Genomic DNA, 114,623 nt, shown 5'->3' on the forward strand with positions numbered 1-114,623 from the left:
CGCAAGCGCAGCCGGCGATCTGGAAATACGCCGAGATCCGCCCGCTGGTGATGCAGGCGGGCGAGGTCATCAGCGCGGAAGAAGCCGTGCGCCGCGTGCTGGTGCTGGAGAATCCTGGCCTGCCCGGCAAGTCCAGCATCACCTCCACGCTGTACGCCGGCTTGCAGCTGATCCTGCCCGGCGAGATTGCCCCCAGCCATCGCCATACCCAGTCCGCGCTGCGCTTTATCGTGGAAGGCCGCGGCGCCTGGACCGCCGTCAACGGCGAGCGCACCACCATGCATCCGGGCGATTTCATCATCACGCCGTCGTGGACCTGGCATGACCACGGCAACCCGTCCGTGGAGCAGGGCGGCGAGCCGGTGGTCTGGCTCGACGGGCTGGATATCCCGCTGCTGCAGCACCTGGACGCCGGTTTTGCGGAAAACTACCCCGAAGCCTCGCAGCCGGTGCTGCGTCCCGAAGGCGACAGTTTTGCCCGCTTCGGCCACAACATGCTGCCGGTGCGCCACCGCGTCACCGATCCCACCTCGCCAATCTTCAGCTATCCCTATGCCCGCAGCCGCGAGGCGCTGGACCAGCTCTACCGCAACGGCGAGCTCGATGCCTGGGATGGCGTGAAGCTGCGCTATGTGAACCCGGCCACCGGCGGCTGGCCGATGCCGACCATGGCTACCTTCATGCAATACCTCCCTGCCGGTTTCCAGGGCAAAACGTATCGCAGTACCGACGCCACCATCTATTCCGTGGTGGAAGGGCGCGGCACCGTGCGCATCGGCGAGGCGCAGTTCCAGTTCGAGCCGCGCGACACCTTCGTGGCGCCGTCCTGGCAGCCGGTGCAACTGGCTTCGGTCGAGGACACGGTGCTGTTCAGCTATTCCGACCGCCCGGTGCTGTCCGCGCTCAACCTGCTGCGCGAGGAGCGCACCTGATCCGGCGCAGTCCCATTTCTTTGCCTTTTTCCCATTTCCTTGCCTGAGGTCTTCCATGTCTTTCGTCATTTCCCCTCCCGCTGCCGTGGCCGTGCCGGTCGTTGGCACCAGCGACCAGTTTCCCGTGCGCCGCGTCTACTGCGTGGGCCGTAACTACGCCGCGCATGCCCGCGAGATGGGCTTCGATCCGGACCGCGAGCCGCCGTTCTTCTTCTGCAAGCCGGCCGATGCCGTGATCCCGGTCGCCTATGGCGAGACCCTGACGCTGGCGTACCCGGCCCAGACCAGCAACTACCACTATGAATCCGAGCTGGTTGTCGCCATCGGCAAGGGCGGCTCCGATATTTTGCTGGAACAGGCGCTGGAGCACGTCTGGGGCTATGCCGTGGGCCTGGACATGACCCGCCGCGACCTGCAGATGAAGATGCGCGAGATGGGCCGCCCGTGGGAAATCGGCAAGGCCTTCGACGCCTCGGCGCCGATCGGCCCGATCCATCCGGCTAGCGAAGTGGGGCATTTCGAGCAGGCCGCGATCTGGCTGACCGTCAACGGCGCCGACAAGCAGCGCAGCGACGTCACGCACCTGATCTGGTCGGTGGCCGAGACCGTGGCGGACCTCTCCAAGTACTTCCGCCTGGAACCGGGCGACCTGATCTACACCGGTACGCCGGAAGGCGTCGGGGCCGTCAAGCCGGGTGACCTGATGGTTGCCGGCGTGGAGCGCCTCGGCGAGCTGTCGGTGCGGGTGGCCTGACGGCGTCGAGGTTCCGGGATTTCGAGAAAGAGGGCTTCACCGTGCAGATCTATAGTTTCTTCAACAGCTCCACGTCGTACCGCGTGCGCATCGCGCTGGCGCTCAAGGGCCTGCCGTACGACTACCAGCCGGTCAACATCCGCGTGGGCGAGCATCGCGTCGCGGACTATGTGGCGGCCATCAACCCCTCGGCGGTGGTGCCGGCGCTGGTGGACGGCGACTTCCACCTGGGCCAGTCGATGGCGATCATCGACTACCTCGACGCCCGCCATCCCGAGCCGCGGCTGATCCCGCAAGCGGCGGAGCTGCGCGCGCGGGTGCTGGAGCTGGCCAATGTGATTGCCTGCGATATCCATCCGGTCAACAACCTGCGCATCCTGCGCTACCTGCAGGACACGCTGGGCGTGACACCGGAGCAAAAGGACGCCTGGTACCAGCATTGGGTGGACGAAGGGCTGGGCGCGGTGGAGCGGCTGCTGGCGCAGCACGGGCGCGGCCCGTGGTGTTTCGGCGACCAGCCCACGCTGGCCGACTGCTGCCTGGTGCCGCAGATCGCCAATGCGCAGCGCATGGGCTGCCGTACCGAACATTTCGAGCACGCCATGGCGGTCTACCGCCATGCCTGCGAGCACCCGGCCTTCCAGCAGGCAGAACCTCAGCGGCAGCCGGACTACACGGCGCGCTAACCAACGCGACAGGGCACCCCGAGGCCGGATGGCCACCGGGTGCGCACCCAAGGAGACGAACATGAACAACACGCGCAACACGGACCGCAAGGTGATCGTGGTCGGCGGCGGCATCGGCGGCCTGGCCGCCGCACTGGCGCTCGCCCGGCAGGGCATCCGCGTTGAATTGCTGGAACAGGCGGCCCAGATCGGTGAAATCGGCGCCGGCATCCAGCTTGGTGCCAACGCCTTTGCCGCGCTGGATGCGCTGGGCGTGGGCGAAGCCGCGCGCAAGCGCTCCGTTTTCACCGACTACCTGGTGATGATGGATGCGATTGACGCCACGGAAATCGCCAAGGTGGATGTCGGCGAGCGCTATCGCCAGCGCTTCGGCAACCCCTATGCGGTGATCCATCGCGCCGACATCCACCTGTCCATCCTGGAAGCCGTGCGGGATCACCCGCTGATTCAGTTCCGCACCGCCACCACGGTGTGCGCGCTGGAGCAGGACGAACGCGGCGTGACCGTGATCGACCAGCACGGCGAACGCCACCAGGGCGAGGCCGTGATCGGCTGCGACGGCGTGAAATCCGCCGTGCGCCAGGCCTTGCTCGGCGACGAACCGCGCGTGACCGGCCACGTGGTGTACCGCGCCGTGGTGGATGTGGCCGACATGCCGGCCGACCTGCAGATCAACGCGCCGGTAGTGTGGGCCGGCCCCAACTGCCATCTGGTGCACTACCCGCTGCGCGGCGGCGAGCAGTACAACCTGGTGGTGACCTTCCATAGCCGCGAGAAAGAAGTCTGGGGCGTGCGCGATGGCAGCAAGGAAGAAGTGCTGTCGTACTTCGAGGGCATCCACGCCCGGCCGCACCAGATGCTGGACCGGCCCACCTCCTGGCGGCGCTGGGCCACCGCGGACCGCGACCCGGTGGAGCAATGGAGCTTTGGCCGCGCCACCATCCTGGGCGATGCCGCCCACCCCATGACGCAGTACCTCGCGCAGGGCGCCTGCCAGGCGCTGGAAGATGCCGTGACACTCGGCGCGGCCGTGGCCGAGACCGACGGCGATTTCGTGGCGGCCTTTGCGCTGTACGAGAAGGCGCGCATCCCGCGCACCGCGCGCGTGCTGTACTCCGCCCGCGAGATGGGCCGGCTGTATCACGCCAAGGGCGTGGAGCGGCTGGTGCGCAATTCGTTGTGGGTCGGACGCACGCAGGACCAGTTCTACGACGCGCTGCAATGGCTGCACGGCTGGCGCGCGCAAGACTGCCTGGGCGGGGCGCGGTAGGAGGAGCGCCGGCCCGAAGTGACCCAAAGTGGCCCAAAGTGTCCCAAAGTGTCCAAAAGAAGCAAAGAGCAACCAAAGAGCGGCCAAAGAGCCGCCAAAAAATGGCGAGCCGATCGCAAATCGGCCGCTTCGAAACACAATGCAGGAGACCGCTGTGCCCACGCAACCATCCATCGGCATTACCGAATTCATCGATCGCCAGCCGCTATCGGCCTTCCAGGTCACGATCGTCGCGCTTTGCTTCTTGATCGTCGCCATCGACGGGTTTGATACCGCCGCGATCGGCTTTATCGCACCCGCGATCCGCGCCGAATGGCAGCTCACGCCGGCGCACCTGGCGCCGTTGTTTGGCGCCGGGCTCACCGGCCTGATGGCCGGCGCGTTCCTGTTCGGCCCGCTGGCCGACCGCTTTGGCCGCAAGAGCGTGCTGCTCTTCTGCGTGCTGTTCTTTGGCATCGCGAGCCTGGCCTCCGCGTTCTCCGGCTCGCTGTGGGGGCTGGTGGCGCTGCGTTTCCTGACCGGTCTGGGGCTGGGCGGCGCCATGCCCAATACCATCACGCTGACCTCCGAGTATTGCCCGGCCAAGCGCCGCTCTTTCCTGGTCACGACCATGTTCTGCGGCTTCACGATCGGCTCGGCCCTTGGCGGCCTGGCCTCGGCGAACCTGATCGAGGAGCACGGCTGGCGCGCCGTGCTGCTGCTGGGTGGCGTGCTGCCGTTGCTGCTGCTGCCGCTCCTGGTCTGGAAGCTGCCTGAGTCGGTTCGCTACCTGGTGCTGAGCGGCAAGCACCCGGAGAAGGTAGCGGCCATCCTGGAGCGGATCGCGCCGCGCGAGCGTGTCGCACCTGGCAGTATCGTGGTGGCGGACAAGCGCGCGCCCGGCTCGCCGGCTGCGCACCTGTTCAAGCCCGAACTGGTGCGCGGGACCTTGCTGCTGTGGCTGACCTTCTTCATGAGCTTGCTGGTGATCTACCTGCTGTCCAGCTGGCTGCCCACGTTGCTGCGGGCAACCGGGATCTCGCTCAAGACGGCGGCCCTGGTCACCATGATGTTCCAGGTGGGCGGCACACTCGGCGCCATCGTGCTGGGCTGGCTGATGGACCGGGCCAACCCGCACTATGTGCTGGCCGCAAGCTACGCGCTGGCAGGTGTGTTCATCACCGCCATCGGCAGCCTGACCACGGCGCCATGGTTGGCCGGGGTGGCGGTATTCGCCGCTGGCTTCTGCATCTCCGGCTCGCAAGTGGGCGCCAATGCCTTGTCGGCGGCTTACTATCCCACCGATTGCCGCGCCACCGGCGTGAGCTGGGCCAATGGCGTCGGGCGGATGGGCTCGGTGGTTGGCTCGGTCGGGGGCGGCACGATGTTGTCGATGGGCCTGACCATGCCGGCGCTGTTCCTGATGGTGGGGATACCGGCGGTGATCGCTGGCGCCACCATGCTCCGGTTCGGACGCCATCGCGCGGGCCAGGCACGGCGCATGGCGGCGGCTTGAGGGCTGCCAGCGGCGGGTGCGCGTTTCATCCTTGAGTATTCAAATGATAATCGTTATCATTTGAATACTCGGGTTAGTGACACGATCTGAGTCAGCAAATGGGTTACCGGACACGTCTCGTGTCCGGTTTTTTTGTGCCTCCGCCTTACCGTTACTGCGTCTTAGCGTGCCCTTGCGCACGCACGCCGTGCCTGCGGTGCGTCGCTTGCGGTAGCATCTGCCCAGCGTCGGCAGCGTTGTCCTCGCCGCGCGGGCTTTTTCCTTTTTCCTTCGATCCAGCGCCACCGATGCGGCTTGCCCGCATGGGGGAAGCCAATGACGGCAGTCGGCAGGCCACCGCAAGACGCTACCTCGCCGGCACACGCCGGGAGGCTCGGTGCTGCTGCCGCCAGTGGCCGGCGCTGGGCATGGCTGCCAGAGCAGGGCGGCTGGAAATACTATGCGCTGCTCGGCGCCATCGGGGTCCTTGTCCTCGGCCCGCTGGGCGGGATTGCCGCGGCGTACATGAACTTCTCGCTCGGCTTCTTCGTAGGCGGGCAGGTGCTGGCCGGCATTCTCGGCTCCACGGTGACCTACGGCTATGGCGCGGACGGCCGCCATGGCGCGAACTATATCCAGACCATTGCCGCATCGGTCGCCGGCATGAGCGGCATGGCCGTGGTGATCCAGGCGATGACCTGGATGGGCCTGCCCGAGCCGCCGATCTGGCAGTTGATGCTGTACATGCTTTGCGTGGGCATGTTCGGTGTGGGCGTGGGCATGTTGTACACGCCAATCCTGGTCGACCGGCTGCAACTCACCTTTCCCTCCGGGCTGGCGGTGGCCAATATCCTGCGCGCCCTGACGGATCCGGTGCTGCTCAGGCAGTCGGTGTCGCGGCTGGCCGGCGGCACGGTGCTGGGCATCGTCAGCGGCATCGGTGCGGCCCGCGTGGAGCGGCTTGCCGCCATCGATTTGTCCGCGTCCACCTATGGCGCGGGCATGATCGTCGGGGCCCGCATCGGCGTGGCGGCGCTGGTTGCCGGGCTGGCGGGCCAGGCGCTGATCCCCTTCTTTGTCGCGATCGGCTGGCTGGCACCGGGCGACCCCTTTCGCAAGATCACCTTCCTGATTGCGCTCGGCATGATCATGGGCGCCGCGCTGCTCGATATCTCGCTGATCCTGCTCAAGGTGTATCGGCATGGCCAGCAGTTGCCCGCCCGGATACGGCGCGAACCCTCTGCGGCGGCAGGTGGCGGCAGCTTGTGGCGGATGGTGGCGTGGGTGCTGTTCTGGGGGCTCGCGGTGGTGGCGGTGGGCGTGGGCCTGCTGCATCAGCCCGCGGGCTACATGGTGCTGGCGGTGCTGCTGGTGTTCGTGTTCGCCATGGTCAACGGCATCTCGGTGGGCATGGTCGACCAGAACCCGATTTCTTCAGCTTTCGTGCTGTCCGTGATCCTGATGGCCGCGCTGGGTTTGCGTGACCCGAATGTGGGGCTGATCGCGGCAACGGTGCTGCTGGTCTCGACCAGCGAGGCGTGCGACATGCAGCAAGACCGCTCCACCGGCTGGCGGCTCGGCACTAGCCGCACCGTGCAGTTTCGCTTCCAGGTGGCGGGCATTGTTGCCGGCGCGGTGCTGGCGGTGTTGTTCGCCAGGCTGTTCATGCGGGCTTATCCGGTGCTAGCGCTCGACCAGACTGTGCTCTCGGCCGCCGAGCAGCCCCAGCACTGGGCTTCGGCCATGACTTACAAGATCGTCGGCGCGTTGCGCGGCCTGACCAACAACTTGCCGCACCAGCGCACGGCGGTTGTGCTGGGCATCGTTCTTGGGCTGGCCACGGCGGTGCTGCGCCTTCTGGTCAAGTCGTGGCCGCGCTACCAGCGCTTTGCCCGGGCGGGAAGCGGTGGCAGCGTTGCCGATTTCCTGCTGGATGCGGTGGTGCTGCCGTCGCCCTATGCCTCGTCCTTTGGCGGATTCGTCAACCTGCCCACCTCGGCGTGGTTTGCGCTGGGCGGCGTCGTGGCCAGCGTGCTCAACCGTTTGCGCAAGCCCGGGGACGCGCCGGATGCCTTGCCCGAGGACATGAGCACGACATCGCTGGCGGGGGGCGGGCTGATCGCAGGGGATGCGCTGGCGGCGGTCGGGCTGGGCATCGCGGGGCTGCTGTTTACGGCTTTGGGCTAGCGCATGTGAGAAATCGATGACCAGCCTTCCATTTCTGCCATTTGGCTCGAAGCCCAGCCTCGTGTTCAATTCTTTTGAGATGGATCTGAATTCTTTATCCGGGAAGGCGGGGCCGCGCCGGAGGCGAGTGGCTGTGGCGCAAAATAGGCCGCGGCAGCTGGGGGGAAACCTGGCAGCGTGGGCACGCCCGGCCCCGTCGCCACCGCCCTTGTCGCGAGATCGGATGTGCCGGTGTTTGTCGTCAACCTGCCTGAGGCGCAGACGCCATCACACTTACCCCAAGCATGTCCATGAACGCCACGGAGCTTCCCAGGACGCCGACACATTGAACGCCATCGAAAACCCCTTTAACCTCATTGATGCCCCCGTCGCCGGCAGCACGCGGCGCGTTTGCGGAGCCCGCCGATGGTGATGGCCTGGTTGATCGCGCTTCCCTTGCTGGCAGCGTTGCTGTTGTTGCTGGTGCGGCGCCGCGTACGCTTTCTGGCCACGCCCATCGTGGTGGGCACGCCGTTGCTTGGCCTTGGCTTGCTGCTCAGCGTGCGCAGCGCCGTGTTCGAGGGCCGCACCATTGCCTGGCGCCAGCCCTGGCTCGAGGACATCGGGCTAAGCCTCAGCCTGCGGCCGGACGGCCTGGCCTACGTGTTTGCGCTGCTGGTGCTGGGCATCGGGTTGCTGGTCATCCTTTATGCGCGCTACTACCTGCCGCGCAGCGAGTCCACCGTACGTTTCTTCTCCCTGCTGCTGCTGTTCATGGCGGCGATGCTGGGTGTGGTGCTGTCCAGCAACCTGCTGCTGCTGGCGGTGTTCTGGGAGATGACCAGCATCGTGTCGTTCCTGCTGATCGGCTTCTGGTCCTATCGCTCCGATGCGCGCAAGGGCGCGCGCATGGCGCTGACGGTGACCGGCGGGGGCGGGCTGGCGTTGCTGGCCGGCGTGCTGTTGCTCGGGCATATCTGCGGCAGCATGGAGCTCTCCGTGGTGCTGGCCCAGGCCGGCAGCGTGCAGCGCCACCCGCTGTATCCGGTGATGCTGAGCTTGATCTTGCTGGCGGCGTTTACCAAGTCCGCGCAATTTCCCTTCAGTTTCTGGCTGCCGCATGCGATGGCAGCGCCCACGCCGGTGTCCGCCTACCTGCATTCCGCCACGATGGTCAAGGCCGGCGTCTTCCTGCTGGCGCGGCTGTATCCGGTGCTGGACGGCACCAACTGGTGGTTCTACATGGTCAGCCTCACCGGCCTTGCCACGCTGGTGTTTGGCGCGGGCATGGCCTTGCTGCAGCGGGACCTCAAAGGCCTGCTGGCGTATTCCACCATCAGCCATCTTGGCCTGATCACGCTGCTGTTCGGCCTGGACACGCAGCTGAGCACGGTGGCCGCGCTGTTCCACATCATCAACCATGCGGTGTTCAAGGCATCGCTGTTCATGGCGGCGGGCATCATCGACCATGAGACCGGCACGCGCGACCTGCAACGGCTGCGGGGCCTGCGCCGCTATATGCCGCACACAGCGTTGCTGGCCATCGTGGCGTCGCTCTCGATGGCGGGCGTGCCACTGTTCAACGGCTTCCTGAGCAAGGAGATGTTCTTCGGTGAGACGCTCGCACAGGGTCTGCTGGGGGATTTCAACTGGATCATCCCGGCGGCGGCGACCCTTGCCGGGGCGTTGACGGTGGCGTACTCGCTGCGCTTTATCTACGGTGTGTTCTTTGGCGGCGAGCCGGACGACTTGCCGAACTATCCGCCACATGAGCCGCCGCGCTCCATGAAGATCCCGGTGGAGGTGCTGGTTGCCATCTGCCTTGTGGTCGGGCTGTTCCCGGCGTATACGGTAGGGCCCTTGCTGGCGACGGCCGCCCTGGCGACGCTGGGCGGCCCGCTGCCGGAATACAGCCTCAGCCTGTGGCATGGCGTCAATCTGCCCCTGGTGATGAGCTTGGTCTCGATGGGCGGCGGCGGCGTGCTGTTCTTCTTGCGGCGTAACGCTTTTCATCGGACGCACGCGCGTTTTGCCCATCTGAACGCGCGCGATGCGTTCGAGGCCGGCATCGACACCCTGGCGCAGATGGCCGGGCGCGTCACCGGCGCATTCGAGACTGGCTCGCTGCAAGGCTACCTGGCGTGGATGCTGGCCGCCATGTTGCTGATTCCCGCCGTCTTCCTGTCCGACCTGGACACGCTGGCTGGCCCGGTGCCATCGATGCCGCTCGACCTCATGACGGTGGCGGGGATGGGTTTGCTGGGGCTGTCGGCGATCGGCGTGGTGATTGCCCACCGGCAACGGCTGAACGCGCTTGTGCTGCTGAGCGCGTGCGGCTTGCTGGTGGCGCTGCTGTTCACGCGCTTCTCGGCGCCGGACCTGGCGCTGACGCAGGTCTCGGTCGAGGTCGTCACGATCCTGCTGCTGGTGCTGGCCTTGTACTTCCTGCCTGTTGACCGGCCGGATTCGTCCTCGGTGGGCCGGCACGTGCGCGACGGCTGCCTGGCGCTGGGCGGCGGCACGCTGCTGGCCATCCTGGCCTACGCGGTGATGACCCGGCCTTACGACGCGATCTCCTCGTTCTTCCTGGCCAACAGCGTGGAAGGCGGCGGTGGCCATAATGCGGTCAACGTGATCCTGGTGGACTTCCGCGGCTTCGATACGATGGGCGAGATCTGCGTGCTGCTGGTCGCCGGACTGGCGGTGCAGGCGCTGCTCAAGGGCATGCGCCTGACAGCGCCGCCAGCGGGGCCCAACGGGCTGCCATGGTCAAGCCAGAGCCATCCCTTGCTGCTCGCCATCCTGGCCCGGCTGATGTTGCCGCTGACCATGCTGGTCGCGGTCTTCGTGCTGCTGCGCGGGCACAACCTGCCGGGCGGCGGCTTTATCGCCGCGCTGATCACGGCGGTAGCCTTGCTGCTGCAGTACGTGGCCAGCGGCGTGCTGTGGACGCAGGCGCGCATCGCGCTGAACTATCGCGCGCTGGCCGGTGGCGGCATCCTGGTGGCGGGGCTGACCGGCCTGGGCAGCTGGGCGTTTGGTTTTCCGTTCCTGACCACGGCCTTCGGCCATTTCCACATACCGGTGCTGGGAGAAATCGAACTGGCGACCGCCATGGTGTTTGACCTTGGCGTTTATTTCACGGTGGTGGGCACGACCTTGCTGATCGTGTCCCACCTCGGTGTGCGCGACAAGCGCGTCAGTGTCAACGGCAATGGCAATGGCAATGGCAATGTCAATGTCAATGCGAAGGAGGGGGACTGATGGAAGCCGTCTACGCCGGCACGGTCGGCATCCTGATGGCCTGCGGCATCTACCTGCTGCTGCGTGCCCGCACGTTTTCCGTGGTGGTGGGGCTGGCGCTGATCTCGTACGCCGTGAGCCTGTTCCTGCTGGGGATGGGGCGGCTCTCCACCGGCCGCCCGCCGATCATTGCCACGGGCGCGCAGTATGCCGATCCGCTGCCGCAGGGCCTCGTGCTGACGGCCATCGTCATCGGTTTTGCCATGACGGCATTCGCGGTGGTACTGGCCTTGCGCTCCCTCGGCATCACGGGCAGCGATCATGTGGACGGCAGGGAAGCGGGCCCGGCGCAGGGCGAGCCGCCGGCGGCCGGTACCCCCGGCCCCTCCGGCACCCCCGGCACAGACACGGCGAGCGGCCAATGACCCACAGCCTCCAACTGTCGATTCTCCTGCCCATCCTGCTGCCGATGTTTGCCGGCGGCCTGCTGGTGGCCGCGCCGGCGCGCTGGGCACGGGCCCAGCGCGTGCTGAGCACCGCGGTCACGCTGCTGTTGCTGCCGGTCGCGGCGTGCATGGTCAGTGTGGCGGCCACGGGCGCCATCATGGTCGATCACATCGGGAACTGGCCAGCGCCGTTTGGCATCGTGCTCCAGCTCGACCGGCTGGGCGCCCTGATGCTGTTGCTGACCGCGGTGCTGGGCGCGGCCGCCGTGGTGGCGGCGGGCCGGGGCGATGCGCGCCTCGGGCGGCATTTCCATGCGCTGTTCCAGTTCCAGCTGATGGGGCTGAACGGCGCCTTCCTGGCCGGCGACCTGTTCAATCTCTTCGTCTTCTTCGAGATCCTGCTGATCGCCTCCTATGCCTTGCTGCTGCACGGCGGCGGGCGGGCACGCATCGGTGCCGGGCTGCACTACGTCGTGCTGAACCTGGCCGGATCCGCTTTCTTCCTGATCGCGATCGGCGTGCTGTACGGGCTGAGCGGCACGCTCAACATGGCGCATATGGGCGTGCGGCTGGCCGGACTGGCGCCGGCCGATGTGCCGCTGGCCACGGCGGCGGGCGTCATGCTGATGCTGGTCTTCGCGCTCAAGGCCGCGCTGTTTCCCATGGTTTTCTGGCTGCCCAAGGCCTACGCCAGCGCCACGGGCTCGGCCGCGGCGCTGTTCGCCATCATGACCAAGGTGGGCATCTACGCCATCCTGCGCTGCGCCGCGCTGGTTTTCGATGCGCCGGATGGCATGCTGGGCGTGTTCCTGCATGACTGGGTGTGGTGGCTGGCCCTTGCCACCATGGCGTTCGGCGCCCTCGGCGCGCTGGCCGCCCCGAACCTCAAATCGCTGACCTGCTACCTTGTGCTGGCATCGGTAGGGTTGCTGGCGGCCAGCGTGTCGATGCAGACAGCGCAAAGCTGGGCAGGGGCGCTGTATTACCTGCTCAGCACCACGCTGTGCACGGCGGCGCTGTTCCTGCTGGCGGACGCGCTGGAGCCCGCGCCGCCTGCCGCCCCGGCGCGCGAGCCGGTGGCGGTGGTCCGTGGCTCGCGGCTGGCAGGCTTGCTGTTCCTGGTCGCGGCGGTGGCGGCGATCGGCCTGCCGCCGCTATCCGGCTTCATCGGCAAGGTCATGGTCATGCGCAGTGCCTCGCTGCCGGCGGCGGCCGTGTTGTGGCCTTGCATCCTGCTGTCCAGCCTGGCGCTGCTGATTGCGGTCAGCCGCACGGGCACGCGCCTGTTGTGGCGCCTGCCCCAGGATCACGATCCAGAGCGCCATGGCGCTTGCCAGCGCATTGCGCCCGATGGCTGGAAGCTGGGCTGCTGCGCGTTCCTGCTGGCCTGCAGCTTGGCGCTGGTCGTGTGTGCCCGTCCGCTGAGCCAGTATCTTGCCGACACGTCCGCCCAGTTGTTCGACCGTGGCGCGTACCTGCGCGCGGTGTTGCCGTCCGGGGGAGGCTGACACCATGTGGAAACGCTTGTTCCCGCATCCTTGGCTCAGCCTGGCGCTGCTGGCGATCTGGCTGCTGCTGGCCAATAGCGCATCGCCAGGCAACTTGGCGCTGGGTGCCTTCCTCGGCTGGGCATTCTCGCTGCGAATCGGGTCACGGCTCTGGCTGCGGCCGGTGCGGCTGTCTCGTCCCGACCTGATGCTGCGCTTGTTCGTGCATGTGCTCATCGACATCGTGGTGGCCAATGTGGAAGTGGCCATCCTGGTGCTGGGGCCGGTATCCCGGCTGCGCCCGGCCTTTATCCAGCTGCCGATCGATGTCGAGCACGAGCTGGCGCTGGCCGCGCTGATCAGCATCGTGTCGCTCAGCCCTGGCACCTTGTGCGCCGAACTCAGCGACGACCGCCGCCGACTGCTGGTGCATGTGCTGGATCTTGACGATGAGGCCAGGCTGATCGCGCTGATCAAGACGCGCTACGAGACACCGTTAAGGGAGATATTCGAATGCTTGCCGTCGTAATACCGATTTCGCTGGCGATCCTCGGGGTTGCCTGCCTGCTGGCCTTTATCCGCCTGGTGCGCGGCCCGGGCCTGCCCGACCGCATCGTGGCGCTCGATACGCTCAATATCAATGCCATCGCGCTGATCGTGGTGTTCGGCATCTGGCTGCGCTCGGCGCTGTTTTTCGAGATTGCGCTGCTGATCGCGGTGATGGGCTTCATTGGCACCGTCGCGCTGACCAAGTACCTGCAGCGCGGCGACATCATCGAACTCAAGTAACCGGCACCGGGAGACCCAATGGACTCGATGAGCCCCGTCGCGGAAATCGCCACCTGCGCGCTGCTGCTGATCGGCAGCGTCTTCACCCTGGTCGGCGCGATCGGCCTCGTCCGGCTGCCGGATTTCTTCATGCGCCTGCACGGCCCAACCAAGTCGACTACGCTTGGCGTTGGCGGCGTAGTGTTGGCGTCGGTGGTGTTCTTCAGCAACCAAGGCGACGGCCTGAGCCTGCATGCGTTGCTGGTGACTGCCTTCCTGTTTCTTACCGCGCCGATCAGCGCCCATATGCTGGCCAAGGCGGCCATGCAGCAGCGCCTGCCGGTGGACCCGCGCACGCGCGGGCGATTGTGGGATGCGCAGGACCGGGAGCGCAGCGAAGCGCAGGCGCAGGGCGCGGGGCCGGCTTCGCCCCGGGACGCTCAGGGCAACTGAGCGTGCAACCTTCGGCTTTTATCCCTGTTCCCACGAACTGCACCATCCGGCGGCAGCTACCTGCTTGTCGCCAAACAGCACGCAGCCGCCCGTTGCCGGGTTGGCGCCTTCCTGGAACAGCTGGCAGTTGGCGCAGGTCTGGCTGGCGGCATGCCTGGGATATTTGGCCTGGTCTACCTTGCGGGTATCCGCCTTGTAGCCCAGCTTGACCGCCTGCGGATCGGCCTCGTCGAGCGTGGGCGCGGCGGCGTAAGCGCCACGCCAGGCCGGGACGGCGGCAAGGCTTGCGACAACGGCCACCGGCATTGTTTTCATGAATTGACGGCGGGAGGACATGGGGTTTCCTTTTTTTTCTGTGGGCCGGCGGCTATTTTGCGGGGTGTTTCGGTATCCGGCCGGGCGATTGTGGCACAGGCGCTGCTGGCTGGTTGCGGGTTGATGCGGCGCCAACCCATCCGAGCGCTTCGCCGCGCCATATCTGTGGCAAACTCGGCGCTAACTTTTTTGTGCCTGCGCCGCTGGCGCGCATTCAATCCCAAGCCCTCATCAAGTCTAATCAAGCCCATGACCGCGTCCACCAATACCGACACTCTCCGCCAAGCCCTGCAGGAGCCGCTGCCTTTGCAGCTCGCGCCCTTGATGGGCACCGCCTTTGCCGAGGCGGGCGAGGCAGAGCGGTTTGCCATCTATACGGAACCGCCGGAAGCGCCCGGGCGCGATGAGGTGCTCGCTGCGCTGCGCAGCCATCTCGAGGTGCATGCCGGCGACGAGCCGGCCGTTGGCGAAGTCCTCGACAGCGAGGACTGGGAGCCGGGCCAGGCATTCGAGATGGACATGGATACCGATGAGGTTTGCGGCCAGGTGCTGTTCTACCGCCTGATCCTCGCGCGAGACCTGGATCCGGTCGGGTACTGCGCGTTCGAGATCAATGCCGACGAAACCGGCGTGATCTTCGTCACGCTGGTCGAGTCTTGGATTCGCCCGCAGTACCAGCCGCTTGGCCTGCAGCGCGGCTTTGTGCAGCTGCTGGCCAATGCCGTCTACGCCTTGCTGGGCGACCTGGATGCGCGGCTGCAGGTGGCGGGCGAGCGTAGCGCGTCGTTCGAGGTGTTGCTGGGGCAGGACCAAGCGTCCACTACGGGCGCGGCGCTGTTGCAGTCGGTCGCCGAGACGCTGAAGGCGTGGACGGTCGCAGCGGATGCTGCCGGGCGCGAGCCGCTGGGCATTACCAGCGTCCGTGTTTCGGTGCTTCCCGCCAACTCGGCGGGGTGAGGCGAGGGCGGGGAACGCGTTCATGGCCACCGGCATGGCCTGTTCCTGGAAGATTGGCACGCCGGGCGCGCACGATAGCGCATTCTCCATGGCGATGCTGGAATAAGCGGCCGGCCGAGTCCCTGCCGGTGGCGCAGTAAGGATGCACCATGCCGCTTTGCACCGGGCCCGGCCGGACGATGGCCACCTCGACCACCAGGCCGTAGAACGCGCGGGGCCGCGCGGCGGCTTGTCGCATTTGGGCTTGCCGCTTGTCGCATCCGGGTTTGGCCTGCCCAGGGCGCCTGAATAGACTCGTTGCTTCCATCCAGGGAGAACGCCATGTCATCTGCGCCACGACTGCCATACCGACCTTTCCATCGATCTTTGCTGTCTTACGGAGCCTACGGGGCTTCGGCCGCCATCCTTGCCGCCCTGAGCTTCGGGGCGGCCTTTGCACAAGGCTGGCCTACCCGGCCCATCACGCTGGTCGTCCCGTTCCCGGCAGCCGGGGGCACCGACCTTGTCATCCGGTCGATCCAGCCGCTGCTGCAAAAGGAACTCGGGCAGCCGGTCGTCATCGACAACCGTAGCGGGGCCGGCGGCACCATCGGCTCGACCTTTGTCGCACGGGCCGCGCCGGATGGCTACACCGCCGGGGTCGTCACCACCAGCACGCATGCGGTCAGCGTCAGCGTGTACCCGAAGCTGGCGTATGACCCGGCCAGCGACTTCGCCTACGCGGGTTTCATCGGCACGTCGCCCTATGTGCTGGCAGTCAACCGGTCCTTGCAGGCCAAGGACGTCAAGGCGCTGGTGGAGAAGCTGAAGGCGGCAGGCGGGCAGCCCACGATCGGCTCGGTTGGCGTGGGCACGGTCTCCCACCTGATGGGGGAGCAGTTCAGCAAGCTGGCGAACGTGCCCATGATCCACGTGCCGTATCGCGGCGCGGCGCCGGCCTATACCGACCTGATGGGCGGGCAGGTCCAGTTGATGTTCGATAACCCGGTCGGCCTGGCGCCTTATGTGAAAGCGCAGAAGATCACGGCCATCGCCACGACCGCGCCTACGCCGCTGCTGGCGGACGTGCCGACCTTCGCCAGGCAGGGCATTGTCAATTTCGAGCAGCAGCTCTGGTATGGCGTGGCCTTTCCCAAGGGCACGCCGCTGGCCATCGTCAGCCGCTTCAATGCGGCGCTGAACACGGTGCTCGCGCAGCGCGCTGTGGCCCGCGACCTGGCCACCAAGGGCGTTACCGCTCACCCGGGCACGCCGGCCGAGATGCAGGCAACGGTGAACAAGGACATTCCGTACTGGGGCGCTATTGCTAGATCCGTGGGGGCCACCGTTGAATAAGCCCGCCTCGATCAGCATGCCCACTACGCCCGGCGCGGTCACGGTCATGCGCGTGTTTGTGCGCGGTGCGAACGCGGCCCGTGGCGGCAACCCGGTTCCCCTTGTCGCCGATGCGCGCGGCATGTCCGATGCTGCCATGCAGCAGGTGGCACTCAGCCATGGACATGAATCCGCCTTTGTCCTGCCGCCGAGCGATAGCCGATTCGACTGGCGCCTGCGCTTCTTTGTCCCGCAGCACGAGATGGAAATGTGCGGGCACGCCACCGTCGGCACGCTCTGGGCGCTGCGCCAATGGAAACGCTGGACCAGCCCCACGGCACGGGTGGAGACCTTGAGCGGCCCGGTCGTTGCCCGGTGGGATGAAGCGCACCAGCGCGCCTGGATCTCGCAGCCGCCCGTCAATCGCCGTGCGCTGTTGGAGCCGGAGCGCCAGCGCGTGGCCGACGTGCTTCGTTTGCCGGCCGGCGCCGCGCACTACGCCATGACAAACGCATCCACCAGCCGGGTCAAGACCCTGGTGGCACTGCCGGATATGGCGGCGCTCAACCGGTTGCAGCCGGATTTCGACGCGATGGCAGCGCTGTGCGAGTCGATCGGTTCCACGGGGCTCTATCCGTTTGCGATGGATGCGACGGCGCCGCACGTTGTGCATGCCCGGCAGTTCCCCAAATCCTCTGGCTACCCCGAGGACGCGGCGACGGGCATCGCCGCGGCCGCGCTCTGGGGGCATCTGATTGCGTCGGGCGCGTTTGCCAACGACGGTGCTGGCTCGCAAGCGGTCACCGTCGTGCAAGGCGAAGCCATGGGCTGCCCGTCCGAGATCCAGGTGAGCCCTCGGTATTCGCCGGAAGGGGGGGGAGATGGTTGCTGGCTAAGCGGCAACGTGGAATGGGAGGCGCCGTGAGCCATGCATCTCCGGAGGCCCGGCTGGCAGCCGCCGGCTTTGCATTGCCGAGCGCTCCCGTGCCGCGCGGCATGTATGCCCCTTCCTGCATGGTGTCCGGACAGGAAGGGCGATGGATTGCCATCAGCGGCCAGACCTGCCGGCAAGATGGGATAGCCATCGCGGGCATTTGCCACGGCGAGTACGACGTGGCCGACGCGCGCCTTGCCGCCGAAGTGGCCATGCTGAATGCGCTGGCGGCGCTACGGGACGCTTGCGGCGGCCAGCTGGACCGGGTGGCACAAGTGATGCGCTTGCGCGGCTTCATTCGTGCATCGGCGGATTTCGCGCACCATCCCGCGGTGCTGGACGCGGCCTCGGCCGTGCTGTGCGTGGCGTTTCCCGGCCAGTTGCTGCCTGCCCGCAGCGCGGTTGGCGTGGCGAGCCTGCCGAGCCAAGCCTGGATCGAAATCGAGATCGATGCGTGGGCGCTGGCTTGCTAAACGCGATGTCGGACGGCTGGCTAACGGGTTTGCTCGCCGGCCGTCCGCAGTAGCCTGGCGAGGTGCCCGCTGGTAGCGAATCCAAGCCGCTCGCTGACCCGGGCCAGTGAATGCCCCTCGCTCAGCAATGCCCTGGCGTGCGCTGCCAGCAGCCTGCGCCGGATGCTGACGGGACTGGCGCCGAATTCCTCTTGCGCGGCGCGTTGAAGCTGGCGCGTTGAGACGCCGAGCTCGCAAGCCACCGCTTCCACGGCGGGGAGCGCGGCCTCGTATTCCAATGCCAGCATGAAGCACTGCACCATCCTGCTCCCGATGGAGATGGGCGCTGGCGGCAAGGCCAGCGGCTGGCTCGATAGCACTTGCGCAATGATCGCGCGCACCAATAGCGCGGTGCTGGCCGTGGCGAGGGTTGGCGCCAGCAGGGCATCCAGCATGGCGATGGTGGCGCCGTCCAGACGGAGGGCCCCGAAATGCCGGCACTCGTGCAGGCTGTCGGGCGGCAGGTACAGCTCCCCGTGTTGTTGGCGGCCCGAATCCGAGACGGTGAGGTGCGCGGCATAAACGGGAAGCAAGACGGCCGAACCCCGGACCAGCTTTGCGGCGCGGGAGTCTGCGAGGCCTGGGGCGCGATCGGAATCATGGCCTGGCGCCATCCACGCACTTTTGAGCCTGCCCAGGCGCGGCCACAGTAGCATGGCGCAATCGTGCGTATGCCATTCGAAGCGATAGTCCGGCTGGCGGCTCTCGCGGAACGCGAATCCTTGGGCCGAGATCAGGGCAAGCTTGGAGGAGAGTGGCGCAGTGATGGGCATCGGAACGCGTTGCTGGTGTCGTGGCTTTCGAGCCTTTGCTCAGGTACGGGTGATCGATGCACCACCATCCACCAGGGATGCGGTACCGGTCACGAAGGCTGAATCGTCGGATGCCAGGTACAGCACCGAACGGGCCAGTTCGTCCGCACTGGCCACGCGCTTGAGGGCGTGGAGGTTGGTGATAAAGGACTGGGACTCCGCCGTGCTGTTCATGCTGCGGTACATGTCGGTGTCCACGGCCCCCGGCAGTATCGCATTGACACGCACTCCTTGTGGCCCGAACTCGGCGGCCAGCGCCTGGGTCAGGCCGATCAGCCCCGATTTGCTCGCCGCGTAGGCTGCCACACCGGGGAACGCAAAGCTGTAGCCGACAAACGTCGAGGTGAAGATGACCGAGCCGCCGCCATTCTTGAGCATTTGCGCGATCTGATGCTTGGCGCCGAGGAAGGAGCCCGTCAGGTTGATCGCGATGGCGTCATTCCAGCCCGCTTCGGAAACACTGGTGCTGGGGCCGGATTCGCCCAGCGTGCCGGCGTTGTTGAACGCGACATCCAGCCTGCCGTAACGCTCGACTGCCAGCGCGACCAGCGCCTTGGCATAGTCCTCCGCGCGCACATCGCCAGCCAACGCGGTGGCGTCGCCGCCGGCCGCGCGGATCTGCGTGGCCAGTTTGTCCAGTTCGTCCTGGCGCCGTGCCCCGATGACGACCTTGGCGCCCTGGGCGGCAAACAGCTTCGCCGTGGCGAATCCGATGCCGCCGCTGGCACCGGTGATGATGGCGACCTTTCCGGCCAAGCGTTCCATAGCGTTTCTCCTGTTCGGCGCATGCGGAGGGTTCCGCCTGATGGCGCCTGGTTAAGCGAGTATGGTTGTCAAAAGCGATTTCCAACAGGGCTGTATCGCAAAATTCACGCAAGCGCATGACGCCATGCCGGCGCTGAAGGCAAGGAAAAAAGCGCCCGCTGCCGGGTAAGAAAAGCCTGGCCCGTTTGAAAAGAGTTCCTATATTAGTAAGGCTCAAAGCATGGGGCGCGCTTCACGCCGCCGCATGTGCACGCACGCGGGCGCCGCGCCCACGAGGCGAATTCAAGGCGAGGGCGTCACGCGTCCTCGATCGATCCGTACGTCCGTATCGGAGAAACACCATGACTAACCCGAAGCTCGAGGTATTGACGCCGCAGAACAGTCAGTTGATTTTCATCGATCACCAGCCACAAATGGCCTTCGGCGTGCAATCCATGGACCGGCAGGCCCTCAAGAACAATACTGTCGGATTGGCCAAGGCGGCGAAGATCTTCAATATTCCCACCACGATCACTACCGTGGAGTCCGAGAGTTTCTCGGGCTTCACCTATCCGGAATTGCTCGATGTGTTTCCCGGCAAGACGCTGCTTGAACGCACGTCGATGAACTCCTGGGATGACCAGAAGGTACGTGATGCGCTCGCGGCGAACGGGCGCAAGAAGGTCGTCGTCTCCGGCTTGTGGACCGAGGTGTGCAACAACAGCTTTGCGCTGTGCGCGATGGCCGAGGGCAACTACGAAATCTACATGGTGGCCGACGCCTCGGGCGGCACTTCCAAGGAAGCGCACGACTATGCCATGCAGCGCATGATCCAGGCTGGCGTCGTCCCCGTGACCTGGCAGCAGGTGCTGCTCGAATGGCAGCGCGACTGGGCGCACCGCGACACCTATGACGCCGTGATGAAACTGGTCAAGGAGCATTCCGGCGCTTACGGCATGGGCGTGGACTATGCCTACACGATGGTGCACAAGGCCGAGCAACGGACCAGCGACAAGCACGAGGCCCTGCCGGCCGTGCCCGCCCGCTAGCGCTCAGACTGCGCTTTGCCGAACCGGCGGGTGCCGCTTTGCCGCGGCCCCCGCTGCATGTCGTTGCCATCGACCGGAGCCTCGCCATGGATGCCACCGCCAAGCCCGAACTGATCCTGATGAACGGGCGCTTTGCCACGCTTGACCGCGCCAACCCGCAGGCCGATGCCGTTGCCATCCGGGATGGCAAGTTCGTTGCCGTGGGCGCGCGGCAGGATGTGATGGCCCTGGCGGACAGCGGCACCCAGGTGATCGACCTGCATGGCCGTTGCGTCGTGCCGGGGCTGATCGACAGCCATATGCACATCATCCGCGGCGGACTGAACTACAACATGGAGTTGCGCTGGGATGGCGTGCGCTCGCTGGCCGATGCCATGCGCATGCTCAAGGACCAGGTGGCGCGCACGCCCGCCCCGCAGTGGGTGCGCGTGGTCGGCGGCTTCACCGAGCATCAGTTCGCCGAAAAACGCCTGCCCACCATCGAGGAGCTGAATGCGGCGGCGCCGGATACGCCTGTGTTCATCCTGCACCTGTACGACCGAGCCATCCTCAACGGCGCCGCCCTGCGCGCCGTGGGCTATACCAAGGACACGCCGAACCCGCCGGGCGGCGAGATCGTGCACGACAAGGCCGGCAATCCCACGGGCCTGCTGCTCGCCAAGCCAAACGCCACCATCCTCTACGCCACGCTGGCCAAGGGCCCGAAGCTGCCGCCCGAATACCAGAAGAACTCCACGCGCCATTTCATGCGCGAGGTGAACCGTCTTGGCGTGACCGGCGTCATCGACGCTGGTGGCGGCTACCAGAACTACCCCGAGGACTACCACATCATCGAGGAGCTGCACAAGGACGGGCAGCTCACGGTGCGCCTGGCCTACAACCTGTTCACGCAAAAGCCCAAGGACGAGCTCAGCGATTTCAGCGGCTGGTCCAAGCAGATCAAGCCCGGCCAGGGCGACGACCTGTACCGCCACAACGGCGCCGGCGAGATGCTGGTCTACAGTGCCGCCGACTTCGAGGACTTTCGCGTCGAGCGGCCCGACATGCCGCCATCGATGGAAGGCGACCTGGAGCCGGTGATCCGCCTGCTGGCGGAAAACCGCTGGCCATGGCGCCTGCACGCTACCTATGACGAGACCATCTCCCGCGCGCTGGACGTCTACGAAAAGGTGGCGCGGGACGTGCCGTTCGACGGCCTGCACTGGTTCTTCGATCATGCCGAGACCATTACCGACCGCAACATCGACCGCATCGCGGCGCTGGGCGGCGGCATCGCCGTGCAACACCGCATGGCCTACCAGGGCGAGTATTTCGTCGAGCGCTATGGCGCCAAGGCCGCCGAGAGCACGCCGCCCATCAAGCGCATGCTGGAGCGCGGAGTCAATGTGGGCGGCGGCACCGATGCCACGCGCGTGGCGTCGTACAACCCCTGGGTGTCGCTGTCCTGGATGGTCACTGGCAAGACCCTGGGCGGACTCTCGCTGTATCCGCAGGCCAACCTGCTCGACCGCGAAGCCGCGTTGCGCCTGTGGACCGAGGCCAATACCTGGTTCTCCTCCGAGCAAGGCAAGAAGGGCCAGATCCAGGCTGGGCAGCTGGCCGACCTGGCGGTGCTGTCGAGCGACTATTTCTCCGTGCCGGGCGACGAGATCCAGGACATCACCTCCGTGCTGACCATGCTGGGCGGCAAAGTCGTGTATGGCGATGGCGACTTCGGCAAGCTGGCGCCGCCGCTGCCGCCCGCCATGCCGGACTGGGCGCCGGTGCGCGCTTTCGGCGGCTACCAGCCACGGCGGGCGCCAGGCGCGCAGGCGCTGGCCGTGACGGCTGGCTGCGGCTGCGCGAGCGCCTGCGGCGTGCACGGCCATGCACATGCGGGTGCGTGGCAGTCCAGCGCGCCGGTGTCGGATCACCGCGGGTTCTGGGGCGCGTTGGGTTGCTCCTGCTGGGCGTTCTGATGGCAGTGAAGACGGCAGTGAAGACGCTTTGGTCCGCACCACCATCCTGACCGGCGGCTACTTCCAGGGAGAAGCACCATGAAGCTGTTTCTTGTTTCGTTCGGCGCGGGGATTCTGGTTGGCATCATCTATGCGCTGTTGCAGGTCCGCTCGCCGGCCCCGCCCGCCATTGCCTTGATCGGGCTGCTTGGGATGCTGATTGGCGAGCAGGTGGTGCCTACCGCAAAGCGCTTGATGGCCGGCGAGCCGATCACTGTTGCGTGGTTCCGCTCCGAGTGCGTGCCCAAGATCAGTGGTGCACCCCCCGCGCCGCCTGTGTCGGCGCAGGGGGCGGCGGCAACGGTGGCCAGCACAGGAGACAAGAGCGGCACCTAGGTGCCGGCCCACGCGGGGGACATGGCGTCAGGACCTGGACTTATGCCCCGGCTTGCCCATATCCAGCGCTATATCGAGCGAGGCTCATGCCCAAAGCTGCTGCGGGTACGGATCTGTCCGTCCAGTCCATGAATCAACAACTCGACCTGCTCGCGCTGGGCGTCGCGCGTGCCGGCCTCCACGGCGTCTTCCTGCGACGCGTGATGCGAGTTGGCATACCGCGCGCCCTCCTGGATCACGTCCCATCCGGAACCATGCGGCAAAACGTGGATGTTATGGGCTGTCATGACGATCTCCTGTGGCTTCTAGCTGATAGCGGCTGACTCCATTCTGGCCCAGTGCCAGCACATGGCTATCGGAGACCGTCTGACTTTAATCGTTGTGGGCGGGCGGGTCGCCGACCGGGTCCGGATGGATCTGCATGATGGCGTCGCGCTTTTCCAGCAAGTGGCGCTTGAGGATGGCGCCCAGCAGCTTGCCGTCACGCGCCTCCAGTGCCTTGATCATGTCTTCGTGATCATGCACGGCGCGATCCCACTTGTCCGTCTGGTGGTTGGAGCGAAAGCGCAGCGCCTTCAGGCGGCGGTTGATGCCCTGGTAGGTCTGGCGCAGCGCGGTGTTGCGCGCCGCCTCGTTGATGCGGTCGTGGATTTCCTGGTTGCGGCTGTAGTAGCCCGGCAGGTCGTTCTGCACACGGCAGGCCAGCATCGAATAATGCAGCGCCTTGATCTCGGCCAGCTCGGCCGGCGTGATGCGCTCGCAAGCCAGCTCGCCCGAGAAGGCTTCCAGGCCGCTCATCAGCTCGAACGTCTCCCAGACTTCCGCCTCCGTCATGCGCGAGACGCTGGCGCCCCGGTTGGGCGAGATCTCGATCAGGCCCTCCGCCGCCAGCACCTTGAACGCCTCGCGCAGCGGCGTGCGGGAGATGCCCAGCGTTTCACATAGCTCACGTTCGTTGAGCTTCATGCCCGGGGACAGCACGCCTTCCACGATGAACTTGCGCAGGTGGTCGACTACCGTGTCGTGCAGCCGCTGGCGCTCGACCTTGGGGAGGACCGCGGCAGGGCGCGTGAGGTCGCTGCCAGATGGATTCTGCATTCAAAGTCCTTATCTTTGCGTTTTTCGCATTCTACTGCATCTCCTGGCAGGCACCCAAATTCGGGGTAAACACCCAATGTTCAGGCCAAAACAGCGCTTGGAGGTGGTGCGTTTCGTCTGCTAAAGTATTTTGAATGCAAAATGCATAATTCACAAAGGAGGGACAACCCATGATCAAACTCGACTTCCACCCCGCTGGCCGCCACTTCCTGCAGATCCCTGGTCCGAGCCCAGTGCCCGACCGGATCCTGCGTGCCATGAGCTATCCGACCATTGACCACCGTGGCCCGGAGTTCGGCGCGCTGGGCCGCAAGGTGCTGGCGGACATCAAGAAGATCTTCAAGACCGAGCAGCCGGTCATCATCTATCCGGCCTCTGGCACCGGCGCCTGGGAGGCCGCGCTGACCAACACGCTGAGCCCCGGCGACACGGTGTTGATGTTCGAGACGGGTCACTTCGCCACGCTGTGGAAAAAGATGGCGCAAGCGCTCGGGTTGAAGCCGGAGTTTCTCGGGCTGCCCGGCATCGAGGGCTGGCGCCGTGGCGTGCAGGCCGACATGATCGAAGCTCGCCTGCGCGCCGACAGCGCGCACGCCATCAAGGCGGTGTGCGTGGTGCACAACGAGACCTCGACCGGCGTGACCTCCGACATCGCCGCGGTGCGCCGCGCCATCGACGCGGCCGGCCACCCGGCGCTGCTGCTGGTGGACACCATCTCCGGCCTGGCCTCGGCGGACTATCGCCACGACGAGTGGGGCGTGGACGTAACGGTATCGGGCTCGCAGAAAGGGCTGATGCTGCCACCGGGGATCAGCTTCAATGCGCTGTCGCCCAAGGCCATCGCGGCCAGCAAGGCGGCAAAGCTGCCGCGCGCGTTCTGGGCCTGGGGCGAGATCATCGAAGCCAACAAGAACGGCTACTGGCCGTACACGCCGAACACCAATCTGCTCTATGGCTTGTCCGAGGCGCTGGACATGATCCTGGAGGAGGGCCTGGACAACGTCTTCGCGCGGCACCAGCGGCTGGCCGAAGCCACGCGCCGTGCGGTGCGGGCCTGGGGCCTGGAGATCCAGTGCGCGGATGCCTCCGTGTACAGCCCCGTGCTGACGGGCGTGATGATGCCCGACGGCGTGGATGCCGACGACGTGCGCAAGCGCATCTATGAACGCTTCGACATGTCGCTGGGACAGGCGCTGGGCAAGATACGCGGCAAGATGTTCCGCATCGGTCATCTCGGCGACTGCAACGACCTCACGCTGATGGCCACGCTGTCCGGCTGCGAAATGGGGCTGAAGCTCGCCGGCGTGCCGGTGGCGGCCAGCGGCGTCGTGGCGGCGATGGAGTACCTGGCATCGCATGCGGATAGCCCGGTGCTGAAGGCCGCGGCATAAGCCAGCAAGGGAGGGCCGGGCGGCCTTCCTGAACCGCGCAACGCAATAACAAGCGAGCGAGTGCAAGCAGGCATGGCTTCACCCCTGGGGGGAGGCCAGGGACAGGTGTTGCCCATTTTTGCCGTTCGGCAGCCATGCCAACGCCTGTGCGCAGTAGCGGGAACCGGCCATAGAGCCGGCCGCGATGAATTTGCCCTGGCCCCGGCGTCCCGCCGGGCGGGCAGGAACAACACAACGGAGACAAACCATGAAGCGCCTGCGTGCAACCAGCGTCGTGCTGGGGATGCTATGCATCATGTATTTCATCACCTACCTGGACCGCGTCAATGTGAGCACGGCCGCGGCCGGCTTTGGCCAGGAGTTCAACCTCAGCAAGACCGAGATCGGCCTGGTGTTCTCGGCCTTTGCCTATCCCTACCTGGTGTTCCAGATCATCGGCGGCTGGGTGAGCGACCGGTTCGGCGCCAAGCGTACCCTGATGGTCTGCGGCGTGCTGTGGGCCGTCGCCACGTTGCTCACGGGCTTTGCCGGCGGTCTGGTTTCCCTGCTCGCCGCGCGCTTGCTGCTGGGCCTGGGCGAGGGCGCTACCTTTCCGGCTGCCACCGCCGCCATGGCACGCTGGGTGCCCAAGGAAAAGCGCGGCTTCGCGCAGGGCATCACCCATGCCTGCGCCCGGGTCGGCAACGCCGTGGCCCCGGCCGCGGTCGTCGCCATCATGGCGGTCTACGGCTGGCGCGAGTCGTTTTACATCTGCGGCGCGATCAGCCTGGTCTGGGTGGCGCTGTGGGCGGTGACCTTCACCGAGCATCCGAAGGACCATCCCCGCATGACCCCGGCAGAACTCGAGACGCTGCCCGCCCCCAGGAAAAAGGCTGCCAACGTGCCCTGGCGCCGCCTGTTCAAGCGCATGGCCCCCGTGACCATCGTCTACTTCTGCTACGGCTGGACCCTGTGGTTGTTCCTGAGCTGGATTCCGCAGTACTTCCTGCATAGCTACGACCTGGACCTGAAGAAGTCCGCCATCTTTGCCTCCGCCGTATTCTTTGCCGGTGTGATCGGCGACACCCTGGGCGGCATCGTTACTGACAAGCTCTACGACCGCACCGGCAGCCTGAAGCGCGCGCGCAGCGGGATGGTGGCGGTCTGCATGCTGCTGACCATGTTGTCGCTGCTCCCCCTGCTGTTTACGCACAACCTCTATGTCTCGATGGCTTGCCTGGCCGGCGGCTTTTTCTTTGCCGAGATGACGATCGGGCCGATGTGGGCGATTCCCATGGACATCGCGCCGGAGCATTCCGGCACCGCGAGCGGGATGATGAATTCCGGCTCGGCGCTGGCCGCGATCATCTCGCCAGTGCTCTCGGGCTACCTGATCGATCGCTTCGGCAGCTGGGAGCTGCCCTTTATCGGCAGCATGGTGCTGATGGGTATTGGCGTGATCCTGGCCTTGCGCATGCAGCCAGAGAGCAAGTTCGAAGCCGAGCCCGCGGATGCCTCGAAGCCGTTGCGCGCCTGAGCCACGCAGACATGCCAACCGACCCGCAAACCATGCGCCAGCCCTATGCCCATCTCTATCCCTCGCCGGGTCGTACACGGGCATGCATTTTCCCGCCCGGGCAGGCGTGGCGCTGGGCCGGATCGCGGGCCTGCCGCCAGTTGAACTGATCCTCGCATGACACGGCGCGCCGGCACGGCACCCCTCCACACAAGCCCTGGTAGAAAGCCATGAACCCATCCTCCTCCCCGATGCTCGTCAAGCCGATCCATCTTGTGCCGTCGCCGGGCCGCGCCGGCCCGGCGCTGTCGCCGCTCTCGGCCCGTTTGCGCAAGGAACTGCGCGGCGACGTGTTCTTCGACCGCGCCAACCGGGGCCGCTACGCCACCGATGCCTCGATCTACCAGATCACGCCCATCGGCGTGGTGGTGCCGCGGGACCAAGCGGACCTGTTGCTGGCGCTGGAGATCGCCCGCGACGAAAAAGCCCCGGTACTGGCGCGCGGCGCCGGCACCAGCCAGTGCGGACAGACGGTTGGCGAGGCGCTGGTGATCGACAACAGCAAGTGGCTGAACAACGTGGTGGATTTCGATCCCGTGGCCGCCACCATCACGGTTGAGCCCGGCATTGTGCTGGACCACCTCAACGCCTGGCTGAAACCGCACGGCCTGTGGTTCCCGGTGGATGTATCGACGGGGGCGCAATGCACCATCGGCGGCATGGCCGGCAACAACTCTTGCGGCTCGCGCTCCATCGAGTACGGCAACATGGTGCACAACGTGCTGGGCATCGATGCCGTGCTGGCAGATGGCAGCCAATGCCATTTCGGCTCGCTGAAGGCTCCCGTTTCCGATCCGCGCGCAGCGGGCATCCTGAAGGGCTTGCAACGCATCGCCACGCGCGAGCGCGACGAGATTGCCGAGCGCATGCCCAAGGTGCTGCGCCGTGTGGCCGGCTACAACATCGACCTGTTCGCATGCCAGAATCCGCGTGCCTATACCGACGACGGCCACGCCAATCTCTCGCATATCCTCGTGGGTTCGGAGGGCACGCTGGCTTATAGCCGGCAGGTCACGCTGAAGCTGTCTGCGCTGCCGCGGCACAAGGTGCTGGGCGTGGTGAATTTCCCCACGTTCTACCAGGCCATGGACATGACGCAGCATATCGTCAGGCTCAAGCCGGTTGCGGTGGAACTGGTGGATCGCACCATGATCGACCTGTCGATGGAGAACCCGGCGTTCCGCCCCGTCATCGAGAGCGCCTTGTCCGGCGAGCCGCAGGCCATCTTGCTGGTCGAGTTCGCCGGGGAGGAACACAGCGCGCTGCTGGCGCAGCTCGACGACCTGGCAGCGCTGATGAGCGACCTGGGGCTGCCCGGCTCGGTGGTCAAGATGGCCGACGCCAGGTCGCAGAAGGCGTTGTGGGATGTGCGCAAGGCCGGGCTCAATATCATGATGAGCATGAAGGGCGATGGCAAGCCGGTTTCCTTTATCGAGGATTGCGCCGTGCCGCTGGAGCACCTGGCCGAGTACACCCGCCGGCTTACCGCCGTGTTCCACAAGCACGAGACCGAAGGCACCTGGTATGCCCATGCCAGCGTGGGCACGCTGCATGTGCGCCCGATCCTGGACATGCGGCGCGACGGCGCAGTGCGCATGCGCGAGATCGCCGAGGAAGCGGCAGAGCTGGTGCGCGAGTACAAGGGCGCGTACTCCGGAGAACACGGCGATGGCCTGTGCCGGGGCGAATGGGTGGCCTGGCAGTATGGCCCGCGCATCAACGCCGCCTTCGGCGAGATCAAGGCGCTGTTCGATCCGGACAACCGCTTCAACCCGGACAAGATCGTACGCCCGCCCAGGATGGACGCGCGCGAGAACTTCCGCTTTGCGCCGGGCTATGCCGCCTTGCCACTCACGCCGGCGCTCGACTGGTCCGCATGGAACGTCAGCCGCAACCCGTTGACCGGCGAGGAAACGGCGCCCGGCACGGGCACCGACCGCGCCGGCGGCCTGGCTGCGGCGGTGGAGATGTGCAACAACAACGGCCACTGCCGCAAGTTCGATGCGGGCACCATGTGCCCGAGCTATCGCGTGACCAAGGACGAGCAGCACGTCACGCGCGGCCGTGCCAATACGCTGCGGCTGGCAGTGTCGGGCCAGCTGGGCGATGACGGCCTTGCCAGCCGTGAAGTCAAGGAAGCGCTCGACCTGTGCGTCTCCTGCAAAGGCTGCAAGCGCGATTGCTCGACCGGCGTGGACATGGCCAGGTTCAAGATCGAAGCGCGCCATGCCTGGGCCCAGCGGCACGGCATCACCGTGCGCGAGCGCATGGTGGCGTTCATGCCGCGCTATGCGCCCGTGGCGAGCCGCCTTGCCGCGCTGCTAGCGCTGGCCGATGGCATTCCCGGCATCTCCGGCGTGGTGAAGCGGGCCATGGGATTCGCGCCGCAACGCTCGCTGCCGCGCTTCAAGGCCGCGTTCCTGTCAAAAGCCAAGGCAACGCGCCAAGGCGGGGCGGGCCGCGAAGTCATGCTCTTCGTCGACACCTTCAGCAACTACATGGAGCCGGAGAACGCGCTGGCGGCGCAGCAGGTGCTGGAGGCGGCGGGCTACACGGTGCATTTCAACCGCCGCGAAGGCGAGCGCCCCTTGTGCTGCGGCCGCACCTTCCTTGCGGCGGGGCTGGTGGGCCAGGCCAGGGAGGAGGCGCGGCGCCTGCTGGATGCGGTCAAGCCCTATGTCGATCGCGACATCCCCATCGTCGGCCTGGAGCCTTCGTGCCTGCTGTCCTTGCGCGATGAGTTCCTTAGCTACGGCTACGGCGACGAGGCCAGGAAGCTGGCCGCACAGGCCTTCCTGTTCGAGGAGTTCCTGGTGCGCGAGAAGGCAGCCGGCCGCCTCTCGCTCGATCTTGATGCGCTGCACACGAGCGAGGCCGTGGTGCACGGCCACTGCCACCAGAAGGCATTCGACGCCTTCACCCCGGTGCAGACCGTGCTGGGCTGGATCCCCGGCCTGAAGGTCTCCCCGGTGGAATCGTCCTGCTGCGGCATGGCGGGCAGCTTTGGCTACGAGGCCGAGCACTACGAGGCGTCCAAGGCCATGGCCGAGCTGTCGCTGCTGCCAGCGGTGCGCAAGCGCGCCGCCAATGCCATCGTGGTGGCCGACGGTACCAGCTGCCGCCACCAGATCCTGGACGGCGCCGACACCGAGGCCATGCACGTGGCGCGTGTGCTGGCGATGGCGCTGAAGCGGCAGGGCGGGCCGCAGGCCTGAGGCCCGCGCAGTTCACCGTGGTGCTGCTCTGGCCGCGCAGCGATCGCTGCGTGGATCGCTGTTTTGCCACGGGGCAAATCCACCGGCCCGGAGGGAGCACTACCGCCGCGGTGCGGCAATTCCATGGCCTGGCGGCATAGCCTGGCAGGTCCTTCGGGGCTATTGCCAAACTCACTGCCTTACTGCGACTCAACCGCGTGAGTCTCGTCCCCCGCTCAGCGCCACGCACGCCCTCAGGGCGACGCTTCACTTGGCTGCCCGCTCGAACAGTTATTCCCGTATCCGGAACAATAGATGTTCCGATTGGATAACTATTTACTTATTGCTGTCACATAAGTGCCTTACGATGCGTCACTCGCATGGAGTTGGCCTTGGCTGTCTCGCTTTCTTGCCAAGGCAGGCTTCCCCGGTAGCGTGACCCTACCGGATCAATCAGAAACCGAAAATGATCATGAAAAAACCTCTCTTCGTTTTGGCAGCAGTCGCTGCGTGCGCCGTGTCCACCGCTGCTTCAGCGCAATCGTCTGGCGTGACGCTTTACGGCATTGCCGATGCTGGCGTTAGCTTCCAGAGTCACGTGCAAGGCCCTAACGGTGGCGGCTCGGTCACAGGCTTGACGTCCGGTGGCCTCTCCGGTTCGCGCTGGGGCATTCGCGGTGTGGAGGACCTGGGCAATAACCTGAAGGGCATCTTCGTGCTGGAAAGCGGTTTTGACCTCGACACGGGAAAGTCCGCCCAAGGCAACCGCTTGTTCGGCCGTCAAGCCTATGTTGGCCTGCAGAGCAACTTCGGCGCAGTCACGCTGGGCCGCCAGCAAAACGCCCTGTATGACCTGTTCGGCGCCTACGACCCGATGGCGGTCGGCAGCAGCTACTCGCTCAACTCGGTCGATACCCAGGGCTTCAACGGCCGCGCCGACAACGCCGTCAAGTACACCGGCAAGTTCGGCGGCCTGACCGCCACCGGTTTCTACAGCTTCGGCCGCGATAGCAACATCACCAACGGTGGGGAAGTGCCGGGTAGCTTCCGGGTTGGCAAGAACTTCGGTGGCGGCTTGGCGTACGCGAACGGCCCGGTCTCGGTGGGTGTCGCCTATGACCAGTACCAGGGCAGCACCATTGCCACGTCCGGCGCTGCGGCCAAGCGCGCCGCAATCGGTGGCGCGTATGCGTTCGGCGATGCCAAGGTGTTCGCCGGCTATCGCTGGATGCGCGATGAGGTCACCAGTGCGACCGTAGTCCGCCAGGACAACCTGTACTGGCTGGGCGCGCTGTATAAGTTCACCCCTGCCTTCAGCCTGACCGGCGCGGCTTACTACACCGACGCCCGCAAGGACAGCAACAGTTCGTGGATGTACGTCTTGAATGCCGACTATGCCCTGTCCAAGCGCACCGATGCCTACGTGCTGCTCGGCTACGTGAAGAACAAGGGGCAGGCAACCTACGGCGTGACCAACGCAATGAACACCCTGCCCGGCCAGAACCAGACCGGCGCCATGGTTGGTGTGCGTCACCGCTTCTAATACCGCTCGCGATATCAGCCAGCGTGCTGTCGGGGTGCGCTGGAGACAAGTCATATCGACCTTGCCTTTGTTCACTGGGTGCAAGGACGCTTGGCCGGCAGATTTGCCGGCCTTTTTTCGCGCAGTCACGTTGCCCAGGGATGACGATACTGTCGTCATTTCTTGACGTATCGGAGCGTGCCAAGGAAATTCAGTACTCAAGTCGTGCATGCGCGATCGGCAATTTGCTCGCGAATCGTCGGAAGCACGGCCTCCTTGTCAAACCATCCCTTGCGCACGTTCCCGCAGATCTACGCAAGACAGACTCCTCGTTTGTCAGTGCCCAGCGAACACGCGGTGATCGGAGGGGGGAGGGCGAGGATCGTGTCCGTCCACATCACCTGTCGCGAGCGCGATCCAGTCACACGCCCATCACGCGAATGGTCTGTCAAGTGCGGCGCTTGCGTCTGCACGGTTGGCGTCGGACGCTCTCGCTGACTACGCGGCGTCCGTCTTATGAAAAACTGGAAGGCTCCAGGAATAGCGCAGGGCAAGTAGGCGGATTGCGAAGCAGATCGACGCCGCAAACCAAGGCGTAACTGCCACCCTCCACTCCATGAATTGTCCAAGAACTTGTATGGCTGCGCCGACCAGTGCGGCGAGTGCATAGATTTCTTTCTGCAGGATGATCGGCACGCGATTGAGCATCACATCTCTCGCTATGCCGCCGCCGACAGCGGTCACCATGCCGAGCACGATGGCCACCTCGATGTTGTGGCCAAGCAGCAGCGCCTTGTGTGCGCCAACGACCGCAAAGAAACCCAGTCCAAGCGAGTCAAAAAAAACGACAGGATGCTTGAGGTAGTCAACGATTGGACGCGCCCAGATTGCCATTGCCGAGGCAAACACCGAGGTCGCGAGATACCGCCAATCTGAAATGCCCACCGGCGGTAACGAGCCCAGGCAGAGATCCCGAACGATTCCTCCGCCACAGGCTGTCATGTAGCTGATCGCGACGACACCGAACAGATCGAGGCGCTTCTGTTCAGCGGCAAGAGCACCGCTGACTGCAAAGGCGAAGGTACCAAACAGGTCGACCACGACAAAGAGACTGTGTTCCATCATGGCGCTTGATGACCGCAAAGCCAGGCAGACGCCGCTGTCAACATGGCCTGCAGCCCCGTTTCCAGTGTTGGGTGGATGATCGGTGCAAACTTGGGCGAATGATTGCTAGGTATCTTATTGATTTGCTTTTCCTTCTTGGCCTGTGCATACACGCTGGGGTCGGTGCCGCCGACGAACCAGAAAACGTATGGCACATTCCACGTACGCCCGAAGATGCTGAAGTCCTCGCTTGCCGACGCCGGAGAAGTCTCGAAGGCCTTGTCGCCAAACTGTGCTTTGAAGGCTGCCGCGATCTTCTGGGTCGATGCATCGTCGTTTTCGGTTAGCGGGTAACTGCTGAGCGTGGTGAACTCGGGCGGCCGCTCGGCATTGGAGGCATCGCACTCGGCGCAGCAAATTCGCTTGACGGATGACAGCATGTACTCGCGCACATCTTCGTCGAAGGTGCGCATATTGAGCTTGATCGTGGCATCGTCGGGAATGATGTTCTCCTTGGTGCCGGCCTGCAGCGAGCCAATGGTCAACACTGCATTGTCCAGTGGCGAGATTTCACGCGAAACGATGGTTTGCAGGCGCAATGTGGTGGCGGCAGCCATGATCACCGGATCGATGGCGGTCTGCGGTTGTGAGCCATGTGACCCGCGACCGAATAGTTTGATCTTCAAGCTGTCACCGGCTGACAGGATGACACCTGGGCGGTAGCAGACCGTTCCACTCAGTCCTACCATCACGTGCTGCCCCAAGATAATGTCAGGCTTGGGGAAGCGCCCCTCCCCCCAATCCTGAACCATGCTCGCTGCACCCCGGCCCACTTCCTCGCCGGGCTGGAACACGAGCATGACAGTGCCTCTCCAGGCGTCGCGATGTTCTGCAAAAATGCGCGACACCCCCATCAGCCAGGTCACGTGCAGGTCGTGCCCGCAGGAGTGGGCCACGCCTACCTCCACACCATCTTCATCTTTTGCCTTGACGGTACTGGCATAGGGCAAGCCGGTATTCTCCGCCATGGGTAGTGCATCCATGTCGGCACGCAGCATCACGGTAGGGCCTTCGCCATTGCGCAACACGCCAACGACGCCTGTGACGCCCACCGCGCGCGTCACCTCGTAGCCCAGCGTTTCGATGTAATCGGCCGCGAGCTTGGCGGTGCGAACCTCTTGCATCGACAGTTCTGGGTGCTGGTGGATATCCTTGTAGATCGTTTCGAGTTCCGCCAGCAGCTCTGCGCCGCAGGTAGTCAGGGCTTGGATGAGCGGATTCATGGCAACCTCCAGATCGTGAATATGTGGGATGCCTCATGCCATCGCGCTAGCGGCTAGCAGGGGCATGTGATCACTTCATCGCAGCGCATGCTGGACAACGGCTATTGCGGCAATGACAACGCAGGTGAATGCCAGCAGCGCAAACAGATTGCTGGTGGAAACTAGCGTCGCCTGCTGGTCGATCAGTTGCGACAACCGTGCAAGCTCGGTCTGGTCGATCCCCTGTGGGAAGTCAAACGGCGTCACCTTGGCAATCAGTTGCGTGCGGGCCAGGACCTCGCCAAATTGCAGCCAGAGGCTTGCAAGTCCTGTTCCTCCTGCTGAGGCGATCTGTCGCACGATGTTCTTGAACTGGTAGCCATGGGCGAAATCGTCCACGTTAAAGTCCGCCCACGTCAGGCCTGCTACCAGCATCAGGATGAACGGGACCGTTAGGCTCTGCATGGCGAGCGCGGGCAGAAGCACCGCAATGGATGCGCCAGGCATCATGCGCTGAGAGAGCAGCCAGGCGGAACCCGCGAACAACAGATAGCCAATCGCAATATAGCGCCTTGTCCCGACCAGTAGCGTGCTGCCGAAAGTGAAGGCCATGGCTGCGGCAAAGCCGATCAGGCCAGTTGTTGTCAGTACCGTGCCGGTGGTCTGGAATGTGAAACCTAGCCAGCCCTGTAGCATTGTGGACACCACATAGGTCCACAGCCCGTTCAGGAAGTAATAAATCGCGTAAAAGGTCAGCCCGACCAGAAAGCGGCGACCTAGCAGCAGCTTGGGGTCAAGCCAGGGGTCGGGATGCCCGTGCAAGTGAGCGAAGGCAGCTGCGAAGAAGATCAGGCCGACAATCGGGGTCAGGGCAACCGAGGGCGAGCTGGTCAGTTCATAGAAGCGCAGGTCGCCCAGTCCGTGCAGCAGAACTAGCGCACCGGCGCCGAGCAGGACGACCGTCACCCAGTCCATGTCCTGGACATCGACCTCCCATGGCGCACGTGTGGCGGTAAGCCGCTTCGGATAGGTCGCCAGCACAAAGATCAGCGTCAGCAACGCGATCCCCCCCTGCAGAACAAAGACCATCTGCCAGTCCGCACTTTCTACGAGTTTTGCCGTAATCCATGGAGCCAGGGCGACCAGGCCCATGGAGCCAATACTGAAGCCGATAAAGAGCGGGCGCCGCTCCTCGCGCGCCGCAGCGATCTGAATGATGATGCGCGAAGCGGCAAACAGGCCCCCCGCCCCGAACCCCTGGACGGCACGCGCTAGGCTCAATTCCAGCGAATTTCGAGAGAGTGCGCACAACACCGCGCCGAAGCCGGCTATTGCCAGGCCCGCAAGTGTGAAACCACGATAACTAATGTCGCGGGCCAGGCGGCGCAGCATCAGGTTGGCGACTACCGCAGCCGCGGCATAGGAAGTCATGCTCCAGAGGAAATCTTCTGGCGAGGCATGTACCCCACCGCGAATGTGGGTGCCCGCGACCCCCATCATCGCCGATGCCCAAAAGTCGACGCCGGTCGCGCAGCCGAGCGCCAGCCCGATCAGATAGACACGCACAGAGGAGAGCTCCGGATGCATGCTCAGCAGCGGCTTGCTACGCGTCATGGCGGTAGGAGAATCAGCGTGAGTGATTTTTGAATCAATTCACAGAAGAAGCGCATGTTGGTGCCGAACTGGTACGCCATGACCAGGGTGCGGCTCACTGCCGTGTGCAACAGTCACTTCACCCAGAGGGCTTTGATTGATCTCCATTTGGTGTTGGCCGGCCTGCCTGTTCCGACAGAATGTGTTGGGCTGTCCGCAAGGCCACGGCGAGGCCGTTCTCCGTCGAGTTACAGGTACCTGCGGTCGGTAACACCCCGGTGCTCGCGAGGAACAGGTTTTCATGGTCGTACGTGCGCCCCCATTGGTCGCAAACGAACTTTGCGGGGTCGTTACCCATGCTCAGCGTGCCGCAGATGTGCTGGTTATTGGCGAAATCACCGTCCTTGCTTTGGCGCAGATTTGTGCCCCCCATCAGTTCTGCAACCCGCTTGAAATCATCTTTTGAACGTTCGGCTCCCCGGCGTGTGTAGTCGTCGATGGAATAGTGAGCCTGGGGTTTCGGGATACCCATGGCATCTTTCTGGTCGCTCAGGGTAATCCGATTTTCCGGGTGCGGAAGCACTTCCAGGACGTTCTTCAGGCTCATCTCCCGTGCCGCGCTGTAGCGCAAACGCTGTTCGAATTCCACGCCATAGACTCCCGCGCTGATCAATGCTCTCGTGGTGCCATCGATGCGGGAGATATTCGTGAAGTCCAGCCGGTATGGGGCGTGCTCGGAACGGAAGGCGCCATCGCGCAGGGTGTTGATGGAGGTGGGGCTCTGTGGTCCCCGTCCCAGCCACAGGTCTTCATCGGCGTCGAATGTGAGCGAGGTGCTCGGGTGATCCATCAGGTTCCTGCCGACCATGTCGCTGCTGTTCGCCAGGCCCTTGGGGAACTTGTCGCTCGCCGAGAGCAAGAGCAGCCTTGGGCTTTCGATCCCGTTGGCCGCGACGACAAAGATCTTGCCGGTGACACGATGAGATCGCTTGTCCGGATCATAGTACAGGGCTGCGGTGATTCGCCCTTTGTCGTCGTGCTCCAGCTTGTAGACGTTTGCACTTGTCAGGATGGTGACGCCAGCAGCCTCCGCCGAGGCTGCGGCGACGCCGCCATTGTATTGCGCGTCGATCGGGCAGATCGGCTGGCAACTGTTATTGCCGCAACACGGCGGTCTGCCGTCGTAGGTTCGGCTGTTGCGCGCTGTGGTGTTGCTGACCACTTCATAGGCGGGGGCGAGCCGCTCCCGAATCCGGCGCATGGCCCATGCTTCCGCTACTGGCTCCATCGGAAACGGTTTGGTGCGTGGCGAGCCGGTATTGGGCGCTCCCGACACGCCCATGATTTCTTCCGCTTCCTGGTAGAACGGCTCGAGCTCTCCATAGGTGATAGGCCAGTCGACTCCGACGCCATACAAACTCTGTATCCGGAAGTCGTTCGGTACGTTGCGCCAGGCTTGTGCCGCCCAGTGCCAGGTGCTGCCACCGTAGATCCGCATGTATTCAGCGGGATATGGGTAGGGTCCGGCTTGAATCAGATGCCCATTGTCCTTAGGCTGGTAGATCGGGTGTGGTGCCCATGGGGCGGGCGGATAGGGCGACAGCCAGTCGCTCCTGCGCGTGGAGTTCCGGAATCGTGCAACGATTTCGGCGCGAGTGATACGCGGCCCCGCCTCCAGGATCAGTACGGAGGCGCCACTCGTGACCAGTTTTCGCGCGGTCAGCGAACCGATGATTCCCGATCCAATGACGACAAAATCAGCAGATGACTGGTCAGCCATTCTTCGCTCCTGCGTTCGGCTTCGCTGCCCAGCTGCCATAGACGCCAAAACAGTAGGTCGGGGGTTTCAAGACATCCGAGACGATGACGGCATTGAGTGCGTTTTCATAGGCGATAGTCCGCACGTTGTCGCCACTGCCAACCATGCCCATGAACCACGCCGTCGCAATCTTGCGCGGTAAGGTGGCCAGCGGCGACTGCTCACTGTCGAGCACCTGCTGTAATTGAAGTGGGTCGATCTTGCGCTCGTCGATGAGGGCCAGCAACTGGCGGGCCTCCGCGGGGAATTTGGCATCGTCGTCGGTCAGCGCCTGATACAGGCGCTTTGCCAGTGCGCCGTCAAGTGTCTGTCGCCCCGCTATGATGGCGGAGAGCGCGAGAAACGCACCCTGATCGCCATTGGCTACGGGCTGGGCCAGCGCCCAGGGAATCAGCGAGGCTGTATAGGTGGAGAGCAAGCCGGCCAGCAACGCCCGGCGGGCGCGATTTGGCTCAGCGTCCTTCGTCGTTATTTGTTCGCGAGATTCCATAGCGATACCCGTCCAGGAAAGAAATGCCGTCGCCTCCTGCGGAAGCGGTTGACGCCCGGTTTGCTCAAAAATTATGCACGATGCCAAACATGCCAACAAACTGATTGCTGCCAGAAGCCGGCGTACTATTTTGCGAATCGCCCACGGTCGCCGTTGCATTGACGATTTGCGCACCGCCGGCAGCACCGAGCGTCTGCCCGCTTGCGTGCTGGTAGGCCTGCAGCGCGTATAGCGCAGTGCGCTTCGAGAAGTGATAGGACTCCTTGAGCGACACTTGGTGATAGCGGGCGCTATCGGAAATGCCGTTTGAGGTACTGGCGCGCGTGTAGCTATAGCCGACGGCGGCGTCGAACTGCGGGGCGATATCGAAGTGGGCGATGGCGCCGTAAGTGTTGAATACAGCGGTGTCGGTAAATAGCGAACTATTGCCTGGCTTGAACCGCACGTTGGTGTAATTAAGTCCAAGGAGCGCCAGCCCCAGCTTGTACGTAGCCGCCGCGCCAACGTGCTGGACATCATGCGCGGACACAAAGCCGGTAGTGACCGATGAGGAACCATAGCTGCCACTCGCATTGGGATCGAGCGCCCGCACGTTTCCGGTGTTGTACAAACGCAGATAGGCTGCACCGATGGTAAACGGCCCATTTGCGTATTTGATGCCCGAGCTAAAGGAACTGCCGCGCTGCAAGGTTCCAGGTATCTCCCCAAAGGCGTATTGCACGGCCGCGCTAAAGCCGGAAAGTAGCGGGGTGACGTACTGGACAGAATTGTTGAGGCGGACCGTGGTATCCAGGGCGTCGAGATCGCCAGGGTGTGCGCCCGTCGCGCCGGTCAGATACCCAACGGGCCCGATCCCGCCGAGTATTTGGTAATAGGCTGAGTACTGGCGACCTAATGTCAGCGTCCCGGCACGTGTGTCCTGCAGGCCGACAAAGGCCTGCCGGTTAAATATCAGGCCGGAACTGGATTCCTTGCCCGAGTCGATATCAAAACCCTCCTGCAGATCGAAGATGGCTGAGGTTGTCCCGCCGAGGGGTTCGCTACCGCGCAGGCCGAAACGCGAAGCCGAGACATTGCCGCTTCGGGTATAGAAATTGGAGTGGCCTTGCTGATTGTTCGCATAGACAAGCGCATCGTCCACGATGCCGTACAGCGTGACGCTGCTTTGCGCGCTGGCCGACGCGCCAGCAAGCCAGAGCAACGGGATAGCTGTAGCCTTGAGAAAATGGGATGGCTTCATCATCTCTCCAGGTGGCTCCGCAAATATGCCAGTTTCAGGTTGACGGTTCGCCCCACAGCCGTCATGCCGGCCCTGCATCCGCTTAGGTTGACCTTCTGCGCTTGCGTCGGACGACGAAAAATACCAGGCCAATGACCACAAGCAGACCTACCGCCATGCCGGCACGGGCGAGGGCGACAAGATTCGACGGCGCTCCGCCCTGCCGCAGCGATTTGACTTCATCGGCCGTGACGATCACCTTGGGATTACCGTAGCGTTGCGTCAGGTAGGACGCCAGCGTCGCGATCTGCTGGTCGGTGAGTGAATGGGCGAATCCGGGCATCCGCAGTTCAGGCGGATCGACCTGGCGCTGAACGCCGTCCAGTATCACCATGACCAGGTTGTTGGCCTTGGACCTGCCAAGCGCCGCATTGTGAAACAATGAGGGCAACCCTCCGTCAAAACTTCCCTCCGCGTGTGCCTGGTGGCAAGTCGCGCAATGGGCATCATAGAGTTGGGGGCCGCTCATCCGGTTCAGGTCAGTGGGCAAGGCAACCCCGCGAATACTGATCAGATCGTCCGCCTTGGCACCCCATGCAGAGGCTGCACGGGTATCCGCGACATCGTGAATCGGGGGCACGCTCTTCAGATAGATCGCAATAGCATGCAGGTCGGCGTCGTTCAGATGTCTCAGGCTGTGATCAATGGCTTCGGCCATTGGCCCGGCGGCCTGTGATTTATTCACGGCATCACCGTTGCGCAGATAGGCGGCAATCTCCTGCTCGTTCCAACTCCCGATGCCGCTGATCGCATCCGAAGTGATATTCGGTGCATACCATGTCCCCACATCCCCGCCACCGAACTCACGAGCGCTATCTTCGGCCATCATGACATTACGTGGGGTATGGCAGGCGCTGCAGTGCGCCAGCCCGCGGCTCAGGTAGGCGCCGCGGTTCCACTCAGCGCTCTTGCCCGGGTCGGTGCGGAATGGCTTGTCGTCGAGGAATAGCAGATTCCAGGCCGCCATCGACATACGGATATTGAAGGGGAAGGGCAGGGCAGTGGCGTTGGGCGCGGCATCTACAGGCGCTACGCCATGCATGAAATAGGCATAGAGCGCTGCCGCATCTTCATCGGTCACCAGCGCATAGGACGTGTATGGCATGGCCGGATACAGACGTTGCCCGTCTGCACGCACGCCTTTGCGCAACGCGTCGGTAAACTGTGCAAGCGTATAGTTGCCGATGCCGTGGGTTTTCGATGGAGTGATATTCGTCGAAACTATGGCACCCAGGGGCGTTGGAAGCGACAGCCCACCTGCATAGGGCTTCCCGGTAGGGGCACTGTGGCAGGCCACACAGTCGCCTGCCGTTGCCAGGTATTGGCCTCGTTTGACCTGATCGGCATCCACGGTGTCCTGTGCCTCGCTTTGCGATGCATAGAAACCTGAGAGCGAAGCCATCACGTAACTCAGGGCAAGGATAAAGCGAGGCATCCATCGGGTTGAGTGCACGCTGATCGATCTCGCTTCCAAGCGAAGAGTGTAAGCTCCTCAATTCGATTGAGCCTAGTGTAAAGAACGAAACTGTGCAATGTACATTCCTCATTGCGGCGCCCGGTGTGCGAACAGTAGTAAGCACCAAGTGATGCGGACGCACGGCGGACAGGCAGCGGACGCGCGGTTGAGCACTCCCGCACGGACCGGCCTTCGGTTGCCTGGGAACTGAAGTGGCGAGCCCGGAGGCGATCGACGGTAAACGTCTCGAGTCGGTACATGCAGTGATCGACGCGCGAGGCCCGGTGGTAGCCGCTTTGAGTACGCGTTCGTCGACCCACATCGTCACGACGCTGCGCAGTCGGCTTGCGCGAGCTTGAGCGGGAGCCTTTCAGGCGGCGCCTCGAGCTGCGCGCCAGCGGGCTATGGCGTCTCAGCCTATGTTGCCAAACAACAGGCCGATGCCTGATGACACAGCCATGGCCAAGGCACTCCAGGAGACCACGCGGATAACACCCGGGCCGACTTTGGCACCGCCGGTTTTTGCGGCCAGGCCGCCCAGGGCAGCCAGCGATATCAACGCCGAGATGACTATGCACGGGATCACTGCTGATTCAGGGGCAAGCGCTGCGACGGTAGCCGGCAGGGCAGCGCCGACCGAGAAACTGCAGGCGGAAGCCAGCGCGGCTTGCAAAGGCCGGGCAGAGGTCGCAATCGAAAGCCCCAGTTCATCGCGTGCATGCGTGCCAAGCGCGTCGTGCGCCATCAGCTTTTCGGCAACCTGCTTGGCAAGCGAAAGATCCAGGCCACGATGCATATAGATTGCGGTCAGTTCTTGCTGCTCGCGTGGAAAATCGGCGTCGAGTTCAGCCTGCTCCTCGGATAAGGCCGCCGCTTCGGTATCCGCCTGAGATGAAACTGATACGTATTCCCCTGTTGCCATCGACATGGCCCCTGCGACCAGACCTGCTACGGCCGTGAGCACGATATTCTCGTGAGCGGTGTGTGCCGATGCCACGCCGATAACGAGACTTGCGGTCGATACGATGCCGTCATTGGCGCCGAGCACCGCGGCACGCAGCCACCCAATGGCCTCAACACGATGCTGTTCCTTATGTCGCCTGGGCATATTTCCTCATCAAGGGGGTTGGCAGAATCGCCTGGACGGCGGCAAAGGGGAACGCCGAAGTAGCGGCTGGCCGCCCGCATCCGCTCAACTTGACGCAGCGCAAGCTTTTGCGTCGAAGTTCCTGTTCAAAGGTTACTTGATTTTCTAGGCTGGGAAAAAGTGCCAGCCTAAGAGCGGAATCCGAGGGGAAGGCGGGGGGACATGATGAGAGCTCACACAAGGTACGCGGTAGAGGCGCTATTGACGCTTGCCTGCGTGGTCGCTCTGCTGCCGAGGCAGGCGGAGGCGGTTCCCGCCTTTGCCCGCCAGACGGGCATGGCCTGCATGGCCTGCCATGTGAATTTTCCCGAACTGACCCCGTTCGGCCGCTTCTTCAAGTTGACTGGCTACACCTTGACGAACAACACCACCATTCCGGTCTCGGCAATGGTGCAGGTATCAAAAACACATACCAGGACCCTTGACCGGGCCAATTACGACTTCCTGCGCGATGGCGACACTACGCTGCAGCAGGCGAGCCTCTTTTATGCCGGCCGCATCGTTGACCATGTGGGCGCCTTTGCGCAATGGACCTACGATGGCATCGCCCATCATGCCGCGCTCGACAACACAGACATCCGCGCCGCGTGGCACTTGACAGATAACGATGTCGACTTCATCTACGGCATGACCGTCAACAATAACCCGACGGTCTCCGACGTGTGGAACAGCACGCCAGCCTTCGGTTATCCCTACGCGTCGAGCAGTGTTTCGCTAACGCCAATGGCGAGCACGCTCATCGATGGCGGGTTGGCGCAACAAGTGGCGGGCGCGTCCGCGTACCTCTTCTGGCAGCGCAGCCTCTATATCGAGTTTGGCCTCTATCGGACAGCTGACCAGGCATTCTCGGTGTTCCGGACCGGACAAGATAGCAACACACCCGGGGGCGTGGCACGCTTGAGTGGCGCGAACCCATATTGGCGCGTGGCGTACAACCGGGAGTGGGGCCCGCACTCCATCATGGCGGGCACCTTTGGCCTGATAGCCAGCCGGTATCCGGACAACACCTTGCCCGGCACGCCCACGGACCGCTTCAGCGACTATGCGTTGGACGCGCAGTACCAGTACCTCACGCTACCCCATGCCTTTACTGCCCAGGCAGCCTGGATCTACGAGAAACAGGACTGGCGCGCGAGCTTTCCCAACGGCGGCATAGGCGCTGGCCCCACACCGGCGAACCCGACCGACCACCTTACGACCTTCAAGGCCAAGGCGTCCTATATCTACCAGCGCAAGTATGGTGGCACGCTGGCCTATTTCTCGACCACCGGAAACGCGGATACGGGCTTGTACACTCCGGCGCCGGTCATAGGCAGCGCCAATGGATATCCCGACTCGCGCGGGCTGATCTTCGAGCTCAACTATCTGCCTCACCCGCAAGTCAAGTTTGCGGTGCAGTACACGTGGTTCCTTAAATTCAATGGCGCACGCTCCAACTACGACGGTAACGGCAGGAATGCCGGCGATAACAACACGCTATATCTGCTCGGCTGGTTTCTGTTCTGAACGAGCCACCGGCAACATCTGCCGCTGGAGATTTTCCGGGCCTGGTACGACTATGAAAATGACGCTGACCATCCGTGTACCGTTGTTCGCGCTGCTTACCTTTGCAGGCATGAGCATGGCGATCATGCGGGCTTATGGCGAGGATGGCGCCAAGCTCGCCGCCCAGCTATGCGCAACTTGCCATGGCATTCACGGGCGAAGCGAATCGCCAATGTTCCCCCGGCTTGACGCTCAGACACCTGAATACCTGGAGACGCAGCTCAAAGGTTTCCGGGAGCATGCGCGTGGCGAATCGGAGGCGCGTTCATTCATGTGGGGTATCGCGTCACAACTTGACGACGCAACCATCCGATCGCTGGCCGAATACTATGCAGGTCAAACGGCGGCACCCGGTGCGGCCGGAGACACGGCACTGATGTCCAAGGGGCAGACCATTTTCGAGCATGGCGCTCCCGATGACGGGGTGCCAGCCTGCGCGTCCTGTCATGGCGCGCAGGGGCAGGGGGCTGCGCAATTCCCGCGACTTGCCGGGCAGCATAAATCCTATCTGCTACGTCAGATCGAGGCTTTCAGGGACAAGTCGCGCGGCAATGCACCGGTCATGAGTGCGGTGGCACACAATCTGAACAACGATCAAGCCAACGCCGTTGCAACCTATCTGCAATCCAAGTGATTCAGATTCGGATTCAGGTTCAGTCGTATCTTGTTTGTGATTGTTGGGTGGGCAAAGGAATCGGACCCGACGGTCATAGGTCGATGACCGATTTGCGCGTGAAGGCGCCAGACTCAAGAACCTCCTGGCGCCTATCCTGGCGCGGTTCTCTCCCAGGCTGGCGGCTCAGGAGAACGGTATTTCGAAGATCCATTTCAGTGTCCAGCGGTCAGCTGCCTGGGATAGCCCGCGGCCTATGCCGAAATTGAAGACCAGGGGGCCGCGACTCACATCGAAAGCAAGATAGATGATCTGCGCCTGCCAAGGCCCCGTGGCTGGATGATTGACGCGGCCCAGATCCGTGTAGTATTCGGCGCCCGCGCGCAACCCTGGCAATACTGTTCGGGCCACCTTGAAGCTAGGGGTTGCGCTGGGGACAGCGCTTTTGTCCGGGCCAGCAAGATCCCATCCCAACACGGGGTTAAAGGCAAAGAGCCAATTACTGTCCTGATAACCAATGATTGGACGCAGCTCCAGGGTCTTGGTTGCGCTCTCGAATTTCTGTCCGACGCGCGCGAGTTCAACGTTGGCGCCAGCGAAGTATCCAGCGCCATCGACAGTGCGGATTGGCATCCACTTCACGCGAAGCTTTGGACCGGTCACGTAATAGCTGTTGTCTCGCGACAGCATGGTGGGGATGTAAAGCCCAAGTTCCCAGGCAGGCGCGAGGCCATAGGAGAACTCGGCGGTCGCGCGCCAGCCGTGCGGCGTGGTGACTTCCCCGGGATAAGATGGCCGCGAATGGCCGCTTGGCGTGGTGTTCAGATGCAGTTCGAGTCCGAACTCTCCCGGCGCGTTGATATCGCCGGTGTACACCTGGATTTCATCCGGTAGCACCGCCGAGGCCGGTGCGCTGAGCAAACCGAGCAACGCGGAACACAAGCAAAGGGCGGCGCACGAGTGGGACTTGGCGCGCGTTCCGGGCAGCCCAGTTAGTGGCTCGCGGTCACCCTGCCGGGATTTCAGGCGCGCGCGGCGCGTCTTTTTCATGAGTTGGTGCATATTCCGCATCGCTGCAGATCGAGTCAGGAGCGAAGCCGGCCGATGCGGCTGCGCGATTCCGAGATTTGCCAGGCAAGCAGCCCGGGCAGGTAAATCATCAAGTCCCGGATGCGACGGGCACCGGCCAGCGCAATGCAGGTCGTGGGCTCAAGACCCAGCGCGGTCCCGATCAGGACAAAGCCACCCTCCTGGACTCCCAGTGCCGCAGGCACGAAAAAAGCCGCGCTGCTGAGTGCCTGAACCAGGGCTTCGAGCACCAGGGCATCCATCATGTTCACCGGTTCCCCAAGGAAATACAGTGCTAGCCATAGCTCCAGCGCAGTCGCCATGTACTGCAGCGGCTGCCAGAAGAACAGGTAGCGAATGATGACGGCCCGGCGGCGCCAGACAAGCTTGATCGATTGATCGATCCTGGCCGACTGGCCAGTCAGCGCGGCAAATTTGCCGCTGGTCAACCGGCTGAGAGCACGACTGGCCCGTTCGAATGGGCTAGCGTGCTGCACCAATGCGAACAACGCCAGCAGCGGCAAGAGCGCGACTACACCCCAGACGAGACTGCCGGCGAGCTGGAGTGCCTTCGAGTCCGAGTGTGCCGAGAGCAGGAAGCCGATTCCCACCATCGTAAAAATCAGCTGGCTGATCAAGGTCAGTTGCATATCGACGATCAGGCTGGCCGATGCCGTCGACGCGCGCAGTCCCCAGTGCCGCATCAGCCGGAACGAGACGATCTCGCCCCCTACGCGGGCGACAGGCAGCAAGCCGTTCACCGACTCCCGGATCCAGACCAGGCGCAGCATCGAGCCAATCCCGGGCCGTTTCGTTTCTGGAATCAGTGTCTGCCAGTCGCACGCGTTGAACAGCATGGGAAGCCAATGCGCAAGCCCGGCGATAACAAGTCCGCCCCCCGCGGCGCGCATCAAGGAGAACACCTGGCCGGGGTCTTCGTGCCAGACGAGCCAGAGCGCAGCCACCAGGCCGACAAAGGCCGCTATGGAACCGAGATACTTCATGATGCGATTGCCGCTCCTAGGATGAATAGCGTCAATGACGACAGGAGGATCGAAATCGGATGCCGCCGCCTGGCGGGACACAGCTGTTCGTTCCGGACAGGGCACCGGCATCGCGAATCAGTCCTTCTTGATCGGGTGTAGCAGGCCATTGCCACTGACCTCGAAACTGAGTCCACGCCACACCACGCGTCTGGAGAAAAAGCTGGCAGCAAAGATGCCGAATGATAAAAGGTCCCAGATCGGTAGCAGCCAGGCGTCGCGGTATGGCTGGCACATGGCATGGTCGATTTGCCACTTGAGCAGCAGCCTTGCCAATACCGCTGTCAGTACCAGCGCCAATGACCAGGCCGCGCCGCCGGATGCGAGAGTGGCGAGCGCGGAAAAGATCAGAGGATAGGTCAGCACGGAGCCCAGATGTCCAACCGGGTCGATGGTCCGAATCGTTCGGCTCCAGCGCAGCTCGTGTGCCAGCAGTTCGGTTGCGTCGGCTTCGACACAAGCATGCGTGACGAAAAATGGCGGGATCGCGACTTTCTCACCTGCCTCCCGCACGGCCTTGCCGATGGCGTGATCTTCGGCCAGGTGATGCGCGAATTGCAAGAAGCCACCGATCCTCTCCACGGTCGCCCGGCGCGTTGCGATGGTTTGGCCAAAGCAGGGGCGCGCGAGCCCGAGCGCGAGGCCGGTCACCACACCGGGAACAAACTGATAGTTGGTGGCCATCGCCGATAGCCGAGGCCAGATGCCAGGGGCAGGCCGCCCCCGGTAGAGACAGGTCACGAGCCCAACGTCCGGTTTTTGCAGTTCGCCGACGACATGGCGAAGGTAGCCAGGGTCGACGCCAACATCGCTATCTGCGAACACCAGCACGTCGTGCTGCACCTGCGGCAGCATATTGAGGATATTGCTCATCTTGCGGTTGGGGCCGGACAAGCGGGAATCGCTTACCACCGTGATGTGGGCTTCTGGGTGCAGAAGCCGAAGCTGCTTCAGAATTTCCAGCGCGGGATCGCCTGGGTCCTGCACGCCGAACAGGAACTGCACGGGGCCCGCGTAGTCCTGCCTGCAGAAGCTCGCCAGGTTATCGAGCAGCATCCGCTCTTGGCCACGCAGCGGCTTGATGATGGTAACCGGCGGGAAGCTATCGGGCTCTGCGGGTGCGCGAGCGAGGAACCGCCGGATGAGGACACCCGCCGACGCCATATAGACAATGCCAAAGACCGCGGCGGCAGCGCAGAACAGCGAGAGTCCCGCATGGCTGGCGTGGGCGGTGTGCGCCATGTCTGCGGACGATGCCAGCACAACGGGCAGCAACAAGGCGAACGGCGTGGCAAGCAGTGCAGCACGTTTCATGTTTGACCTTTGTGGCGACGTATGTACCGAAGCCCGTGACGGCCCTGTTGCCCTAAGCGCCGCCGTCAAAGCCATCGAAGGAAGGCATCTGGAGGAAGAGGGTTTTCATGGCGTTTATCTAGGAAATCATGCCGTTAGCAGGCAGTGGCGACGAGCCGTCGTGATCGGAAATCTGTGTCCCCTCGGTCTGCATGGATCGGGGGAGCCCGGCGAAGCCAGCTGCAATGCCAGGCTGGGCATGCGTGCTGGTGACCGGCGGCGGCTCCGCGCCGGGCGGTGCCACCGGCGATGCAGTCGGACGGGCATCGGCCGACGAGGCGTGGTCGTGTACCGACAGCACCTGGTCGCGCCAGCGCACGTGCTGGCCAAACATGGCGGTAGCCCATCCGGCCAGCAGCAGCGTATCGCGCAGCGGTGCCCGCATGGCCGCGCCGGCACCACCGGCCAGCATGCAGCGCGCCATTATGCCGGCCAGCGACACGCCAAGCACGATGGGCGTGGGTGCCAGCCAGCAGGCGAGTGCCAGCATGGGCCACGTAAAGGTGATGAAGGTGAAGGCAAAGCCTGCCGGATTGAGCGAGCGGATGGTGCGCAGCCAGCGAACCTCGTGCGCCCACAGCGCAGCCAGCCGCGTTTCAGTGACATCCGTAAGGACGATGACGTCCGACAGTACCGTGCGCAAGCCTTGGTGGCGGGTCAGTTCGCCCAGCCAGAAGTCGTCTGCAAGCCGGTTGGAGAGTGCGGAGAAACCGCCGATGGCATCGAGCACGTCGCGCCGCAGCGCGATGGTGGCGCCAAATGAGAAGCGGCTCGAGCCAAAGCCATGGGCTACACGTACCGATGGCGCAAACCAGTCGTCGATGAATTGTGCGCCGAGCAAGGACCACAATCCGCTCGCCGGTCGGCCCCGGTACAAGCAAGTCACCACGCCAACCGTGGCATCGGACAGCGGCGCTGTGACGCGGGCCAGGTAATCCGGTTGCACCGCGATGTCACTGTCGGCCGCGACCAGCCATGTATAGCGTGCCTGCGGCAGCAGGTTGATCAGGTTGCTGACCTTGAGATTGCTACCGTGCACGCGAGGATCGATCACCAGGACGATATCGCAATCCGGGAATTCCGCTTGCAGGCGTTCCACCACGGCGATGGCCGCGTCGTCTGCCGCGCGCACACCGAACACCAACTGGAACGCCGGATGCTGTTGCCGGCACAGGCCGGCGAGGTTGTCATAGAGCCGGGGGTCGGCGCCGCACAACGGCTTCAGTACGCTCACCGGGCGCAGGCCGGTGCTTTCCGGATCGTGGCTGGCAGCCGGTGGCCGCCATGCTGCCCAGGCCGCAGTAGCGGCATACCCGGTCACCAGGCACGCCAGCACGGTGTAGGCAAGCACGCCCCAATTCATCTGGAGAAGCCCTTGGCAGCGACGCTGGCCTGGCCCTGCGTTTCGGGTGCATTGCCAGTGGCCCGCTTACGAAGACACGGGCGGGCGACGTCGCGCAGGCAGATGACGGGAGCTGCAGGCTCCTCGTACCGGAAGCCACTGAACTGGGAAGACATCATTTGCATGGGCTACTCCCGATTCATTCACCGTGGTCCGCGCACGTCGATTCCGATGAGGCTCAATCATACGGTACTGGAAAGAAAGGCACTCTGCCTGATCAGGAAAATTATGGAGGGCATTGAAATGAAAACGTAAGGTTCTCGCCCCAATTATCTGCAGTTATTGACAAATTGCTGCGAGAAATATTGCATGTATTGATAATGATTGTTGTTTGAATTTTAAGGGTGGATGGAAGAAAGGGGCCGTGAGGGTGCACGGAATCAGATCGGTATGCGTCCGGAAAAAGAGCGATGGGGGCTGTCAAGGAGTGGTGTCCCATGCTTTGGTGGGGTAAGGCGATCTATTAAATTGACAGCTTAAATGTGCTATTGAACGTGCCGTCATATTTGATTGGAATCGTTGATTAAGTAATTCGAAAACAGGGTATATGTCAGGTCGATTTCTTGCCTGGAATCGATGCGGGAAGTCACTGGTGTAGCCGGTCCCGGCAGTACCGGCCGGGATAAATCGTAGCGCCGGGCGGGGGATGCACCGGCAAGGAACAGGAGGCACCTTACGTGAGACGGCGCGTGGAACAAGGGGAGGGGTGGGTGCGGATAGCAAATGACAATCGTTACCGTTTTTCGTCGGCCACCCATGAAGAGCTAGATGCTGCGGCGTGCTGGATTTGCCCCGGCCGCGCTTAGCGGCCAGGCGAAGGCGGCACCGGAAAATTGGCTACCACGATGCGCCGCTGGTCTTGCGCAACCAGGTGCATGGGCACCTGGCGCGTGGTCAGCTCGCGGTAGGTATCGGCGGACATGATCGCCAGCGCCGGTGGCCCCTCGCGCCAGCGGGCGATAAAGCTGTCGAGCGTGGGCAGCCATTTCTGCGGCTCCTGCTGGGTGCCGAACTCCAGTTCGTCGGGGTGTTCCACCATCACGGTGGTGTGGCGCAGGTAGTACGGCAGGGTGTGGTCCAGCGTGCGCACGCCGTAGATCGGCATGTCGTCCTTGAGCACCGCCCGGATGGCCGGCACCAGGCTGGCGCCCGAGGCCGGGCCGCCGATCGATTCGTGCCCGAGCAGCGCGCCGGTAAAACCCGTGAACAGCGCTAGCGTGTAGACCACGATGCTCGGCATCAGGCCGTGGGTGCGCAGCAGCCGGCGCGCCAGCCACGTGCCCGCCAGCATCACCACAAACGCGGCGGTCACCCAGACCGCGTAGCGGCGGTAGTCGGCGGTCGCGGTGTGGTTGGAATGCAGCGTGGCCACCACCGGGCTGGCCAGCAACCCGATCGCCATGATCACCAGCATGGCGTTGAGCTGCTGGCGCCAGCCGCGCTCGCCGATGCGCTCCAGCGCCATGGCTGCCAGCATGCCAAGCGCCGGGAAGATCGGCACGATGTAGCCGGGCAGCTTGGAGCCGGACAGGCTGAAGAAGATAAAGATGGCGATGGCCCACACAGCCAGCAACAGCGCCGGCCGGAGGCGCCGCACCGTCGCCACGCGCGCCGCGGCGCCATCGTCGCGGACCACCTCCCACATGCGCGGCGCCAGGCCCAGCCAGGGCACGAAGCCCGCCACCAGCAACGGCACGAAGTACCAGACCGGCCCGCCGCGCGAGTGCACCGTCGAGGTGTAGCGCTGCCAGTGCTCGTGGATAAAGAAGAAATTCGGGAATTCGGGGTTGCGCGCCGACACCAGCCAGAACCAGGGCACCGTGACGATCAGCATCAGCCCGATGCCGGAGATCAGGTGCAGGCGCCGCCACAGGCCGAAGTCGCGCGAGATCAGGGTGTAAATCACCAGCACCAGCCCGGGCAGGGCGATGCCTACCAGTCCCTTGCTCAGGATCGCCACGCCCATGGCCACCCAGCAGGCCCACATCCAGTAGCGGCGGGCCGCAGGCGTTGCGTCGGGATGCTGTGCCACCAGCATGAAGGCCAGCACGCAGGCCATGGCGCCGGACAGCGTCATGTCCAGCGAGTTGAAGTGCGAGGCCACGCTCCACATCGGCGCGGCCACCAGCACCAGGCCGGTCAGCAGGCCAGCGCGAATGCCGTACCAGCGCGTTGCCGCAAACATCGACGCGATGAGGCCAACCATGCCGGACAGCGCCACGCACAGCCGGGCCTGCCAGTCGCCCACGCCGAACAAGGTATACGACAGCGCCGTCACCCACATATGGAAAGGCTGCTTCTCGAAGTACTTGAGCGCGTTATAGCGGATCGTTACCCAGTCCCCGCTGGCGAACATCTCGCGCGAGATCTCGGCGTAGCGGCCTTCATCGGAGCTGAGCAGGTGGCGCAAATCAAGCGTGCCGAACCACAGCAGCAGGATCAGCAGGCCGGCGAGCAGCCACAGGGCTGTCGGCAGGCCGGCCACCCGCCGGGCGAAGAACGCAGGGGAGCGAGAGTCGGATTGGGGATGCATCGGAGCTCCGGATAAGAATGAAGTCTAGCCATGCACGACCGGCGTTGCCTTTCACGCACCGCTTTGCGCCGGGAATACCACGGCCACCGTGAGCCCGCGGCCCGCCGGGCCGTCCTCCAGCAACACCGTGGCGCCATGGCGCGCGGCAATGCTCTGCACGATCGCCAGGCCCAGTCCGCTGCCATGCGCGTCGCTGGCGTCGCCGCGATGAAAGCGGCGGAACACATTGTCGCGCTCGGCCGGCGCGATGCCCGGGCCGCTGTCGCTCACGCCCAGCATGGGCGCGCCGTTGCGCCATTCGATGCGCAGGTCGACCCGGCCGCCCGGGCTGGTGTAGCGGATCGCGTTGTCGGCGAGGTTGCGCAGCAGGATGAAGAGATCGCCGCCCACGCCGCGCACCCGGCATTCGGGCGCGCTCGCGTCCAGGCCGAGGTCCACATCCTTGGCTTCGGCCATAGGCAGCAGCTCGCGCACCACCTGCACCGCCACATCGCGCAAGCGCACGTCGGCGAGCGGGGCCTGGGTGGCAGGGGCGCCGTCTTCGCTGCGTGCCAGCGTCAGCAACTGCGCCACCAGGTGGGTGGTGCGGTCCAGGCGCTCGCCCAGCTTGGCGAGCGCCAGTTTCTGCTTGTCTTCGCTGTCGGCGCGCAGGGCCAGCTGCAGTTGCAGCTTGAGCGCGGTGAGCGGCGTGCGCAGTTCGTGCGCGGCGTCGGCGACAAAGGCGCGCTGGGTGTCCATGGATTGCTGCAGGCGGGCCAGCAGGGCATTGAGGGCTTCCACCACCGGCACCAGTTCCGGCGGCCAGCCGTGCGCGTCCAGCGGCGCCAGGGTGTTTGCCGAGCGGCTGCCGACCGCGCGCGCGATCTCCTCGACCGGGCGCAGCGAGCGCCTGACCACCAGGTGGATCAGCAAGCCAAGCACTGGCACCAGCGCCAGGATGGGCAGCAGCGCGCCAAGCGACAGCGAGGCCGCCAGCTTGCGGCGAAACACCACCGATTGTGCGGCCTGCACATAGCGGTCCCCGGCGAGCACGCCGTAGATGCGCCATTCGCTGCCGTGCGCCTGCAGGTCATGAAATCCCGGCAGGTCCGCGCGCGGCAGCGTGACCGGGTGCGAGGCGTAGATCTGGCGGCCCTGCACATCCCAGGCCTGCACCACGATCTCCTCGTCAAGTTCGCTGCCGTTCAGCGGCGGCGTGGCGTCGCGCTCCAGATGTGTCGGCAACATGCGTGCCGCTTGCTGCAGTTGCGCATCGAAGACCTCGTTGGCTTCGCGGCGCACCTTGAAATAGGCGGCCGCGCCTGCCACCAGGGCGCATGCGAGCATGGCCCCGAGCAGGCCAGCCAGCAACTGGGCGCGGATCGTTCTCATGCCGGGCCGCCCAGCTTGTAGCCGACACCGCGCACATTGCGGATAAAGTCGGCGCCAAGCTTCTTGCGCAGCGCATGGATATGGACTTCCACTGTATTGCTGCTGATTTCCTCATTCATGTTGTAGACCGCCTCGCGCAGGCGCTCGTGGGTCACAACGTGGCCCGGCTGCTCCATCAAGGCCTGCAGCACCATGAACTCGCGCATCGACAGCGCCACGATCTCGCCGTCGCAGCGCACCTCGCGCGTGGCGGGGTCCAGGCGCACCGGGCCATGCGCCAGCTCGGTGCTGACGCGCCCGGCACTACGGCGCAGCAAGGCCCGGATGCGCGCGAACAGCTCGTCGAGGTCGAACGGCTTGACCATGTAATCGTCGGCGCCGGCATCCAGGCCGCGCACGCGGTCGGCGGTGGCGTCGCGCGCGGTCAGGATCAGCACCGGCAGCGCCAGCCCGCGGGCGCGCAGTTGCCGCAGCACCGCCTCGCCGGAGCGGCCGGGCAGGCCAAGGTCGAGCAGCACGGCGTCGTAGGTGCCGGGCGCATTGGCGGCCAGCGCGGCATCGGCGAGGCGGCCATCCCTGACCCAGTCGACCGCGTAGCCTTCGGCCCGCAGGCCTTCCTCTACGCTTTCGCCGATCATCGGGTCGTCTTCCACCAGCAGCAGGCGCATGGCATGGATTCCTTGGTTGGTGATGAGTGGGTGCCTTGGGGTCAACGGCGTTGCAGCCGGTCCAGGCGCAAGCGGTGGCGGTGGTCGGTCAGGCGCCGGACCGCCAGCGTGGCGGCCAGGATCACGCCCAGCATGCTGCCACCGGCAAGCAGGAACATCAGCAGGATCTGGTACCGGGCCGCGGCGATCGGGTCCATCCCGGCCAGGATCTGGCCGGTCATGATGCCTGGCATGGTGATGATGCCGGCCGCCGCCATGGTGTTCATGGTGGGCAGCATGCCGCTGCGCACCGCCTGGCGCACGATCACGCGCAGCGCCGCCTGGCGGTCGTCGCCAAGCGCCAGGCGTGCATCGATGGCGGCGCGCTGGTGCCAGACCGCGGTAAAGGCGCCATTGAGCGCCAGGCTCGCGGCGTTCATCACATTGCCCAGGATGATGCCGGCCAGCGGGATCGCGTGGCGGGCGTCGTACCAGGGCGTCGGGCGCAAGGCCGTGGTCAGCGCCAGCACGGTCACCAGCAGCGTCGGCAGGCTCACGGCGGCGGCGCCGATCAGCGCGTGCCAGGGCCCCGCCAGGCGGCGCTCCTGCCGGCTGCCCACCTCGCGGGCGGCTGCCGCGATCATGGCCGCTACCGTCAACGCGGTCACCAGCGGCGACGACAAGCCAAACACCGTGCGCAGCACCAGCCCGACCAGCAGCAGTTGCACCACCATGCGGCCGGCGGCCCAGAGCAGGTTGCGGTGCACGTCCAGCGACATCACCAGCGAGGCGCCCGCGCCGGCTAGCACCAGCAGGCTGGCCAGCGCCAGGTCATAGGCTGTGAGCGGGATCGGGCTCATGCCGGCACCGCTTCCAGCCCGGCGGCGCCGAGGCGATAGTGCCGGTCCTGCAGGCGTGCCGCCTGCGCGGGATTGTGCGAGACGATCAGCAGCCCCAGCCCCTGTGCCTTGCAGTCGTGCAGCAGCGCTTCGACGGCCAGCGTGGTCTCGGCGTCCAGCGCGGAGGTTGGCTCATCCAGTAGCAGGAAGCGCGGACGGCGCACCAGCGCGCGGATCAGCGCGAGGCGCTGGCGCTCGCCGGTGGACAGGCGGCTCACGGGCGCCTGCAGGATGTCCGCGGGCAAGCGCAGCCGCGCCAGCAGCGCCTGGGCAGCCGGCACGTCCGTCATATGTTCAAGCACGTCGTCGCCCCACCAGCCGGACTCGGCCGCCACGTACATGACCTGGCGCCGCCAGGCCGGACCGCTCATGCTCTCGCGCGGGGTATGGCCTAGCCGGACCTGCCCGCGATTGGGATCGAGATCGGCAATCATGCGCAATAGCAGGCTCTTGCCCGCGCCGGACGCGCCGGACAGGATCACGCAACTGCCGGGCGCGACGGTGAGGCTGAACGGCCCGCGGCCGGCGCCTTCGAGGCCGCTGATGTCCAGGCTGGCGTCGGCACCGCGCGTTGACGGCAGGGCGCCAACGGTGGCAAGGGGCGGCATCGTGTCAGCCGTTGTCATGGGTTGAGCCATCCGCGTGCGATGGGGTAGGCCAGCAGGTGCCGGTAAAGCTGCTCCGCGCGCACCGTGACAGCAGCAAGCAGCGGGCGCGTGAAGGCAGACGTAGCCACGGCCGCGCAGCATGCCGCTATCGCAAATGCGCCGACGATGTCCAGTGGAAAGTGTACGCCGAGGAAGACGCGGGCCCAGCCCGTTAGTGCCGCGGCTACCAGCAAGCCGGTACCGCTCAGGCGCTGGGCCCTGCCGGGCGCGCGCAGCAGGACGAAGGCCAGCGTGGCCAGCAGCGTGACGTGGTCGCTCGGGAAGGAGGGGTCGGCGGCATGCGCCAGGTAGGTATGCCCGACGCCCGCCATGAAGGGCCGCGGCATCGGCAGCAGCAGGCCGAACAGGGTCGAGCAGAGCCCGCCCAGCGCCACGGCCGCCAGGGCGCTCATCACCATCTGGCGCTCGCCCGGCCGCGCGCGCAGCCAGCCCGCGGCCAGCACCAGCGGCGCGGCTGCGATCAGTCCCTCGGCAAGGAAAGCGGCCACCCAGAGGCCGGCGCCAGACAGCCCAGCGGGGGCGTTCAGGCGCTGGAACAGCGTGAGGTTCAGGGCAAGGAGCGTCGGCATCGGGAACGTTGGATTCTGGCGATGCGACAAGGATAGGGCACAACGGCTTAAGAAACGCTTAAGGCTGCCTGGCTGGCCGTGCCCGGCCCCGCTCCATGCCGACGTCGTGGACCCGGGTAAATCATGCGGGTCGCGCAAGGCAGCGTGGGTGTGAACCCGATGTGCTCGCCACGTCAGGCGCGCTGTCAGGCGCGCATTCTAAGCAAATGCGAAACGATCAGTTGGCCGCGCATGGCGGTGCTTTCTATACTCAGCACTCACCGGCATCGAGTGCTGATTGCCAGCCCGCAGTGCCACCGTCGGCACTGGCATCCGCCGCCAACGAACTTCTCTCCTTCTTTCCTTCTGGAGCCAGCATGAGCCTTCGCCCACTGCACGACCGCGTTCTCGTCAAACGGTCCGACAACGAAACCCGCACGCAATCCGGCATCGTCATTCCCGACAGCGCCGCCGAAAAGCCGGACCAGGGCGAGGTGATCGCCGTCGGCCCGGGCCGGCGCAACGAAGCCGGCGAACGCATTGCACTGGACCTGCGCGCGGGCGACCGGGTGCTGTTCGGCAAGTATGCAGGCCAGGCGGTGAAGGTCGACGGCGACGAACTCCTGGTGCTGCGCGAGGAAGACATCCTGGCGGTGGTCGAGCGCTGAATCGCCGCGTGTCCGCCAGCATCGATCCAGTGTTTCCCGAACGAACCCGACAATCAAGACAGGACAGACAGCAATGGCAGCAAAAGATGTAGTGTTCAGCGACGTGGCCCGCGCCAAGGTGGTCGAAGGCGTCAATATTCTCGCCAATGCGGTCAAGGTGACGCTGGGCCCCAAGGGCCGCAACGTGGTGCTGGAGCGCAGCTTCGGCAGCCCTACCGTGACCAAGGACGGCGTCTCCGTGGCCAAGGAGATCGAGCTCAAGGACAAGCTGCAGAACATCGGCGCGCAGCTGGTCAAGGAGGTCGCTTCCCGCACCAGCGATAACGCCGGCGACGGCACCACCACCGCTACCGTACTGGCGCAGGCCATCGTGCGGGAGGGCGTCAAGTACGTCGCGGCCGGGCTCAATCCGCAGGACCTGAAGCGCGGCATCGACAAGGCGGTGACGGCGGCCATTGAAGAGCTGCGCCGCATCAGCAAGCCCACCACCACCAGCCGCGAGATCGCGCAGGTCGGCACCATCTCCGCCAACGGCGAAAGCGCCATCGGCGAGCGTATCGCCCAGGCCATCGACCGGGTCGGCAAGGAAGGCGTGATCACGGTGGAAGACGGCAAGTCGCTGGAAGACGAGCTCGAAGTGGTGGAGGGCATGCAGTTCGACCGTGGCTACCTGTCGCCGTATTTCATCAACAACCCCGACAAGCAGGTGGCGGTGCTCGAGCAACCCTACCTGCTGCTGGTGGACAAGAAGATCTCCAGCATCCGCGACCTGCTGCCCGTGCTGGAGCAGGTGGCCAAGGCCGGACGTCCGCTGCTGATCGTGGCCGAGGACGTGGAGGGCGAGGCACTCGCCACGCTGGTGGTCAACAATATCCGCGGCATCCTGAAGGCCGCCGCGGTCAAGGCCCCCGGCTTTGGCGACCGCCGCAAGGCACTGCTGGAAGACATCGCGATCCTGACCAGCGGCCAGGTGGTGTCGGAAGAGGTCGGGCTGTCTCTGGAAAAGATCGCGCTGGAGCAACTGGGCCAGGCGGGGCGCGTGGAAATCGGCAAGGAGAACACCATCATCATCGATGGCGCCGGCGACGCCGCGCAGATCCAGGCGCGGGTCAAGCGTATCCGCACCCAGATCGACGAGGCCAGCTCCGACTATGACCGCGAGAAGCTGCAGGAGCGCGTGGCCAAACTGGCCGGCGGGGTGGCAGTGCTCAAGGTCGGCGGCGCCACGGAAGTCGAGGTCAAGGAGAAGAAAGCCCGCGTGGAAGACGCGCTGCACGCCACGCGTGCCGCGGTGGAAGAGGGCATCGTGGCCGGCGGCGGCGTAGCGCTGATTCGTGCGCGCCAGGCCATCAAGGATCTGACGGGCATCAACCCGGACCAGCAGGCAGGCATCAAGATCGTGCTGCGGGCACTGGAGGAGCCGTTGCGCCAGATTGTTGCCAACGCCGGCGAAGAGGCCAGCGTGGTGGTAGCGCGCGTGGCCGAAGGGACGGGCAATTTTGGCTACAACGCGGCGACGGGAGAATATGGTGACCTGGTGGAAGGTGGTGTGGTTGACCCGACCAAGGTCACACGCACCGCTTTGCAGAATGCCGCTTCGGTGGCAGGCCTGATCCTTACCACGGATGCTGCGATCGTCGAACTGCCGAAGGATGAGGGACAGCTCGGCGCGCAGGGCGCGGCTGGCGGAGGCGGTGGACTGGATTTCTGAGGCCGTTGGATGAAGACGCGTCCGGCAAGGCATGAACGAAGGGGGTCCCGCAAGCGGGGCCCCCTTCGCTTCATGCATCGCCGCTGCGCATTCGGGCTGGAGCAGCACCAATCTTCGGCACCCTCTGCAGGGTCCTGGCGGGGATGCAAAGCTCGCATGCCTATATGCGTTTCGCGTGTCTATATATAGACGAAATTCATCCTTCGACGGCCAATTCCGTTGCGCTATCGTGAGGGGCTTGTAAGCGCTTGCCTAAGACGGCTGCGGTGGCAACGCCCCCCATCTCCACGCGGTTGCATCAGCAACAGCAGATCAGCAGTGTGCTCTGGGAGAACGGCGCGGATCCGTGCCAGGAATGGCGCACAGGCAAAGAACATGGCAATTCACGCGGGCTTGCTTCTTGCCTGATGCATTGCCGGCAACGAAATGCGCCCCGCGCGTGAATCCACAAACCATCGATATCGACAGGAGGTTCTTCCCATGGCTACACCGCTGAAAGTGGTCGCCGTCAACGGCAGCGCGCAGCAGCCCTCGCGCACGCTCGCGCTCGTGCAGGCACTGCTCACGGAACTGGATAGCCGGCTGCTTTTGCAAAGCCATATCGTCAACCTCGGCGATATCGCGCGTCCGCTGGGCGCGGCGCTGTCGCGCGCAGAGCTGCCGGCCGAGATTGAAAACGAACTGGTCGCCATCGAGTCCGCGGACCTGCTGGTGGTGGCCGCGCCGGTGTATCGCGGTTCTTATCCCGGCCACTTCAAGCACCTTTTCGACCTGGTGGGGCAGGAAGCGCTGGTGGACAAGCCGGTGTTGCTGGGGGCGACGGGCGGCAGCGACCGCCACGCGCTGGTGCTGGAGCATCAGTTGCGGCCGCTGTTCGGCTTCCTGCAGGCGCTCACGTTGCCCATCGGCGTGTACGGCAGCCCGGGGGATTTCCACAATGACCAGGTCAGCAGCACCGCGCTGGCCGAACGCATCCGCCTGGCCGCGGATCGTTGCGCGCCGTTGTTCGAAGCCAGCCGCAAATCGCCGCTGCAGCGCGCGGCTTGAAGGGGAGAACCGCGGCAATGAATGTCTTCTGGTTTCTTCCCACGCACGGCGACGGCCACTATCTCGGCACCACGGAGGGCGCGCGCCCCGTTTCGCTGGGTTATCTGAAGCAGATCGCGCAGGCGGCTGACAACCTGGGCTACTACGGCGTGTTGATTCCCACCGGCCGCTCCTGCGAGGATTCATGGGTGATTGCCTCCGCAGTGGCGCCCTGGACGGAGCGCCTGCGCTACCTGGTGGCAATCCGCCCGGGCATCATCTCGCCGACCGTGTCGGCGCGCATGGCCGCCACGCTTGACCGTATTACCAATGGCCGGCTGCTGATCAACGTGGTGACCGGCGGCGATCCGGACGAAAATCGTGGCGATGGGCTGTACCTCGACCACAGCCAGCGCTACGCGGCATCGGCCGAGTTCCTGCGCGTCTGGCGCCGCGTGCTGGAGGGCGAGGCGGTTCACTTCGATGGCGAGCATATCAAGGTGGATAATGCCAAGGCGCTGTATCCGCCGGTGCAGCGTCCTTACCCGCCCCTTTACTTTGGTGGCTCGTCCGAGCAAGCGCACGACCTGGCAGCCGAGCAGGTCGACGTGTACCTGACCTGGGGCGAACCGCCCGAGGCCGTAGCGCAAAAAATCGCCGATGTTCGCGAGCGCGCCGCGCGCCTTGGCCGCAAAGTGCGTTTTGGCGTGCGCCTGCATGTGATCGTGCGCCGTACCAGCGAGCGAGCCTGGCGGGCCGCCGATGAACTGATCGCGCAGATCTCGGACGAAACGATCGCCGCCGCGCAGAAGTCCTTCTCGCGCTTCGATTCCGTCGGCCAGCGCCGCATGGCCGCGTTGCACGGCGGCCGCCGCGACCAGCTGGAGATCTATCCCAACCTCTGGGCCGGCGTGGGCCTGGTGCGCGGCGGTGCCGGCACCGCGCTGGTGGGCAATCCACAGGAAGTGGCCGCACGGATCCAGGAATACGCGGATCTTGGCATCGAGAGCTTTATCTTCTCGGGCTACCCGCACCTGGAGGAAGCGTACCGCTTCGCCGAACTGGTGTTCCCGTTGCTGCCGGAGCCGTACGCCAGCCTGGGCCGCGGCGGCGCCACCAACCTGACGGGGCCGTTCGGCGAGATGATCGCCAACGACGTGCTGCCGGGCAGGAAGGCTGCGGCCTGAGCCGCAACCTCACGCGCTCGCGCCTGATCCAGATCGGCGAGCTGCGGGAGAGCCGGCCCAAGCCCGGCGAGCCGGAAGAGCCAGATGCCGCCGCTGGCGAGCCTCCCGTGTTTGCCATCGCTATCTAAACCCAGACAACAAACGCATGCCAGAATTCAATCCTTCCCAGGCGGATCTCTTTGCGCGCTTCCGCCCGATCTTTGCGCAGATCGCCGAACGCGCGGCCCAGCGCGAACAGGAGCGCGAGCTTGCTTTCGATGCGGTCGCCCTGCTTCGCGATGCCGGCTTCGGCGCTTTGCGCGTCCCGGTGGCGCTCGGCGGGCTGGGCGCGTCGGTCGAGCAATTGTTCGAACTGCTGATCGAGCTGGGCGAAGCGGATTCCAACTTGCCGCAGATCCTGCGCGCGCATTTTGGTTTTGTCGAGCGGCTCTATGCGGAGATAGCGCCAGAACTGCGGGAGCGCTGGCTGCAGCTCGTCGCGCAGGGCGCGATCTTCGGCAACGCCACTACCGAGCTTGGCGACGGCGCGCCAGGCAAGCACAAGACCACCTTGTCGCCGGATGGCGAAGGCTGGCGGCTCGACGGCGAGAAGTTCTACAGCACAGGCACGCTCTATGCCGACTGGATTGCCGTCAGCGCCAGCCGCGAGGGCAGTGCCGATCCGGTTTATGTGCTGGTGCCGGCCAATGCGCCGGGCATCGACCGCATCGACGACTGGCGGGGCTTTGGCCAGCGCCTCACCGGCTCCGGCACGACACGCTTTCGCGATGTGGCGGTGTCCGGCGAACAGGTGCTGAGCTTCCCGCGCAATGTGCCCACATCCATCACGGCTTACTTCCAGCTGGTGCATCTGGCGACGCTGGCCGGCATCGCCCGGGCCATCGAGCGCGACGCGGCCGCCTTTGTGCGCGCGCGCAAGCGGGTGTACAGCCACGGCAGCGCACGCACGCCAGCCGAGGATCCGCTGGTGCAGCAGGTGGTGGGCCAGCTTGCCGGCACGGCGTTCGTTGCGGCTGCCGCCGTCGCAGCCGTGGCGCAAGGCCTTGGCGAGATCGATCGCCTGCGCCAGCGGGGCGAAGCCGTTCCGGTCGGCTTGCTGGACGACGTGGAGTTGCGTACCGCCAAGGCGCAGGTCGGCATCGCGGACCAGGTGCTGGCGGCGGCCACGCGGCTGTTCGACATCGGCGGCGCTTCCGCGCTGGATGAAGACCGCCGGCTGGACCGCCACTGGCGCAATGCGCGGACACTGGCTTCGCATAATCCGACCCTCTACAAGGGCAGAGTTGTCGGCGATCACGTCATCAACGGCACGGCGCCGACTTACTACTGGTCGGTTGGGGCGAAGGCGGCCTGATTGTCCACATTGCCGGGTTGCGCCTGCACTTGAGATGCACGAAGCGCCTGTGATAACGTGTCGCGCCGGTTCGATGCGACATGGTTGCGTTGAGGCTCGAAGCGAGCAGTGTGTGCCGGGCGACGGGCGAGCTGGTCACCAATCCGTCAAGCTGGCGAACGGCAGGCGAACAATGCGTAGGCCTCGCGACCGTGCAATGGGGAGAGAAGCTTACGCACCGCGATGGACATCATGAGAGATATCAAGGAAATCCGGCGCATTGACTGCGCGTCCGATGCGCTGTTCGACGGGCGGCAACCGCGCGCGTTGCCGGTTGCGGACTACGACACGTGGGAAGGTCCGGGGGCCGGCACATGCGGCTGAAGGCACTGATGATGCGCGTGAAAGCGGCCCTTGCTGGCCATCGAGATGCCGCTGCTGACGATTCGGCCGGAGAAGGAATGCGTGCGCCGAGCGAAATCGAAGACCTGATCGCGTCCTTGAGGGCGCAGCCCCCTGACGAGCGGCGCGGCGCGAACGTCAGCCTCACCGATCCGGGGGTGGCCGATGCGTTCGTTGCGCCGTTGCTGGCCGCAGCGCGGGACCAGGACCCGTACATCCGCGCCAGCGCGATCCATGCGCTCGGGCACTACGACATGGAGACGCATGCGCAAGCGGCGCAGGCCGTGCATCGGGCGCTGGCGGGCGACCCTGACGCGTCGATCCGGGCGGCCGCGGCGGAAGCCCTGGCGAGCCAGTCGCCGAAGCACGTGCATGCGCTCGTGATGGTGCTCGTGCATGCGCTCGTGAAGGCGCTCGATGACGCCAGTGCCGAGGTCCGCAGGCAAGCCGCCCTGGCGCTCGGCGTCTTTCGCACGGAGCCGGCAGTCGAGGCACTGAAAGACCGCCTGCGCCACGATCAGGACGCCGGGGTGCGCGCCTCTGCCGCCTCCATGCTCGGTGAATTACAGTGTGCCGACCTGATCCCGGATCTGCGCGCGGCCGTCAACGACAGCGACGAGGGTGTACGGGCCACGGTACTATCCGCGCTCAGGGAGTGCGCCGGCGTCGAGGCGGGGCCGGCGTTGTGCATCGTATTCTTGGCCGCTTTGTCCGACACCTCGGCAATCGTCCGGGAAACGGCAGCCGAAGCCTTGCGGTTTTCGTCGCCGGAGGCCATCCCGGCGCTCATGCTTGCGGCAAACGACGAGGTGGCTGGCGTGCGGCTGCAGGCCGTCATCGCGCTGGGTTCGATGCAGGTGCATCAAGCCATCGACACCCTCGCCGACCGCATCTTCAGCGATCCGGACGAAGAGGTCCGTTATTACGCGGTCAATGCGCTGGGCGAGATGCGGCACGCGGGCGCCACGCAGCATCTGATTGACGCGCTCAACAATCCTGCCGAGACACGTCGGGTCCGCTGGGCGGTGCTCTGGGCTTTGGGCGACAACAACGACTTTGACGCGCTGCCGGCATTGCATGCGGCCCTGCAGGATCCCGACCCCGAATTCAGGGAGCGCGCCGCTGACTCGCTCGGCAGCCTCCCGTGGGAGGCGCATCCCGACACCACGGCCACGCTGCAAAGCCTCTGCCGTGCGCTGAGCGATGCCGAGCCGAACGTCAGGCGCAGCGTCTGCGACGCGCTCGCCAGCTTGCGCGATGCGCGGGCCGTCCCGTTTCTTGCCGGTGCGCTGCGCGACGGCGACGACGAGGTTCGGTGCAAGATCATCGAGGCCATCAGCCGCATCGACGCGAAGCACCATGCCGCCCTGATCCTGGGTTGCCTCCAGGATCCGAGCCGGCGCGTTCAGCAGTGCGCAGCCGAAGCACTCTGGCTCCCCGATGGTGCCGTCACACCGCCGGAAGCACTGGCCTTTCTGCGCGCCCCAGATGCGGATGCACAAGTAAAGGGGGCGCTGGCGAAGTCGCTGACGCGGCATGGCGACCCCGCAGCCATTGCGCACCTGATCGACGTGCTCGCCACCGCGCAGGCAGATGCGCGCGCTGGCCTCGTCGAAGCCTTGCGGGAGCAACCCGATCCGCGCGCGATGCCTTTGCTGCTTGGACTGCTGAGTGATGACGACGATGCGGTGCGTGGCGAGGCGGCGTTGGCGCTGGCGGCCATCGGTGACGATGACGCGGTTCCGCCATTGGCGTCGCGGCTCAAGCGGGAGCCTTCGCCGGATGTCCGGCGCCGGGTCGTCTGGGCGCTGAGCTTCTTCACGCCCGGCAAGGTGCTGCCGCTGCTGACGGGCAGCTTTGGCGACAGCGATCCCCATGTGCGGCAGCAGGCTGTCCAGGCGCTGGCCGAGATCTGCGATGTGTCCGAACTGCGCGACCTGCTATCGGCTCTGCCAAAACGGCGCGAGGATGTGAGGCAAGCGCTGGAGGAGGCGATCGAGGCACTCGAAAGCGACCCGATGCCCGACGAGGCTGGCGGATCCCGTCGCGTCGGCATCGGAACGGTGCACTACGCGTAGCGGCCGCCCTGCAAGGGGGAGGACAGTACTCCCCGCCCGGATATCTCGGATGCCATGTCTTTCCTAGGCGGCGCTATCCGGCGGCGTGGAACTTGCCGCCAACGATCGCAGAATGTCCCGCCAGCTCACGATGCCAACCGGCCGGAACTGCTCGTCGACGATGGGAATGCACGAGACCTGGTGGGCAAGAAATAGTGCAATGGCATCAGCAATCCCGGCCTCGGGGCGCAGCGTTACCGGCTTGCGCGTCATGATCTGGTGCACGCGCTTCTTGAGGGTATTGACGTCCCTGGCCGACTCTACCGTGCTGCCTATAAACGGGCTCATCGCGCGCAGCAGATCGCGGTCCGATACAACACCATGCAGCTTTCCGTCCTCTACGACGAGCACGTGGTGGAACTTAGCCTCGTCGAAGATATTCTTGATCGTTGCCAACGTGTCGTCGAACACGACGGTGACGAGCTTTTTGGACATGATGCTATCGATACTCACTACTAGCTCCATGTTTGTCTTTTCCTATGATCGTAAGCGATCCGCATGCGCATGCGCGCGCCTGGCCGGTCACAGACTGAAGCCGTGGTCTTTTCTATCGACTCCCTGGGGGAAAACTTGACCCTACTATCGGGGGGCTTGTATTTCTGTATGTACCGCTGCCTGGCGCCAGGTGCATGCCGATAGCAGTTGGGAGGGGCCCTTGGCGAGCATATTGCGGCCATTCGGCGCGACCGGCTGAGCCCGCTGGACAGCGCCTCGATGCGAGGTGTTCCGGGGGGATTCCTCGCCCTTGCGTGCCTTCGGTGCCTTCAATGGGGTGCGCGGGGCTCAGTCCCGGCCATGGCGAAATCCCGCCGCCGCGTGCCGCGCCGGCAGCCGATCGTCTTCGGCGAACAGCTTCTTGCGCAGGCTGCCTTCTGCATAGGCCGTCTTGTAGATGCCGCGATTCTGCAACTCGGGCACCACCAGGTCCACGAAGTCCTCGTAGCTCTCCGGCACCACGGTGCGGCTGAGGTTGAATCCGTCGATGCCGGTCTCGTCCACCCAGGATTGCAGTTCATCCGCAACCTGCTGCGCGTCGCCCACGATGGCGGGATAGCGGCCGCCAAGTTCGAACAGCTCCAGCAGCTTGCGCCGGGTCCACCCATGCTGCTGCGCGGTGCGCGTGGCCGACTCGATGGCGTTGCCGCCGCCGTAGTCCACCGGCGCGTCGAGGTCATAGCGGCCGAAATCCACGCCCGTGCTCGCGGCAAAGTGCGCTAGGCCGGCTTCGCGGCTGGCGTAGTCCTTGTACTCGGCGTGCTTCTGGCGGGCTTCTGCAGCAGTCTTGCCCGGTACCACGGCGGTGCCGGCAAAGATCTTGATGTCATCCGGCCTGCGTCCGGCGGCCACCAGTTGGTCGCGCAGTGCCCTCACGGTATGGCGGGCGGCTTCCTTGCTGGGTGGCGAGATGAACACGCACTCGGCATGGCGCGCGGCAAACTGCTGGCCGCGCCCGGAGCTGCCGGCCTGGAACAGCACCGGCGTGCGCTGCGGCGAGGGCTCGGCCAGGTGATAGCCATCGACCTTGTAGTACTTGCCCTCGTGCCTGACCTTATGTACCTTGCGCGGATCGGCGAACACGCGGGCGGCCTTGTCGCGCCGCACCGCATCGTCCTCCCAGCTGCCTTCCCAGAGCTTGTAGAGCACCTCCAGGTATTCGTCCGCGCGGTCGTAGCGCTCGTCGTGCGCGATCTGGCCGGCGAGGCCCATGGCGCGCGCGGCGCTGTCCAGGTAGCCGGTGACGATGTTCCAGCCAACGCGTCCGCGCGTCAGGTGGTCCAGCGTGGAGAAGCGGCGCGCCAGCAGGTAGGGCTGCTCGTAGGTCAGGTTCACGGTGACGCCGAAGCCAAGGTGCTGCGTGACAGCGGCCATCGCAGGCACCAGTAGCAGCGGATCGTTGACCGGCAGCTGGATCGACTCGCGCAGCGTCACGTCCACATTGCCCTGGTACACATCGTAGACGCCGACGATATCGGCGATAAAGAGCCCGTCGAACAAGCCGCGCTCCAGCGTGCGCGCCTGGCCGGTCCAGTACGTCAGGGTGTTGTAGTCAGCCGAGCGGTCGCGCGGGTGCGTCCATAGGCCGTGGTTGATATGCCCGGCGCAGTTCATGTTGAAGGCGTTGAGCAGGATTTCCTTGCGTGCCATTACAGCGCTCCATGCCGGGTCGGGAGCCGGTCGTTGAGGTAGAAGTTGCCGACGGCGTGGTACTTCCAGCGCACCGGGTCGTGCAGGGTGTGGGTGCGGGCATTGCGCCAGAAGCGGTCCAGGCCCAGGTGATCCAGCGTGGCGGCGGTGCCGCCCAGCTCGAACAGCTTGCTGCCCGCCAGCAGCGATGCCGTGGTGGTCAGTGCGCGCGCCTCTGCCACGGCGATGGAGGCCTCTGCCACGCTGCGTTCGGTGGGGGCCAACTGGGCGGCATCGACGATGCGCCCGGCGCGGCGCACCAGCGCTTCGGCTGCGCGCAGCCTAACCGAGACCTCGCCCACCTGGTGGATCGTCAGCGTGTCGTCGCTGGCGCGTTGCACGCCGGCGTCCACCCAGGGGCGGGCGCGCTCGCGTACGAAGGGCAGGGTGGCTTCGAAGGCGGCGCGGCCAATGCCGAGGTCGATCGCCGCGTGCAGGAGCTGCGCCACGGGGCCGATGGTGGTCGGCTGTTCAAAGGAGGCCAGGAAGGGCACTACCCATTCGGCCTCGACCCGCACGTTGTCGAAGGACACCGAGCCGCTGCCGGTGACGCGCTGGCCGAAGCCGTCCCAGTCGTCGACGATGGACACGCCTTCGGCGCGGCGCGGCACAAAAGCCAGGTAGGTGACCTCGCGCCCTTGCTCCTCGGCTACCACCAGCGTGGGGATCCAGTGGGCGAAGAGCGCGCCTGTGCAATAGAACTTCTTGCCGTCCACGCGCCAGCCGTCGCCGTCCGGCGCCAGCCGGGTGCGGCGCTTGAAGTCCTTGTGACCGATTTCGGCAAGGGCGTTGCCAAAGCGCTCGCCGGCGAGTGCACGCTCGTAGAAGAAGCGCTTTTGCGCCTCGCTGCCGCCCACACGCAGCACTTCCAGCGCGTAGAAATGGTTTTGCGGGATCTGCCCGAGCGAGCCGTCCGCGGCGGAAATGGTGGCAATGACCTCGGCGAGCGTGACGTTGGACATGCCGGGGCCGCCGTATTCGCGCGGCACCGTGATGCCCCACAGGCCGCTGGCGCTGAAGGCGTCCAGCTCGGCCCAGGGCAGGCGGCGCTCGCGGTCGCGCAATGCCGCCTCGGGGGCAAACCGGGCTGCGAGCTGGCGCGCGCTCAGGATGGCGTGGGCGTCGTCGCGGATCAGTTCGGGCGGCTGGGCGGGCGGTGCGGCTGGCGCGGGACGGCTATCGGTGGGAACCGGGGAGAGGAGCACGGACATATCAGTTCCAGGAGTGGCGCGCGGGCAGCACGTGGTTAAGGTGGTAGTTGCCGATCAGGTGGGTTTTCCAGCGCACCGGGTCGTGCAGCGTGTGGGCGCGCGCGTTGCGCCAGTGGCGGTCCAGGTTGTGCTTGGCGCGCGTGGCGGACGAGCCGGCGACTTCGAATAGTTTCTGGCTGGCTTCCAGGGCGATCTCGGTGGTCAGCACCTTGGCCTCGGCCACCGCCACGGAGGCGCGCGCGCTGGCTTCGGCATCCAGTGGCTGCGCGGCGATCGCGTCAAGCGTGCGGCCGGCTTCCAGCAGCACTTCGCGCGCGGCGTGCACGTCGATCTGCAGGCGGCCGACGTCCTGGATGATGTAGGGGTCTTGCGTGGCGTGCTCCAGGCCGGAGTCGATCCACGGGCGGGCGTACTGGCGCACGAAGGCGATGGCATCGGCCAGCGCAGCCTCGGCGATGCCCTGGTCGATGGCGGCCTGGATCAGTTGCGAGGTGGAGCCATACAGGCCCGGACGGTCGGCCAGCTGCCAGATCGGCAACACGTCCTCGGGCGCCACCGGCACGTTGTCGAACACCACGCTCCCGCTGGCCGTGGTGCGCTGGCCGAAGGAGGACCAGTCGTCGACGATGCGCAGGCCGCGCACCTCGCGCGGCGTCCACACCTGCACGCTGCGGCCCTGGTCGTCGAGCGCCCGTGCGGGAACGCGATGCGCGAACAGCGCGCCCGTGGCGTAGAAGCGTTGGCCGTTGAGCCGCAGGCCCTGGGCGGTTCCGGTGAGGCGGGTGGTGCCTTGGAGGATGGTCTGGCTGGTCTCGGAGCGGCGCTCGGGACCGGCGTTGCCCAGGCGCGCGCCGGTCAGTACCTCGCCATAGAAGCGGCGTTTCTGCGATTCGCTGCCAATTTCGCGCAGCACGCCCAGCAAGCCGAAGTGGTTCTGCGGGATCTGGCCGAGCGCCGGGTCGGCAGCGCAGAGGATGGTGAAGACTTCGGCCAGCGTGGCGTAGGACACATCGGCGCCGCCGTACTCGCGCGGCACGGTCATGCCGCCCAGGCCGCTTTCGGACCAGCGGTCCAGCTCGTCCCAGGGAAGGCGGCGTTCGCGGTCCCGCTCGGAGGCGCCGTCGGCGAATACCGCTGCAAGCTCGCGGGCGGCTTGCAGCGCCTCGGCATCGCTGGCGATGCGGCGCACGCGCTCCGGGTCGGGCAGCCGTGCCGGTGGCGCGGGAATGGGTGTGCAAATGGGTGTGGAAGGGAGATCGTTCAGTTTCGTCATGGCAGTCGTGTGTCGGGTCGGCGCGGGTCAGGCTGGCAGTTCAGGTTGGCAAAGCAGCCCGGCGCGCGCGGCGCAGGCGCGGGTTGAGCGCGGCCTGCAGGCCGTCGCTGAGCAGGTTGAGCGAGAGCACGGTGAGCACCACGGCCAGGCCGGGGATCGCGGTCATGTACCAGCCGGTGCGCAGCGCGTCCCGGCCCAGGCCGATCATCGAACCCCAGCTCACCACGTTGGGGTCGCCCAGCCCGAGAAAGGCCAGCCCGGCTTCGGACAGGATCGCGCTGGCCACCAGCAGGCCCGTGGAGACAATGATCGGCGTCCAGGCGTTGGGCAGGAGCTCGCGGAAGATCAGGTGCGCGTCGCTGGCGCCCACCGCCACGGCGGCCCGCACGTATTCGCGCTCGCGCAGCGTCAGGAACTCCGCGCGCACCAGCCGGGCCACGCTGGTCCATGAGGTCACGCCAAGCGCGAACACGATGGTGCCGAGGCTGGGCTTGAGCACCGCCACCAGGATGATCGCCAGCAGGAAGGCCGGGATGGTCTGGAAGAACTCGGTGATGCGGCTGAGCACCGCGTCCACGGCGCCGCGATAGAAGCCCGCCGCTGCGCCGATCGTGACGCCGATCGCTAGTGCTACCGCGGCCGACGACACGCCAACCAGCAGTGAAACGCGCGCGCCGTGTGCTAGCCCGGCCAGCAGGTCGCGGCCCATCAGGTCGGTGCCGAGCGGCGTGGCCGGGTCCGTGCCGGGCCAGACGAAGGGCGCGCCCACCATGTCGAGCGGATCGGCCGGGAACAGCACGCCGGCCAGCGCCGCAGCGGCTAAGACCAGCAGCAGGATGGTGCCGCCGAGCCAGATGGAAGGTTGCAGGTACCAGCGCTTCATGCCGCGCCTCCTTGTGTTGCCGAAGGCACGGGGGCCGAACCGGCCCGCACGCGCGGGTCAAGCACCGCCTGTGCCATGTCCACCAGCAGGTTGGCCAGCACCACCAGCACGCCGCTGAAGATCAGCACGGCCAGCAGCACCGGGATATCGCGGCTCTTGATGGCCTCGAAGGAGAGCTGGCCCAGCCCGGGCCACGCAAACACCGTTTCCACCACGATCGAGCCGCCCAGCAGCGCGCTGCTTTGCACGCCCAGCATGGTGATCACCGGCAGCACGGCGTTGCGCAGCGCGTGGCCAAAGATGACCCGCGCCTCCCGCGCGCCCTTGGCGCGGGCGGTGCGGATAAAGTCCTCCGCCAGCGTCTCGATCATCGACGCGCGCGCCAGCCGTGCATATACCGCGATGTAGTAGATCGCCAGCGTCAGCACCGGCAGCACCAGGTGATGGATGTAGTCGAGCAACAGCCGCAGGCCGTGGTAGCCGGCATTGACTTCGCGCAGCCCGCCGATCGGCAGCCATTCCAGCTGCACGCCAAACAGCACGATCAGCATCAGCGAGGTCCAGAACATCGGCGCCGAGTAGCCCACCGTAGCCAGCGCGGACAGCACGGTGTCGGTCAGGCCATGCGGGCGCCGTGCCGCCGCCACGCCCAGCAGCACGCCGCCGACGGTGGACAGCAGCAGCGCGGCACCGACGAGCGCCAGCGTTGGCCCAAGCCGGCCGAGCACGAGATCAAGGACAGGCTCGCCGAAGCGGAACGAGTAGCCCAGGTCGCCATGCGCGATGCGTCCGAGATAGCTTGCCAACTGCTCCGGCAGGCTGCGGTCCAGCCCGTAGAGCTGGCGCAGCTGCGTCACGTACTCCGGCGGCACGCTGCCGCTCTCGCTGGCGATCACATCCACCAGGTCGCCGGGCAGCGCCTTGAGCAGCGCGAAGTTGAGCACGGCGGTGGCGACGATCACGCCAAGAAGTTGCAGCAGGCGGCGCAGCAGGCGTCGGGTCATGCGCACGGCAACCTCACTTGGCGCTGAGCCAGACACGGGAGAAATTGTTCTGGCTGTGGTCGAAGGTATCCGTGACGTTGCGCAGGCGCTTGTCCCAGACGCCGAACCAGCGGAACTCGAACAGGTTCAGCAGCGCCAGGTCCTTCTGCGCCAGCTTCTGGAAATCCTGGTAGAGCTGCACGCGCTTGGCGGGATCGCGCTCGACCTGTGCCGCTTCGATCAGCTTGTCTGCTTCCGGGCTGGCATAGCCGGACGCGTTTTGCCACGGCGTGCCCTTGGACTCGGCCTTGGACCAGTAATGCTGCTCCACGCCGATCTGCGGATCCTGCCAGTTGATGCCCCAGGAACTGACCAGCTGGTAGTTGTAGTCGGTGAAGACGTTCTTGGTCCAGGTGGGCAGATCCTGGCCGCGCAGGTTCACATCGATGCCGACAGCGCGCAGCGACTGGCGCACGAACTCGCCGGTGCGGCGGTAGTCGTCCCCAAAGGGAATGAAGTCGTGATTGAGCTTGAAGCGGAATCCGTCCGCCTTGCGTGGGAAGCCGGCTTCGTCGAGCAGCGCTTCGGCCTTCTTGCGGTCGAACGGGTACTGCTGTGTGTCCTTGGTATAGAAGGTCTTGAGCAGGGAGGACACCGGCCCGGTGGCTGGCACCGCGTAGCCGCCCCACACCGTTTTGACCAGCGCATCGCGGTTGATCGCATACAGGATGGCCTCGCGTACCTTGAGGTTGCCGATGACCGGGTCGCGCAGGTTGGGGATCAGCCACAGCCAGCCGGCAAAGCCGTTGTAGCCCTCGGTGCTCACCACCAGGTTAGGCGACTTGGCCAGGCGGTCGGCGTCGGCAAAGGTTACCGGGTTGCGCTCCCCGTATTGCACCGCGCCGGTCTCCAGCGCAGTGGCGCGGCCCGCCACGTCCGGGATGATCTTGAAGGTGAGCTTGTCGAGGTAAGGCAGCCCCGGCGCCCAGTATTTGTCGAAGCGCTCCAGCGCGATATGCTGGCCGCGCACCCACTCCTTGAAAACGAAGGGGCCGGTGCCGACTGGCTTGTTGTTGTACGGATTGTTCGGGATGTCCGTGCCTTCGTAAAGGTGCTTGGGCAGGATCGGCGCGGCTACCACGTCGAGCGCGTTCAGGATCACCGGCGTTGGCTTGCCGAGCGTGAGCACCACCGTATGGCTGTCCGGCGTATCGACCTTGGCCAGGTGCTGGAACACGCGGCGTGCGGTGGGTGCGTGCTTGCGCCAGATTTCTTCAGCGGAGAATTTCACGTCAGCGGCGGTGAAGGGCTTGCCGTCGTGCCACAGTACGTTCTTGCGCAGCTTGAGCCGCACGGTGAGGCCATCGGGTGAGACGTCGACGCTCTGCGCGAGCTGCGGGCGCGGCTTGAGGTCGGGGCCGTAGTCCAGCAGGCCGTCGAAGATCTTGCTGACCACGGTGCGGCCCGGCGTGGAGGTGTTGATGAAGAACGCCAGCGTGGGTGGCTCGGGGTGCACCACGGCATCGAGAGCGCCGCCGCGCTGGGCGCCATCTTCGGTATTCGGCAGCGGTTTGGTCAGCGCGCTGGCCTCGGGCAGCAGGCCGGCGAACAGGCCACCGGCAAGCAGGGCGCCGGTGGCGCCAAGCAGCTGACGGCGTTGCGCGCTATGCGGCGCGGCGTTGTCCTGGGCAAGGGTGTCGGACGGCTTGGCGAAGGGGAAATCGTGTTCGTTCATGGGGCGTTGAGGTTCCGGTGATGCGGTAACTGCGGAAAAAAGACAGCAAGAGTTCAGCTGTGCGCGAGGGCAGGCAGCGGCGCTTCGGCGGCAGCGTCCGGAGGACAGGCCGGTCGCGCATGGCCGGGCATGGCCGCCAGCAGGGTGCGGGTGTAGGGATGTTGCGCACGCGTCCAGATGGCATCGGGATCGCCTGATTCGACGATCCGCCCCGCCTGCATCACGCACACACGGTCGGCGATATAACGCACGACCGACAGGTCGTGCGAGATGAACAGGTAGGTCAGGCCGTGCTCTGCCTTCAGGTCGACCAGCAGGTTCAGGATCTGCGCCTGGATGGAAACGTCCAGCGCGGATACGGGCTCGTCGCAGATCACCAGCTCAGGGCGCAGCACCAGCGCGCGTGCGATGGCGATGCGCTGGCGCTGCCCGCCCGAGAACTCGTGCGGGTAGCGGCTGCGTGCGCCCGTGCCGAGCCCGACGTCGTCGAGGATGGCGTCGATGCGGCGCGTGCGTTCGGCGCGCTCGCGCACGCCATGGATGGCCAGGGCATGGCCAAGGATGTCTTCCACGCGGTGGCGCGGGTTGAGTGAACCGTAGGGATCCTGGAAGATCAGCTGCACGCGGCGGCGCCAGGGCAGCAGCGCACCGGGCGCCAGTGCCAGCAAGTCCTGTCCGGCAAACGAGATGCTGCCCGCGTCGGCAGGCGCCAGCCGCAGGATGGCGCGCGACAGGCTGGACTTGCCGCAGCCCGATTCCCCCACCAGTCCGAGTGTTTCGCCGGCGGCGATGTCGAGCGAGACGTCGTTGACCGCGCTCACCCGATGCTCGCCGCTGGTGTATGAGACGCGCAGGCCTTGCACCGAGAGCAGCGGTGCAGCGTTGGCGGCCGGCGTGCGCAGCGCGGCCGCGCAAGGCGCTACCGGCGGCTTGACAAGCTGGAAGCCATCCTGGCCATCTGCGCGGATCTCCGCCAGCCGGTCGGTGGTGTAGTGCAGGCCCTGCGCGACGTGCAGCGATGCGCCAAGCAGGCCACGCGTGTAGGCGTGCCGGGGCGCGGCGAATACGCTCTGCGTGGCGCCTTCTTCCAGCTTGCACCCGCCGTACATCACCGCAACGCGGTCTGCATACCGGGCCACGACACCCAGGTCGTGCGTGATCAGCAGCACGGCCATGCCGAGTTCACGACGAAGGCTGTCGATCAGCGCGAGGATCTGCGCCTGGATGGTCACGTCCAGCGCGGTGGTCGGCTCGTCCGCGATCAGCAGGCGCGGCTTGCAGGCCACCGCCATGGCAATCATCACGCGCTGGCGCTGCCCGCCGGAGAACTGGTGCGGGTACGCATCGAAGCGGCGCGCCGGGTCAGGCAACTGGACCAGGTGCAGCAGTTCGATGGCCTGTGCCCGCGCTGCGCGGCGTGACAGCGGTGCGTGCAGCGTCAAGGCCTCGGCGACCTGCTGGCCGATGCTTAGCACCGGGTTCAGCGAAGTCATCGGCTCCTGGAAAATCATCGACACAGCGCGTCCCCGCAAGGCGCTCATCTCCGCCTCGCGCAGCGCAAGCAGGTCCACGCCGTCGAAGCGGACAGTGCCCGACAGCCGTGCATGCGCCGGCAGCAGGCGCATCAACGCCAGGGCCGTCGTCGATTTTCCGCAGCCGGATTCGCCGACCAACGCCAGCATCTCTCCGGCAGCGACCTGCAGGTTCAGGTCGCGCAGCGCATGATTGCCGGGAAAGTGCACGTTGAGGCCATGGATGTCCAGTAATGGCTGCAGGGTCACCGTGCCGGCCCGTGTGCCGGTTTGCGTGACTGGGGAGGGCGACGGAGCAGCGTGGCTGCCCGGCCTGGAGGCTGGATGCGCTAAGTAAACCATTCGCGCATTGCAGCATGGCGCCTCGGCTCTTTCCCACGAATTTTTTTGTAGATGCTTACTCGGTTCCGTGCGTGCGCTCGCTGCAGAAGTAAGCGTATCGAACGCCTGCCGAGGCGGTAAACCCGATGCCTGCGGGCCCGGCGAGCACTCCAGCAACAGCAGCGGTTAGCCGGCCCTGCGCTGCGCATATCCTTATCGGCATTCCTTCGTTCCCTTATTTTCCGTCGGCGCTAAGCTGGAGTGACATCCCTCGCGCCGGGAGCCATGCACATGGCGGAGCGCTGGGCGCGGGATGCCCTGGGTGTTCGCATCGCCTCGATTGCCGACCAGCCCGCCACCGATCGACGATGACGAAGCCATGGCAATCTACCTGGATGACATTCAACGCGCCGAGATTGCGCGCGCCTCCCGCCGTTGGTTATGGCGAGCGGAGGCGCCCACCTGGCTGCTGATCGCGGCGGTCTATGGCGGGTGGTTTGGCATTGCCTTCAACGCCACCCGCATCGGCCTGCCGCTGGCTGTTGCGCTGCTGGCCCTTGTCACCGCCTGGTATATGTCTGTGCAGCACGAGTTGCTGCATGGTCATCCGACCCGGCTGGCCTGGTTCAATGCGCTGTTCGGCATGGTGCCGCTGGCGGTATGGTTTCCCTACGGGCTGTATCGCCGCGAACACCTGCGCCATCACGAGGCCGATGATCTCACCCATCCGGGCGCCGATCCGGAGAGCTATTTCATGCTCTCCGGTGACTGGCAGGCGGCCGGTCCGCTAGGGCGGGTGCTGCTGCGCTGTCGCAATACATTGGCGGGGCGTGTGCTGATCGGCCCGGCCTTTGCCATTGCGCAGACTGCGGCCGGCGCAGGGCGCAAGGTGCGCGACGGCGATCTGCGCGACCTGCCGATGTGGCTTGCGCACCTGTTGGCGTTGGGCGCGTTGCTGGCCTGGCTCGACCGCATTTGCGGCATAGCGCCGTGGCTGATGTTGGGCGGCGTGGCCTATCCGGCGCTGTCGCTGTCGGCGGTACGCTCCTTCCAGGAGCACCGTGCCCATGCCTTGCCGGCATGCCGCAGCGTGATAAACGAGGCCGCGTGGCCATGGCGCTTGCTCTTTCTCAACAACAACTATCACCTCGTCCACCATGATCTGCCCGCGGTGCCCTGGTTCGCGCTGGGGCGTATCTATCGTCGCCGCGCGGCCGACTACCAGCGGCGCAGCGGCGGTTTCGTGGTAGATGGCTACGGCGAATGGCTGGCGCGCTTCTCGCTGCGTCCGGCCGCGCCCGTGGTGCATCCGCTGTTTCACGGTCCTGTACGTGACGCGGTGCCCGTTGCAACAGGAAGCGGGCAGGCCAGCAACGATGCCCGTGCGCAACTGGCGGGGTGAACGTGGAAGACCGGCCGATGACCGAACGCAAGCACTGGGTGGCCGCGCTACCCATGTATAACCTGACACCCGCGCTGCATACGGACTGGCTGGCGCTGATCGCACGCGTGGCCGACGTGCTCGCGCGGCAACGCGACCCGCTCCAGCTGAGCATCGTCGAACCCGCCGCGACGGTGGAGGCGCTGCACGACTTCTGGCGCCGGCCGGACCTGCTGCTCTCGCAAACCTGCGGCTATCCGCTGGTGCAGGGCCTGCGGCGCCATGTGCGCATCATTGGCACGCCTCGGTTCAATGCGCCGGGCTGCGACGGCGCCAGCTATACCAGCGCCATCGTGGTGCGCGCCAATGACGGGCCCGCCACGCTCGGCGCATGCTGCGGATTGCGCGCGGCCTACAACGATGAGGGCTCGCACAGCGGCATGAACGCGCTGCGCTACGCGGTGGCGCCGCTGGCGCGGGACGGCCGCTTCTTCTCCGGCACGGTGCGCACCGGCTCGCATCTGGCATCGCTTGACGCCGTGGCCAACGGCGCGGCGGATGTCGCCGCCATCGATTGCGTCACGCTGGCGTTCGCGCGCGATCACCTGCCCGAGCGTCTTGTCGCGCTGCGTCAGATTGGCCGCACCGAGGCCGCCCCCGGACTGCCGCTGGTGTCTTCGCGCCACGCCGCCCCGGCGCATAGCGCGCGCGTTGGCGCGGCGCTGGCCCAGGTGCTTTCCGGCGAGCCGGCACTGGCGCGCCGCTTGCGCTTGCGGGGCATTGCGCGGACCGGACTGGCGCACTACGAGCCGGTGGCGCAGATGGCCCGCGCCGCGGTGGCGGCCGGCTACGCGCGGCTGGTCTGATCGCGGATCAACGCCGCCTGATGCGCGTCGCGCACGCAGGCGCGTTTGCCGGCGCGCGCCGGGCGTCAGTCGCGCGTGAACGACACCGGGAAGCTGTACTCGTACAGCGGGATACCCGCAAACGCGGCGCGTGCGCGCGCGGCAGGGTCGCGCCGTGCCTCCCATGACTTGCCCAGCAGCGCGGTGGTGCGCGCCGAGCCGTCGTAAGGCGCCCAGCCCGCTACCACGCCGCTGCCCGGCTTGCCGGTGCGTGCGAACTGCGCCCAGATTGCCCCCATGTGGTCGCGCACCTCCAGCTGGTCGGCGCTGTCTTGCACCAGAGGCCTCGCCGCGTCCAGCGTGCCGAAGATGAACGGCACCTCCGACGTATGTGCAGCCCCCAGGACGCCGCCGCGCGCCGGCGATTGCCAGTCGAATTCGTAGGCATAGACCGGCGCGCCATTCTGCGCGGCCTTGCGCTCGGCCACGGCCAGCGTCGGCAGGCGGTAGTTGTAGTCGCCGGCAATGCGGATCAGCAGTTCGCTGGGCGTAGCCTTGCCGTCTAGGTCGCGGTAGGCATCGATCAGCCGAGCGGTGCCGGCGTCGTCGAGCTTCAGGAAGCGCTGGATGCGCTGACGCGCCTGGCCGGCGCTCAACGAGAAATTGCGCGGGTCGGCGGCGAGGAAGAACGTGGCCTCCTGCGCGGCATTGCCGATCAGGACCGGAACGTCCGCCGACAGCGGCGATGCCACCGGGTCGAACGGATCGTCGACGAACACCTTGCCGTCCAGCGTGGGCCGGAACTCGCTGACGCCGCCGGCGGCGCCGGACACCTTGGCGAATGCGGCCACCAGTTGCTCCACCGGCAACTGGCGCAGGCGGCCCGCGTTGGCGGCGGTCAAGCCGAACTCACGCAGGAACGCATGCGCGGCGCGTGCCGCCGCATCCGGGCCTGCCAGCTTCCAGGCGCCGGAGCCGCTCTGCACGATGGCCCGCTGGATGTAGCCGCGCGCGGCGGGCAGCCCCAGCAGCGCCGTGACCTTGGCCGCGCCGCCCGACTGGCCGAACACCGTGAGGTTGGCCGGGTCGCCGCCAAACGACTCGGCATTGGCCTTGATCCACTTCAGCGCGGCAAGCTGGTCGAGCGTGCCGAGGTTTCCGGATTCGGCGGACAACTGTTCGGGATGCTCGCCAGTGAACAGCCCGCCCAACACGTTGAGGCGATGGTTGACGGACACCACCACCACGTCCTGCGATGTCGCCAGATGGCTGCCATCGAAGCCCGCCGACGTGCCGGCTCCGATGGCGAATGCCCCGCCGTGCAGCCACACCAGCACGGGGCGGCGCTGATTGTCACGCAGCGCGGGCGTGAACACCGACAACGACAGGCAGTCCTCGCTCGCCGGAATGCCCGACCAGTACCAGGCGAACTCGACCGGGCTGCCGACTTGCGGCTGCGGCGCGGAAGCACCGCCTTCCAGGGCATCGCGAACGCCTGCCCACGGTTGCCGCGCGACGGGCGGGCGGAAGCGGTTGTCGCCAGCTGTTGTCGCCGCATAGGGCACGCCCTTGAAGACGAACGCGCCGCGCGCACGCGTGCCGCGCAGGCGGCCCGATGTGGTATCGACGACCGGCTCGGCGGTGCCCGATACCGTGGCGCATGCCGACAGCGCGCCCAATGCGGCAAGGCTGGCCCCGGCGCGCGCGGTGCTGAGAAGGAAGATGCGCCGGGAGGTGCGTCGGGAAGTGCGAGAAGCGGTACGAGAAGCGTTGGGAGAGAAGGGCGGGACGGCGAGAGTCAAGGTGGATTCCAGTGAGCGCCATGGCGGGCAGGCCGGCTTACGCGGACCCGGCACGGCAATAGGCGACGATCCTAGCCGCGCCGCAATGCCTTGCATACGAAGGTTCGCTCATATGGGTATTTGCCGACGTGCGAAGGCCCGGCCGGGGCGCGACATAGTCTCGCGCGCGCGTTGGCGCAAGGATGGATTGCGTCTATCCATAGCCATTGACACAACATAAGCAAGCGCGAAATCCTTCGTTCCGATGTGCCGCCGCGGCCGACTATGCTGCGCGCTGGCTTTCAGCGAAGTCCGGCGCTTGCTCCCTGCCTTCAGGCAGGGGAGATGTATCTATCCAGGGGAAGTTCCCGATGGTCGTCGTTTGTCGAGTGCGCTGCGGCACCCCGCCGCGAGGGCTGAATCCAGATATTCCCACTCCATGAACAACGGCATGCCTGCAGACAACCAGAATTCACATCAGGCGAGCGTGCGGCTCGCTGTCGACGTTGGCGGCACCTTTACCGATACCGTCCTGCTGGCCGGCACGCGCCGCTACACCAGCAAAGTCCTGACAACGCCGGCCGCGCCCGAGAACGGCGTGATCCACGGCGTACAGGACCTCCTGGCCAGCGCCGGGCTCTCGCTGGCTCAAGTCGACCTCTTTATCCTCGGCACCACCCTTGCCACCAATGCGCTGATCGAACGCAAGGGCGCGCGTACCGCGCTGATCACCACGGCGGGATTCCGCGATCTGGTCGAGATCGGCTGGGAGGATCGTTTCGCGCAGTACGACATCTTCCTCGACAAGCCAGCACCGCTGGTGCCGCGCTACCTGCGCTTTGGCGTACCGGAGCGCGTCGACGGCCGCGGCAACACGCTGCTGTCCCTCGACGAGGAGGCCGTGGCCGCGCTGGTGCCGCAGTTCGAGGCGCAGGGCGTGGAAAGCGTGGCCGTCACCTTCCTGCACAGCTATGTGAATCCCGCGCACGAGCAGCGAGTGCGCGCCATCCTGGGCGAGCTGGCACCGCATCTGTGGGTCTCGCTGTCTTCCGACGTGTGCCCGGAGATCCGGGAGTACGAACGTTTGTCCACCACCAGCGCCAATGCCTATGTCCAGCCGCTGGTGGCGGGCTATCTCGGACGCCTGCGCGAGCGCGTGGCCGCGTTGGGCCTGCGCAGTCCGCTCTTCCTGATGACATCGGGCGGCGCCATTACCAATATCGAAGCGGGCATCGCGCAGCCGGTGCGGCTGGTCGAATCCGGTCCCGCCGGGGGCGCCATCCTGTCGCGCCGGGTGGCGGAGCAGGGTGGCATCGGGCGCGCGCTGTCCTTCGACATGGGTGGCACGACCGCCAAGATCTGCTTTATCGACGACTACCAGCCGCAGATCTCGCGTAGTTTTGAATTCGGCCGCATGCACCGGCACCTCAAGGGATCGGGCTTGCCGATCCGCATCCCGGTGATCGAGATGGTGGAGATCGGCGCGGGTGGCGGATCGATCGCCCGCATCGACGCGCTGGGCCGCGTGCAGGTCGGCCCGGATAGTGCCGGTTCCGAGCCCGGCCCGGCCAGCTATGGCTTGGGTGGCAGCGCCGCCACGGTGACCGACGCCAACTGCGTGCTGGGCCTGCTGGATCCGCAGCGCTTTGCCGTGGGCAAGGTGGCGCTGCAGCCGGAGCTCGCGCGTGTTGCGCTTGGCACCGATATCGCGCATGGACTGGGTACGACACCGGAGTTCGCCGCGCTGGCGGTGACCGAGATCGTGACGGAGAACATGGCGAACGCTGCCCGCGTCCATGCCACCGAGCTCGGCAAGACGGTGGAGGACTACACCCTGATCGCGTTTGGCGGCGCCGCGCCGTTGCATGCGGCGGCACTGGCCAGGCGGCTCGGCATCCACCGCGTGATCGTTCCCCAATCCGCCGGGGTGGGGTCGGCGCTGGGTTTCCTGTGGGCACCGATTGCTTATCAGGCGGTGCGCAGCTTTTATCAACGCCTTGACGCCTTCGACGCAGCGGCAGTCAATGCCGTGCTCGGGCAGTTGGCGGCCAGCGCGCGGGATATCGTCAGCCAGGCCGCACCCGGCCAGGCATTGGGCGAACAGCGCCTGGCGTACATGCGCTATGCAGGCCAGGGGCACGAAATTCCCGTGCCCCTGCATGCACAGGTTCTGCGCGCGGCAGATGCGGCGGCGCTGGGCGAGAGCTTCGAGCGTGCCTATGCCGCCCTGTACGGCCGCACCTTGCCCGGCAACCCGGTCGAGATCATCAGCTGGTCGATCAATGTGAGTACCGCGCAGCCGGCGATTGCACGCGCGGGGCAGAGCGTGGCGGCGGGCGCCGCGGCGGTGGCCAGCGGTGGCCAGCGGATCCTGTTCGACGGCGAGCACGGTGCGGGGCGCGAAGTACCGGTGTACGAACGTGCCGCGTTGTCCGGCGGCTCGCCGATACACGGCCCCGCGCTGGTGGTGGAGGACGAAACCACGACCGTGGTGCCGGCTGGCTTTGCCTTCTCGCTGGATCCGGATGGCCATCTGGTGCTCGCGGCGTCGATACCTGTCCCGGCCCAAGCGGGCCTTACCGATCTTGTGGAGGTGGCGCAATGAGCCCGGCCAATCCCGTAGTCACCCATGCCGCGCTGCGCGGCACCATCCACGCCCAGTTGATGTGGAACCGGCTGCTGTCGGTCGTGGAGGAGCAGGCGCAGACCCTGATCCGCACGGCCTTTGGCACCTCCACGCGCGAAGCCGGGGATCTATCCGCCGGGGTGTTCCTGCCCGATGGCCGCATGATCGCGCAGGCGGTCACCGGTACGCCGGGGCACGTCAACTCGATGGCCGAATCGGTCAAGCACTTCCTGCGGGCGTTTCCCGCCGCAACCATGGCCGAGGGCGATGTCTACCTTACCAACGATCCATGGAAGGGCACCGGCCACCTGTTCGACATGACCATGGTCACGCCGGTGGTGCGCGCGGGCCAGGTGGTGGCGCTGTTCGCCTCGACCCTGCACGTGGTCGATATCGGCGGCATCGGTGCGGGTCCGGATGGCACCCAGGTCTATCACGAAGGCCTGTTCCTGCCGATCCTGAAGCTGTTCGACGCAGGCCAGCCCAATGAAGCCGTGTTCGACATCGTGCGCGCCAACGTGCGCGAGCCGGTGCAGGTGATCGGCGACCTGCATGCGCTGGTTGCCTGCAACGAGATCGGCGGGCGCCGCTTGCGGACGATGATGGATGAGTTCGGACTCGGCGACCTGCATGCGGTGGGCGAGTACATCATCCGCCAGGCCGGCCAGGCCATGACCGCCGCGATCGCCGCGTGGCCCCACGGCACCTGGCACAACAGCATGACCATCGACGGCTATGAAACGCCGATCACCCTGCAGGCCAGCCTGACCATTTCGCCGGACGGCATCGACGTGGACTTCACCGGCTCGTCGCCGGTGGTGGCGCGCGGCATCAATGTGCCCAAGGCCTATACCGACGCCTATACCTCGTTCGGCATCCGTTGCCTGATCGGCGCTGATATTCCCAACAACGCCGGCTCGCTGGCTCCCGTGCGCGTGCATGCGCCCGAGGGTTCGATCCTGAATGCGCCGTTTCCTTGCGCCGTGACCGCGCGCCACATCATCGGCCAGATGCTGCCGGACGTTGTGTTTGGCTGCCTGCGCCAGGCGCGCGCTGGCGTGGTGCCGGCCGAAGGTTCGTCGAGTCTGTGGAATATCCAGCTCTCGGGCGGCCAGCCGCTGGCCGGCGCTGGCGCAGGCGAGCTGCTGCAAGGCCGGCGCTTCGCCATCACCAGTTTCTCCACTGGCGGCACCGGCGCGCGTCCAGGCAAGGACGGGCTGTCCACCACGTCTTTCCCCAGCGGGGTGCGCAATGTGTCGGTGGAAATCCTGGAAACGGTGAGCCCGCTGGTGTTCTGGCGCAAAGAGTACCGTCCGGATTCGGGAGGCGCCGGGCAGCAGCGCGGCGGCCTGGGGCAGGTCATCGAGGTGGCCAACGCCGAAGGTGCGCCCATGGTGCTGGCTGCCGCGTGGGATCGCCTGCTGTTTCCGGCGCGGGGCGCCGATGGCGGCCTGGCCGGCGCGCCCGGCCGGGTCTCGCTTGCCTCTGGCCAGGCCCTGAGGGGAAAGGGCCGGCAACTGGTGCCGGGTGGCGAGCGACTGGTGGTGGAAACGCCAGGCGGCGGTGGCATCGGCAACCCCGCGGCGCGCGATTCGGAGAAACTGGCGGCGGATCTGCGCAACGGCCTGGTCAGCGCCGCGCAGGCGAGCGCCAGCTATGGCCTGGATGCCGCGCCGGGCAATGCCGCATTGGCATGAAGGATTTGCCTCACCTCCCTACGCCGGCTCGCGGCGCTGCCGCGGGCCCGGCGGTGCCCGGCACCGCCATCCATCCGCATTTTCATCAGGATCTCCCACTCATGTCTTCAAAGCCTTCGTTGCCCAAACTGCATGAACGCTTGCTGTCCGGTGTGTTGTCGGCAGTGCTGGTTGTCTCGCTAGGCATTGCCGGGCTGCCGATACCGGTCGCGCACGCCGCGCCCGCGCCAGCTCACGGTGGCACGCTCAACCTCTTGCTCAACTACGAGCCGCCCACGCTGGTGTCGCTTGCCAATGTGGCCACGCCCGCACTCAGCGTCAGTGCCAAGGTGACGGAAGGCCTGCTGGAATACAACTACGACCTGACCCCGCGCTCGCAACTGGCCACCTCGTGGAGCATCAGCCCGGACGGCAAGCAGTACACCTTCCATCTGCGCAAGGGCGTCAAGTGGCACGACGGCAAGGACTTCAGCTCGGCCGATGTCGCGTTCTCGATCCTGCTGCTCAAGAAGGTCCACCCGCGCGGCAGCAGCACCTTCGCCAACGTGACGGAGGTGAAGACCCCCGATCCCTACACCGCGATCATCGTGCTGTCCAGGCCCGCGCCTTACCTGATCAAGGCGCTGGTGGCCACCGAATCACCGATCGTGCCCAAGCACATCTACGAGAACACGGACGCCATCGGCAATCCCAACAACAATGCCCCGATCGGCACCGGCCCCTTCCGTTTCAAGGAATGGGTGCGCGGCAGCCACATCGTCTATGAGCGCAATCCGGACTATTGGGACAAGCCCAAGCCCTATGTGGACCGCGTCGTGGTGAAGTTCATCCCTGATCCGGCCGCGCGCGCCATTGCCTTCGAGACCGGCGCGGTGGACCTGGGCTACCGCACACCGGTACCGCTGTCCGATCTGGCGCGGCTGAAGAAGGTGCCCAAGCTGATGTTCGAGACGAAGGGCAACAGCTACTCCTTCAATGTGACGCGACTGGAGTTCAATCTCGACAATCCGTACTTCAAGAACCTGAAAGTGCGCCAGGCGGTGGCACAGGCCGTCAACCGAGATGTGGTGCTGAACACGGTCTACTACGGCTACGGCACCCGAACCGCATCGCCGATCGCTCCCGGCCTGAGCGCGTTCCACGACAATACGCCCACGCCTTACCCATTCGACACGAACGCGGCCGACAAGCTGCTGGATGAGGCCGGCTATCCACGCAAAGGCGGCGCTCCGCGCTTTCGCGTCACGCTGGATTACAACCCCATCAGCGAGGACAGCAAGCGCCTGGCCGACTACCTGCGCTCGGCGCTGGGCAAGGTCGGCATCGACGTGACCATCCGCTCGCAAGACCTGCCGGCCTTCGTCAAGCGCATCTATACCGAGCGCGACTACGATTTCACTGTGAATGGCGCGAGCAACCTGTTCGATCCCACCGTCGGCGTGCAGCGTTTGTATTGGTCCAAGAACTTCAAGAAGGGTGTGCCGTTCTCCAACGCAACCCACTACAGCAATCCAGAGGTGGACCGGTTGCTGGAGGACGCCACTTCCGAGATCGACCCCGCCAGGCGGGTGGCGCAGTTCAAGCAGTTCCAGCAGATCGTCGGCAAGGAGGTGCCCGATCTGAACCTCGTGTCGCCGCAGTTCATCACCATCGCCAACACGCGGGTACATGACCATTCGCTGACTGCCGACGGGGTCGAGTCCAACCTCGCCAACGTCTACCTGGACAAATAGTCCGGCCGACCGGGCGCCACACCATGCCAACCTTGCTACGAATCGGATCGGCCCTGCGGCGCACGCTATGGCGCGCGCTGCCCACCGCCCTGGGCGTGATCGTCTTCAACTTCCTGCTGCTGCAGCTGGTGCCCGGCGATGCCGCCGACGTGCTGGCGGGCGAGTCCGGCTCGGCTACCGAGCAGACCATGGCGTTGATACGGGCCCGCTTTGGCCTGGACCAGCCGGTGCTGCACCAGTTGCTGGCCTACCTGGGCCACCTGGCACGCTTCGACCTGGGTTTCTCGCCACGCTACAACATGCCGGTGGCGGACCTGATCCTGGCGCGCCTGCCCAATACGCTGCTGCTGACGGGCGCCGCGCTGTGCATCGCGCTGGCGCTCGGCGTGGCTTGCGGCGCTGCCATGGCCGCGCGCGTGGGCACCTGGGTGGATCGCGCACTCTCGCTCGCGGTGCTGCTGCTGTACTCGGTGCCAGGCTTCTGGATCGGGTTGATGGCAATCGTGCTGTTCTCGGTCCATCTGGGCTGGCTGCCCAGCGAAGGCACCGGCACCATCGGCGCGGAGCTGGGCGGGTGGGCGCGGCTTGGCGACGTGGCCAGCCACCTGGTGCTGCCGGCACTGGCAATGTCGACGTTCTTCATCGCCATCTACGCGCGCTTGACGCGCGCCGCCATGCTCGAGGTACAGCGCCAGGACTTCGTGCGCACCGCTGCTGCCAAAGGGCTGCATCCGCTGCGGGTATCCGTGCGCCACGTGCTGCGCAATGCGCTGATGCCGATCACGACGGTGGCCGGCATGCACTTTGGCGCCTTGTTGGGCGGCACGGTGGTGATCGAGACGGTATTCAGCTGGCCCGGGCTGGGCCGTTTGGCGCTGGAGGCGGTGATGGCGCGGGATTTCAGCGTGCTGCTCGGCGTGCTGTTGCTGTCGTCCTTCTTGGTGGTGCTTGCCAATGTGCTGGTCGACCTCTTGCAAGCATGGCTGGACCCGCGCATCAAGAATGCCTGACGCACCAAGCACGGCATGGCGGGATCGCCGATCAACCGAATCGCGGAGCGCCATACAAGGCGCGTATTGATATGAGTTCCATGTCTTCCTCCGGGCCGGCCGGCGCGGCTGGCACCGCAAACACCACCTCCGTGGACGTATCGCAGGCGGGCACTGCGCGCATGCGCGCGCTGCGCATTTTCCTGCGCAACCCGGCCGCGCTGGGCGGCGTACTGGTGCTGCTGACGATGGTGTCAATGGCCGCGCTCGCCGGCGTGCTGTTTCCCGGCGATCCGCTTGACATGGTGGGCCAGCCCTTCCTGTGGCCCGGCGCAGATCCCGCCTTCCCGTTCGGCACCGACTCGCTCGGCCGCGATGTGCTGGCCGGCATCGTGCACGGGGCGCGCGTGTCGCTGCTGGTGGGGCTGGCGGCGGCGTCGCTGAGCCTGTTGATTGGTATGCTGGTGGGCGCCGTGGCAGGCTACTTCGGGCACGCGGCCGACGCCGTGCTGAGCCGGCTGATCGAGCTGGTGCAGACGGTGCCGAGCTTCTTGCTGGTGATCGTGATCGTGGCCATCGGCAGTCCGTCTGTCACCACCATTGCGCTGGCGATCGGGCTGGCCTCCTGGCCCACGGTGGCGCGCCTGGTGCGCGCCGAGTTCCGTACCCTGCGGGAGGCGGATTTCGTGCTGGCTGCACGCAGCGTGGGCTACCGCAGCAGCCGCATCATCGTTGCCGAGATCCTGCCCAATGCGCTGCCACCGGTGATCGTCACCACCTCGGTCATGGTGGCCAGCGCCATCCTGATCGAATCGGCACTCTCATTCCTGGGCATGGGAGATCCCAATGTCGTGAGCTGGGGCAGCATGATTGGCGCCGGCCGCGAGGTGCTGCGCAGCGCCTGGTACCTGAGCGCGCTGCCGGGGACCGCCATCATCCTGACCGTGCTGGCGCTGAACCTGGTGGGCGATGCACTCAACGATGCGCTCAACCCTCGCCTGCGGTATGACTGAGATATGACTGAGATATGACTGTGACCGATGCCAGAAAGGCCGGCCGTGGCCTTGCCGCCGTGCATGCGGGCGCACTAGGGGAGAGCGCATGAGCGCACTGTTGGAAGTCGAGAAACTGGAGATCCGCTTCGGTACCCAGCCCGTGGTGCATGACCTGAGCTTTGCCATCGAAGCCGGGCAGACCCTCGCGCTGGTGGGCGAATCGGGCTGCGGCAAATCGGCCACCGCGCTGGCACTGATGCAGCTGTTGCCAGCTCCTGGGAGAATCAGCGGGGGGAGCATCCGCTTTGCCGGGCAGTCTTTGCTGGGCTTGCCGCCACCGGCGCTGCGCGACCTGCGGGGGCGCGCGATGTCGATGATTTTCCAGGAACCGATGAGTTCGCTCAATCCGGTGATGCCGGTGGGCCACCAGATTGCCGAAGTGCTGCGCCGGCATCAGGGCTTGTCGCGCCGCGCGGCGCGCGCGCAGGCCATCGAGCTGCTGGACCTGGTGCGTATTCCCGCCCCGGCGCAGCGCGTGGATACCCATGCGCACAATCTGTCGGGCGGCCAGCGCCAGCGCGTGATGATCGCCATGGCGATCGCCTGCAAGCCGCAGCTGCTGATTGCCGACGAGCCCACCACCGCGCTCGATGTGACCATCCAGGCCGAGGTACTGGCCCTGCTGGATACGCTGCGGCGCGAATTGTCGATGGCGTTGCTGCTGATCACCCATGATCTCGGCCTGGTGGAGCAATGGGCCGACCGCGTAGTGGTGATGTACGCCGGTCGAAAGATGGAAGAGGCGCAGGCGGGCGAGCTATTCGCAGCCCCGGCCCACCCATACACGCGCGGCCTGCTCGACGCCTCGCTGCGGCTGGATCAGGGCAGGTTCTATCGCGACACCCGGCTTGCCGAGATTCCCGGCGGCGTGGAGTCCGCGCGGCAGGCTGCTGGCTGCCCCTTCGCGCCGCGCTGCGCGCAGGCGCAGGCGCAGTGCCTGGTACGGCCGCCAAGGCCAGAACCGCTGCGCTCAGCGGTATACGAACAGTCCCGCGTTGCGCCGCCGGGCGCAACGCTGCACCACGTGGCCTGCGGGCCCGCTCACCGCGGTGCCGCGCCAGGCTATTATCAGAGCGAGAAACAGGATTCTCATGCCGCTGTTGTCAGTCATTGATCTGCATACCCGCTACGCCACCCGCGCGGGCGTTACCCATGCGGTAAGGGGTGTGTCCTTTGACATTGCCGCAGGCGAAACCGTGGGGCTGGTAGGCGAGTCCGGCTGCGGAAAATCGACCCTCGGAAAGACGCTGCTGCAACTGGTGCCCGCCACTTCCGGACGCGTGCTGCTCGACGGTGTGGACCTGGGCGCCTTGAAACCGGGGCCGCTACGCGCATTGCGTCCCCGCGTCCAGATGATCTTCCAGGACGCTTACGCGTCCCTCAACCCGCGCCGCAGCGTGCGCGACACGCTGGAGACGATACTGCGTGTGCATGGCGTGTCCAACGCGAGGGAGCGCTTGCGGCAGGTGGCGCTGATGATCGACCGGGTGGGCCTGCCGCTGTCGGCGCTGGGGCGCTATCCTCACGAGTTTTCCGGCGGCCAGCGCCAGCGCATCGGTATCGCGCGCGCCTTGCTGCTGCAGCCCGACCTGGTGGTCTGCGACGAGCCGGTGTCGGCGCTCGATGTGTCGATCCAGGCCCAGATCCTGAACCTGCTGGTTGACTTGAAGCGCGAGTTCGGCCTGGCCTACCTGTTCATTTCGCACGATCTCGCCGTGGTGCGCTATCTGGCTGACCGCGTCATGGTGATGCAGGCGGGGCAGATCGTCGAAAACGCGCCGCAGGAGCAGCTCTGGAATTCTCCGGTGCATCCCTACACGCGCGCACTGATTGCGGCCGAGCCCGCGCCTGCACGCCGGGCGCGCGCGGCCTAGCTAAGCCGGGCGGGGTTCCGGGCCCTACCTGGAGTCGCGCATATCCATATCCGAAACCCTTTCTTGTGATCGTCTGGGCGATCCAGCAAGATCCCCGCTTCCCCTTCACTTGCCTCGGTGCGTAGCCCGCATGAATTCCGTTTTCCGCTTCCCGTTCTTTCCCCAAATCGCAGCCGCCGCCTTGCTTTGCCTGGCGGTGGGCGCCGCCCATGGCGATGCCACGCTCGACAAGATCAAGCAGCGCGGCAGGATCAGCGTCGGCATCGACGGCGCCAGCCCGCCGTTTGGCTTCATGGACACGGCTACCGGCAAGGTTGGCGGCTACCAGACCGACCTGGCGAGCGATATCGCCAAGCGCCTGGGGGTGCAACTGGAGACCGTATCCGTTACCGCCAACACGCGCGTCCAGTTTCTCAATACCGGCAAGGTTGACCTGTTGATCGCCAATATCCAGTGGACACAGGAGCGCAGCGAAATCCTCTCTTTCGCGCCGACGCCTTATGACCTCATCGGTGGCGCCGCCATGGTGGCCAGATCGAGCGGCATCCATCGCTGGGAGGATTTGCGCGGCAAGATCGCGTGCGTATCGCAAGGCAGCAATTTCGCCAGGCCGCTGCAGGAAACCTACGGTGCCATCGTCAAGGGGCTGCGTGGCATTCCCGAATCGTTGCTGGCCCTGAAGGGAGGCTCCTGCGCCGCCTCAGTGCATATCCAGCCGGCGCTCTACCAGACGCTGCATGGCCAGGGCGCTGCCGAATGGAAGGACTATGAGCTTGCCACGCAGGACCAGCTGATCCCGTCACCCACTGTGGTCTGGATGCGGCGCGGCGAGACCGATACGCAGGCGTTCGTCGACCAGGCCATCCGCGACTGGCACCGCTCCGGCCTGCTGCTGCGGACCGCGCGCAAGTATGGCGTGCCGGATGCCTACATCAAGACCCGTAACCAGAAGGCACAGCAGGGCGAATTCGACCATGCGCCCTTCGAGCAATCCAGGAAGTGACATTGCAGATGCTGAAAACCTTGCGTTCCCACTCCCATTCCCGTTTCCCTTTCTGTTTCCGTCTCCCCTCGCGTGGCGTGCGTGCCGCGCTGCTGGCCGGCCTTGCCCTGGTGGCCACTGTCGCGCATGCCGATGCCACGCTCGACAAGATCAGGCAGCGCGGCAAGCTCGTGGTCGGCGTGATCCTGTCCGGCCCGCCCTTCGGCACCATCGACCCGGCCACGCAAAAGCACATTGGCTATAACGTGGAGTTGTCCGAAGGCGTGGCCAGGGGCCTTGGCGTAACACTGGAGACCATCCAGGTGCAGCCTTCGAACCGCGTGCAGTTCCTCCAGCAGGGCAAGGTCGACATCCTGATCGCCAACATGCAATGGACGCAGGAGCGCAGCGAGATCCTGTCCTTCGTGCCCACGCCCTTTGAGGAGGTCGGTGGCGCGGCCATCGCCAGGAAGGGGAGTGGCATCGCCAGGTGGGAAGACACAAAAGGCAAGCCGGTCTGCGTTTCGCAGGGCAGCAACTTCACCAAGCCGCTGGCCGAGCAGTATGGCGCGCAGATCAAGGCTTTCCGCGGCCAGCCGGAGTCGCTGCTGGCGCTCAGGGGCGGCAATTGCGTGGCGGCGGTGCATGTGAGTCCGACGCTGCGCGACCTGGTGGAGAACAACGCCGACTGGAAGGACTACGAGATCGTTTCGCCACGCGACCTGATCCCATCGCCATCGGTGATCTGGGTGCGTAAGGGCGAGACCGATACCCAGGCCGCCGTTGACCGCATCGTGCAGGACTGGCATCGCACCGGCTGGCTGATTGCCGTAGAAAAAAAGAACGGCATGACGCCCACGCCGCTGCTGCGCCAGCTGCACGAGAAGTTTCGCAAGACTCCCGCCTGAGGCGACGCGCACATGGCAGAGAATCGCTACAGCGCAGAAAGCCTGCGCACCCAGGCCGAGACCATCCTGACTCTCGGTGCCGGTCTCTGCGCAGGCTCGGCAATGCCGAGTTCCTGGCCATTTCAGTGCAGCGCGCCCGCGCCTTCTCGGATGTCCTGCTCCACAGCTAGCGTAGTCGCCACTATTACCCGGACGCCGGCAATCAGCGTATCGAGCGCAAGGCTGGGAGCGCCTGGATGGCGCGCCGCCATTTCAGGCAAATAGGGTACGTGGACGAAGCCGCCGCGCAGGCTGGGCCGGCACTCGGCAATGTAGTGCGATAGCCCATAGAAAATCGCGTTGCAGTTGTACGTGCCGGCGGTTTGCGACACCGAGGCGGGCACGCCATGTTGACGGAGAGCGCTGACAATGGCCTTGATCGGCAGGGTGGAGAAATAGGCCGCTGGCCCGTCGCTGACCACCGGTTCGTCGACTGGCTGGCGCCCTTCATTGTCGGGGATCCGTGCATCGACCACATTGATCGCGACGCGCTCTATCGAGATATCGCTGCGGCCGCCGGCCTGTCCGAGGCAAATGACCACGGTCGGATCAAGCTCCTCGATGGCGCGCTGCAGGACCTGGTTCACCTTGCCGATCACGCACGGCAGTTGACGGGCGACGACGCTCGCCCCATCGATGGACTCGCCGTCGAGCGCACGCGCCGCTTCCCATGACGGATTGATTGTTTCGCCATCGAAGGGCTCGATGCCGGTGAGCAAGATCTTGGTCATTGCAGGCTCCAAACCTGGTTAGCTGGTAGATCCGCAAGCATAGATCTGCCGGTATGAATTCTTGAAATGGATAATCAATATCCGTAGTATTGGAATCATGAATTTAGCTTCCATCGACCTGAACCTGCTGGTGGCCTTCGAGGCAGTGTTCGAGACGGGTAATGTCACGCTAGCCGCGCAGCGTTTGCACAGAGCCCAGCCGTCGGTCAGCAACGCGCTGAGCCGCCTGCGCACGCTGTTTCAAGACGAACTGTTCATGCGGACCGCGGCCGGCATGGTGCCTACCGAACGGGCCATGGCCCTGATGCCGTCCATCGGCCAGGCACTGACGCAGATCCGCGAGGTGCTGGACCAGGGCGCCGGCTTCGATCCCGCGACGGCCAGGGGCAAGCGCTTCACCATCGCCGCCAGCGACTATGCCGATATTGTGGTCGTGCCACATATATTGGCGCGGCTGCGTCGCCTGGCGCCGCACACCGACCTGCGCGTCGCCAAGCTTGATCGCGCTGCCATCTACAAGCAACTGGATGAAGGCGTGCTGGACATGGCCATCGGCGGCCACCTGGCGCCGCCAAAACGCATGCTTGTCACCCATCTGTATGAGGAGCAATTCGTTTGCATCGCTGACCGCCGCCATCCGCGCCTGCGCCGGCACGCGCTGGATCTGCAGACCTTCATCGAGTTGCCGCATGCGCTGTTCGTGCCGAGCGATGACGGTTCCACCCGCGGCGTGATCGATGAGAACCTGGCCAGGCTGGGAGTCAGGCGACGCGTGGCGGCGACCTTCGCCCACATTATTGCGTTGCCCTATGCCGTGCAGAACACCGACCTCGTCGCAACGCTCGCGCGGCGAGCAGCGTTGCCATTGGCAGGCCGGCAGATCGCGCTGCATGCGCTGCCACCGGAACTGGGCGAAAACGCGTTCAGCATAGACATGGTCTGCAGCCGCCGCGTGCTGGGTAATGCCGCGCTTGAGTGGCTACGCCGCATCGTCGGCGAAGCGGTGGGCGATATGGAGAGGAAGGACGCGGTCTAGCTTCCGCGCATGCAGCGGTGAGCCAGGCTCGCATTCGTCCCGGCCTAGCCTTGGGGATTGTGCATTGTGGCCATTTCGGCTCTTGTTCTGGCGGCGCGCCTGCAGGCCGTCGATGCCGGTTTTGTGCGGCGCATCCAGTCGCTGGTCGGTGGCATCGAAGTTGATCTTGATGCCACCCTTTCGGCAGACGATGAATGAGCGCGAGTCAGCCTGCGCCTTTGGTCATCAACGGTTGGACCGTTTTCGCCCATCCCTTGTTTCTCGCTCAGCTTGAGGGGCTGACCCAACAAGTCGAAGCGCTCAAGCAAAGAGACCCAACCGGGTACGTGAAGAAGAACGCCAGCAAGCGGCTGGCGGCGATCACCAGGTTGGCGTTCGAGGTGATCGCGCAGGAGCCGGCACGGCCGGAATACCGGCAGGGCGGCACTCTCGGCGACGATCACAAACATTGGTTCCGGGCCAAGTTCTTTCAACAGTACCGGCTGTTCTTTCGCTACCACGCGCAAAGCAAGGTAATCGTATTTGCCTGGGTTAGCGACGAAGACACCAAGCGCGCCTGCGAGAGCAGCGACGACGCCTACCGCGTATTCCGCAAGATGCAGGAGAGTGGCCACCCTCCGGACGACTGGAATCAGCGACTGGCCGAGGCGCGCGCAGAAGGTCTGCGCTTGCAGCGGATGGCTGCGGGAGCAGCGCAGGTGCAGCCTTGAATCGCCGGAAGGCTTGGCTTGTGAGGCGGGCTCAGCGCGAATCGATGGGGCCGCTCGGCGCTGGTGGTATGTCGTTGCGGGCCGCGGCCAAGGTTGCCGGCGGCGGTGCGCCGGTGATCTTGGGTACGCACTCCGTGTGGAACCAGGCGGCGGTGACGGGCTCGCCGGCCAGCATGCGCTTGATTGGCGGCACGACTTGCTCGCCGATCAGCATGCCGAGCAGCCCGATCAGCGCGACCACGGGCGGGGCGGGCGAGCGGACCTGCAGCAAGGCGTAGATGATGCCGACGAGGATGCCGGCGCCAAGCGAAACGATATAGAGCTTCATCGCATTTCCAGTGTTCTGTGTTCAGTGTTCTGTGTTCAGTGTTCAGCGTGGGTTGCCGAGCTCGCGGCATGGCCAGCCTCATGCCGTTTGCCCGGCCGCGCGGCGGCAGAGGTCTTCCCACGCCACCAGTACAAAGCCGCCGACCAGGCCGATATGCTCGAAAAAGGCGTTGGCCATCATGAACTGCTCGGCTGGCGGCGCCGCCCAGAAGCGGTTGGCCAGCAGGGTCGCCAGCAGCGTGAAGACCGCCAGCGCCAGCGCGCCGAGCCAGCGGTAGACGCCACACAGGATCATCAGCGACGCGCCCAGCTCCAGCGCGATCACCGCGGCGGCCAGCGGCGCCGCCGGCGCGAGGCCGAAGTGCTGCATCTCGCCGATGGTGCCGGCGAAGTCCATGGCCTTGACCAGGCCACCTTGCAGGTAGGCGGCGCACAGCGCCAGCAGTGCAAGCGAGCGCAGCCAGGACGGGAGCGGGACGGCGCCCGCCGCGCAAGGGTGGGTGGAGGCAGAAGGGCGCATCTTGGAGTCTCCCTGGCAGGATGCGTGGATCGGACGCGCGTCTCAGAAGGCCCAGCAGGAACAGCCGAGCGCGCCCCAGAATGTGCTTTCGTCCGACGCAGGCACGCCGGCCGTCCACGCGTTCGCATGGCCGTGGCCGTGCACGCCGCAGGCACTGGCGCAGGCGCACGCGGTGTTGAGCGCGAGCGCTTTGGCCTGCGGCCGTGGCTGGTAGCCGCCAGCGTGGCGCACCGGCGACCAGTCCGGCATGGCGGGCGGCAGCGCCGGCGCGAGCTTGTCAAAATCGCCGTCGCCGTACACCACCTTGCCGCCCAGCACGGTCATCACCGAGGTGATGTCCTGGATATCGTCTCCGGGCACGCTGAAGTAGTCGGCGGAGAGCACCGCCAGGTCGGCCAGCTGGCCGGCCTTGATTTGGCCCTTCTTGCCTTCCTCGGAGGAGAACCAGGTGTTGGCTTCGGTCCACAGCCGCAGCGCCGTGTCGCGGTCGAGCAGGTTGGCTTGCGGATACATCGACAGCCCGCCCACCGTCTTGCCGGTCGTCAGCCAGTACAACGACACCCACGGGTTGTATGAGGCCACGCGCGTGGCGTCGGTGCCGGCGCCGACCTTGACGCCGCGCTCGAGCATGCGCTTGATCGGCGGCGTGGCCTCGGCCGCGCGCGCGCCGTAGCGTTCGACGAAATACTCGCCTTGGTAGGCCATGCGGTGTTGCACGGCGATGCCGCCGCCCAGCGCCGCGATGCGGTCGATGTTGCGGTCCGTGATGGTCTCGGCGTGGTCGAAGAACCAGTGCAGGCCGTCGAAGGGCACGTCCTTCGCCACCTTCTCGTAGACATCCAGCGCGCGCGAGATGGTCTCGTTGTAGGTGGCGTGCAGGCGCCAGGGCCAGCGGTTCTCCGCCAGCAGGCGGATCACCGGCTCCAGGTCGCCTTCCATCGACGGCGGCATGTCGGGCCGCTCGACGCGGAAGTCCTCGAAGTCGGCGGCGCTGTAGACCAGCATCTCGCCGGCGCCGTTGTGGCGGTACAGGTCGTCGCCCTGGCCGGGCTTGATCTGCTTGGACCAGCCGCTGAAATCGCTGAGCTCGTCCTTGGGCTTTTGCGTGAACAGGTTGTAGGCCAGGCGCACCGTGAGCTGCCCGTCCTTGTGCAGCTCCTCGATGATGTGGTAGTCCTCGGGGTAGTTCTGGTAGCCGCCACCAGCGTCGATGACGCCGGTCACGCCAAGACGGTTCACCTCGCGCATGAAATGGCGCGTGGAGTTCTTCTGGTATTCGGGCGGCAGCTTGGGGCCCTTGGCCAGCGTGGCGTAGAGGATGGTGGCGTTTGGCTTGGCGAGCAGCAGGCCCGTGGGATTGCCGGCCTTGTCGTGCACGATCTCGCCGCCCGGCGGGTTCGGCGTGTCCTTGGTATAGCCCACGGCGCGCAGGGCGGCGCCGTTGAGGATGGCACGGTCGTACAGGTGCAGGATGAATACCGGGGTATCCGGCGCCGCCGCATTCAGCTCCTCGATGGTGGGCAGGCGTTTTTCGGCGAACTGATGCTCGGTGAAGCCGCCGACCACGCGCACCCACTGCGGGGCGGGCGTGCGCGCCACCTGGTCCTTGAGCATGCGCATGGCATCGGCTAGCGAGCGCACGCCGTCCCAGCGCAGCTCCATGTTGTAGTTCAGCCCGCCGCGAATGATGTGCATGTGGCTGTCGATCAGCCCGGGAATCGCGCGGCGGCCTTGCAGGTCGACCACCTTGGTGGCGGCGCCGGCCAGTTGCATGATCTCGTGCCGGGTGCCGACGGCGATGAACTTGCCGTCGCTGATGGCCACGGCTTCGGCCTGCGGATTGGCGCGGTCGAGCGTGGCGAACTTGCCGTTGACGAGGATGAGCTCGGGCGTGCTGGTTTGGGTCATGGCGAAACTCCGGCCGGCGGCAGCCGCGCCGAGCGCGGCGGCGCCGGCGATGAACTGGCGGCGGGTCAGTGAGACGGAAGGCGAGGAGGACCGGGAGGCATCGGATGAAGACAGGCCGTCCCGGCCTGTCTGCTGGTCGCGAGACGGCGTGTTCATCAGGCCGAGAGGAAGGCCAGCAGGTCGGCGTTGACCTTGTCGGCTTGCACCACGCACATGCCGTGCGAGCCACCCGGGTAGACCTTCAGCGTGGCGTTCTTGACGATCTTGGCGCTGAGCTTGCCCGCATCGTCGATCGGCACGATCTGGTCGTCATCACCGTGCAGGATCAGCGTCGGCACATCAATCTTCTTCAGGTCCTCGGTGTAGTCGACTTCCGAGAATTCCTTGATGCACAGGTACTGGCCCAGGATGCTGCCGGTCATGCCCTGCGCCCAGAACGCATCGATGGTGCCTTGCGAGACCTTGGCGCCGGGACGGTTGAAGCCGAAGAAGGGCACCGCCAGATCCTTGAAGAACTGCGAGCGGTTTTCAGCCGTGTTCTTGCGGATGCCGTCGAACACGTCCATCGGCAGGCCGCCGGGGTTGGACGGGGTCTTGACCATGATGGGCGGCACCGCGCCGATCAGCACGGCCTTGGCCACGCGCCTGGTGCCGTGGCGGCCGATGTAGTGGGCCACCTCGCCACCGCCGGTGGAGTGGCCGACCAGCGCCGCACCCTTCAGGTCCAGCGCTTCGATCACCGCTGCCAGGTCGTCGGCATAGGTGTCCATGTCGTTGCCCTTGGCGGGCTGGTCGGAGCGGCCATGGCCACGGCGGTCATGCGCGATCACGCGGAAGCCGTGCTGCACCAGGAACAGCATCTGCGCGTCCCAGGCGTCGGCATTCAACGGCCAGCCGTGCGAGAACACGACCGGGCGGCCGGTGCCCCAGTCCTTGTAGTAGATCCGGGTGCCATCCTTGGTGGTAACGGTGTTCATGCTGCGTGCTCCGGTATGGTGGGATGCGGCGTGGCCCTGCGGCTTGCCGGCGGCAACGGCGGCGGTGCTGCCCAGGGCCGCGAGGGCGGCGGCACCGGCCGTGCTGGCGCCGGAAACCAGCAGCTCGCGCCGCGCTGGGTTCTGGGCCATGCCTTGCTGATTGGATTGCGCGCTCATGCTTGTCTGCCCGAGAGATAAGGGTGGTGTTGGCGGCGAATCAGCGGGCCGGTACCGGCGCGAGCGACTCGTGCGGCGTGGCGGTACGTTGCTCGGCCTTGTGCACCATGGTGTAGGCATAGTCCACGCCCATGCCGTAGGCACCCGAGTGTTCCTTGACCAGTTTCATCACGGCGTCATAGCTGTCACGGTGCGCCCAGTCGCGCTGCCATTCGAGCAGCACCTGCTGCCAGGTCACCGGTACCACGCCGGCCTGCACCATGCGCTGCATGGCGTAGTCATGCGCTTCCTTGCTGGTGCCGCCGGAGGCATCGCCAACCATGTAGATCTCGTAGTCGCCTTCGAGCATCGCGCACAGGGCGAAGGTGGTGTTGCAAACCTCGGTCCACAGGCCGGCGACGACGACCTTCTTGCGGCCGTTGGCTTTCAGCGCGTCGCGCACCTTCTGGTCGTCCCACGAGTTCATCGAGGTGCGTTCCAGCGTCTTCTGGCCGGGGAATACGTCGAGCAGTTCGGGGTAGGTGTAGCCCGAGAACGACTCGCTCTCCACCGTGGTGATGGTGGTGGGGATATTGAAGATCCTGGCCGCCTTGGCCAGCCCGACCGCATTGTTCTTCATGGCCTGGCGATCCATCGACTGCACGCCGAAAGCCATTTGCGGCTGATGGTCGATGAAGATCAGCTGGCTGTTCTGCGGGGTCAGCACTTCTAGCTTGGGATTGGTCATGGTTCTCTCCTGAAGTTGGGTTGGCAGGATCGTGCAGGCATGGCGCGGCACAGGCGACGGACGGCCGATCCTTGGTCGGATGCAGCGCGGGAGTGTGGCGGAGCTCTGCGCAAGCACCTCGAACGAAGGTTAAAGCTGCATGGTGCTCATCGCCATTGTCTCTTCGTATTAGTCAGCCGCTGTGGGGCGTTATGGGCAGGGCTGGCACGGCGGGCTGCTGCTGGTCAGGCGCGGATCAATGCGCCCGCGTGCGGGAATCCCGTGGAATTCCCGTCCCTTGACGCCGATATGGCCAAGACCCGGAAAGGAGATGGGCGCAGCGCCGGGCCAAGCGCCGTTCTGCGCTGCGTCCGGGGCCGGGAATACCTGCCGCCAGGTCAGCGCAAGGCTAGGCGCAGGGGGCCGGGGGCGTCTATTGCCCTTTGGTATGAGGCGATCATACCGGCGAGCCCGGCCAGAAACTGGCCTGCCTCGGTGCGCAGGTTACAGTGGGAGAGGGCGAAGATCAGCCGGGTTGCGGCAATGCACTTGCGACTGCCTGTGCGCTTTGCTTCCAGCTCGACACCGTCATGCCAAAGTGCTTTCTGAACCAGAATGCGAAAGCGCTGGGGCTTGAGAAGCCGAGCAGATCGGCGAGTTCGGCGAGGGAGCGATCGCTGTCGAGTATCTGGCGGGAGGCGAGTTCCGCCCGGACCGCCTGGAGCAGTGACAAAAAGCTCGTGCCTTCCGCAATGAGCCGGCGATGCAAAGTTCGGCGATCCACGCCAAGGTGCTTTGCCACCTGGTCCGACGTACACCTGCCCCCGGGCAACATGGCAATCACGACCTGCCGAACGGTGTGCGACGCACTCTCATCGGATCCAGACATGGCCTGGTCGAGAAAGCGACGGACATAGGGCGTCATGCGGTAGTCATTGGCCGGCATGGGCGCGGCGAGGTCCTTTGCCGCACAGACGATGCCATTGAAACTCGCATTGAATTCAACCACTGAGCCGAACAGCGCTTTGTGACACGTAGCACCGTGCGGTTGACGATGCTCGAAACAGACGCTTCGGGGCCGCCAGGTTGGCCCCAATAGTTCCTGGATCGTGCGGTATAGCACGCCCACGGCCATTTCAATGGACTGCCGCACCGGGTACTTGCCGGTGACCAGGATCTCTTCGCGAATCAATACGGCATCGCCAAAGTCTTCGATGCTAGTCAGCAGCGCCGCATTGATCAGGCGCATATAGCGACACAGGTTGTCCAGCGCCTGCCGGGCATTCGGTGCTTCGCGCATCACAAAGCTGATCGGGCCCAGGTTGGCCAGCCGCCGGTCCATGGCCAGCCGCAAGCCGAAGTCTTCCACGCCCGCCATCGATGCGCTGTCCTCAAGCAACTGGCGTACCGCCATGGAAGTGACCGGCATGTCGGGATCGAGGAGGCTTCGAGGACTCAACCCCACCTTGCGCAGCATTGCCTCAGGGTTGAGTCCATGGTGGCGCGCCAGTTCCATGTAGCCGGTAAGACTGGCGCTTCGGATCAAGGGCGTATATCCGGGCATGGGTGTGTCCCAATTTAGACATTGAATGTCCCAAATAATACATCGCATTTGGTCTTGCAGAGATAGTCTTGCGATGTGGATCCGATGTGGATCTGATCCCCGATAGCTGTTGACAGACCCGAGTTCCAGCACAACCTCAAATCGAAATCCATCATGACAACGTCCACTGTGCTTATCGTCCCCGGCCTGCGTGACCAGGTTGCCGACCATTGGCAGACATTACTGGCCGAGCGACTGCCTGGTGCATGCACGGTGCCGCCGATGGGACGCGAGAACCTGGACTGTTCTCGCCGTGTCGCGGCAATTGAGCGGGCGGTGGCAGACATTGGCGGCCCTGTACTGCTGGTCGCCCACAGCGGTGGCTGCATCATGCTTGCCCACTGGGCCCTGACAACCGCACACGCAGCACGCATCAAGGGCGCATTGCTGGCATGCCCGCCTGACTTTGAACGCCCCATGCCGGAAGGCTACCCGACACTCTCCACGATCCGGTCCAGCGGCTGGCTCCCGGTACCACGCCAGCAGCTTCCGTTTCCCAGCCTGGTCGCTACCAGCCAGAACGACCCGCTGGGCGATCTGCCCAGGGTGATCGAACTCGCGCAGGCCTGGGGCAGTGACACGGTGGACCTGGGCAAGGTCGGTCATCTGAACCCGGCATCTGGCTATGGGCCCTGGCCGATGGCCTCGCAGTTGATCGAGCGGCTTGACACAGGGCGCCGCTCTAGCCGTCCCGAGCCCGCGTTGCAGCACTGACCGAGCAAGCATCAAGCATTGGCGGCAGCTCTCAACGCAAGAGCGGCCCGGCCAGCGCTACGCGCCGCATGTAGCGGGGCGTGCCCACCGCGACTTTGAGTCCCGCAAGACGACGGGCCCGTCCGTGGTGGTGATTTGAACAAAAAAACGAAGGAGACAAACCATGCATATCAAACCGCTGACGTGCGCCATCGGTGCCGAGCTTGTGAACGTGGACCTGGCAGACGCCGTGCACGACGATGGGCTGTTCGCCGAGATCAGGGCCGCGCTGCTCAAGCACAAGGTGCTGTTCCTGCGCGACCAGGACCTCACGCGCGCCGAGCATGTGGGCTTCGCGCGCCGCTTCGGCGAGCTCGAGGACCACCCCGTGGTCGGCAGCGACCCGGATCACCCGGGCCTGGTGCGCATCTACAAATCGCCGGAGGCTCCCAACGACCGTTACGAGAACGGCTGGCACTGCGACGCCACTTGGCGCGAGACGCCGCCAATGGGCTGCGTGCTGCGCTGCGTGGAATGCCCGCCGGTGGGCGGCGACACCATGTGGGCCAACATGGCGCTGGCCTACGAGAAGCTGCCCGACGAGGTCAAGCTCCAGATCGCCGGCCTGCGTGCGCGGCACAGCATCGAAGCCACGTTCGGTGCGGCCATGCCGATTGAGAAACGCCTGGCACTCAAGGCCCAGTACCCGGATGCCGAACATCCCGTGGTGCGCACCCATCCCGAGACCGGCGAGAAAGTGCTGTTCGTCAACGGCTTCGCCACCCATTTCACGAACTTCCACACGGCGGCCAACGTGCGCTACGGCCAGGACTTCACCCAAGGCGGATCGGCGCTGCTGCAGTACCTGATCGGCCAGGCCTTGATTCCCGAGTATCAGGTGCGCTGGCGCTGGAAGCCGAACAGCATCGCCATCTGGGACAACCGCTCGACGCAGCACTACGCCGTGATGGACTACCCGCCCTGCCATCGCAAGATGGAGCGCGCCGGCATCATCGGCGACAAGGTGTTCTGACCTGGTGTTCTGATCCTCACTCTCGCTAACCCTATCCCCTTTCTTCTTTCCCCCCTGGAGACACGCCATGAACTTTCTCGACGGACACCTGTTCCCCGAAAACCAGCAGCCGCTCATCATCACGGCCGCGCCCTACGCGCCGTCCTATGTCCCCTCTGACTTTCCCGAGGACATCCCGGTGACGATGGAGGCGCAGATCCAGAAGGCCGTGGATTGCTACAACGCGGGTGCCACGGTGCTGCACCTGCACGTACGCGAACTCGATGGCCGCGGCTCCAAGCGTTTGTCCAAATTCAACGAACTGGTCGCCGGCGTGCGCAAGGCCGTGCCCGAGATGATCATCCAGGTGGGTGGTTCGATCTCCTTCGCGCCAGAGACCGATGGCGCTGCCGCCAAGTGGCTCTCCGACGATACGCGCCACATGCTGGCCGATCTCGACCCCAAGCCCGACCAGGTCACCGTGACCGTGAACACCTCGCAGATGAATGTGCTGGAGCACTTCGATTACGAAGACCTGCGTGGCACGTCGATGGAAGATCCGGCCACCTTTCAGGCTTACAAGGAAATGACGGTGCCCTCGCAGCCAGGCTGGGTCGAGGAGCACATCCGCCGCCTGTCGGCTGCTGGCATCCAAAGCGCTTTCCAGTGCTACAACATCAACAGCTTCGAGTCGGTCGAGCGCCTGATGCGCAGGGGCATCTACAAAGGCCCGCTGGTCATGAACTGGGTGGCCATCAGCGGCGGCATGGACGCGCCCAACATCTACAACATGGCTAACATCGTGCGCGCCGTGCCCGATGGCGCAGTGCTGACGGTGGAAAGCTCCGTGCTCAACGTGCTGCCGATCAACATGATGGGCATCGCCATGGGCCTGCACGTGCGCTGCGGCATCGAGGACAACCTCTGGAATCAGCAGCGCTCCAGTAAGTTCAGCACGGTCCAGCAGATCGAGCAACTGGTGCGCATTTCACGTGAGTTCGGCCGCCCGATCGCCACCGCGCAGCAGGCGCGCGAGATTTCCAAGATCGGTGTGTTCTACGACACCGTGGAGGCGTCCCTGGCGGCCAATGGCTTCGCGCCCAACCGCGTCGGTCGCCAGCAGGGTCATCTGCGCAAGGTCGCCTGAGCGCCGCCACGCCCTGGCTCACAACGGCAAGGAGACCCATGATGAGGCAAGCCACCAGGTACGGCCAGCGTGCGGCGCTTCTCGGGGTCGCCTTCGCCCTGCGCGCGTCGGCGCCTCTGGCCCGTCCACGAACCCCGTCGCCGTGCTGTCAGTGACCAACTGGGCCGGCGGCGCGAAGCCCCACAGAACATACACAGGAACACAATCATGTCAAAAGCCATTCGCTTGTACGAAACCGGCGGCCCGCAAGTGCTGAAGTTCGAGGACGTCGAAGTCGGCGAGCCCGGCCCCGGCGAGGCCCGCGTGCGCCACAGCTACATCGCGCTGAACTTCATCGATATCTATTTTCGCACCGGCCGCTACCCGCTGGCGCTGCCCAACGGGCTGGGCTCCGACGCGGTCGGTGTGGTCGAGGCCGTGGGTTCCGGGGTGACAGACATCCGTGTGGGTGACCGCGTCGGCTACCTGATCGGGCCGCAGGGCGCTTACTCCCAGGTGCGCGTGATGCCGGCCGCGGTGCTGATCCCGCTGCCCGATGGCATTTCCGAGCGCACCGCCGCCACGCTGATGATGAAGGGCATGACGGCGCAATACCTGTTCCGTCAGGTCTACCCGCTCCAGGGTGGCGAGACCATCCTCTACCACGCGGCTGCGGGTGGCGTGGGGCTGATCGCCTGCCAGTGGGCGCGGGCGATGGGCGTCACCATGATCGGAACCGTAAGTACCGACGAGAAGGCCGCGATCGCCAAGGCCAACGGCTGTGCGCACACCATCGTGACCTCGCGCGAGAACATCGTGCAGCGCGTCAAGGAGATCACCGACGGCAAGGGGGTTCCGGTGGTCTATGACTCGGTGGGCAAGGACACGCTGGAAGCCTCGCTGGACTGCCTGCAGCCGCGCGGTTCGCTGATCAGCAACGGCACCTCGTCGGGAGCGGTGATCGTCGACTCCCAGATGCTGGCCGTGAAGGGATCTATCTGGTTCACGCGGCCCGCCATGATGCACTATATCCAGCCGCGCGCGCACATGCTGGACATGGCCAAGGAACTGTTCGACCACGTGCTGGCCGGGCGCATCGCGAGCGAGCCCCAGCAGACCTTTGCCCTGGCCGATGCCGCCGACGCGCATCGGGCGCTCGAGTCGCGCAAGACAGTAGGCTCCACCGTCCTGGTGCCCTGACAGGGCACTGTCACGTTGCAGAAGCACACGCGGCATGCATCAAGGGCGCATTGCTGGCGTGTCCGCCTGACTTTGAACGCACCATGCCGGAAGGTTGCCGGCAATGCCCGTTGCACGTAGCAGACTGTGCAAGCATCAGAGGTGGCTCTCAATGCAAGAGCCGACCCACTATGGAGACACGCATGAACCCGCACATCCCGCATTCCGGACCCGATGATCGCGACGACTATCTGGTCAGCCGGCCCCGAGCCTGGTTTGCCTTTGCCATGACCTTTGCGCTGATGCTGTTCGACTACATCGACCGGCAGGTCATTGTCTCGTTGTTTCCCCACTTGAAGGAGGCGTGGAGCTTGTCGGACAAGCAGCTTGGCGCACTGGTGTCGATCATCTCGATCGTTGTCGCACTGGGCGGCCTGCCCGTCGCTCTTCTGGCCGATCGGATGAGCCGGGTCAAGAGCGTCGCCGTGATGGCAACGGTATGGAGCGTAGCGACCATCTCATGCATGTTTACTCGCAACTACAGTCAGCTATTTGCCGCGCGCGCCATGGTCGGCGTTGGCGAAAGTGGCTATGGTTCCGTCGGTGCGGCACTGATTGCGAGCTTGTTCCCTAAGCGCATGCGCTCCATGTTGCTGGGAGCGTTCTTTGCCGCCGGCTCCATTGGCGCTGTCCTCGGCGTCATGCTGGGCGGCGTGATCGCCCAGCGCTGGGGCTGGCAGGCAGCGTTCGGCGTGGTGGGCTTCCCGGGCCTGGCAATCGCGCTGCTGTACCTGTTCGTGCCTGACTACAAGACCGTGGAACTGACATCCCGGCTGCACAAGGCGAAGGAATCACCATGGAACTTCATCAGGCACGTCGCAAGCGCGTTGTCTGACTCGCGTACGGTTTGGTGGACCTGCGTCGGCGCAGCGTTTCAGCTCATCGTGGTGTCTACCGTCTGGGCCTGGCTCCCCAGCTACTTCAACCGGTTCCACGGCGCAGCCCCGGATGTTGCCGCCAAGCAGGCGGCGTTGATCGTGTTGTGCGGCGCGCTGGGGGCCTTCGTATGGGGTCTCGTGGTGGACAGGGCGGCTGCACGCCGACCGCGCAACAAGCCTCTCGCCGTGGCGTTCCTGTGCGTGGCGACCCTGCTGGTTTTTGTTGCGGCCTTTACCGTTGCGATGCCAGCCAGCCAGCAGTTCCTGCTCATTGCGTTGGGCGGTTTCCTGATGACGTGTACGGTAGGGCCGGCGGCGGGTATTGTGCTCGACGTCGTTCACCCGGGTGTGCGTTCCACCGGCGCGGCACTACTGTCGCTCTTTCAGAATATGTTTGGCCTTGCGGTTGGGCCTTTCGTCGGGGGGGCGATTTCGGACGCCCTTGGCCTGCAGACGGCCCTTGCGGTGATGCCGGCATTCGGCTTGGTCGCCGCCGCATGTTTTCTTTTGGCGGCGCGCCAGTATGAATCGGATCTGCATCGGGCCGACATACGCCTGCAGACTTACACCGAAGTACCGCTCGCATCGGCATCCGCCTGATGGGTTTTGGAAGCAGAGGGGGGGGGAGTCGGATTCGGGTGGCTCAACGCATCGAGCCGATCGCCCCGGTCGCAAGCGCCAGCGTGGCGGCGGCGGCCAGCGCGCCGCTATACGCGTCGGTCGACGCGTTCCATGCCAGCAGCAACTGGGTCTGCGCCAGGTTGGCTTCGGTTACCGATCCCACGCCCTTGCTATATGCAGCAAAGGCCGCGTTGTAGGTGACCTGGGCGGCGTCGGCCAGCGCCTTGGCCGCGTCGTACGCCGCCAGGCTCGATTCGAGCGCGCTCTGGCTGACCACCACTTGCCGTACCGATTCTTCCTTGGCGCGCGTCAGCCGGGCCGATGCGCTGTCGACGTCATTGCGCGACTGCGCGACCACCGCCGAGCGCACCCCGCCGTCGTAAATGGGCACGGTAACGCCAAGGAATACGCTAGCGCCGTAGCGATAGCCGTTGAGGTTCAGCGTCGGCGGCTGCTGGCCGATTGGCGGAATCGCCGAGATGGACGATCCACCCGACGCATATGACGTGTACGCGGACAGGAACACCTTGGGCAGGAACGCCGCCTCGGCCGCCTTGACCTTGGCCTGGCTGGCACGCTCGACCGCGTAGGCGCTCAGCACGTCGGGCCGCTGCGCGATCGCGCTTTCCACGATCTGCTCGATGGAGCCGCGCAAGGCGGGCGACAAGGGCCGCACGGGCATTTCGGCGATGCGTGGTTTGGACAACGGCGAGATACCGATGGCCGTGAGCAGGGCCAGATACGCGTCGGTCTCGGCGCCCTGTGCTTGCACCATCGCAAGGTTGGTCTGCGCACGGTTCTGGGTGGCCTGCGCCACCTCCACGACCGTGCCGATGCCGCGCTGGTAGCGGGCTTTGGCGGCCGCGAGCACGGCATCGGCGTTGGTCATGGCCTGCTGCACCGTGCCGCCGCGCGACCGGGCAGCCTGATAGCGGTAGAACGCCACGCTGACATCGTGCACGATGCGCTGGTGAACAGCCGTGAACGCAATATTGACGGCGATCGAAGTTTGCTCCGCGGCATCGACAATCCCCGCACGTTCACCGAAATCGAACAGCAGCCATTGCAGCGACAGTACCGACACCGCGCCGTGGGTGGATGTGTTGGTGCCGGCCGATCCCAGGGGCGTGCTGGCGGAAAGATGCCCGTTCTGGTAGCCGCCCATGGCCGCGGCCGAGATGTGCGGCAGGTAGCTGGCCTTGGCGATGCCTGCGGCCAGCGCCGCATTGCGTGCGTCGTTCCACGCGATGCGCGTCAGCGGGTTGGCGGACTCGGCCATGTCGATCAGTTCCGGCAGCGAGTACGCGTGCGCCGGATCGAGCGCGGGCGGCGGTGCGATCGACGCCAGCGCCGAATTGGCGGGTAGCGTGTAGTCGGAAGGCCCTGGCGCGGGTGCGGCCCTGGCCGCGGCGCCGGGCACGATTTCTCCGGATGCCGTGGTGGCGGGCTGCCACGGCCGATCGGCTTGCACAGGCGCGAGATTCAGCGACGACGTGGCACAACCGGCCAGCGTCGCGGCAATCAGCGATAGCGGAATCACCAGCGAATCACGTTTGCGCATGGATTGGGGAAGGGTGGGCCGTCTGCGCGGCGTCGGCAACGGAGGCGGTCAGGCGTTTGTCGATGAGAGCCAGCAAGGCGTCGCGGGCTGGGCCGTCGTGACCGGCGGCGTCAATGGCCTCAGTGGTGGCCTCGGTGGCCTCAGTGGCGTGAGCGGGCGGCACTGGCTGCGGCGCCGTATCGTGGGTCCGCAGCGTGCGAAGCCGCCGCGCGAGGTCAGGGTCGCCCGGGTGCCGCTCGGCGAACAGGAACGCCGGACCGGCAATCGCGTCGAGCGAGCGCAGGCGCCGCTGGCGGTCTTCGACCCACTCGGGTGCCGGGCCCACGGGCGCAGGCTCGTAGTGCGCGAGGATCAGGTCCTGCGCAATATCGCCCTGCAAGGCCAGTGCGGCCGTGGCATGCCCGCGCCGGTCGTCGGGCCGCCTGGCATGCGCCAGTTGCTGCCATTGCTCGACCAGCCGGCCCAGCGCCGCTTCGATGCGCGCGGCAATGCTGACCGGCCAGATGCGCGTGAAGACCAGGTAGACCATCAGGTTGCCAAGCATGATGCCGATGACCCGGTCACGCGCGATGGTCAGGTCAAAGCCTGGGCCTGCGCCCTGAATGACACACAGGTAGAACGCGAACGCGATCTGGAAGCCAGCGTAGGCGATGCGCGCAGAGCCTTGCGCAACCCAGGCCGATATCCACGAGCCCGCGAAGACGAGCAACATGAGTGCGCCCACCGACGACAGCGAAGGCACGACATAGACGAGGGCGGCCGTGCCGATGACCGCGCCGGCCAGGCAGCCGGCCAGCCGCAGCGCGAGCTTCTCCACGGTCTCCGCGGCGGTCCCGAGCGACACGAGATAACACGTGATGAAGCAGGTATGAATGCCTGGCCAGTTGAGCTGCTGATAGAGCAGGTAGCAGAACATGGCCGCTCCGGTGGTCTTGAGCGCGTAGTGGATGTGGTCGCGATTGCTAAAGGCATCTGCGTCGAGGAAGCCGCCACGGCGGGTTGCGGGCGTCGGGGCTGTCGCTGTGTCCGTCGCCGTGTCCGCTTCAGGGGGCTCGGCAAAGCCGTTGATGGCCGAGTGCAGTTCCCTGGCAACCGCCGCCTGCGCCGGCGCAAGCTGGCTGGAGTCCGGTGGGCTCAGCCCGATCTCCACGGGATAGCCGCCCGCATCGAGCATGCGCGCCATCGCGTCAAGCGTGTCGGCGATCGGATCGGCAACCGGGGTGGGCAGGGGTGCGCCCGGCTGCCGGCAGGCGACATCGACCGCCAGCAGGATCGCCATGGTTGACGCCGCGGCATGATGCAGCGCGGCTACGTCGCTGGCATTGGCCGAGCCTTCGATCCTTGCCAGCTTCAGCCAGCCCGCCACCGGCTGAACGCCGGCGCGCAACGCTGCCTGCAGCGCGGCGCCGTCCGGTGGTGAATCGCGCAGGCAGGCCGCAGCCACGCGCAGGCAATGGGCCAGCCGGTCGCAGGCCAGCCGGCGCGGCGCCGCCCCCAGCACCAGGTTGACCGCCACGTTCACGCCAATCGGAATCGCCACCATCAGCCAGGCATAGAGCAGGGCGCGCGTGGCGATCTCGCCGCCGGGCACCAGGCCGAGCTCGTCGAGCCCGAACCCGATGATCATGGCGATGATGGCGCCCACCGGGCGCAATTTGCTGGCCGAGGTCAGGAAGAGCAGGGCGGCCGACAGCACGGCCATGCATGCCACCCGGCGCAGTGGGTCATCGACACTGAAATCGGCCAGCAGCATCACAAGTCCGATGATGATGCTGACCAGCACCAGCGCCGCCACGCTCATCACGATGCTGGTGGTGCGATCCGCCCGGTTGATGAAAAAGACGATATAGGCGGAGATGGCCGCCTCCGGCGTGCCATAGATGCTGGTGACGAGCACCGTCAACGTGCAAGCCACGGCAATGCGCGTGGTGGCCGATGCGCGGCCAGGAAACGGTGCCAGCAGGGCGCCGAGATCGGCCAGCCCGAGACGCAACTTGTCAGCGGCAGGCTGCGCCATGCCGGATCTCGACGGTTGCACTCGCGCCCACCCGGGCCAGCGTTTCCGGCGGTTCTTCGAGCTTGATCCGCACCGGGAATCGTTTGGCAACATGCACCCAGTTCACCGACGGCTGGACATAGGGCAGGGAACGCGGCAGGTTCAGGCGCTCGGTATCGGCGATGCCAATGCCAATGCCCTCGACCTTGCCGCGCATGGCATGGCTGCGGTCGATCATCGAATAGACCGTGGCGCAATCGCCCAGCCGGATATCGGCCAGCTGGGTTTCACGGAAATTGGCGACGGCGAACCATTCGCCGGTATGCACTAGCAGGAAGAGGGACTGATTGGGAATCACCACTTCGCCGGACAACACGGTCAGGCCACTCACGCGGCCGTCATGCGGGGCGCGAACCACGGTGTCGTCCAGTGCCCGCTGGGCGATGGCCAGAGCCGCCTCGCGCGCTCGCACGGTCGCCGTGGCGTCGTCTTCCGTGCCCACCGCCTTTGCCGTCGCGGCACGCTGCACATTGGCCTGTTTCAGCGATACCGCCGCGTCGCGCTGCGCCACCTCGGCCTGGTCGAGCTGCTGCTTCGGCACGTAGCCATCCGCGGCCAACGGGCGCAGACGCTCCACGGTGCGCGCGGTCAGCGCGTAGTTCTGCTCGGTACGCGCGGTCTGCTCCGAGGCAATCGCCGCGTTGGCGTGTTCGGTGGCAATCGTGCGTCTGCGCGTGCCCAGCGCAGCCTGCGCCAGTTCCAGATCGGCAGTCGCCTGGGCCACGGCTAGCCGGTATGGCACAGGATCGATCTCGAACAGCACGTCGCCCTTGGCCACGTGCTGGTTCTCGCTGACGAGGATCCTAGAGATCCGGCCGCCCACGGGCGACGCCACATGCACCATGTCAGCATCGAGCCCGGCATCGTCGGAAGACGGAAACCGCACGGTGCGATGCCAGGCATAGATGGAGAGGAAGATGGCCAGAACAACGATCGCCAGGGCGATCAATTTCCCGCGCAGCGGGCGTTTGCGGACGCCGGCCATTTTCATAGGATGTGTCCCGTAGCCGATAGCCAGACGATTTCAGCGACCATCAGGCCGATTGCCGTGTTCACCAGCAGCGGGAAGCCGACGATATCAGCCCAGCCGGCCAGGATAAACAGCCGCCAGGAAATGACAGCACCCACGATGCCGATCAGGGCGCTCAAGAGCCAAAGCGGAAAATAGGCGCCAAACAGGCTGAAGGACGGAGCGCCGGCGCAACCATAGAGCGAAGCGGCCAACGCGACAAGCACAAGCGAGCGTGCCATGGGATCTGGGGCAGGAATGGTTCACGCAATATAGCAGCGAGTATTCGCGATTGTCCAAGGGACAAGGAAAACTTGGCGTTGGAGCTTGAACACAATCCCTCTTGGTCAACTCCGGGCTGACGATGCACTGCGCTGTTGGGGCCAAGGATGGGGGGGATGGATGCTCAGCCAGTCAGTGTCTCAGGCGTGGATTTAGAATTTTTATGATTTAACATAACAATGATTATCGGTGAGTTTGCATGTAAAGGCCAAATCAGAATGTCCGCTTCCAGCCACATCAGAATGTCCTCTGGATAGACCTATACTGGTAGCGCCTGGGTTGGACTGGAGCGCGCCGTGAAGGATCGAGGGTTGATCACCATGAGTCTGCGTGAAGTTGACCGCTTCAAGGTCATTCAGGCAACGGCCGAGGGCCTGCTGGCGCAGGCGCTCGGCCTTATTCGCGACAGCTATGCCGACTTCGGCCCGACCCTGGCCTGCGAGAAGCTGCGTGAACGCCATGGCATCGTGCTGGCCAAGGAGACCGTGCGCCGCCTCATGATCGACGCGGGTTTCTGGGTGCCGCGCCGGCTGCGCCCGCCCAAGGTTCACCAGCCAAGGAATCGGCGCGCCTGTTTGGGCGAATTGATCCAGATCGATGGCAGCGATCACGCCTGGTTCGAAGATCGCTCGTCGCCTTGCACGTTGCTGGGCGAGCCGCCGCGGCCGCACAACCCGCCGCTGCACGTGAAGCGGCAGCGGCTGATCAACCGGCTGGACCTGGAGCGGGCGATCAAGGGCACGCCCATGCCGTAGTTTGGTTCCTTGCCGCCCGGTAGTGGACGCGGGACGGGACAGTCTCCAAGGGCGGCTACCGACGTTCGTCCTTCCGAAGAGCGGACATCGGGCAGAAACAAGAGTCGAGTCGCAGGCAACATTGGGGCGGCGCCGCAAAGCCAATTCCTGTTTGGCTTCGCACACTCAAAGAGGGGGACGGTTCAGTTCAACCCATCGCCGCACGGTGGGTCTCTCCCACTGACATGCAGCGTAGTCCATTAACCTTGTTGGTACCGGATCGTCGGCAAGCGCAGACCAGTTCAGACAGCACGGCTTGCCGCCTGTTCCAGACTAGCCCGCGCGATTACACGGTGGAACGGTGTGATTACCGCGAGGTACGTCCGTCCCAGCAAGTTATGGCAATGCACTACGGTCACCAGGACGAGCTCCCTGCCGCTTGCCGCACCCGTGCGCAGCTGGATCGCGAGCCGGAAGTCGAGATGCCGATCGTCCTCGCCCATCACCAGTTCCCCCGCACTCTTCGACCGCAGTGGAAAGAAACCGATCACCGGCCCTCGCGCCGCCGCAGCAATACCGACCGCACGAGACGATTTGACGCCGACTGTCGCCATAATCGTGTCCCGTACCCGCGTCAGCGCACGAATCCACCACGCCTGCCGCTCGAATCCAGCGCGCGCTAACACTTCGAGATCGTCGCTGGCCCCCGCCGGCAACTGAACCGCATACGCATCCAGCAGGTCCGCGCTCCTATAAAGCGGCGCCAGGATGCTGTCGGATGGCATGGGTATCGCATGAGCTTTTTGGGCATTGATCATCAATCAATCTCTCCATGGTTTGGGTTTAGCGCGAGCCTGCGCTAGACATTGCTTCTCTGTGCCATCAGCACACCGCGAGCCATTCGCCTCGGGAACGATGGATGGATCTGCCACGCAGTTGTTATCGCTAGGACGCCGCGATCTACTTTGAAGAACCGAACCTGCTCGGTGCCAATCCAGGCTGGATGCCACGCCGTGTCGACCTTGATGATGAGTTTATCCTCATCCTCGACACGACACCAGAATAAGCAATCATTGTCTCGAAAAGGGCCGCCGGATCGCTATTCAGGCGCTCTCTGGATGTGAGTATCGACATCATCCTATCGCGTTCGATGACAATATGGCCGAGTGGTTCGACACCGTATGTGTCCGCGCGCTCGCCTGTATCCTCGAACTCGACCTGAATCTAAATAATGGGGATCGGCTGAATCTAGGCAGCGGGATGATGCAAACCTATACTGCCGCACCGTTTATACACGAGGAATGACTGTTGAAAATGCCATCCCCCGCTCCGCGCTCCCCGCACCCGCATACGCCGGCTCCCGGAGCTTGCGCTCTATGAAAAGGCGGCGCTTTATTCGATAATCGATTCAGCTTATGTCTGCCATATTTCTTTTTACGATGGCGAATCCAGTCATGTCATTCCCACTGCGTGCTGGCGCGATGGCGATAGGCTATACGTCCATGGCTCCAATGGCGGGCGCCTTATTCGCCAACTAACCAGTGCCAAAGAGGCAGCGGTAGCCATTACCCACTTGGACGGACTCGTGTTGGCAAAGTCTGCATTTAATCGCGCCATGAATTATCGCTCCGCGATTATTCATGGGCGATTTAATGCTGTAAATGACGAGGCGGAAAAGCGCCGACTGATGGATGTTTTCATGAGGCTGATTGCGCCAGGCCGTGAGGGGGATGCCCGGCCGGGGAGCGCGAAGGAGTTTGCTGCGACGACGATTCTAGGCATCGCGCTCGATGAAGCCGCCGCGAAAGTTCGAACTGGCGGGCCGATTGATGACGAATCAGACCTGGATTTGCCAATTTGGGCCGGTGTCCTGCCGATGGTGACGCTGCCACAGACGCCGATTGCTGCATCGACCAGCATCGGAGCAGAACCAGTGTACGTGAGGCAATGGAAGGCGTCTTAGTCAGCGTCATTGAATGGCATGGGATACCGCTTAGTGGTGTTGATCGGTGGATTCATTGGAAGAGGCACGGGGAATGGACCGTAGCCCTTGTTCCTGTAGTACGCCGCTTAGGCAGTCCGCTGGGGTGCTGCGGAACTCCGGCTTATGACATGCCGGTGGCGAACGAACAGGAACGCTGGCTTGCCGGCATGTCGACCCTGTGGCATGGCGCCGCGCGCCGGAAAATTCCACACAACGGATGGAGAAGCCCCTTATAATGCAACTTGGTTGCAATAAGGGGTCAATCACGTTGGCCCCCCCGTTGGGACTGGCCGTCTCGCGCCGCGTCACCGCCGAGCCCCCAACGCGCTACCCAGCGCCAGCGCTTTCCTCTGATCCGAACATGCCGATACTTTCTGTCACTCCAGCCGGCCAACGACGGCGTAGTCCTCTCGCCGCACTGGCCGCCGCCACGGCGATCACCGCGCCGCTCGCCGATGCCGAGGAGGCGCCCGCGACGACGCTCCCCGAAGTCTCGGTGGTCAGCACCGCCGACAAGACCTACGCGCCTTCCTCCTCCACCGGCGCGACTCGCACCGAGGCCCCGCTGCGCGAGGTGCCGCAATCCGTGCGTGTGTTGCCGCGCGAGCTGCTCGACGATATCGGCGCCACGCGGCTGGATCAGACCTTCGACTACGCCAGCGGCGTGTCGCGCCAGAACAGCTTCGGCGGCCTGTGGGACAACTACGCGATACGCGGTTTCACCGGCAACGAGAACACCGGCGCTGGCTACCTCGTCAACGGCTTTGCCGCCAACCGCGGCTTCACCGCGCCGCGCGACGCAGCCACCATCGAACGCGTGGAGGTGCTCAAGGGCCCGACCTCCTCGCTGTACGGGAACAGCGAACCCGGCGGCAGCATCAACGTCATCACCAAGCAGCCACAGTTCAAGCCCAGCCAGACCTACGACATGGAGGTCAGCAGCCGTGATGGCTACCGCGTGTCGGCCGACGTCACCGGCACCATTAGCGACAATGTGGCAGGGCGGCTGATCGCCGTGGGCGACCACGAAGGCAGCACGCGCGACTTCGTCAACAGCAAGCGCTACCTGGTGGCGCCGTCGTTCACCTGGACCCTGGGCGCTGACACCATCGTGCAGTACGCAGCCGAGTTCCAGCGCTACACCACCCCGCTGGACCGCGGCGTGGTGGCCATCAACGGGCAGTTGGGCGCCGTACCGCGCTCGCGCTTCCTCGGCGAGCCAATCGATAGCGACATCCGCCTCGACAGCCAGTCGCACCAGTTGAGTGTTGAACATCAGTTCTCGCCTGACTGGAAGGGCCGTCTGGCCGCGGCCTACCGCGGCGGCAGCCTGGTGGGCTACTCCACCGAGGCCAGTGCGCTGTCCGCAGACCAACGTACCCTGAGACGCCAGCGTCGCTATCGCGACTACCAGTCCGACGACGTCTCGCTGCAGGCCGACATGACCGGCAAGTTCACCACCGGCGCGATCGGCCACGAGCTGCTCGTCGGCGTGGACGCCTACCGCTTCGGCAACACCCAGGTGCAGCTGCGCAAGAACCCCAGCGCCAGCGCGCCCTATGCCATCGACATCGACAACCCGGTCTATGGGCAGACCCCACCCACACTGGCAGCCAACACCGACACCTACGAGCGCCAGACCAATCTCGGCCTCTATGCCCAGGACCAACTGCGGCTGGGCGAACGCTGGCGCCTGCTGGCCGGCGTGCGTTTCGATACCTACAACCAGTCGCTGGACAACCGCCTTGCCGGCACCAGTGCCAGCCAGCATCAGAGCGCGGTCTCGCCGCGCATCGGCCTCACCTATCTGGCCAGCAACAACGTCTCGCTGTTCGCCAACGCCAGCCGCTCGTTCCGCCCCAATACCGGCACCGATTCCGCAGGCAACCCGTTTTCTCCAGAACACGGGCGGGCCGTCGAGGCCGGCGTGAAGCTCGACAGCGACGACCGCCGTCTCGGCGCCACACTGTCGGTCTTCGAGATCCGCAAGCGCAACGTGCTGACCACCGACTCGCTGGATCCCTCCTACTCGGTGGCCGCCGGCGAGGCGCGCAGCCGCGGCGTGGAACTCGACGCGTCCGGGCAGCTCGGCACGCATTGGCGCGTGACCGGCAACTTTGCCTATACCGACGCCGAAATCACCCAGGACAGCACGCTCGCCGCCGGCACGCCGCTGGCCAACATCCCACGCACCAGCGGCAGCGTGATGGCGGTGTACGAGGATGCGGCCCCCATCGGCCAGCGCTACGGTGTGGGCGGGGGCATCCGCTATGTCGGCAAGCGCTCCGGCGACTCGCAGAACAGCTTCTCGCTGCCCGCCTACACGCTGGCCGACGTGCTGGGCTATTGGCAATACAGCAAGACGGCACGCGTGACACTCAACGTCGACAACCTATTCGACAAGACCTACTACGCCAGCTCTTATAGCAGCGTGTGGGTCATGCCCGGCGCCGGCCGTACTGTGCGCCTGGGCCTGCGGCTGAGCTACTGAGGCCTGTTCGCGCGCATGCAGGCACTGAAACGCTGGTGGACCATGACCTTGCCGGCTCACTCGTCCGTTCGCGCCGTTGCCTGCCCTTCTGTCTCACAGTGGCACCCAGGTGCCGCATCCTTCGGTGCCGATGGCAACGTGCGTGCCATTTCCGGCTCGGGGCCCTAGCGCTGGCCGCCGGGCCACTGTTTGGATCTCCCGGCCGTCAATCATGACGGGCCTGAGCAAAATAAGAAGGTTACCTTTGTAGTTTTCCTTCGTATCGGCTACATTGGGGGGATGCATTCCAACCACAAACAAGATGATCCGCAGGTTGCCGGCGCGTCCGCGCTGGCAACCGATCTACGTATCGTGATCGGCCAGCTAAGGCGCCGCCTGCGTGAAGAGGTGCATCCGGGCGATCTCACCTGGTCGCAGATGTCGGTTCTTGGCCGCCTGGAGCGCGACGGTCCGGCCACTGTGACAACCCTGGCGCGGGCCGAGGGTGTGCGGTCGCAGTCCATGGGCGCCACGGTTG

98 protein-coding genes and 2 pseudogenes (2 of these 100 only partly in view) are annotated in these 114,623 nt (G+C 65.3%); 54 read left to right on the forward strand and 46 right to left on the reverse strand.

What is annotated here, in order from left to right; all coding sequences use genetic code 11:
• The 12 genes from gtdA to AC1RQC_RS24400 form a co-directional block, all read left to right on the forward strand.
• Nucleotides 1–932 carry the 3' portion of a gentisate 1,2-dioxygenase gene (gene gtdA, locus AC1RQC_RS24345; protein ID WP_492371203.1) on the forward strand. 115 nt of this gene lie to the left of the window's left edge, so the window shows 932 of its 1,047 coding nt (coding positions 116–1,047); its start codon lies off the left edge, out of view; its stop codon occupies nucleotides 930–932.
• 55 nt (nucleotides 933–987) lie between these two features.
• Complete coding sequence (locus AC1RQC_RS24350; protein WP_492884865.1) at nucleotides 988–1,686, forward strand: fumarylacetoacetate hydrolase family protein; 699 nt, start codon at nucleotides 988–990, stop codon at nucleotides 1,684–1,686.
• A gap of 41 nt (nucleotides 1,687–1,727) precedes the next feature.
• Nucleotides 1,728–2,372, forward strand: coding sequence for a maleylacetoacetate isomerase (maiA, locus tag AC1RQC_RS24355; protein WP_492371205.1), 645 nt, complete (start codon nucleotides 1,728–1,730; stop codon nucleotides 2,370–2,372).
• Nucleotides 2,373–2,433: 61 nt separating this feature from the next.
• The gene (locus AC1RQC_RS24360; protein ID WP_492884867.1) at nucleotides 2,434–3,642 is read left to right on the forward strand and encodes a 3-hydroxybenzoate 6-monooxygenase; all 1,209 of its coding nucleotides are present in this window, start codon (nucleotides 2,434–2,436) and stop codon (nucleotides 3,640–3,642) included.
• A gap of 154 nt (nucleotides 3,643–3,796) precedes the next feature.
• Complete coding sequence (locus tag AC1RQC_RS24365) at nucleotides 3,797–5,137, forward strand: MFS transporter (protein WP_492826724.1); 1,341 nt, start codon at nucleotides 3,797–3,799, stop codon at nucleotides 5,135–5,137.
• 315 nt (nucleotides 5,138–5,452) lie between these two features.
• Nucleotides 5,453–7,303 (forward strand): OPT/YSL family transporter, encoded by a 1,851-nt coding sequence (locus AC1RQC_RS24370; RefSeq protein WP_492884869.1) that lies wholly within the window; start codon nucleotides 5,453–5,455, stop codon nucleotides 7,301–7,303.
• A gap of 405 nt (nucleotides 7,304–7,708) precedes the next feature.
• The gene (locus AC1RQC_RS24375; protein WP_492884871.1) at nucleotides 7,709–10,546 is read left to right on the forward strand and encodes a monovalent cation/H+ antiporter subunit A; all 2,838 of its coding nucleotides are present in this window, start codon (nucleotides 7,709–7,711) and stop codon (nucleotides 10,544–10,546) included.
• A complete protein-coding gene (locus AC1RQC_RS24380) occupies nucleotides 10,546–10,950 on the forward strand; it encodes a Na+/H+ antiporter subunit C (RefSeq protein WP_492371210.1) in 405 nt (134 codons plus the stop codon). The genes AC1RQC_RS24375 and AC1RQC_RS24380 overlap by 1 nt, the downstream gene beginning before the upstream one ends.
• On the forward strand, nucleotides 10,947–12,479 hold the full coding sequence (locus AC1RQC_RS24385) for a monovalent cation/H+ antiporter subunit D (protein WP_492884873.1): 1,533 nt from the start codon (nucleotides 10,947–10,949) through the stop codon (nucleotides 12,477–12,479). Before AC1RQC_RS24380 ends, AC1RQC_RS24385 begins: the two co-directional genes overlap by 4 nt.
• Before the next feature lie 4 nt (nucleotides 12,480–12,483).
• Complete coding sequence (locus AC1RQC_RS24390; RefSeq protein ID WP_492371212.1) at nucleotides 12,484–12,987, forward strand: Na+/H+ antiporter subunit E; 504 nt, start codon at nucleotides 12,484–12,486, stop codon at nucleotides 12,985–12,987.
• Nucleotides 12,972–13,247, forward strand: a complete 276-nt coding sequence (locus tag AC1RQC_RS24395; RefSeq protein ID WP_441631606.1) for a K+/H+ antiporter subunit F — start codon at nucleotides 12,972–12,974, stop codon at nucleotides 13,245–13,247. Before AC1RQC_RS24390 ends, AC1RQC_RS24395 begins: the two co-directional genes overlap by 16 nt.
• 27 nt (nucleotides 13,248–13,274) lie before the next feature.
• A complete protein-coding gene (locus tag AC1RQC_RS24400; RefSeq protein ID WP_492884956.1) occupies nucleotides 13,275–13,679 on the forward strand; it encodes a Na+/H+ antiporter subunit G in 405 nt (134 codons plus the stop codon).
• Between the two features lie 18 nt (nucleotides 13,680–13,697).
• Here the strand turns inward: AC1RQC_RS24400 and AC1RQC_RS24405 are convergent, their stop codons facing one another.
• The gene (locus AC1RQC_RS24405; RefSeq protein WP_174425926.1) at nucleotides 13,698–14,015 is read right to left on the reverse strand and encodes a high-potential iron-sulfur protein; all 318 of its coding nucleotides are present in this window, start codon (nucleotides 14,013–14,015) and stop codon (nucleotides 13,698–13,700) included.
• A gap of 228 nt (nucleotides 14,016–14,243) precedes the next feature.
• Here AC1RQC_RS24405 and AC1RQC_RS24410 point away from each other — a divergent pair, with 228 nt between their 5' ends.
• Nucleotides 14,244–14,951, forward strand: coding sequence for a hypothetical protein (locus AC1RQC_RS24410; protein WP_492811908.1), 708 nt, complete (start codon nucleotides 14,244–14,246; stop codon nucleotides 14,949–14,951).
• Here the strand turns inward: AC1RQC_RS24410 and AC1RQC_RS24415 are convergent.
• Nucleotides 14,905–15,297, reverse strand: a complete 393-nt coding sequence (locus AC1RQC_RS24415; protein WP_492884875.1) for a hypothetical protein — start codon at nucleotides 15,295–15,297, stop codon at nucleotides 14,905–14,907. The two genes, AC1RQC_RS24410 and AC1RQC_RS24415, sit on opposite strands and share 47 nt — an antisense overlap.
• Nucleotides 15,298–15,317: 20 nt before the next feature.
• Here AC1RQC_RS24415 and AC1RQC_RS24420 point away from each other — a divergent pair, with 20 nt between their 5' ends.
• From AC1RQC_RS24420 to AC1RQC_RS24430, 3 genes are read left to right on the forward strand one after another with little or no spacing between them, the layout of a single operon-like run.
• Nucleotides 15,318–16,286, forward strand: coding sequence for a Bug family tripartite tricarboxylate transporter substrate binding protein (locus tag AC1RQC_RS24420; protein WP_492884877.1), 969 nt, complete (start codon nucleotides 15,318–15,320; stop codon nucleotides 16,284–16,286).
• 16 nt (nucleotides 16,287–16,302) lie between these two features.
• Nucleotides 16,303–17,190: a PhzF family phenazine biosynthesis protein gene (locus AC1RQC_RS24425; RefSeq protein WP_492884879.1), complete on the forward strand. Its 888-nt coding sequence runs from the start codon at nucleotides 16,303–16,305 to the stop codon at nucleotides 17,188–17,190.
• On the forward strand, nucleotides 17,187–17,672 hold the full coding sequence (locus tag AC1RQC_RS24430) for a RidA family protein (RefSeq protein WP_492371216.1): 486 nt from the start codon (nucleotides 17,187–17,189) through the stop codon (nucleotides 17,670–17,672). Before AC1RQC_RS24425 ends, AC1RQC_RS24430 begins: the two co-directional genes overlap by 4 nt.
• A 20-nt stretch (nucleotides 17,673–17,692) precedes the next feature.
• On the opposite strand, the gene AC1RQC_RS24435 is transcribed toward AC1RQC_RS24430, so the two are convergent.
• Entirely contained in the window at nucleotides 17,693–18,484 is a 792-nt protein-coding gene (locus tag AC1RQC_RS24435; RefSeq protein WP_492371217.1) for a helix-turn-helix domain-containing protein, read from the reverse strand.
• A gap of 39 nt (nucleotides 18,485–18,523) precedes the next feature.
• Nucleotides 18,524–19,288, reverse strand: coding sequence for an SDR family oxidoreductase (locus AC1RQC_RS24440; protein ID WP_492371218.1), 765 nt, complete (start codon nucleotides 19,286–19,288; stop codon nucleotides 18,524–18,526).
• A 341-nt stretch (nucleotides 19,289–19,629) separates the two neighbouring features.
• Between AC1RQC_RS24440 and AC1RQC_RS24445 the strand changes: the two genes are divergently transcribed.
• The 3 genes from AC1RQC_RS24445 to AC1RQC_RS24455 all read left to right on the forward strand — a co-directional run bounded on the left by AC1RQC_RS24445 (nucleotide 19,630) and on the right by AC1RQC_RS24455 (nucleotide 22,649).
• Entirely contained in the window at nucleotides 19,630–20,316 is a 687-nt protein-coding gene (locus AC1RQC_RS24445) for a hydrolase (RefSeq protein WP_416052675.1), read from the forward strand.
• 86 nt (nucleotides 20,317–20,402) lie between these two features.
• Nucleotides 20,403–22,274, forward strand: a complete 1,872-nt coding sequence (locus tag AC1RQC_RS24450; protein ID WP_492884882.1) for an amidohydrolase — start codon at nucleotides 20,403–20,405, stop codon at nucleotides 22,272–22,274.
• Between the two features lie 78 nt (nucleotides 22,275–22,352).
• On the forward strand, nucleotides 22,353–22,649 hold the full coding sequence (locus AC1RQC_RS24455; RefSeq protein WP_492371220.1) for a XapX domain-containing protein: 297 nt from the start codon (nucleotides 22,353–22,355) through the stop codon (nucleotides 22,647–22,649).
• A gap of 68 nt (nucleotides 22,650–22,717) precedes the next feature.
• Here AC1RQC_RS24455 and AC1RQC_RS24460 read toward each other — a convergent pair whose 3' ends face one another.
• Both AC1RQC_RS24460 and AC1RQC_RS24465 read right to left on the reverse strand, forming a co-directional pair.
• Nucleotides 22,718–22,936, reverse strand: coding sequence for a DUF2188 domain-containing protein (locus AC1RQC_RS24460; protein WP_174425930.1), 219 nt, complete (start codon nucleotides 22,934–22,936; stop codon nucleotides 22,718–22,720).
• A gap of 85 nt (nucleotides 22,937–23,021) precedes the next feature.
• A complete protein-coding gene (locus tag AC1RQC_RS24465) occupies nucleotides 23,022–23,747 on the reverse strand; it encodes a GntR family transcriptional regulator (RefSeq protein ID WP_150984617.1) in 726 nt (241 codons plus the stop codon).
• 170 nt (nucleotides 23,748–23,917) lie between these two features.
• Here AC1RQC_RS24465 and AC1RQC_RS24470 point away from each other — a divergent pair, with 170 nt between their 5' ends.
• The 4 genes from AC1RQC_RS24470 (at nucleotide 23,918) to AC1RQC_RS24485 (ending at nucleotide 31,430) form a co-directional block, all read left to right on the forward strand.
• Nucleotides 23,918–25,138, forward strand: a complete 1,221-nt coding sequence (locus AC1RQC_RS24470) for a pyridoxal-phosphate-dependent aminotransferase family protein (protein WP_492826707.1) — start codon at nucleotides 23,918–23,920, stop codon at nucleotides 25,136–25,138.
• Nucleotides 25,139–25,385: 247 nt separating this feature from the next.
• Entirely contained in the window at nucleotides 25,386–26,654 is a 1,269-nt protein-coding gene (locus AC1RQC_RS24475) for an MFS transporter (protein WP_492371222.1), read from the forward strand.
• A 209-nt stretch (nucleotides 26,655–26,863) separates the two neighbouring features.
• Nucleotides 26,864–29,908, forward strand: a complete 3,045-nt coding sequence (locus AC1RQC_RS24480) for an FAD-binding and (Fe-S)-binding domain-containing protein (RefSeq protein ID WP_492884884.1) — start codon at nucleotides 26,864–26,866, stop codon at nucleotides 29,906–29,908.
• 451 nt (nucleotides 29,909–30,359) lie between these two features.
• Nucleotides 30,360–31,430 carry a porin gene (locus AC1RQC_RS24485; RefSeq protein WP_492371224.1) on the forward strand — a complete coding sequence of 357 codons (1,071 nt, stop codon included), beginning with the start codon at nucleotides 30,360–30,362 and terminating at the stop codon, nucleotides 31,428–31,430.
• Nucleotides 31,431–31,907: 477 nt separating this feature from the next.
• Here the strand turns inward: AC1RQC_RS24485 and AC1RQC_RS24490 are convergent, their stop codons facing one another.
• The 8 genes from AC1RQC_RS24490 to AC1RQC_RS24525 form a co-directional block, all read right to left on the reverse strand.
• Nucleotides 31,908–32,534, reverse strand: coding sequence for a trimeric intracellular cation channel family protein (locus AC1RQC_RS24490; protein WP_492884885.1), 627 nt, complete (start codon nucleotides 32,532–32,534; stop codon nucleotides 31,908–31,910).
• Complete coding sequence (locus AC1RQC_RS24495; protein WP_492811923.1) at nucleotides 32,531–33,796, reverse strand: M20 family metallopeptidase; 1,266 nt, start codon at nucleotides 33,794–33,796, stop codon at nucleotides 32,531–32,533. Before AC1RQC_RS24495 ends, AC1RQC_RS24490 begins: the two co-directional genes overlap by 4 nt.
• A 75-nt stretch (nucleotides 33,797–33,871) precedes the next feature.
• A complete protein-coding gene (locus AC1RQC_RS24500; protein ID WP_492884887.1) occupies nucleotides 33,872–35,389 on the reverse strand; it encodes an MFS transporter in 1,518 nt (505 codons plus the stop codon).
• Between the two features lie 118 nt (nucleotides 35,390–35,507).
• A complete protein-coding gene (locus tag AC1RQC_RS24505; RefSeq protein ID WP_492884889.1) occupies nucleotides 35,508–37,148 on the reverse strand; it encodes a GMC family oxidoreductase in 1,641 nt (546 codons plus the stop codon).
• Nucleotides 37,141–37,677 carry a sugar dehydrogenase complex small subunit gene (locus AC1RQC_RS24510; protein WP_492371229.1) on the reverse strand — a complete coding sequence of 179 codons (537 nt, stop codon included), beginning with the start codon at nucleotides 37,675–37,677 and terminating at the stop codon, nucleotides 37,141–37,143. The genes AC1RQC_RS24505 and AC1RQC_RS24510 overlap by 8 nt, the downstream gene beginning before the upstream one ends.
• A gap of 64 nt (nucleotides 37,678–37,741) precedes the next feature.
• Complete coding sequence (locus AC1RQC_RS24515) at nucleotides 37,742–38,920, reverse strand: porin (RefSeq protein WP_492371230.1); 1,179 nt, start codon at nucleotides 38,918–38,920, stop codon at nucleotides 37,742–37,744.
• A 79-nt stretch (nucleotides 38,921–38,999) separates the two neighbouring features.
• The gene (locus tag AC1RQC_RS24520) at nucleotides 39,000–40,358 is read right to left on the reverse strand and encodes a c-type cytochrome (RefSeq protein ID WP_492371231.1); all 1,359 of its coding nucleotides are present in this window, start codon (nucleotides 40,356–40,358) and stop codon (nucleotides 39,000–39,002) included.
• Nucleotides 40,359–40,824: 466 nt separating this feature from the next.
• Complete coding sequence (locus tag AC1RQC_RS24525) at nucleotides 40,825–41,520, reverse strand: VIT1/CCC1 transporter family protein (RefSeq protein WP_416052661.1); 696 nt, start codon at nucleotides 41,518–41,520, stop codon at nucleotides 40,825–40,827.
• A 336-nt stretch (nucleotides 41,521–41,856) separates the two neighbouring features.
• Here AC1RQC_RS24525 and AC1RQC_RS24530 point away from each other — a divergent pair, with 336 nt between their 5' ends.
• A complete protein-coding gene (locus tag AC1RQC_RS24530; protein WP_492884958.1) occupies nucleotides 41,857–43,065 on the forward strand; it encodes a cytochrome C in 1,209 nt (402 codons plus the stop codon).
• Nucleotides 43,066–43,174: 109 nt separating this feature from the next.
• On the forward strand, nucleotides 43,175–43,738 hold the full coding sequence (locus AC1RQC_RS24535; protein ID WP_492826775.1) for a c-type cytochrome: 564 nt from the start codon (nucleotides 43,175–43,177) through the stop codon (nucleotides 43,736–43,738).
• Nucleotides 43,739–43,903: 165 nt separating this feature from the next.
• Here the strand turns inward: AC1RQC_RS24535 and AC1RQC_RS24540 are convergent, their stop codons facing one another.
• The 10 genes from AC1RQC_RS24540 to AC1RQC_RS24585 form a co-directional block, all read right to left on the reverse strand.
• Nucleotides 43,904–44,767: a hypothetical protein gene (locus tag AC1RQC_RS24540; RefSeq protein ID WP_492371232.1), complete on the reverse strand. Its 864-nt coding sequence runs from the start codon at nucleotides 44,765–44,767 to the stop codon at nucleotides 43,904–43,906.
• Nucleotides 44,768–44,802: 35 nt separating this feature from the next.
• Nucleotides 44,803–45,789 (reverse strand): lysylphosphatidylglycerol synthase domain-containing protein, encoded by a 987-nt coding sequence (locus AC1RQC_RS24545; protein WP_492884960.1) that lies wholly within the window; start codon nucleotides 45,787–45,789, stop codon nucleotides 44,803–44,805.
• Nucleotides 45,790–45,906: 117 nt separating this feature from the next.
• The gene (hpnI, locus tag AC1RQC_RS24550; RefSeq protein WP_492884892.1) at nucleotides 45,907–47,142 is read right to left on the reverse strand and encodes a bacteriohopanetetrol glucosamine biosynthesis glycosyltransferase HpnI; all 1,236 of its coding nucleotides are present in this window, start codon (nucleotides 47,140–47,142) and stop codon (nucleotides 45,907–45,909) included.
• A 118-nt stretch (nucleotides 47,143–47,260) separates the two neighbouring features.
• A complete protein-coding gene (hpnI, locus tag AC1RQC_RS24555) occupies nucleotides 47,261–48,544 on the reverse strand; it encodes a bacteriohopanetetrol glucosamine biosynthesis glycosyltransferase HpnI (protein WP_492884894.1) in 1,284 nt (427 codons plus the stop codon).
• Between the two features lie 841 nt (nucleotides 48,545–49,385).
• The gene (locus AC1RQC_RS24560) at nucleotides 49,386–51,116 is read right to left on the reverse strand and encodes a glycosyltransferase family 39 protein (protein ID WP_492884896.1); all 1,731 of its coding nucleotides are present in this window, start codon (nucleotides 51,114–51,116) and stop codon (nucleotides 49,386–49,388) included.
• Between the two features lie 51 nt (nucleotides 51,117–51,167).
• Nucleotides 51,168–52,487: an ATP-binding protein gene (locus AC1RQC_RS24565; protein WP_492826687.1), complete on the reverse strand. Its 1,320-nt coding sequence runs from the start codon at nucleotides 52,485–52,487 to the stop codon at nucleotides 51,168–51,170.
• The gene (locus tag AC1RQC_RS24570; protein WP_492371235.1) at nucleotides 52,484–53,155 is read right to left on the reverse strand and encodes a response regulator; all 672 of its coding nucleotides are present in this window, start codon (nucleotides 53,153–53,155) and stop codon (nucleotides 52,484–52,486) included. Before AC1RQC_RS24570 ends, AC1RQC_RS24565 begins: the two co-directional genes overlap by 4 nt.
• Before the next feature lie 41 nt (nucleotides 53,156–53,196).
• Entirely contained in the window at nucleotides 53,197–53,994 is a 798-nt protein-coding gene (locus AC1RQC_RS24575; protein ID WP_492371236.1) for an ABC transporter permease, read from the reverse strand.
• A complete protein-coding gene (locus tag AC1RQC_RS24580; protein WP_492884899.1) occupies nucleotides 53,991–54,659 on the reverse strand; it encodes an ABC transporter ATP-binding protein in 669 nt (222 codons plus the stop codon). The genes AC1RQC_RS24575 and AC1RQC_RS24580 overlap by 4 nt, the downstream gene beginning before the upstream one ends.
• Complete coding sequence (locus tag AC1RQC_RS24585; RefSeq protein WP_492884901.1) at nucleotides 54,656–55,270, reverse strand: undecaprenyl-diphosphatase; 615 nt, start codon at nucleotides 55,268–55,270, stop codon at nucleotides 54,656–54,658. Before AC1RQC_RS24585 ends, AC1RQC_RS24580 begins: the two co-directional genes overlap by 4 nt.
• A gap of 356 nt (nucleotides 55,271–55,626) precedes the next feature.
• On the opposite strand from AC1RQC_RS24585, the gene groES reads away from it, so the two are divergent.
• From groES to AC1RQC_RS24615, 6 genes are all read left to right on the forward strand, one after another.
• On the forward strand, nucleotides 55,627–55,917 hold the full coding sequence (gene groES / locus AC1RQC_RS24590) for a co-chaperone GroES (protein ID WP_492371238.1): 291 nt from the start codon (nucleotides 55,627–55,629) through the stop codon (nucleotides 55,915–55,917).
• A 73-nt stretch (nucleotides 55,918–55,990) separates the two neighbouring features.
• Nucleotides 55,991–57,628 (forward strand): chaperonin GroEL, encoded by a 1,638-nt coding sequence (gene groL, locus AC1RQC_RS24595; protein ID WP_492371239.1) that lies wholly within the window; start codon nucleotides 55,991–55,993, stop codon nucleotides 57,626–57,628.
• Between the two features lie 480 nt (nucleotides 57,629–58,108).
• Nucleotides 58,109–58,675 carry an FMN reductase gene (gene msuE / locus AC1RQC_RS24600; protein ID WP_492811943.1) on the forward strand — a complete coding sequence of 189 codons (567 nt, stop codon included), beginning with the start codon at nucleotides 58,109–58,111 and terminating at the stop codon, nucleotides 58,673–58,675.
• Nucleotides 58,676–58,692: 17 nt separating this feature from the next.
• On the forward strand, nucleotides 58,693–59,841 hold the full coding sequence (gene ssuD, locus AC1RQC_RS24605) for an FMNH2-dependent alkanesulfonate monooxygenase (protein WP_492884903.1): 1,149 nt from the start codon (nucleotides 58,693–58,695) through the stop codon (nucleotides 59,839–59,841).
• A gap of 145 nt (nucleotides 59,842–59,986) precedes the next feature.
• Entirely contained in the window at nucleotides 59,987–61,195 is a 1,209-nt protein-coding gene (locus tag AC1RQC_RS24610; RefSeq protein WP_492884905.1) for an acyl-CoA dehydrogenase family protein, read from the forward strand.
• Nucleotides 61,196–61,548: 353 nt separating this feature from the next.
• On the forward strand, nucleotides 61,549–63,654 hold the full coding sequence (locus tag AC1RQC_RS24615; RefSeq protein WP_492884907.1) for a HEAT repeat domain-containing protein: 2,106 nt from the start codon (nucleotides 61,549–61,551) through the stop codon (nucleotides 63,652–63,654).
• A 63-nt stretch (nucleotides 63,655–63,717) separates the two neighbouring features.
• Here AC1RQC_RS24615 and AC1RQC_RS24620 read toward each other — a convergent pair whose 3' ends face one another.
• The 8 genes from AC1RQC_RS24620 to AC1RQC_RS24655 all read right to left on the reverse strand — a co-directional run bounded on the left by AC1RQC_RS24620 (nucleotide 63,718) and on the right by AC1RQC_RS24655 (nucleotide 73,737).
• A complete protein-coding gene (locus AC1RQC_RS24620; RefSeq protein WP_477134584.1) occupies nucleotides 63,718–64,128 on the reverse strand; it encodes a CBS domain-containing protein in 411 nt (136 codons plus the stop codon).
• A gap of 348 nt (nucleotides 64,129–64,476) precedes the next feature.
• Nucleotides 64,477–65,838: an LLM class flavin-dependent oxidoreductase gene (locus tag AC1RQC_RS24625; RefSeq protein ID WP_492884909.1), complete on the reverse strand. Its 1,362-nt coding sequence runs from the start codon at nucleotides 65,836–65,838 to the stop codon at nucleotides 64,477–64,479.
• The gene (locus tag AC1RQC_RS24630) at nucleotides 65,838–67,088 is read right to left on the reverse strand and encodes an SfnB family sulfur acquisition oxidoreductase (RefSeq protein WP_492884911.1); all 1,251 of its coding nucleotides are present in this window, start codon (nucleotides 67,086–67,088) and stop codon (nucleotides 65,838–65,840) included. Before AC1RQC_RS24630 ends, AC1RQC_RS24625 begins: the two co-directional genes overlap by 1 nt.
• A gap of 1 nt (nucleotide 67,089) precedes the next feature.
• Nucleotides 67,090–68,361 carry an SfnB family sulfur acquisition oxidoreductase gene (locus AC1RQC_RS24635; RefSeq protein ID WP_492811954.1) on the reverse strand — a complete coding sequence of 424 codons (1,272 nt, stop codon included), beginning with the start codon at nucleotides 68,359–68,361 and terminating at the stop codon, nucleotides 67,090–67,092.
• A gap of 40 nt (nucleotides 68,362–68,401) precedes the next feature.
• Nucleotides 68,402–69,244 (reverse strand): ABC transporter permease, encoded by an 843-nt coding sequence (locus AC1RQC_RS24640; protein ID WP_492811956.1) that lies wholly within the window; start codon nucleotides 69,242–69,244, stop codon nucleotides 68,402–68,404.
• On the reverse strand, nucleotides 69,241–70,248 hold the full coding sequence (locus tag AC1RQC_RS24645; RefSeq protein ID WP_492371248.1) for an ABC transporter permease: 1,008 nt from the start codon (nucleotides 70,246–70,248) through the stop codon (nucleotides 69,241–69,243). Before AC1RQC_RS24645 ends, AC1RQC_RS24640 begins: the two co-directional genes overlap by 4 nt.
• Nucleotides 70,249–70,261: 13 nt before the next feature.
• Nucleotides 70,262–71,962, reverse strand: a complete 1,701-nt coding sequence (locus tag AC1RQC_RS24650; RefSeq protein WP_492826669.1) for an ABC transporter substrate-binding protein — start codon at nucleotides 71,960–71,962, stop codon at nucleotides 70,262–70,264.
• Nucleotides 71,963–72,015: 53 nt separating this feature from the next.
• Nucleotides 72,016–73,737: an ABC transporter ATP-binding protein gene (locus AC1RQC_RS24655; RefSeq protein ID WP_492884962.1), complete on the reverse strand. Its 1,722-nt coding sequence runs from the start codon at nucleotides 73,735–73,737 to the stop codon at nucleotides 72,016–72,018.
• 457 nt (nucleotides 73,738–74,194) lie between these two features.
• On the opposite strand from AC1RQC_RS24655, the gene AC1RQC_RS24660 reads away from it, so the two are divergent.
• Together AC1RQC_RS24660 and AC1RQC_RS24665 are read left to right on the forward strand one after the other, a co-directional pair.
• A complete protein-coding gene (locus AC1RQC_RS24660) occupies nucleotides 74,195–75,217 on the forward strand; it encodes a fatty acid desaturase (RefSeq protein WP_492884913.1) in 1,023 nt (340 codons plus the stop codon).
• A gap of 17 nt (nucleotides 75,218–75,234) precedes the next feature.
• Complete coding sequence (locus AC1RQC_RS24665; RefSeq protein WP_492884915.1) at nucleotides 75,235–76,062, forward strand: phosphate/phosphite/phosphonate ABC transporter substrate-binding protein; 828 nt, start codon at nucleotides 75,235–75,237, stop codon at nucleotides 76,060–76,062.
• Nucleotides 76,063–76,127: 65 nt separating this feature from the next.
• Here the strand turns inward: AC1RQC_RS24665 and AC1RQC_RS24670 are convergent, their stop codons facing one another.
• Nucleotides 76,128–77,843 (reverse strand): carboxylesterase/lipase family protein, encoded by a 1,716-nt coding sequence (locus tag AC1RQC_RS24670; protein ID WP_492884916.1) that lies wholly within the window; start codon nucleotides 77,841–77,843, stop codon nucleotides 76,128–76,130.
• Nucleotides 77,844–78,273: 430 nt separating this feature from the next.
• On the opposite strand from AC1RQC_RS24670, the gene AC1RQC_RS24675 reads away from it, so the two are divergent.
• The 9 genes from AC1RQC_RS24675 to AC1RQC_RS24715 all read left to right on the forward strand — a co-directional run bounded on the left by AC1RQC_RS24675 (nucleotide 78,274) and on the right by AC1RQC_RS24715 (nucleotide 89,686).
• A complete protein-coding gene (locus tag AC1RQC_RS24675; RefSeq protein ID WP_492811966.1) occupies nucleotides 78,274–80,427 on the forward strand; it encodes a hydantoinase/oxoprolinase family protein in 2,154 nt (717 codons plus the stop codon).
• On the forward strand, nucleotides 80,424–82,145 hold the full coding sequence (locus tag AC1RQC_RS24680) for a hydantoinase B/oxoprolinase family protein (RefSeq protein ID WP_492884918.1): 1,722 nt from the start codon (nucleotides 80,424–80,426) through the stop codon (nucleotides 82,143–82,145). The genes AC1RQC_RS24675 and AC1RQC_RS24680 overlap by 4 nt, the downstream gene beginning before the upstream one ends.
• A 101-nt stretch (nucleotides 82,146–82,246) precedes the next feature.
• Nucleotides 82,247–83,878, forward strand: coding sequence for an ABC transporter substrate-binding protein (locus tag AC1RQC_RS24685; protein WP_492884920.1), 1,632 nt, complete (start codon nucleotides 82,247–82,249; stop codon nucleotides 83,876–83,878).
• 23 nt (nucleotides 83,879–83,901) lie between these two features.
• A complete protein-coding gene (locus AC1RQC_RS24690) occupies nucleotides 83,902–84,888 on the forward strand; it encodes an ABC transporter permease (RefSeq protein ID WP_492371253.1) in 987 nt (328 codons plus the stop codon).
• Nucleotides 84,889–85,049: 161 nt separating this feature from the next.
• Complete coding sequence (locus AC1RQC_RS24695) at nucleotides 85,050–85,880, forward strand: ABC transporter permease (protein ID WP_492371284.1); 831 nt, start codon at nucleotides 85,050–85,052, stop codon at nucleotides 85,878–85,880.
• An 88-nt stretch (nucleotides 85,881–85,968) separates the two neighbouring features.
• The gene (locus AC1RQC_RS24700; protein WP_492371254.1) at nucleotides 85,969–87,036 is read left to right on the forward strand and encodes an ABC transporter ATP-binding protein; all 1,068 of its coding nucleotides are present in this window, start codon (nucleotides 85,969–85,971) and stop codon (nucleotides 87,034–87,036) included.
• A complete protein-coding gene (locus AC1RQC_RS24705; RefSeq protein ID WP_477134589.1) occupies nucleotides 87,014–87,796 on the forward strand; it encodes an ATP-binding cassette domain-containing protein in 783 nt (260 codons plus the stop codon). Before AC1RQC_RS24700 ends, AC1RQC_RS24705 begins: the two co-directional genes overlap by 23 nt.
• Before the next feature lie 130 nt (nucleotides 87,797–87,926).
• Complete coding sequence (locus tag AC1RQC_RS24710; protein WP_492884922.1) at nucleotides 87,927–88,799, forward strand: transporter substrate-binding domain-containing protein; 873 nt, start codon at nucleotides 87,927–87,929, stop codon at nucleotides 88,797–88,799.
• 77 nt (nucleotides 88,800–88,876) lie between these two features.
• Nucleotides 88,877–89,686 carry a transporter substrate-binding domain-containing protein gene (locus tag AC1RQC_RS24715; RefSeq protein WP_492884924.1) on the forward strand — a complete coding sequence of 270 codons (810 nt, stop codon included), beginning with the start codon at nucleotides 88,877–88,879 and terminating at the stop codon, nucleotides 89,684–89,686.
• A gap of 122 nt (nucleotides 89,687–89,808) precedes the next feature.
• Here the strand turns inward: AC1RQC_RS24715 and pcp are convergent, their stop codons facing one another.
• The gene (gene pcp / locus AC1RQC_RS24720) at nucleotides 89,809–90,456 is read right to left on the reverse strand and encodes a pyroglutamyl-peptidase I (protein WP_492826654.1); all 648 of its coding nucleotides are present in this window, start codon (nucleotides 90,454–90,456) and stop codon (nucleotides 89,809–89,811) included.
• 97 nt (nucleotides 90,457–90,553) lie between these two features.
• On the opposite strand from pcp, the gene AC1RQC_RS24725 reads away from it, so the two are divergent.
• The 3 genes from AC1RQC_RS24725 (at nucleotide 90,554) to AC1RQC_RS24735 (ending at nucleotide 92,202) form a co-directional block, all read left to right on the forward strand.
• Entirely contained in the window at nucleotides 90,554–91,492 is a 939-nt protein-coding gene (locus AC1RQC_RS24725; RefSeq protein ID WP_492811977.1) for a LysR family transcriptional regulator, read from the forward strand.
• Nucleotides 91,493–91,558: 66 nt separating this feature from the next.
• Nucleotides 91,559–91,690, forward strand: coding sequence for a type II toxin-antitoxin system PrlF family antitoxin (locus tag AC1RQC_RS24730; protein ID WP_492811979.1), 132 nt, complete (start codon nucleotides 91,559–91,561; stop codon nucleotides 91,688–91,690).
• Nucleotides 91,687–92,202, forward strand: coding sequence for a type II toxin-antitoxin system YhaV family toxin (locus tag AC1RQC_RS24735; RefSeq protein ID WP_492811981.1), 516 nt, complete (start codon nucleotides 91,687–91,689; stop codon nucleotides 92,200–92,202). The genes AC1RQC_RS24730 and AC1RQC_RS24735 overlap by 4 nt, the downstream gene beginning before the upstream one ends.
• A gap of 31 nt (nucleotides 92,203–92,233) precedes the next feature.
• Here AC1RQC_RS24735 and AC1RQC_RS24740 read toward each other — a convergent pair whose 3' ends face one another.
• From AC1RQC_RS24740 to AC1RQC_RS24765, 6 genes are all read right to left on the reverse strand, one after another.
• Nucleotides 92,234–92,530, reverse strand: a complete 297-nt coding sequence (locus tag AC1RQC_RS24740; protein ID WP_492371260.1) for a XapX domain-containing protein — start codon at nucleotides 92,528–92,530, stop codon at nucleotides 92,234–92,236.
• Between the two features lie 78 nt (nucleotides 92,531–92,608).
• On the reverse strand, nucleotides 92,609–93,049 hold the full coding sequence (locus AC1RQC_RS24745) for a DoxX family protein (RefSeq protein ID WP_492884926.1): 441 nt from the start codon (nucleotides 93,047–93,049) through the stop codon (nucleotides 92,609–92,611).
• 42 nt (nucleotides 93,050–93,091) lie between these two features.
• Nucleotides 93,092–94,957 (reverse strand): amidohydrolase, encoded by a 1,866-nt coding sequence (locus AC1RQC_RS24750; RefSeq protein WP_492371262.1) that lies wholly within the window; start codon nucleotides 94,955–94,957, stop codon nucleotides 93,092–93,094.
• A 155-nt stretch (nucleotides 94,958–95,112) separates the two neighbouring features.
• Nucleotides 95,113–95,934 (reverse strand): alpha/beta fold hydrolase, encoded by an 822-nt coding sequence (locus tag AC1RQC_RS24755; protein ID WP_492884964.1) that lies wholly within the window; start codon nucleotides 95,932–95,934, stop codon nucleotides 95,113–95,115.
• 217 nt (nucleotides 95,935–96,151) lie between these two features.
• Nucleotides 96,152–96,838, reverse strand: coding sequence for a hydrolase (locus AC1RQC_RS24760; protein WP_492371263.1), 687 nt, complete (start codon nucleotides 96,836–96,838; stop codon nucleotides 96,152–96,154).
• A 505-nt stretch (nucleotides 96,839–97,343) separates the two neighbouring features.
• Nucleotides 97,344–98,363, reverse strand: coding sequence for an AraC family transcriptional regulator (locus AC1RQC_RS24765; protein ID WP_492811984.1), 1,020 nt, complete (start codon nucleotides 98,361–98,363; stop codon nucleotides 97,344–97,346).
• Between the two features lie 171 nt (nucleotides 98,364–98,534).
• Between AC1RQC_RS24765 and AC1RQC_RS24770 the strand changes: the two genes are divergently transcribed.
• From AC1RQC_RS24770 to AC1RQC_RS24790, 5 genes are all read left to right on the forward strand, one after another.
• Nucleotides 98,535–99,134 carry an RBBP9/YdeN family alpha/beta hydrolase gene (locus AC1RQC_RS24770; RefSeq protein WP_492811986.1) on the forward strand — a complete coding sequence of 200 codons (600 nt, stop codon included), beginning with the start codon at nucleotides 98,535–98,537 and terminating at the stop codon, nucleotides 99,132–99,134.
• 163 nt (nucleotides 99,135–99,297) lie between these two features.
• Nucleotides 99,298–100,146 (forward strand): TauD/TfdA dioxygenase family protein, encoded by an 849-nt coding sequence (locus AC1RQC_RS24775; protein WP_492371266.1) that lies wholly within the window; start codon nucleotides 99,298–99,300, stop codon nucleotides 100,144–100,146.
• Nucleotides 100,147–100,213: 67 nt separating this feature from the next.
• Nucleotides 100,214–101,272 (forward strand): beta-keto acid cleavage family enzyme, encoded by a 1,059-nt coding sequence (locus AC1RQC_RS24780; protein WP_492826647.1) that lies wholly within the window; start codon nucleotides 100,214–100,216, stop codon nucleotides 101,270–101,272.
• Between the two features lie 207 nt (nucleotides 101,273–101,479).
• The gene (locus AC1RQC_RS24785; RefSeq protein WP_492371268.1) at nucleotides 101,480–102,451 is read left to right on the forward strand and encodes a quinone oxidoreductase family protein; all 972 of its coding nucleotides are present in this window, start codon (nucleotides 101,480–101,482) and stop codon (nucleotides 102,449–102,451) included.
• A gap of 182 nt (nucleotides 102,452–102,633) precedes the next feature.
• Entirely contained in the window at nucleotides 102,634–103,968 is a 1,335-nt protein-coding gene (locus tag AC1RQC_RS24790) for a spinster family MFS transporter (protein ID WP_492371269.1), read from the forward strand.
• A gap of 43 nt (nucleotides 103,969–104,011) precedes the next feature.
• Here AC1RQC_RS24790 and AC1RQC_RS24795 read toward each other — a convergent pair whose 3' ends face one another.
• Genes AC1RQC_RS24795 through AC1RQC_RS24810 form a run of 4 tightly spaced genes read right to left on the reverse strand, consistent with a single transcriptional unit; the run spans nucleotide 104,012 to nucleotide 108,857 of the window.
• Nucleotides 104,012–105,550 carry a TolC family protein gene (locus AC1RQC_RS24795; RefSeq protein WP_492884928.1) on the reverse strand — a complete coding sequence of 513 codons (1,539 nt, stop codon included), beginning with the start codon at nucleotides 105,548–105,550 and terminating at the stop codon, nucleotides 104,012–104,014.
• Entirely contained in the window at nucleotides 105,537–107,567 is a 2,031-nt protein-coding gene (locus AC1RQC_RS24800; protein WP_492884930.1) for an FUSC family protein, read from the reverse strand. Before AC1RQC_RS24800 ends, AC1RQC_RS24795 begins: the two co-directional genes overlap by 14 nt.
• Nucleotides 107,548–108,597, reverse strand: coding sequence for a multidrug transporter subunit MdtN (gene mdtN / locus AC1RQC_RS24805; RefSeq protein ID WP_492884932.1), 1,050 nt, complete (start codon nucleotides 108,595–108,597; stop codon nucleotides 107,548–107,550). The genes AC1RQC_RS24800 and mdtN overlap by 20 nt, the downstream gene beginning before the upstream one ends.
• Entirely contained in the window at nucleotides 108,594–108,857 is a 264-nt protein-coding gene (locus tag AC1RQC_RS24810; RefSeq protein WP_416052622.1) for a hypothetical protein, read from the reverse strand. Before AC1RQC_RS24810 ends, mdtN begins: the two co-directional genes overlap by 4 nt.
• Before the next feature lie 360 nt (nucleotides 108,858–109,217).
• Here AC1RQC_RS24810 and AC1RQC_RS24815 point away from each other — a divergent pair.
• Nucleotides 109,218–109,547 (forward strand): annotated as a pseudogene (locus AC1RQC_RS24815) (ISNCY family transposase); the annotation flags it as partial.
• Between the two features lie 386 nt (nucleotides 109,548–109,933).
• Here AC1RQC_RS24815 and AC1RQC_RS24820 read toward each other — a convergent pair.
• Nucleotides 109,934–110,449, reverse strand: coding sequence for a DUF2867 domain-containing protein (locus tag AC1RQC_RS24820; protein WP_492884966.1), 516 nt, complete (start codon nucleotides 110,447–110,449; stop codon nucleotides 109,934–109,936).
• Nucleotides 110,450–110,490: 41 nt separating this feature from the next.
• A pseudogene (locus tag AC1RQC_RS24825) lies at nucleotides 110,491–110,673 on the reverse strand (lipocalin-like domain-containing protein); the annotation flags it as partial.
• Between the two features lie 306 nt (nucleotides 110,674–110,979).
• On the opposite strand from AC1RQC_RS24825, the gene AC1RQC_RS24830 reads away from it, so the two are divergent.
• The 3 genes from AC1RQC_RS24830 to AC1RQC_RS24840 form a co-directional block, all read left to right on the forward strand.
• The gene (locus AC1RQC_RS24830; protein WP_492884968.1) at nucleotides 110,980–111,594 is read left to right on the forward strand and encodes a pyridoxamine 5'-phosphate oxidase family protein; all 615 of its coding nucleotides are present in this window, start codon (nucleotides 110,980–110,982) and stop codon (nucleotides 111,592–111,594) included.
• Nucleotides 111,595–111,976: 382 nt separating this feature from the next.
• On the forward strand, nucleotides 111,977–114,106 hold the full coding sequence (locus AC1RQC_RS24835) for a TonB-dependent siderophore receptor (RefSeq protein ID WP_492884934.1): 2,130 nt from the start codon (nucleotides 111,977–111,979) through the stop codon (nucleotides 114,104–114,106).
• Nucleotides 114,107–114,385: 279 nt separating this feature from the next.
• Nucleotides 114,386–114,623 carry the 5' portion of a MarR family winged helix-turn-helix transcriptional regulator gene (locus AC1RQC_RS24840; protein WP_492807461.1) on the forward strand. The gene runs 221 nt beyond the window's last position, so only the first 238 of its 459 coding nucleotides appear in the window; its start codon is at nucleotides 114,386–114,388; its stop codon lies off the right edge, out of view.

This window comes from Cupriavidus sp. GW822-FHT03E04 (assembly GCF_058801495.1).

Coding starts and splice junctions, on each gene's coding strand:
- AC1RQC_RS24695 (WP_492371284.1), top strand. CDS start 85,050: ATGCGCGCGCTGCGCATTTTCCTGCGCAACCCGGCCGCGCTGGGCGGC.
- AC1RQC_RS24500 (WP_492884887.1), bottom strand. CDS start 35,389: ATGACGCGTAGCAAGCCGCTGCTGAGCATGCATCCGGAGCTCTCCTCT.
- AC1RQC_RS24385 (WP_492884873.1), top strand. CDS start 10,947: ATGACCCACAGCCTCCAACTGTCGATTCTCCTGCCCATCCTGCTGCCG.
- hpnI (WP_492884892.1), bottom strand. CDS start 47,142: ATGAAACGTGCTGCACTGCTTGCCACGCCGTTCGCCTTGTTGCTGCCC.
- AC1RQC_RS24580 (WP_492884899.1), bottom strand. CDS start 54,659: ATGACAACGGCTGACACGATGCCGCCCCTTGCCACCGTTGGCGCCCTG.
- AC1RQC_RS24665 (WP_492884915.1), top strand. CDS start 75,235: ATGACCGAACGCAAGCACTGGGTGGCCGCGCTACCCATGTATAACCTG.
- AC1RQC_RS24640 (WP_492811956.1), bottom strand. CDS start 69,244: ATGAAGCGCTGGTACCTGCAACCTTCCATCTGGCTCGGCGGCACCATC.
- AC1RQC_RS24515 (WP_492371230.1), bottom strand. CDS start 38,920: ATGATGAAGCCATCCCATTTTCTCAAGGCTACAGCTATCCCGTTGCTC.
- AC1RQC_RS24415 (WP_492884875.1), bottom strand. CDS start 15,297: ATGGCAGTCGTGGCGCAGATGACATGGCGTTCTCCCTGGATGGAAGCA.
- ssuD (WP_492884903.1), top strand. CDS start 58,693: ATGAATGTCTTCTGGTTTCTTCCCACGCACGGCGACGGCCACTATCTC.
- AC1RQC_RS24710 (WP_492884922.1), top strand. CDS start 87,927: ATGAATTCCGTTTTCCGCTTCCCGTTCTTTCCCCAAATCGCAGCCGCC.
- AC1RQC_RS24455 (WP_492371220.1), top strand. CDS start 22,353: ATGAAGCTGTTTCTTGTTTCGTTCGGCGCGGGGATTCTGGTTGGCATC.
- hpnI (WP_492884894.1), bottom strand. CDS start 48,544: ATGAATTGGGGCGTGCTTGCCTACACCGTGCTGGCGTGCCTGGTGACC.
- AC1RQC_RS24650 (WP_492826669.1), bottom strand. CDS start 71,962: ATGAACGAACACGATTTCCCCTTCGCCAAGCCGTCCGACACCCTTGCC.
- AC1RQC_RS24490 (WP_492884885.1), bottom strand. CDS start 32,534: ATGATGGAACACAGTCTCTTTGTCGTGGTCGACCTGTTTGGTACCTTC.
- AC1RQC_RS24635 (WP_492811954.1), bottom strand. CDS start 68,361: ATGACGAAACTGAACGATCTCCCTTCCACACCCATTTGCACACCCATT.
- AC1RQC_RS24625 (WP_492884909.1), bottom strand. CDS start 65,838: ATGGCACGCAAGGAAATCCTGCTCAACGCCTTCAACATGAACTGCGCC.
- AC1RQC_RS24700 (WP_492371254.1), top strand. CDS start 85,969: ATGAGCGCACTGTTGGAAGTCGAGAAACTGGAGATCCGCTTCGGTACC.
- AC1RQC_RS24540 (WP_492371232.1), bottom strand. CDS start 44,767: ATGAAAAAGACGCGCCGCGCGCGCCTGAAATCCCGGCAGGGTGACCGC.
- AC1RQC_RS24620 (WP_477134584.1), bottom strand. CDS start 64,128: ATGTCCAAAAAGCTCGTCACCGTCGTGTTCGACGACACGTTGGCAACG.
- AC1RQC_RS24690 (WP_492371253.1), top strand. CDS start 83,902: ATGCCAACCTTGCTACGAATCGGATCGGCCCTGCGGCGCACGCTATGG.
- AC1RQC_RS24380 (WP_492371210.1), top strand. CDS start 10,546: ATGGAAGCCGTCTACGCCGGCACGGTCGGCATCCTGATGGCCTGCGGC.
- AC1RQC_RS24790 (WP_492371269.1), top strand. CDS start 102,634: ATGAACCCGCACATCCCGCATTCCGGACCCGATGATCGCGACGACTAT.
- AC1RQC_RS24470 (WP_492826707.1), top strand. CDS start 23,918: ATGATCAAACTCGACTTCCACCCCGCTGGCCGCCACTTCCTGCAGATC.
- AC1RQC_RS24660 (WP_492884913.1), top strand. CDS start 74,195: ATGGCAATCTACCTGGATGACATTCAACGCGCCGAGATTGCGCGCGCC.
- AC1RQC_RS24570 (WP_492371235.1), bottom strand. CDS start 53,155: ATGCGCCTGCTGCTGGTGGAAGACGACCCGATGATCGGCGAAAGCGTA.
- AC1RQC_RS24705 (WP_477134589.1), top strand. CDS start 87,014: ATGCCGCTGTTGTCAGTCATTGATCTGCATACCCGCTACGCCACCCGC.
- AC1RQC_RS24445 (WP_416052675.1), top strand. CDS start 19,630: ATGACTAACCCGAAGCTCGAGGTATTGACGCCGCAGAACAGTCAGTTG.
- AC1RQC_RS24795 (WP_492884928.1), bottom strand. CDS start 105,550: ATGCGCAAACGTGATTCGCTGGTGATTCCGCTATCGCTGATTGCCGCG.
- AC1RQC_RS24460 (WP_174425930.1), bottom strand. CDS start 22,936: ATGACAGCCCATAACATCCACGTTTTGCCGCATGGTTCCGGATGGGAC.
- AC1RQC_RS24425 (WP_492884879.1), top strand. CDS start 16,303: ATGCCCACTACGCCCGGCGCGGTCACGGTCATGCGCGTGTTTGTGCGC.
- AC1RQC_RS24405 (WP_174425926.1), bottom strand. CDS start 14,015: ATGTCCTCCCGCCGTCAATTCATGAAAACAATGCCGGTGGCCGTTGTC.
- AC1RQC_RS24820 (WP_492884966.1), bottom strand. CDS start 110,449: ATGATCAATGCCCAAAAAGCTCATGCGATACCCATGCCATCCGACAGC.
- AC1RQC_RS24630 (WP_492884911.1), bottom strand. CDS start 67,088: ATGTCCGTGCTCCTCTCCCCGGTTCCCACCGATAGCCGTCCCGCGCCA.
- AC1RQC_RS24770 (WP_492811986.1), top strand. CDS start 98,535: ATGACAACGTCCACTGTGCTTATCGTCCCCGGCCTGCGTGACCAGGTT.
- AC1RQC_RS24545 (WP_492884960.1), bottom strand. CDS start 45,789: ATGAAGTATCTCGGTTCCATAGCGGCCTTTGTCGGCCTGGTGGCTGCG.
- AC1RQC_RS24400 (WP_492884956.1), top strand. CDS start 13,275: ATGAGCCCCGTCGCGGAAATCGCCACCTGCGCGCTGCTGCTGATCGGC.
- AC1RQC_RS24495 (WP_492811923.1), bottom strand. CDS start 33,796: ATGAATCCGCTCATCCAAGCCCTGACTACCTGCGGCGCAGAGCTGCTG.
- AC1RQC_RS24390 (WP_492371212.1), top strand. CDS start 12,484: ATGTGGAAACGCTTGTTCCCGCATCCTTGGCTCAGCCTGGCGCTGCTG.
- AC1RQC_RS24785 (WP_492371268.1), top strand. CDS start 101,480: ATGTCAAAAGCCATTCGCTTGTACGAAACCGGCGGCCCGCAAGTGCTG.
- AC1RQC_RS24725 (WP_492811977.1), top strand. CDS start 90,554: ATGAATTTAGCTTCCATCGACCTGAACCTGCTGGTGGCCTTCGAGGCA.
- AC1RQC_RS24560 (WP_492884896.1), bottom strand. CDS start 51,116: ATGCATCCCCAATCCGACTCTCGCTCCCCTGCGTTCTTCGCCCGGCGG.
- AC1RQC_RS24745 (WP_492884926.1), bottom strand. CDS start 93,049: ATGCGCCCTTCTGCCTCCACCCACCCTTGCGCGGCGGGCGCCGTCCCG.
- AC1RQC_RS24525 (WP_416052661.1), bottom strand. CDS start 41,520: ATGCCCAGGCGACATAAGGAACAGCATCGTGTTGAGGCCATTGGGTGG.
- AC1RQC_RS24740 (WP_492371260.1), bottom strand. CDS start 92,530: ATGAAGCTCTATATCGTTTCGCTTGGCGCCGGCATCCTCGTCGGCATC.
- AC1RQC_RS24535 (WP_492826775.1), top strand. CDS start 43,175: ATGAGCATGGCGATCATGCGGGCTTATGGCGAGGATGGCGCCAAGCTC.
- AC1RQC_RS24440 (WP_492371218.1), bottom strand. CDS start 19,288: ATGGAACGCTTGGCCGGAAAGGTCGCCATCATCACCGGTGCCAGCGGC.
- AC1RQC_RS24350 (WP_492884865.1), top strand. CDS start 988: ATGTCTTTCGTCATTTCCCCTCCCGCTGCCGTGGCCGTGCCGGTCGTT.
- pcp (WP_492826654.1), bottom strand. CDS start 90,456: ATGACCAAGATCTTGCTCACCGGCATCGAGCCCTTCGATGGCGAAACA.
- AC1RQC_RS24835 (WP_492884934.1), top strand. CDS start 111,977: ATGCCGATACTTTCTGTCACTCCAGCCGGCCAACGACGGCGTAGTCCT.
- AC1RQC_RS24755 (WP_492884964.1), bottom strand. CDS start 95,934: ATGAACACCGTTACCACCAAGGATGGCACCCGGATCTACTACAAGGAC.
- AC1RQC_RS24780 (WP_492826647.1), top strand. CDS start 100,214: ATGAACTTTCTCGACGGACACCTGTTCCCCGAAAACCAGCAGCCGCTC.
- AC1RQC_RS24735 (WP_492811981.1), top strand. CDS start 91,687: ATGAGCGCGAGTCAGCCTGCGCCTTTGGTCATCAACGGTTGGACCGTT.
- groES (WP_492371238.1), top strand. CDS start 55,627: ATGAGCCTTCGCCCACTGCACGACCGCGTTCTCGTCAAACGGTCCGAC.
- AC1RQC_RS24375 (WP_492884871.1), top strand. CDS start 7,709: ATGGTGATGGCCTGGTTGATCGCGCTTCCCTTGCTGGCAGCGTTGCTG.
- AC1RQC_RS24480 (WP_492884884.1), top strand. CDS start 26,864: ATGAACCCATCCTCCTCCCCGATGCTCGTCAAGCCGATCCATCTTGTG.
- AC1RQC_RS24750 (WP_492371262.1), bottom strand. CDS start 94,957: ATGACCCAAACCAGCACGCCCGAGCTCATCCTCGTCAACGGCAAGTTC.
- AC1RQC_RS24680 (WP_492884918.1), top strand. CDS start 80,424: ATGAGCCCGGCCAATCCCGTAGTCACCCATGCCGCGCTGCGCGGCACC.
- mdtN (WP_492884932.1), bottom strand. CDS start 108,597: ATGAAAATGGCCGGCGTCCGCAAACGCCCGCTGCGCGGGAAATTGATC.
- AC1RQC_RS24520 (WP_492371231.1), bottom strand. CDS start 40,358: ATGGCTTCGCTCTCAGGTTTCTATGCATCGCAAAGCGAGGCACAGGAC.
- AC1RQC_RS24510 (WP_492371229.1), bottom strand. CDS start 37,677: ATGGAATCTCGCGAACAAATAACGACGAAGGACGCTGAGCCAAATCGC.
- AC1RQC_RS24760 (WP_492371263.1), bottom strand. CDS start 96,838: ATGACCAATCCCAAGCTAGAAGTGCTGACCCCGCAGAACAGCCAGCTG.
- AC1RQC_RS24565 (WP_492826687.1), bottom strand. CDS start 52,487: ATGAGAACGATCCGCGCCCAGTTGCTGGCTGGCCTGCTCGGGGCCATG.
- AC1RQC_RS24685 (WP_492884920.1), top strand. CDS start 82,247: ATGTCTTCAAAGCCTTCGTTGCCCAAACTGCATGAACGCTTGCTGTCC.
- AC1RQC_RS24810 (WP_416052622.1), bottom strand. CDS start 108,857: ATGGCACGCTCGCTTGTGCTTGTCGCGTTGGCCGCTTCGCTCTATGGT.
- groL (WP_492371239.1), top strand. CDS start 55,991: ATGGCAGCAAAAGATGTAGTGTTCAGCGACGTGGCCCGCGCCAAGGTG.
- AC1RQC_RS24360 (WP_492884867.1), top strand. CDS start 2,434: ATGAACAACACGCGCAACACGGACCGCAAGGTGATCGTGGTCGGCGGC.
- AC1RQC_RS24485 (WP_492371224.1), top strand. CDS start 30,360: ATGAAAAAACCTCTCTTCGTTTTGGCAGCAGTCGCTGCGTGCGCCGTG.
- AC1RQC_RS24475 (WP_492371222.1), top strand. CDS start 25,386: ATGAAGCGCCTGCGTGCAACCAGCGTCGTGCTGGGGATGCTATGCATC.
- AC1RQC_RS24645 (WP_492371248.1), bottom strand. CDS start 70,248: ATGACCCGACGCCTGCTGCGCCGCCTGCTGCAACTTCTTGGCGTGATC.
- AC1RQC_RS24395 (WP_441631606.1), top strand. CDS start 12,972: ATGCTTGCCGTCGTAATACCGATTTCGCTGGCGATCCTCGGGGTTGCC.
- AC1RQC_RS24610 (WP_492884905.1), top strand. CDS start 59,987: ATGCCAGAATTCAATCCTTCCCAGGCGGATCTCTTTGCGCGCTTCCGC.
- AC1RQC_RS24450 (WP_492884882.1), top strand. CDS start 20,403: ATGGATGCCACCGCCAAGCCCGAACTGATCCTGATGAACGGGCGCTTT.
- AC1RQC_RS24410 (WP_492811908.1), top strand. CDS start 14,244: ATGACCGCGTCCACCAATACCGACACTCTCCGCCAAGCCCTGCAGGAG.
- msuE (WP_492811943.1), top strand. CDS start 58,109: ATGGCTACACCGCTGAAAGTGGTCGCCGTCAACGGCAGCGCGCAGCAG.
- AC1RQC_RS24775 (WP_492371266.1), top strand. CDS start 99,298: ATGCATATCAAACCGCTGACGTGCGCCATCGGTGCCGAGCTTGTGAAC.
- AC1RQC_RS24370 (WP_492884869.1), top strand. CDS start 5,453: ATGACGGCAGTCGGCAGGCCACCGCAAGACGCTACCTCGCCGGCACAC.
- AC1RQC_RS24800 (WP_492884930.1), bottom strand. CDS start 107,567: ATGGCGCAGCCTGCCGCTGACAAGTTGCGTCTCGGGCTGGCCGATCTC.
- AC1RQC_RS24465 (WP_150984617.1), bottom strand. CDS start 23,747: ATGCAGAATCCATCTGGCAGCGACCTCACGCGCCCTGCCGCGGTCCTC.
- AC1RQC_RS24615 (WP_492884907.1), top strand. CDS start 61,549: ATGCGGCTGAAGGCACTGATGATGCGCGTGAAAGCGGCCCTTGCTGGC.
- AC1RQC_RS24585 (WP_492884901.1), bottom strand. CDS start 55,270: ATGCCGACGCTCCTTGCCCTGAACCTCACGCTGTTCCAGCGCCTGAAC.
- AC1RQC_RS24505 (WP_492884889.1), bottom strand. CDS start 37,148: ATGGCTGACCAGTCATCTGCTGATTTTGTCGTCATTGGATCGGGAATC.
- AC1RQC_RS24435 (WP_492371217.1), bottom strand. CDS start 18,484: ATGCCCATCACTGCGCCACTCTCCTCCAAGCTTGCCCTGATCTCGGCC.
- AC1RQC_RS24575 (WP_492371236.1), bottom strand. CDS start 53,994: ATGAGCCCGATCCCGCTCACAGCCTATGACCTGGCGCTGGCCAGCCTG.
- AC1RQC_RS24675 (WP_492811966.1), top strand. CDS start 78,274: ATGCCTGCAGACAACCAGAATTCACATCAGGCGAGCGTGCGGCTCGCT.